Origin of the sequence: Variovorax sp. MHTC-1 (genome assembly GCF_003984645.1) — a bacterium.
Classification (GTDB): Bacteria; Pseudomonadota; Gammaproteobacteria; order Burkholderiales; family Burkholderiaceae_C; genus Variovorax.
In genome coordinates this window covers 163,716-273,833 of the sequence record NZ_RWKI01000003.1, presented here as the reverse complement: position 1 = coordinate 273,833, position 110,118 = coordinate 163,716, and the positions used below count along the sequence as shown (strand labels likewise).

The 110,118-nt window shown below is 67.3% G+C and carries 109 protein-coding genes, 1 other RNA gene and 3 pseudogenes (2 of these 113 running past the window's edge); 67 read left to right on the top strand and 46 right to left on the bottom strand.

Going from position 1 to position 110,118, the window contains the following annotated elements; translation table 11 throughout:
* Positions 1-857, bottom strand: partial view of a PA0069 family radical SAM protein gene (locus EJI01_RS07065; RefSeq protein WP_126836405.1) — the 5' portion only. Its footprint begins 232 nt before the window's first position; only the first 857 of its 1,089 coding nucleotides appear in the window; it begins with the start codon at positions 855-857; its stop codon lies off the left edge, out of view.
* Between the two features lie 125 nt (positions 858-982).
* Between EJI01_RS07065 and EJI01_RS07060 the strand changes: the two genes are divergently transcribed.
* The 3 genes from EJI01_RS07060 (at position 983) to EJI01_RS07050 (ending at position 3,526) form a co-directional block, all read left to right on the top strand.
* Positions 983-1,561 (top strand): GbsR/MarR family transcriptional regulator, encoded by a 579-nt coding sequence (locus EJI01_RS07060; RefSeq protein ID WP_126836404.1) that lies wholly within the window; start codon positions 983-985, stop codon positions 1,559-1,561.
* Between the two features lie 68 nt (positions 1,562-1,629).
* Positions 1,630-2,541, top strand: a complete 912-nt coding sequence (locus EJI01_RS07055) for an NAD-dependent epimerase/dehydratase family protein (RefSeq protein WP_260602362.1) — start codon at positions 1,630-1,632, stop codon at positions 2,539-2,541.
* Positions 2,542-2,563: 22 nt separating this feature from the next.
* Positions 2,564-3,526, top strand: coding sequence for an SAM-dependent methyltransferase (locus EJI01_RS07050; RefSeq protein WP_126836403.1), 963 nt, complete (start codon positions 2,564-2,566; stop codon positions 3,524-3,526).
* A 3-nt stretch (positions 3,527-3,529) separates the two neighbouring features.
* Here EJI01_RS07050 and EJI01_RS07045 read toward each other — a convergent pair whose 3' ends face one another.
* Positions 3,530-3,979, bottom strand: a complete 450-nt coding sequence (locus tag EJI01_RS07045; RefSeq protein WP_126836402.1) for a CBS domain-containing protein — start codon at positions 3,977-3,979, stop codon at positions 3,530-3,532.
* A 137-nt stretch (positions 3,980-4,116) separates the two neighbouring features.
* Here EJI01_RS07045 and EJI01_RS07040 point away from each other — a divergent pair, with 137 nt between their 5' ends.
* Both EJI01_RS07040 and EJI01_RS07035 read left to right on the top strand, forming a co-directional pair.
* A complete protein-coding gene (locus tag EJI01_RS07040; RefSeq protein WP_126836401.1) occupies positions 4,117-5,454 on the top strand; it encodes an O-acetylhomoserine aminocarboxypropyltransferase in 1,338 nt (445 codons plus the stop codon).
* Positions 5,454-6,269 (top strand): alpha/beta fold hydrolase, encoded by an 816-nt coding sequence (locus EJI01_RS07035; RefSeq protein ID WP_126836400.1) that lies wholly within the window; start codon positions 5,454-5,456, stop codon positions 6,267-6,269. The genes EJI01_RS07040 and EJI01_RS07035 overlap by 1 nt, the downstream gene beginning before the upstream one ends.
* On the opposite strand, the gene EJI01_RS07030 is transcribed toward EJI01_RS07035, so the two are convergent.
* Genes EJI01_RS07030 through EJI01_RS07020 form a run of 3 tightly spaced genes read right to left on the bottom strand, consistent with a single transcriptional unit; the run spans position 6,253 to position 8,557 of the window.
* Positions 6,253-6,915 (bottom strand): NAD-dependent epimerase/dehydratase family protein, encoded by a 663-nt coding sequence (locus EJI01_RS07030; protein WP_126836399.1) that lies wholly within the window; start codon positions 6,913-6,915, stop codon positions 6,253-6,255. The two genes, EJI01_RS07035 and EJI01_RS07030, sit on opposite strands and share 17 nt — an antisense overlap.
* A 4-nt stretch (positions 6,916-6,919) precedes the next feature.
* Positions 6,920-7,303 carry a thioredoxin family protein gene (locus EJI01_RS07025; RefSeq protein ID WP_126836398.1) on the bottom strand — a complete coding sequence of 128 codons (384 nt, stop codon included), beginning with the start codon at positions 7,301-7,303 and terminating at the stop codon, positions 6,920-6,922.
* A 36-nt stretch (positions 7,304-7,339) separates the two neighbouring features.
* Positions 7,340-8,557 (bottom strand): YihY family inner membrane protein, encoded by a 1,218-nt coding sequence (locus tag EJI01_RS07020; RefSeq protein WP_126836397.1) that lies wholly within the window; start codon positions 8,555-8,557, stop codon positions 7,340-7,342.
* 109 nt (positions 8,558-8,666) lie between these two features.
* Here EJI01_RS07020 and EJI01_RS07015 point away from each other — a divergent pair, with 109 nt between their 5' ends.
* The 5 genes from EJI01_RS07015 (at position 8,667) to EJI01_RS06995 (ending at position 13,164) form a co-directional block, all read left to right on the top strand.
* The gene (locus tag EJI01_RS07015; protein WP_126836396.1) at positions 8,667-9,074 is read left to right on the top strand and encodes a DUF2069 domain-containing protein; all 408 of its coding nucleotides are present in this window, start codon (positions 8,667-8,669) and stop codon (positions 9,072-9,074) included.
* 58 nt (positions 9,075-9,132) lie between these two features.
* Entirely contained in the window at positions 9,133-10,569 is a 1,437-nt protein-coding gene (locus tag EJI01_RS07010) for an FAD-binding oxidoreductase (protein ID WP_126836395.1), read from the top strand.
* Complete coding sequence (locus EJI01_RS07005; RefSeq protein WP_126836394.1) at positions 10,566-11,396, top strand: thymidylate synthase; 831 nt, start codon at positions 10,566-10,568, stop codon at positions 11,394-11,396. The genes EJI01_RS07010 and EJI01_RS07005 overlap by 4 nt, the downstream gene beginning before the upstream one ends.
* Before the next feature lie 3 nt (positions 11,397-11,399).
* Positions 11,400-11,894, top strand: coding sequence for a dihydrofolate reductase (locus EJI01_RS07000; RefSeq protein ID WP_126836393.1), 495 nt, complete (start codon positions 11,400-11,402; stop codon positions 11,892-11,894).
* A 94-nt stretch (positions 11,895-11,988) separates the two neighbouring features.
* Entirely contained in the window at positions 11,989-13,164 is a 1,176-nt protein-coding gene (locus EJI01_RS06995) for an MFS transporter (protein ID WP_126836579.1), read from the top strand.
* 8 nt (positions 13,165-13,172) lie between these two features.
* Here EJI01_RS06995 and EJI01_RS06990 read toward each other — a convergent pair whose 3' ends face one another.
* From EJI01_RS06990 to EJI01_RS06975, 4 genes are all read right to left on the bottom strand, one after another.
* Complete coding sequence (locus EJI01_RS06990; RefSeq protein WP_126836392.1) at positions 13,173-13,493, bottom strand: non-heme iron oxygenase ferredoxin subunit; 321 nt, start codon at positions 13,491-13,493, stop codon at positions 13,173-13,175.
* A gap of 22 nt (positions 13,494-13,515) precedes the next feature.
* Positions 13,516-13,989, bottom strand: coding sequence for an aromatic-ring-hydroxylating dioxygenase subunit beta (locus tag EJI01_RS06985; protein ID WP_126836391.1), 474 nt, complete (start codon positions 13,987-13,989; stop codon positions 13,516-13,518).
* Between the two features lie 156 nt (positions 13,990-14,145).
* Complete coding sequence (locus EJI01_RS06980) at positions 14,146-15,408, bottom strand: aromatic ring-hydroxylating dioxygenase subunit alpha (RefSeq protein ID WP_126836390.1); 1,263 nt, start codon at positions 15,406-15,408, stop codon at positions 14,146-14,148.
* 30 nt (positions 15,409-15,438) lie between these two features.
* On the bottom strand, positions 15,439-16,434 hold the full coding sequence (locus EJI01_RS06975) for a 2Fe-2S iron-sulfur cluster-binding protein (RefSeq protein ID WP_126836389.1): 996 nt from the start codon (positions 16,432-16,434) through the stop codon (positions 15,439-15,441).
* Between the two features lie 85 nt (positions 16,435-16,519).
* Between EJI01_RS06975 and EJI01_RS06970 the strand changes: the two genes are divergently transcribed.
* Entirely contained in the window at positions 16,520-17,428 is a 909-nt protein-coding gene (locus EJI01_RS06970; protein ID WP_126836578.1) for a LysR family transcriptional regulator, read from the top strand.
* Between the two features lie 2 nt (positions 17,429-17,430).
* Here the strand turns inward: EJI01_RS06970 and EJI01_RS06965 are convergent, their stop codons facing one another.
* A complete protein-coding gene (locus EJI01_RS06965; RefSeq protein ID WP_126836388.1) occupies positions 17,431-18,381 on the bottom strand; it encodes a DUF72 domain-containing protein in 951 nt (316 codons plus the stop codon).
* Between the two features lie 267 nt (positions 18,382-18,648).
* On the opposite strand from EJI01_RS06965, the gene EJI01_RS06960 reads away from it, so the two are divergent.
* The 8 genes from EJI01_RS06960 to EJI01_RS06920 all read left to right on the top strand — a co-directional run bounded on the left by EJI01_RS06960 (position 18,649) and on the right by EJI01_RS06920 (position 26,730).
* On the top strand, positions 18,649-20,067 hold the full coding sequence (locus EJI01_RS06960) for a homospermidine synthase (RefSeq protein ID WP_126836387.1): 1,419 nt from the start codon (positions 18,649-18,651) through the stop codon (positions 20,065-20,067).
* 1 nt (position 20,068) lies between these two features.
* Positions 20,069-21,373, top strand: a complete 1,305-nt coding sequence (locus tag EJI01_RS06955) for an NAD(P)/FAD-dependent oxidoreductase (protein ID WP_126836386.1) — start codon at positions 20,069-20,071, stop codon at positions 21,371-21,373.
* 55 nt (positions 21,374-21,428) lie between these two features.
* Positions 21,429-22,532 carry an AI-2E family transporter gene (locus EJI01_RS06950; RefSeq protein ID WP_126836385.1) on the top strand — a complete coding sequence of 368 codons (1,104 nt, stop codon included), beginning with the start codon at positions 21,429-21,431 and terminating at the stop codon, positions 22,530-22,532.
* A gap of 107 nt (positions 22,533-22,639) precedes the next feature.
* Positions 22,640-23,338 (top strand): hypothetical protein, encoded by a 699-nt coding sequence (locus EJI01_RS29245; RefSeq protein ID WP_260602360.1) that lies wholly within the window; start codon positions 22,640-22,642, stop codon positions 23,336-23,338.
* A 5-nt stretch (positions 23,339-23,343) separates the two neighbouring features.
* Positions 23,344-24,687: an erythromycin esterase family protein gene (locus EJI01_RS06935; RefSeq protein WP_126836384.1), complete on the top strand. Its 1,344-nt coding sequence runs from the start codon at positions 23,344-23,346 to the stop codon at positions 24,685-24,687.
* Between the two features lie 23 nt (positions 24,688-24,710).
* A complete protein-coding gene (locus tag EJI01_RS06930) occupies positions 24,711-25,382 on the top strand; it encodes a dienelactone hydrolase family protein (protein WP_221885653.1) in 672 nt (223 codons plus the stop codon).
* A gap of 59 nt (positions 25,383-25,441) precedes the next feature.
* Entirely contained in the window at positions 25,442-26,221 is a 780-nt protein-coding gene (gene xth, locus EJI01_RS06925; protein WP_126836382.1) for an exodeoxyribonuclease III, read from the top strand.
* Positions 26,218-26,730, top strand: coding sequence for a hypothetical protein (locus EJI01_RS06920; RefSeq protein WP_126836381.1), 513 nt, complete (start codon positions 26,218-26,220; stop codon positions 26,728-26,730). The genes xth and EJI01_RS06920 overlap by 4 nt, the downstream gene beginning before the upstream one ends.
* Positions 26,731-26,748: 18 nt before the next feature.
* Here EJI01_RS06920 and ntrC read toward each other — a convergent pair whose 3' ends face one another.
* From ntrC to EJI01_RS06860, 12 genes are all read right to left on the bottom strand, one after another.
* The gene (gene ntrC / locus EJI01_RS06915) at positions 26,749-28,269 is read right to left on the bottom strand and encodes a nitrogen regulation protein NR(I) (protein WP_126836380.1); all 1,521 of its coding nucleotides are present in this window, start codon (positions 28,267-28,269) and stop codon (positions 26,749-26,751) included.
* Positions 28,270-28,291: 22 nt separating this feature from the next.
* A complete protein-coding gene (gene glnL / locus EJI01_RS06910) occupies positions 28,292-29,368 on the bottom strand; it encodes a nitrogen regulation protein NR(II) (RefSeq protein WP_093103127.1) in 1,077 nt (358 codons plus the stop codon).
* Positions 29,368-29,871 (bottom strand): hypothetical protein, encoded by a 504-nt coding sequence (locus EJI01_RS06905; protein WP_126836379.1) that lies wholly within the window; start codon positions 29,869-29,871, stop codon positions 29,368-29,370. The genes glnL and EJI01_RS06905 overlap by 1 nt, the downstream gene beginning before the upstream one ends.
* A gap of 132 nt (positions 29,872-30,003) precedes the next feature.
* Positions 30,004-31,419 (bottom strand): type I glutamate--ammonia ligase, encoded by a 1,416-nt coding sequence (glnA, locus tag EJI01_RS06900; RefSeq protein WP_093103124.1) that lies wholly within the window; start codon positions 31,417-31,419, stop codon positions 30,004-30,006.
* A gap of 147 nt (positions 31,420-31,566) precedes the next feature.
* Entirely contained in the window at positions 31,567-32,382 is an 816-nt protein-coding gene (locus EJI01_RS06895) for a competence/damage-inducible protein A (protein WP_126836378.1), read from the bottom strand.
* Positions 32,367-33,239 carry an EI24 domain-containing protein gene (locus EJI01_RS06890; protein ID WP_126836377.1) on the bottom strand — a complete coding sequence of 291 codons (873 nt, stop codon included), beginning with the start codon at positions 33,237-33,239 and terminating at the stop codon, positions 32,367-32,369. The genes EJI01_RS06895 and EJI01_RS06890 overlap by 16 nt, the downstream gene beginning before the upstream one ends.
* Positions 33,240-33,275: 36 nt before the next feature.
* The gene (locus EJI01_RS06885; protein ID WP_126836376.1) at positions 33,276-34,247 is read right to left on the bottom strand and encodes a sterol desaturase family protein; all 972 of its coding nucleotides are present in this window, start codon (positions 34,245-34,247) and stop codon (positions 33,276-33,278) included.
* A 16-nt stretch (positions 34,248-34,263) separates the two neighbouring features.
* Positions 34,264-35,061: a polysaccharide deacetylase family protein gene (locus tag EJI01_RS06880; RefSeq protein WP_126836375.1), complete on the bottom strand. Its 798-nt coding sequence runs from the start codon at positions 35,059-35,061 to the stop codon at positions 34,264-34,266.
* Entirely contained in the window at positions 35,048-35,977 is a 930-nt protein-coding gene (locus EJI01_RS06875; protein WP_126836374.1) for a selenium-binding protein SBP56-related protein, read from the bottom strand. Before EJI01_RS06875 ends, EJI01_RS06880 begins: the two co-directional genes overlap by 14 nt.
* 88 nt (positions 35,978-36,065) lie before the next feature.
* The gene (locus EJI01_RS06870) at positions 36,066-36,824 is read right to left on the bottom strand and encodes a 16S rRNA pseudouridine(516) synthase (RefSeq protein ID WP_126836373.1); all 759 of its coding nucleotides are present in this window, start codon (positions 36,822-36,824) and stop codon (positions 36,066-36,068) included.
* On the bottom strand, positions 36,824-38,560 hold the full coding sequence (ggt, locus tag EJI01_RS06865; protein ID WP_126836372.1) for a gamma-glutamyltransferase: 1,737 nt from the start codon (positions 38,558-38,560) through the stop codon (positions 36,824-36,826). Before ggt ends, EJI01_RS06870 begins: the two co-directional genes overlap by 1 nt.
* A gap of 25 nt (positions 38,561-38,585) precedes the next feature.
* Positions 38,586-40,178: a class I SAM-dependent methyltransferase gene (locus tag EJI01_RS06860; RefSeq protein WP_126836371.1), complete on the bottom strand. Its 1,593-nt coding sequence runs from the start codon at positions 40,176-40,178 to the stop codon at positions 38,586-38,588.
* 205 nt (positions 40,179-40,383) lie between these two features.
* Between EJI01_RS06860 and EJI01_RS06855 the strand changes: the two are divergent.
* Positions 40,384-40,572, top strand: a pseudogene (locus EJI01_RS06855) (integrase core domain-containing protein); the annotation flags it as partial.
* 340 nt (positions 40,573-40,912) lie between these two features.
* On the top strand, positions 40,913-44,893 hold the full coding sequence (locus tag EJI01_RS06850; protein ID WP_260602358.1) for an autotransporter domain-containing protein: 3,981 nt from the start codon (positions 40,913-40,915) through the stop codon (positions 44,891-44,893).
* 438 nt (positions 44,894-45,331) lie between these two features.
* Here the strand turns inward: EJI01_RS06850 and EJI01_RS06840 are convergent, their stop codons facing one another.
* Complete coding sequence (locus EJI01_RS06840; RefSeq protein WP_185878847.1) at positions 45,332-46,237, bottom strand: LysR substrate-binding domain-containing protein; 906 nt, start codon at positions 46,235-46,237, stop codon at positions 45,332-45,334.
* 95 nt (positions 46,238-46,332) lie between these two features.
* Between EJI01_RS06840 and EJI01_RS06835 the strand changes: the two genes are divergently transcribed.
* Together EJI01_RS06835 and EJI01_RS06830 are read left to right on the top strand one after the other, a co-directional pair.
* Complete coding sequence (locus EJI01_RS06835; protein ID WP_126836369.1) at positions 46,333-47,301, top strand: Bug family tripartite tricarboxylate transporter substrate binding protein; 969 nt, start codon at positions 46,333-46,335, stop codon at positions 47,299-47,301.
* A 2-nt stretch (positions 47,302-47,303) separates the two neighbouring features.
* Entirely contained in the window at positions 47,304-47,783 is a 480-nt protein-coding gene (locus tag EJI01_RS06830) for a VOC family protein (protein ID WP_126836368.1), read from the top strand.
* A 117-nt stretch (positions 47,784-47,900) separates the two neighbouring features.
* On the opposite strand, the pseudogene EJI01_RS29240 reads toward EJI01_RS06830, so the two are convergent.
* Positions 47,901-48,110: pseudogene (locus tag EJI01_RS29240) on the bottom strand (hypothetical protein); the annotation flags it as partial.
* 157 nt (positions 48,111-48,267) lie between these two features.
* Positions 48,268-48,519, bottom strand: coding sequence for a hypothetical protein (locus EJI01_RS29055; RefSeq protein WP_221885648.1), 252 nt, complete (start codon positions 48,517-48,519; stop codon positions 48,268-48,270).
* Between EJI01_RS29055 and EJI01_RS06820 the strand changes: the two genes are divergently transcribed.
* The 4 genes from EJI01_RS06820 to EJI01_RS06805 are packed head-to-tail and all read left to right on the top strand — an operon-like array spanning position 48,509 to position 53,146.
* Positions 48,509-48,910, top strand: coding sequence for a spore coat U domain-containing protein (locus EJI01_RS06820; RefSeq protein ID WP_221885647.1), 402 nt, complete (start codon positions 48,509-48,511; stop codon positions 48,908-48,910). The two genes, EJI01_RS29055 and EJI01_RS06820, sit on opposite strands and share 11 nt — an antisense overlap.
* Before the next feature lie 59 nt (positions 48,911-48,969).
* On the top strand, positions 48,970-49,770 hold the full coding sequence (locus EJI01_RS06815; RefSeq protein ID WP_221885646.1) for a molecular chaperone: 801 nt from the start codon (positions 48,970-48,972) through the stop codon (positions 49,768-49,770).
* A gap of 53 nt (positions 49,771-49,823) precedes the next feature.
* On the top strand, positions 49,824-52,142 hold the full coding sequence (locus EJI01_RS06810) for a fimbria/pilus outer membrane usher protein (RefSeq protein ID WP_126836366.1): 2,319 nt from the start codon (positions 49,824-49,826) through the stop codon (positions 52,140-52,142).
* Positions 52,139-53,146 carry a spore coat protein U domain-containing protein gene (locus tag EJI01_RS06805; protein ID WP_126836365.1) on the top strand — a complete coding sequence of 336 codons (1,008 nt, stop codon included), beginning with the start codon at positions 52,139-52,141 and terminating at the stop codon, positions 53,144-53,146. Before EJI01_RS06810 ends, EJI01_RS06805 begins: the two co-directional genes overlap by 4 nt.
* Positions 53,147-53,191: 45 nt before the next feature.
* Here EJI01_RS06805 and EJI01_RS06800 read toward each other — a convergent pair.
* Positions 53,192-53,456, bottom strand: a pseudogene (locus EJI01_RS06800) (transposase); the annotation flags it as partial.
* On the opposite strand from EJI01_RS06800, the gene EJI01_RS28700 reads away from it, so the two are divergent.
* Positions 53,455-53,625 carry a hypothetical protein gene (locus EJI01_RS28700; RefSeq protein ID WP_185878846.1) on the top strand — a complete coding sequence of 57 codons (171 nt, stop codon included), beginning with the start codon at positions 53,455-53,457 and terminating at the stop codon, positions 53,623-53,625. The pseudogene EJI01_RS06800 and the gene EJI01_RS28700 overlap by 2 nt on opposite strands.
* A gap of 127 nt (positions 53,626-53,752) precedes the next feature.
* Here the strand turns inward: EJI01_RS28700 and ssrA are convergent.
* The 4 genes from ssrA to ompA form a co-directional block, all read right to left on the bottom strand.
* Positions 53,753-54,140: a transfer-messenger RNA gene (gene ssrA / locus EJI01_RS06795) on the bottom strand.
* Positions 54,141-54,152: 12 nt separating this feature from the next.
* Positions 54,153-54,821, bottom strand: coding sequence for an HAD family hydrolase (locus tag EJI01_RS06790; RefSeq protein ID WP_126836574.1), 669 nt, complete (start codon positions 54,819-54,821; stop codon positions 54,153-54,155).
* Positions 54,821-55,543, bottom strand: a complete 723-nt coding sequence (ubiG, locus tag EJI01_RS06785) for a bifunctional 2-polyprenyl-6-hydroxyphenol methylase/3-demethylubiquinol 3-O-methyltransferase UbiG (RefSeq protein WP_126836364.1) — start codon at positions 55,541-55,543, stop codon at positions 54,821-54,823. The genes EJI01_RS06790 and ubiG overlap by 1 nt, the downstream gene beginning before the upstream one ends.
* 125 nt (positions 55,544-55,668) lie before the next feature.
* A complete protein-coding gene (gene ompA, locus EJI01_RS06780) occupies positions 55,669-56,328 on the bottom strand; it encodes an outer membrane protein OmpA (protein WP_126836363.1) in 660 nt (219 codons plus the stop codon).
* 223 nt (positions 56,329-56,551) lie between these two features.
* Between ompA and gyrA the strand changes: the two genes are divergently transcribed.
* The 21 genes from gyrA (at position 56,552) to mnhG (ending at position 78,642) form a co-directional block, all read left to right on the top strand.
* Entirely contained in the window at positions 56,552-59,200 is a 2,649-nt protein-coding gene (gyrA, locus tag EJI01_RS06775) for a DNA gyrase subunit A (protein WP_126836362.1), read from the top strand.
* A complete protein-coding gene (locus tag EJI01_RS06770) occupies positions 59,197-59,778 on the top strand; it encodes a DUF2059 domain-containing protein (protein ID WP_126836361.1) in 582 nt (193 codons plus the stop codon). Before gyrA ends, EJI01_RS06770 begins: the two co-directional genes overlap by 4 nt.
* A complete protein-coding gene (serC, locus tag EJI01_RS06765) occupies positions 59,775-60,890 on the top strand; it encodes a 3-phosphoserine/phosphohydroxythreonine transaminase (protein ID WP_409513933.1) in 1,116 nt (371 codons plus the stop codon). The genes EJI01_RS06770 and serC overlap by 4 nt, the downstream gene beginning before the upstream one ends.
* 19 nt (positions 60,891-60,909) lie before the next feature.
* Positions 60,910-62,028, top strand: a complete 1,119-nt coding sequence (gene pheA / locus EJI01_RS06760; RefSeq protein ID WP_126836360.1) for a prephenate dehydratase — start codon at positions 60,910-60,912, stop codon at positions 62,026-62,028.
* 8 nt (positions 62,029-62,036) lie between these two features.
* Positions 62,037-62,915, top strand: coding sequence for a prephenate dehydrogenase (locus EJI01_RS06755; RefSeq protein ID WP_126836359.1), 879 nt, complete (start codon positions 62,037-62,039; stop codon positions 62,913-62,915).
* 2 nt (positions 62,916-62,917) lie between these two features.
* Entirely contained in the window at positions 62,918-64,915 is a 1,998-nt protein-coding gene (locus EJI01_RS06750; RefSeq protein WP_126836358.1) for a bifunctional 3-phosphoshikimate 1-carboxyvinyltransferase/cytidylate kinase, read from the top strand.
* A gap of 167 nt (positions 64,916-65,082) precedes the next feature.
* Positions 65,083-66,768 (top strand): 30S ribosomal protein S1, encoded by a 1,686-nt coding sequence (rpsA, locus tag EJI01_RS06745; RefSeq protein WP_126836357.1) that lies wholly within the window; start codon positions 65,083-65,085, stop codon positions 66,766-66,768.
* A 49-nt stretch (positions 66,769-66,817) separates the two neighbouring features.
* On the top strand, positions 66,818-67,132 hold the full coding sequence (locus EJI01_RS06740) for an integration host factor subunit beta (RefSeq protein WP_093103101.1): 315 nt from the start codon (positions 66,818-66,820) through the stop codon (positions 67,130-67,132).
* A 32-nt stretch (positions 67,133-67,164) separates the two neighbouring features.
* The gene (locus EJI01_RS06735; protein ID WP_126836356.1) at positions 67,165-67,476 is read left to right on the top strand and encodes a lipopolysaccharide assembly LapA domain-containing protein; all 312 of its coding nucleotides are present in this window, start codon (positions 67,165-67,167) and stop codon (positions 67,474-67,476) included.
* Complete coding sequence (gene lapB / locus EJI01_RS06730; protein WP_126836355.1) at positions 67,466-68,650, top strand: lipopolysaccharide assembly protein LapB; 1,185 nt, start codon at positions 67,466-67,468, stop codon at positions 68,648-68,650. The genes EJI01_RS06735 and lapB overlap by 11 nt, the downstream gene beginning before the upstream one ends.
* A 139-nt stretch (positions 68,651-68,789) precedes the next feature.
* Complete coding sequence (locus tag EJI01_RS06725; protein WP_126836354.1) at positions 68,790-69,140, top strand: ComEA family DNA-binding protein; 351 nt, start codon at positions 68,790-68,792, stop codon at positions 69,138-69,140.
* Between the two features lie 173 nt (positions 69,141-69,313).
* Positions 69,314-70,282 (top strand): TRAP transporter substrate-binding protein, encoded by a 969-nt coding sequence (locus tag EJI01_RS06720; RefSeq protein WP_126836353.1) that lies wholly within the window; start codon positions 69,314-69,316, stop codon positions 70,280-70,282.
* Between the two features lie 15 nt (positions 70,283-70,297).
* Positions 70,298-70,804 carry a TRAP transporter small permease gene (locus EJI01_RS06715; protein WP_126836352.1) on the top strand — a complete coding sequence of 169 codons (507 nt, stop codon included), beginning with the start codon at positions 70,298-70,300 and terminating at the stop codon, positions 70,802-70,804.
* On the top strand, positions 70,797-72,098 hold the full coding sequence (locus EJI01_RS06710) for a TRAP transporter large permease (protein WP_126836351.1): 1,302 nt from the start codon (positions 70,797-70,799) through the stop codon (positions 72,096-72,098). Before EJI01_RS06715 ends, EJI01_RS06710 begins: the two co-directional genes overlap by 8 nt.
* Before the next feature lie 19 nt (positions 72,099-72,117).
* Positions 72,118-72,492, top strand: a complete 375-nt coding sequence (crcB, locus tag EJI01_RS06705) for a fluoride efflux transporter CrcB (RefSeq protein ID WP_185878845.1) — start codon at positions 72,118-72,120, stop codon at positions 72,490-72,492.
* 44 nt (positions 72,493-72,536) lie between these two features.
* Positions 72,537-75,476, top strand: a complete 2,940-nt coding sequence (locus tag EJI01_RS06700) for a monovalent cation/H+ antiporter subunit A (protein WP_126836350.1) — start codon at positions 72,537-72,539, stop codon at positions 75,474-75,476.
* Positions 75,476-75,829: a Na+/H+ antiporter subunit C gene (locus EJI01_RS06695; RefSeq protein WP_126836349.1), complete on the top strand. Its 354-nt coding sequence runs from the start codon at positions 75,476-75,478 to the stop codon at positions 75,827-75,829. Before EJI01_RS06700 ends, EJI01_RS06695 begins: the two co-directional genes overlap by 1 nt.
* On the top strand, positions 75,826-77,532 hold the full coding sequence (locus tag EJI01_RS06690; protein ID WP_126836348.1) for a monovalent cation/H+ antiporter subunit D: 1,707 nt from the start codon (positions 75,826-75,828) through the stop codon (positions 77,530-77,532). Before EJI01_RS06695 ends, EJI01_RS06690 begins: the two co-directional genes overlap by 4 nt.
* Positions 77,532-78,023, top strand: coding sequence for a Na+/H+ antiporter subunit E (locus EJI01_RS06685; protein WP_126836571.1), 492 nt, complete (start codon positions 77,532-77,534; stop codon positions 78,021-78,023). The genes EJI01_RS06690 and EJI01_RS06685 overlap by 1 nt, the downstream gene beginning before the upstream one ends.
* Positions 78,020-78,298: a K+/H+ antiporter subunit F gene (locus tag EJI01_RS06680; RefSeq protein ID WP_126836347.1), complete on the top strand. Its 279-nt coding sequence runs from the start codon at positions 78,020-78,022 to the stop codon at positions 78,296-78,298. The genes EJI01_RS06685 and EJI01_RS06680 overlap by 4 nt, the downstream gene beginning before the upstream one ends.
* Entirely contained in the window at positions 78,295-78,642 is a 348-nt protein-coding gene (mnhG, locus tag EJI01_RS06675) for a monovalent cation/H(+) antiporter subunit G (RefSeq protein WP_126836346.1), read from the top strand. Before EJI01_RS06680 ends, mnhG begins: the two co-directional genes overlap by 4 nt.
* 9 nt (positions 78,643-78,651) lie before the next feature.
* Here the strand turns inward: mnhG and EJI01_RS06670 are convergent, their stop codons facing one another.
* Entirely contained in the window at positions 78,652-79,476 is an 825-nt protein-coding gene (locus EJI01_RS06670; protein WP_126836345.1) for an alpha/beta fold hydrolase, read from the bottom strand.
* A gap of 107 nt (positions 79,477-79,583) precedes the next feature.
* Positions 79,584-79,772 (bottom strand): hypothetical protein, encoded by a 189-nt coding sequence (locus EJI01_RS06665; protein ID WP_126836344.1) that lies wholly within the window; start codon positions 79,770-79,772, stop codon positions 79,584-79,586.
* Positions 79,773-79,937: 165 nt separating this feature from the next.
* Between EJI01_RS06665 and EJI01_RS06660 the strand changes: the two genes are divergently transcribed.
* From EJI01_RS06660 to EJI01_RS06645, 4 genes are all read left to right on the top strand, one after another.
* Entirely contained in the window at positions 79,938-80,264 is a 327-nt protein-coding gene (locus EJI01_RS06660; protein WP_126836343.1) for a thrombospondin type 3 repeat-containing protein, read from the top strand.
* 124 nt (positions 80,265-80,388) lie between these two features.
* The gene (locus tag EJI01_RS06655; protein ID WP_126836342.1) at positions 80,389-81,183 is read left to right on the top strand and encodes an SDR family NAD(P)-dependent oxidoreductase; all 795 of its coding nucleotides are present in this window, start codon (positions 80,389-80,391) and stop codon (positions 81,181-81,183) included.
* An 86-nt stretch (positions 81,184-81,269) separates the two neighbouring features.
* Positions 81,270-82,712 (top strand): DHA2 family efflux MFS transporter permease subunit, encoded by a 1,443-nt coding sequence (locus tag EJI01_RS06650; RefSeq protein ID WP_126836341.1) that lies wholly within the window; start codon positions 81,270-81,272, stop codon positions 82,710-82,712.
* 75 nt (positions 82,713-82,787) lie between these two features.
* Positions 82,788-83,009 (top strand): hypothetical protein, encoded by a 222-nt coding sequence (locus EJI01_RS06645; protein ID WP_126836340.1) that lies wholly within the window; start codon positions 82,788-82,790, stop codon positions 83,007-83,009.
* Positions 83,010-83,281: 272 nt separating this feature from the next.
* Here EJI01_RS06645 and EJI01_RS06640 read toward each other — a convergent pair whose 3' ends face one another.
* Positions 83,282-84,505 (bottom strand): NAD(P)/FAD-dependent oxidoreductase, encoded by a 1,224-nt coding sequence (locus EJI01_RS06640; protein ID WP_126836339.1) that lies wholly within the window; start codon positions 84,503-84,505, stop codon positions 83,282-83,284.
* 69 nt (positions 84,506-84,574) lie between these two features.
* Between EJI01_RS06640 and EJI01_RS06635 the strand changes: the two genes are divergently transcribed.
* The 3 genes from EJI01_RS06635 to EJI01_RS06625 are packed head-to-tail and all read left to right on the top strand — an operon-like array spanning position 84,575 to position 87,002.
* On the top strand, positions 84,575-85,246 hold the full coding sequence (locus EJI01_RS06635) for a glutathione S-transferase family protein (protein ID WP_126836338.1): 672 nt from the start codon (positions 84,575-84,577) through the stop codon (positions 85,244-85,246).
* A gap of 29 nt (positions 85,247-85,275) precedes the next feature.
* On the top strand, positions 85,276-86,139 hold the full coding sequence (locus tag EJI01_RS06630; protein ID WP_126836337.1) for a hypothetical protein: 864 nt from the start codon (positions 85,276-85,278) through the stop codon (positions 86,137-86,139).
* Positions 86,140-86,162: 23 nt separating this feature from the next.
* Positions 86,163-87,002, top strand: coding sequence for a RibD family protein (locus tag EJI01_RS06625; RefSeq protein ID WP_126836336.1), 840 nt, complete (start codon positions 86,163-86,165; stop codon positions 87,000-87,002).
* A 267-nt stretch (positions 87,003-87,269) separates the two neighbouring features.
* On the opposite strand, the gene EJI01_RS06620 is transcribed toward EJI01_RS06625, so the two are convergent.
* Genes EJI01_RS06620 through EJI01_RS06605 form a run of 4 tightly spaced genes read right to left on the bottom strand, consistent with a single transcriptional unit; the run spans position 87,270 to position 90,562 of the window.
* Positions 87,270-88,076 (bottom strand): class I SAM-dependent methyltransferase, encoded by an 807-nt coding sequence (locus EJI01_RS06620; protein ID WP_126836335.1) that lies wholly within the window; start codon positions 88,074-88,076, stop codon positions 87,270-87,272.
* The gene (locus EJI01_RS06615) at positions 88,073-89,167 is read right to left on the bottom strand and encodes a glycosyltransferase family 4 protein (RefSeq protein ID WP_260602369.1); all 1,095 of its coding nucleotides are present in this window, start codon (positions 89,165-89,167) and stop codon (positions 88,073-88,075) included. The genes EJI01_RS06620 and EJI01_RS06615 overlap by 4 nt, the downstream gene beginning before the upstream one ends.
* Positions 89,140-89,538: a 6-pyruvoyl trahydropterin synthase family protein gene (locus tag EJI01_RS06610; protein WP_126836333.1), complete on the bottom strand. Its 399-nt coding sequence runs from the start codon at positions 89,536-89,538 to the stop codon at positions 89,140-89,142. The genes EJI01_RS06615 and EJI01_RS06610 overlap by 28 nt, the downstream gene beginning before the upstream one ends.
* A gap of 25 nt (positions 89,539-89,563) precedes the next feature.
* Entirely contained in the window at positions 89,564-90,562 is a 999-nt protein-coding gene (locus tag EJI01_RS06605; protein WP_126836332.1) for a zinc-dependent alcohol dehydrogenase, read from the bottom strand.
* Positions 90,563-90,580: 18 nt separating this feature from the next.
* On the opposite strand from EJI01_RS06605, the gene EJI01_RS06600 reads away from it, so the two are divergent.
* The 4 genes from EJI01_RS06600 to EJI01_RS06585 all read left to right on the top strand — a co-directional run bounded on the left by EJI01_RS06600 (position 90,581) and on the right by EJI01_RS06585 (position 93,879).
* Complete coding sequence (locus EJI01_RS06600; protein ID WP_185878844.1) at positions 90,581-91,363, top strand: CDP-alcohol phosphatidyltransferase family protein; 783 nt, start codon at positions 90,581-90,583, stop codon at positions 91,361-91,363.
* On the top strand, positions 91,360-91,956 hold the full coding sequence (locus tag EJI01_RS06595) for a YceI family protein (RefSeq protein WP_126836330.1): 597 nt from the start codon (positions 91,360-91,362) through the stop codon (positions 91,954-91,956). The genes EJI01_RS06600 and EJI01_RS06595 overlap by 4 nt, the downstream gene beginning before the upstream one ends.
* A complete protein-coding gene (locus tag EJI01_RS06590; protein WP_126836329.1) occupies positions 91,953-93,587 on the top strand; it encodes a hypothetical protein in 1,635 nt (544 codons plus the stop codon). The genes EJI01_RS06595 and EJI01_RS06590 overlap by 4 nt, the downstream gene beginning before the upstream one ends.
* A 73-nt stretch (positions 93,588-93,660) precedes the next feature.
* Positions 93,661-93,879, top strand: a complete 219-nt coding sequence (locus EJI01_RS06585; RefSeq protein ID WP_126836328.1) for a hypothetical protein — start codon at positions 93,661-93,663, stop codon at positions 93,877-93,879.
* A gap of 9 nt (positions 93,880-93,888) precedes the next feature.
* Here the strand turns inward: EJI01_RS06585 and EJI01_RS06580 are convergent, their stop codons facing one another.
* From EJI01_RS06580 to EJI01_RS06550, 7 genes are all read right to left on the bottom strand, one after another.
* Positions 93,889-94,905: an XdhC family protein gene (locus EJI01_RS06580; protein WP_126836327.1), complete on the bottom strand. Its 1,017-nt coding sequence runs from the start codon at positions 94,903-94,905 to the stop codon at positions 93,889-93,891.
* A gap of 4 nt (positions 94,906-94,909) precedes the next feature.
* The gene (locus tag EJI01_RS06575) at positions 94,910-95,518 is read right to left on the bottom strand and encodes a CoxG family protein (protein ID WP_126836326.1); all 609 of its coding nucleotides are present in this window, start codon (positions 95,516-95,518) and stop codon (positions 94,910-94,912) included.
* A gap of 26 nt (positions 95,519-95,544) precedes the next feature.
* Complete coding sequence (locus EJI01_RS06570; RefSeq protein ID WP_126836325.1) at positions 95,545-96,741, bottom strand: vWA domain-containing protein; 1,197 nt, start codon at positions 96,739-96,741, stop codon at positions 95,545-95,547.
* A gap of 118 nt (positions 96,742-96,859) precedes the next feature.
* A complete protein-coding gene (locus EJI01_RS06565) occupies positions 96,860-97,789 on the bottom strand; it encodes an AAA family ATPase (RefSeq protein WP_126836324.1) in 930 nt (309 codons plus the stop codon).
* Between the two features lie 277 nt (positions 97,790-98,066).
* Positions 98,067-98,858: an FAD binding domain-containing protein gene (locus EJI01_RS06560; protein ID WP_126836323.1), complete on the bottom strand. Its 792-nt coding sequence runs from the start codon at positions 98,856-98,858 to the stop codon at positions 98,067-98,069.
* Between the two features lie 20 nt (positions 98,859-98,878).
* Positions 98,879-101,323 carry a xanthine dehydrogenase family protein molybdopterin-binding subunit gene (locus tag EJI01_RS06555; RefSeq protein ID WP_126836322.1) on the bottom strand — a complete coding sequence of 815 codons (2,445 nt, stop codon included), beginning with the start codon at positions 101,321-101,323 and terminating at the stop codon, positions 98,879-98,881.
* 11 nt (positions 101,324-101,334) lie between these two features.
* Positions 101,335-101,829, bottom strand: a complete 495-nt coding sequence (locus tag EJI01_RS06550) for a (2Fe-2S)-binding protein (protein ID WP_126836321.1) — start codon at positions 101,827-101,829, stop codon at positions 101,335-101,337.
* Between the two features lie 127 nt (positions 101,830-101,956).
* On the opposite strand from EJI01_RS06550, the gene EJI01_RS06545 reads away from it, so the two are divergent.
* The 3 genes from EJI01_RS06545 (at position 101,957) to EJI01_RS06535 (ending at position 103,861) form a co-directional block, all read left to right on the top strand.
* Positions 101,957-103,063, top strand: a complete 1,107-nt coding sequence (locus EJI01_RS06545; protein WP_126836320.1) for a helix-turn-helix domain-containing protein — start codon at positions 101,957-101,959, stop codon at positions 103,061-103,063.
* Between the two features lie 26 nt (positions 103,064-103,089).
* Positions 103,090-103,419 carry a thioredoxin family protein gene (locus tag EJI01_RS06540; protein WP_126836319.1) on the top strand — a complete coding sequence of 110 codons (330 nt, stop codon included), beginning with the start codon at positions 103,090-103,092 and terminating at the stop codon, positions 103,417-103,419.
* Positions 103,420-103,570: 151 nt separating this feature from the next.
* A complete protein-coding gene (locus EJI01_RS06535; protein ID WP_126836318.1) occupies positions 103,571-103,861 on the top strand; it encodes a GYD domain-containing protein in 291 nt (96 codons plus the stop codon).
* 22 nt (positions 103,862-103,883) lie between these two features.
* On the opposite strand, the gene aspA is transcribed toward EJI01_RS06535, so the two are convergent.
* Positions 103,884-105,308 carry an aspartate ammonia-lyase gene (gene aspA / locus EJI01_RS06530; RefSeq protein WP_126836317.1) on the bottom strand — a complete coding sequence of 475 codons (1,425 nt, stop codon included), beginning with the start codon at positions 105,306-105,308 and terminating at the stop codon, positions 103,884-103,886.
* A 133-nt stretch (positions 105,309-105,441) separates the two neighbouring features.
* Here aspA and EJI01_RS06525 point away from each other — a divergent pair, with 133 nt between their 5' ends.
* Positions 105,442-105,894 carry a carboxymuconolactone decarboxylase family protein gene (locus EJI01_RS06525; protein WP_126836316.1) on the top strand — a complete coding sequence of 151 codons (453 nt, stop codon included), beginning with the start codon at positions 105,442-105,444 and terminating at the stop codon, positions 105,892-105,894.
* Positions 105,895-105,924: 30 nt separating this feature from the next.
* Entirely contained in the window at positions 105,925-107,148 is a 1,224-nt protein-coding gene (locus EJI01_RS06520) for a DUF418 domain-containing protein (RefSeq protein ID WP_126836315.1), read from the top strand.
* Positions 107,149-107,154: 6 nt separating this feature from the next.
* On the opposite strand, the gene EJI01_RS06515 is transcribed toward EJI01_RS06520, so the two are convergent.
* Positions 107,155-108,990: a tannase/feruloyl esterase family alpha/beta hydrolase gene (locus EJI01_RS06515; RefSeq protein ID WP_126836314.1), complete on the bottom strand. Its 1,836-nt coding sequence runs from the start codon at positions 108,988-108,990 to the stop codon at positions 107,155-107,157.
* A gap of 146 nt (positions 108,991-109,136) precedes the next feature.
* Here EJI01_RS06515 and EJI01_RS06510 point away from each other — a divergent pair, with 146 nt between their 5' ends.
* Positions 109,137-110,000: an alpha/beta hydrolase gene (locus EJI01_RS06510; protein WP_126836313.1), complete on the top strand. Its 864-nt coding sequence runs from the start codon at positions 109,137-109,139 to the stop codon at positions 109,998-110,000.
* A gap of 107 nt (positions 110,001-110,107) precedes the next feature.
* Positions 110,108-110,118: the 5' end (the start) of a hypothetical protein gene (locus EJI01_RS06505; RefSeq protein ID WP_126836312.1), read on the top strand. The gene runs 238 nt beyond the window's last position; the window shows 11 of its 249 coding nt (coding positions 1-11); it begins with the start codon at positions 110,108-110,110; its stop codon lies beyond the right edge, outside the window.

Sequence of the window (110,118 nt, the reverse complement as noted above, 5' to 3'; positions counted from 1 at the left end):
TGCAGCTCGAGCCACTGCTTGAACAATGGCGCCACCTCCCAGGGCAATCGGATCACCGTGTAGAAGGCGCTGCGCGCGCCTGCCTCCCAGGCGGCTTCGAGCACCTGCTCCATGTCTTCGGTGACGAAGGGGATCTGCGGCGCCACGCTCACGCCCACCGGCACGCCGGCCTCGGCCAGCGTGCGCACCGTGCGCAGCCGGCGGTGCGGCGCGGCGGCGCGCGGCTCCAGCTTGCGCGCCAGCTCGCCGTCGAGCGAGGTGATGGTCACGTACACCGCGGCTAGATGCTCGGCCGCCATCGGCGCAATCAGGTCGAGGTCGCGCTCGACCGCGCTCGACTTGGTGACCAGGCCGAAGGGATGGCGCGTTTCCTTCAACAGCTCGATCACCGAACGCGTGAGGCGCAGCTCGCGCTCGATCGGCTGGTAGCAGTCAGTGGCGGTGCCGATCGCGACGTGGCTGGGCCGGTAGCTCTTGCGGCCGAGTTCGGCGCGCAGCACCTCCGCGATGTTGCGCTTTGCGATCAGCTTGGTCTCGAAGTCCAACCCCGGCGAGAGGTTCAGATAGCTGTGCGTGGGCCGCGCAAAGCAATAGATGCATCCGTGCTCGCAGCCGCGATACGGATTGATCGATCGGTCGAAGTGGATGTCGGGCGAATCGTTCTCGTTGAGCACCGACTTCACGTCTTCGAAACGCACCTCGGTCTGAAGCGGCGGCAGCGGCTCGTCGGCGCCGTCTTCGAGCGTGCCCCAGCCGTCGTCGTAGGCGTCGCGCACGTCGCGCTCGAAGCGGTGCGGCAAGCGGGTGGCCGCGCCTCGGCCCTTGAGAGCATGGACGGGAATGAAAACATCGGCCATGGTGAAAGCCTCCTGAAACTGTATGAACATACAGTATTTCACCATTCGCTCGAGGCTGCAGCAGACTTACATTTCTTTCTTGACAGAAATTACGGAAACCATAAACTCGATCGCAAGGCCACACCATGCAACTGACCGACATCCAGCGCAAGTTCGTGCTCCATTGGGGCGAGATGGGCTCCCTGTGGGGCGTTAACCGCACCGTGTCGCAGATCCACGCCCTGCTCTTCGCGCACGGCAAGCCGCTGCATGCGGAGGAGCTTTCGGAGACGCTCAACGTCGCCCGCTCCAACGTGAGCAACAGCCTGAAGGAACTGCAGGCCTGGAACCTGGTGCGCGTGACCCATGTGCTGGGCGACCGGCGCGACTACTTCGAGACCAGCGTCGATGTATGGGAGCTGTTCCGCACCGTGGTGCGCGAGCGCAAGGAGCGCGAGTTCGATCCCACCGTGCGGGTGCTGCGCGAGATCATCGCCAGCCCCGACTTCGCCAAGGAGCCGGCGGATGCGCAGGACCGCATCCGTTCCACCATGGAACTCATGGCCAAGTTGGGCACCTGGGCCGACGAGATGCTGCGGCTCTCGCCCGGCACGCTCGACAAGGTACTGACGCTGGGGGCCAGCGTGCAGAAGTTCGTACGCGGCGATGCGAGCCGCGGCCAGGACGATCCGGATGCACACCACGCGAGCCTGCCCATGCTTTGAGCTTTTTTTTGAGCTTTCATTTCTGTTTTGACTGAAATATCGAGAAAACTTAGAGCCGGAGCAAGACCATGGTTACCTCATTGAACGTCCTCGTCTGCGGCGCCAACGGTTTCATCGGCAGCCGTATCGCCGCCGCGGTGCTGCAGGCGGGGCACCGCGTGACCTGCGGCAGCGCGACGCGCCTGCGCAATGACCTGCCTCATCTGCCGATCGACTATTCGCGCGACACCGATGCCGCGACTTGGCTGCCGCGCCTGGCGGGCTTCGACACGGTGATCAACGCCGTCGGCGTGCTGCGCGACAGTGCACGACGGCCGATGCAGGCAGCGCACACCGACACGCCGGGCGCGCTCTTCCAGGCCTGCGCGCAGGCCGGCGTGCGCCGCATCGTCCAGATCTCGGCGCTGGGCATCGGCCGCGACGACAGCGACAACCCGACGCAGTACGCACGCACCAAGCGCGCTGCTGAAGCCGCGCTGCAAGCCCTGCCCGCCAACGGTCCGTCGTGGATTGCGCTGCGGCCCTCGGTCGTGCTCGGCCAGGGCGGCGATGCGACGAAGTTGTTCCGCACGCTCGCCGCGTTGCCTGTGCTCGCGATGCCGGCGTCCGCGCTCGCCGCCAGGTTGCAGCCGGTCTACGTCGAGGATCTGGCACGCGCGGTCGCCGTGCTGGCCGATCCTGCCTCGCCATCCCGCGGCGTGGTGGAGTTCGGCGGCGCACGCGCGATGACGCTGGCCGAGCTGATCGCCACCTTGCGCCACGCGCGGCGCGGCGGTGCGCCGAAGCCGGCCCGCGTGCTGCGCCTGCCTGCGTGGGTGGGCGTGCTGAGTTCGCGCGCCGGCGACTTCGTACCCGGCCTGCCGTGGTGCACCGACACCCGCATGATGCTCGAGCTCGACAACGTCGCAAGCAATGCGCCGCTGCGCGGCTGGCTAGGCACCGAGCCGCGCGACCTGCGCGATTTCGCCGGCACCTTGTGAATCAACTTCAGGAAAGCACTTCATGAGCGACACCGTCCCGCAACGCATCGCGCTGCCGGCACCTGCCGCGCCCTCGCATGCACCCGTGAGGCCGAGCGACACCCAGGACTACTTCACCGAGGTCGCCGACGACTACCGCGCATGGAGCCCGGGCTACAACATGCACTTCGGCTTCTGGCGCGCGGGACTCAACCCGTTGCGGCGCGAGGGCATGCTGGTCGAGATGAACCGCGCCGTGGGCCGCGCGCTCCAGCTCGACGCCGCGCGGCCGGCCTGCGTGGTCGACCTCGGTTGCGGCGCTGGCGCCACCGCGCGGACGCTGGCCATGGAGCACCCCAAGCTCTATGCGGTGACGGTGACCAACGTCGCGGTGCAGAACACGATCGCGGCCCGGCTAGATGCCGGCGCCGGCGTGACCGACCGCGTGGCGCATGTCGAGGCCGACTACACCCGCACCGGGCTGCCCACCGCGCAGGCAGACGGCGCCTGGGCGGTCGAGAGCGCGTGCTATGCGAGCGGCGCCGCCAAGGCCGACTTCGTCGCCGAAGCCGCGCGCCTGCTCAAGCCCGGTGCGCGGCTGGTGGTGATCGACGGCTTTCTGCTGCGCCGCCGGCCCGGCCGCGTCGCCGGCTGGCTGCACCGGCTATGGGCCGACAGCTGGGCCGTGCCCACGCTGGCCACGCGCGACGACTTCACCGCAACGCTCCAGAGCCACGGCTTCGCGCACGTCGAAGTGAAGTCGCTGCGCTGGCGCGTGGCACCGAGCGCGCTGCACATTCCCGTGCTGGCGACGCGCTTCACGCTGGTCGAGCTCTGGAAGGCGCGCGGCCGCCTCTCGCCCTGGCGCCGCAAGCACATCGTCGCGAGCTATTGCGCCCTCGCGCTGGGCCTGTTCTGGCGCGACTTCGACTACTGCATGGTGACGGCCGTGCGCGCGGCGAGCGAGGCCGGAGTCGACCCGCAAAACTCCGCGTCGAAGGAGTGAGGCCTACGAGGACTCGTCCTCAGCCGGCCAATCGCGGATATAGGCCTTGAGCATCTTGTTCTCGAAGTTCTGGCTGTCGACCACGGCCTTGGCGACGTCGTAGAAGCTGATCACGCCCATCAGCATGCGCTTGTCCATGACCGGCATGTAGCGCGCATGGCGCTCGAGCATGATGCGGCGGATCTCGTCGAGGTCGGTTTCGAGGGTGCAGGTGACGGGATGGTCGTCCATGGCCTTGCGCACCAGCGTGCCGCCGACCTGGCCGCCGTTGCCGACGATGGCCAGGATCACTTCGCGGAAGGTGAGCATGCCCACCAGGTCGCCATGCTCCATGACCACCAGCGAGCCGATGTCCTTGTCAGCCATGGTGTTGACCGCGTCGGACAGAGGTTCATCGGGCGTGACGGTGTAGAGCGTGTTGCCCTTCACGCGCAGGATGTCGCTGACTTTCATCGTGTTGCTCCTCGCTTGCTCGGCGGCGTGCCGATTTGAATATAGCCCACAATGACCGCCCGTCCACAGGCCCACGTCGGCGTCGCAGGCATTGCGCGCGCAGCGGGCATTGCAGAAACGACCATCGAAAGGCTCCCATGCCCGGCTATTCCGACCCCGGCTTCGACACCCTGGCGCTGCACGCCGGCGCCGCGCCCGATCCCGCCACCGGCGCGCGCGCAGTGCCGATCCACCTCACCACCTCCTTCGTCTTCGAGTCGAGCGACCATGCGGCCGCGCTCTTCAACCTCGAGCGCGCGGGCCATGTGTACTCGCGCATCAGCAACCCGACCAACGCGGTGCTCGAACAGCGCGTGGCCGCGCTCGAAGGCGGCATCGGCGCGATCGCGACCGCCAGCGGCCAGGCCGCGCTGCACCTCTCGATCGCGACGCTGATGGGCGCGGACTCGCACATCGTCGCGAGCACCGCGCTCTACGGCGGCTCGCAGAACCTTCTGCACTACACGATGCGGCGATTCGGCATCCAGACCACCTTCGTGAAGCCGGGCGACCTCGACGGCTGGCGCGCAGCGATCCGGCCGGAGACCAAGCTGCTGTTCGGCGAGACCGTGGGCAACCCGGGCCTCGACGTGCTCGACATCCCGGCCGTGAGCGAGATCGCGCATGCAGCCGGCGTGCCGCTCCTGGTCGATTCCACGCTGACCTCGCCCTACCTGATCAAGCCCTTCGACTGGGGCGCCGACCTGGTCTACCACTCGGCCACCAAGTTCCTCTCGGGCCACGGCACGGTGATCGGCGGCGTGGTGGTCGACTCCGGCCACTTCGACTGGGAACGCGCAGCAGGAAGCGCCGCCGGCGGCGGCACGGGGAAATTCGCCGAGCTGACGCAGGCCTACGACGGCTTCCACAACATGGTCTTCAGCGAGGAGAGCACGGTCGGCGCCTTCCTCTTGCGCGCGCGGCGCGAAGGGCTGCGCGACTTCGGCGCCTCGATGAGCCCGCACACGGCCTGGCTGATCCTGCAGGGCATCGAGACGCTGCCGCTGCGCATGGAACGCCACATCGACAACACGCAGAAGGTGGTCGAATTCCTGGCGGCGCATCCCTTCGTGGCCCACGTGGGACACCCGCTGCTCGAATCGCATCCGAGCCACGCGCTGGCGGGCAAGCTGCTGCGCCACGGTGCCAAGGGCGCCGGCGCGGTCTTCAGCTTCGACCTCAAGGGCAACCGCGAGCAGGGCAAGAAGTTCATCGAGGCGCTGAAGCTCTTCAGCCATCTCGCGAACGTGGGCGATTGCCGCAGCCTGGTGATCCATCCGGCGAGCACCACGCACTTCCGCATGACCGACGAGGCGCTGGCCGGCGCGGGCATCTCGCAGGGAACGATTCGGCTGTCGATCGGGCTCGAGGATCCGGCAGACCTGATCGACGATCTGAAGCGCGCCCTGAAGGCCGCAGAGAAGGCAGGTGTCTGATGGATCTCGTCGTCAACGGTCATCGCAGCTATTGCTACACGGGCGGCAAGGCTTTCGATGCCGCCAAGCCCAGCGTGGTGTTCATCCACGGCGTGCTCAACGACCACAGCGTGTGGATACTGCAAACCCGCTGGTTCGCCAACCACGGCTGGAACGTGCTGGCGGTGGATCTGCCCGGCCATTGCAGGAGCGAGGGCCCGCCGCCTGCGAGCGTCGAAGAGGCGGCGCAGTTCGTCGTCGCGCTGCTCGATGCAGCCGGCATCGGCAAGGCGGCGCTGGTCGGCCACAGCTTCGGCTCGCTCATCGCGCTCGAAGCGGCCGCTCGCGCGCCGCAGCGGGTCACGCACCTGGCGCTGGTCGGCACCGCTTATCCGATGACCGTGTCGCCGGCGCTGCTCGACGCTGCACTGAACGATCCGCAGCGCGCGATCGACATGGTCAACACCTTCTCGCATTCGCTGCTGGCGCCGCCGCCGTCCTCGCTGGGCCCGGGCACCTGGGTCTACGGCGGCTCGCGCGCGCTGATGCGGCGCGTGCTGGCGAGCAACCGCGAGGTCAATGTGTTCCACATCGGCTTCAAGGCCTGCAACGACTATGCGAACGGCGAAGCGGCGATCGCGGCCGTGCAGTGCCCGATCCTGTTCCTGCTCGGCGATGCCGACCAGATGACGCCGGCGCGCGCGACCCGTGCACTGATCGCCAAAGCATCCGGGGCCGCCCAGGTGCTCACGGTCAGGGCCGGCCACCAGCTGATGTCGGAAGCGCCGGACGAGGTGCTGTTTGCGCTGCGGGACTTTCTCAGCGCAGCGCGTTGATGTCCGCGGTTTCGACCAGCGGCGTCGGCGCGCCGCGCCTGGCGACGGCCAGCATCGCGCGCCCCACCTGTTCGCTGGTGGTCACGTAGCGCGGCGCCAGGCGCCGCAACAGGCCGAAGAAGGGGCTGGCCAGCACGTAGACCCACCGGTAGAGCGCCACCTTGGAACGCACGCCGTGCAAGGGCTGGATGAAGCCGGGGCGGAACATGTAGGCCGCCTTGAAGGGCAGGCGCATCAGCGCGTTTTCGGTCGCACCCTTGACGCGCGCCCACATGCTGGAGCCGCGCTCGCTGCTGTCGGTGCCGGCGCCGGACACATAGACGAAGGTCATCTGCGGATTGAGCCGCACCAGCACCTTGGCGGCGGCCAGCGTGAGCTCGTAGGTGACGTGTCGGTAGGCCTCTTCGCTCATGCCCGCGGACGAGACGCCGAGGCAGAAGAAGCAGGCGTCGAAGCCCGAGAGCTGTTCGCGCACGGCGCTGTAGTCGAAGAGGTCCGGCACGATCAGCTCGCGCAGCTTCGGATGGGTCTGCCCCGTCGCGCTGCGCCCGACGCTCAGCACCCGCGACACGCCGGCATCGAGCAGGCATTCGCGCAACACGCCCCGGCCCACCATGCCGGTCGCGCCGAAGAGCAGGACGTTCATGGCGCTAGCCGATTGAGAAGGTATCGGGCTCGCGGGCCAGCGCGCGCAACAGCGTGGCCACCTCGGCGACCGAGGCCTGCGCCGGCTGCAGCGCGCCGAGCATGCGCGCAAGCGTTTCGGCGTGCGGCAGCAGCGGGCCGAGGAAGCGGGTGCCGGATTCGCCCGCCACCAGGATGGTCGGGAAGGTCTCGACGTCGAAGTCGTCGGCCAGGTCTGCGTGGTCTTCGATGTCGACCCATGCGAAGCGGAACTGCGGATGCGCGCGCGCCACCTGCTCGAACAGCGGCCGGTACTCGCGGCAGGCGCCGCACCATTCGGCGCACAGGCAAACGACCCACAGGGCGTCGTCGGCCACATCGAGTTTCGCGGGAATGGTCGAATCGTTCAAGGTTGAATGGATCAGGTTGAGCGGAAGCCGCCGCCATTATCGATAGGGAAGCACATCCTGCAGCACCAGCGTGCGCAAGGGACCTTTGTGCCACAGGGTATCGAGGGCCGGCGCCTGCGGCATCAGCAGTTCCTTGAGCAAGGGCTCGAGCCGCGTGCTGCGGGCGTCTGCAAGCAGCACGTAGCGCGGATCCTCGTTGTCCGGCTCCTCGGCCAGCGGCCCGATCCAGTCGAGCGCGACCAGCGTTTCCAGCACCGGCGCGAGCTGCAGGGCGTCGACCTTCATGCGTATCACCAGCTCGGCCGCGCCCAGCCCCTTGGACGGCGTCGTCTGCGCGCGCGCCAGCTGCTGCAGGATTTCCACCGCGAGCTGGAGCCGCCAGCCGGGCGTGCCGCCGCGTCGCGCGACGCCGGTCAGCAGGCTGGGCAGGTAGGCCGCGATCACCGCGCCCAGCAGCACGATGACCCAGGCCACATAGATCCACACCAGCAGGATCGGCACCGTCGCGAAGGCGCCGTAGAGCACCGAATAGGTCGGCACCAGGCTCAGGTAATAGGCCAGGACGCGCTTGGCGATCTCGATCGCGGCGGCCACGAAGACGCCGCCGGCCCAGGCATGCACCCATTTCACATGGGTGTTGGGCACGTAGTGGTAGAGCGAGGCCATGCCGCCTGCGAGCAGAACGAATTCGAAGGTGTCGAACACCAGCTTGAGCATGCCGCGGCCCACCACGTCGCGCGAGACCGAGAAGACGTAGGCGGTGGTGCTCAGGCTCAGGGCCAGCACCAGCGGCCCGAGCGTGATCGCGGCCCAGTAGATCAGCACCCGCTGCGCGAAGGGCCGGGGCGTGCGCACGCGCCAGATGTTGTTGAGCGTCTTGTCCATCGTGAGGATCAGCGCGATGGCGGTCACCAGCAGCAGCACCAGGCCGGCGACGCCGAGGCCGCTGGCCTTGCTCGCGAACTGGTTGAGGTAGCCCAACACCTGGCGTGCGATGTTGTCCGGAATCAGGCTCTCGATCAGCCACCGCTGCACGCGCCCCTGCATGGCCGAGAACATCGGGAACACCGTGAACAGCGCCAGCGCCACGGTGAAGAAGGGCACCATCGCGATGGTGGTGGTGAAGGTCAGGCTGCTGGCCGTAAGGCCCAGCCGGTCTTCGCGGAAACGCTCGCCCAGCACCGCGGCGGTGTTGCCCCAGGGAAAGTTCGAAAGATCCCTCCAGAGTTGCCGGCGATTCATGGCCGGTATCATAGGAGTTGAACACTCCCCCAGTCTCCGCGCACTTCGTGTCGCTGCGCCAACCCCCTCGCCGGGGGCGACACCAGCGGCCCGGCGAAGCCGGTTCCGCGGTGTCCCCACTATGAAGACAACCTCGCCGCTGCCCTCTTCTTCCGTCGCCGCCTCGCGCTGGCTCGCCGTCGGCAGCCTGGTCGGCCTGATCGTGCTCGGCTTGGCCTGGGAGATGTGGCTGGCGCCGCTGCGCCCGGGCGGCTCCTGGCTGGCGCTCAAGGTGCTGCCGCTGGTGGTGCCGCTCGCGGGCCTGCTCAAGAACCGCATGTACACCTACCGCTGGGTCAGCCTGATGGTCTGGCTCTATTTCACCGAAGGCGTGGTGCGCGCCTGGAGCGACATCGACGGCACGAGCCAGGTGCTTGCGCTGATCGAGGTGGCGCTGTGCCTGGCGCTCTTCGTCGCCTGCGCCTGGCACGTTCGTCTTCGCCTGCGCCATGCGGCGCGGGCCCGCCAACTGGAAGGAGCCGCGCCATGAGCCCCGCCCGGCAGCCCGAAGGGGCTCGCACCGCAGTGCGGAGCACGGAGGTTATCCAATGAGCGCATCGCTGATCGACCAACTGCGCGCCATCGTCGGCGCGGCCCATGTGCTGACCGAGGGCGACCTCAGCGCTTACGAGCAGGATTGGCGAAAGCGCTCGCGCGGCAAGGCGCTCGCCGTGGCGCGGCCCGCCAGCACGCAGCAGGTCGCCGAGGTGGTCAAGGCCTGCGCGGCCGCCGGCACCGCCATCGTGCCGCAGGGCGGCAACACCGGCCTGGCGGTCGGCTCGATCCCGGACGAGAGCGGCACCCAGGTGTTGCTGAGCCTGCAGCGCATGAACGCGATCCGCGGCATCGACGCCGCCAACCTCACGATGACGGTGGATGCCGGCTGCGTGCTGCAGACCCTGCAGGAGACCGCCGAAAAGGCCGGCTTCCTGTTCCCGCTGAGCCTGGCCGCCGAAGGCAGCTGCACCATCGGCGGCAACCTGGCGACCAACGCAGGCGGCACGCAGGTGCTGCGCTACGGCAACGCGCGCGAGCTGTGCCTCGGCCTCGAAGTCGTCACGCCGCAAGGCGCCATCTGGGAAGGCACCAGCGGCCTGCGCAAGGACAACACCGGCTACGACCTGCGCGACCTGATGATCGGCAGCGAGGGCACGCTGGGCATCATCACGGCCGCGACGCTGAAGCTCTACCCGCTGCCGGCCGCGCGGCTCACCGCCTGGGCCGCCGTGCCTTCGCTCGACGATGCGGTGGCGCTGCTGGGCCTCGCGCACAAGCACCTGGGCTCCGAGCTCACGGGCTTCGAGGTCATGGGCAAGTTCGCGCTCGGCCTGGTCGACAAGCACATGCCGCAGTTGCGCGTGCCCTTCATCGACGATGCGGCGGCGCCCTACTGCGTGCTGCTGGAGAACTCGGACAGCGAATCCGAAGAGCATGCCCGCGGACGCTTCGAAGCGCTGCTCGAAACCGCCTTCGAGGCCGGCTGCGTCGGCGACGCGGTGGTGGCCGAGAACCTCACGCAGGCACACCAGCTCTGGCACATCCGCGAAAGCATTCCGCTGGCGCAGGCCGAGGAAGGGCTCAACATCAAGCACGACATCTCGATTCCGGTGTCGCGCATCCCCGCCTTCGTGGCCGAGACCGACGCGCTGCTCGAACGCGAGATCCCCGGCGTGCGGCTGGTGAACTTCGGCCACCTCGGCGACGGCAACCTGCACTACAACGTGCAGGCGCCGGCCGGCGGCGACAACGGCGCCTTCCTGCGCGACCACGAAGAGCGCATCAACACGCTGGTCTACGACGCGGTCGAGAAGTTCGACGGCTCCTTCTCGGCCGAGCACGGCGTCGGTTCGCTCAAGATCGACAAGCTCGAGAAGCACAAGTCGCCCGTGGCGCTCGACATGATGCGCGCCATCAAGCGCGGGCTGGACCCGCAGAACATCCTGAATCCGGGCCGGGTGATCCGGATGGAGAAAATCGACGCATGAACCGCCCTGTCCGCTCCCAATACGAAGACTTCATGCGCCACGTCGATACCCACGGCGTGCGCAAGAGCGACCGCACGGGCACCGGCACCAAGAGCGTGTTCGGCCACCAGATGCGCTTCGACCTGAACGAAGGCTTTCCGCTGGTCACCACGAAGAAGGTGCACCTCAAGTCCATCATCCAGGAACTGCTGTGGTTCCTGACCGGCTCCAGCAACAACAACTGGCTGAAGGAGCGCGGCGTCACCATCTGGGACGAATGGGCGCGCGAGGACGGCGACCTGGGCCCGGTCTACGGCGTGCAATGGCGCAGCTGGCCGACGCCGGACGGCGGCCACATCGACCAGATCCAGCAGGTCATCGACACGCTCAAGACCAACCCGGATTCGCGCCGCATCATCGTGAGCGCATGGAACGTGGCCGAGCTCTCCAAGATGGCCCTGATGCCCTGCCATGCCTTCTTCCAGTTCTACGTTGCGCCGCCGCAGACCGAAGGCGGGCGCGGCAAGCTCAGCTGCCAGCTCTACCAGCGCAGCGCCGACATCTTTCTCGGCGTGCCCTTCAACATTGCGAGCTACGCGCTGCTCACGCACATGATCGCGCAGCAGTGCGACCTGGACGTGGGCGACTTCATCTGGACCGGCGGCGACTGCCACATCTACAGCAACCATGCGGAGCAGGTGGCGCTGCAGCTGAGCCGCACGCCCTATCCTTACCCGACGCTGCTCATCAAGCGCCGCCCGGCCTCGATCTTCGACTACGCGTACGAGGATTTCGAGGTCGTCGACTACCAGCATCACCCGGCCATCAAGGCGCCCGTGGCGGTCTGAACCATGACCCGCATCAACCTGATCCTCGCGCGCGCCGCCAACGGCGTGATCGGCCGCGATGGCACGATGCCCTGGCATCTGCCCGAGGACATGGCGCACTTCAAGCAGCAGACCGCCGGTGCGCCGGTGATCATGGGCCGCAAGACCTGGGACTCGCTGCCGCTGCGCTTCCGCCCGCTGCCGGGCCGCCGCAACATCGTGATCACGCGCCAGGAGGATTGGAAGGCTGAAGGCGCCGAAGCCGCCGGCAGCCTGCGCGAGGCCTTGATCCGCTGCGAAGACGAGCAACTGCCCGAGGTCTGGGTGATCGGCGGCGCACAGATCTATGCCGAGGCCGAGCCGCTCGCGCGACGCGCGCTGGTCACCGAGATCGGCCGCGACTACGAAGGCGACGCCTGGGCGCCGCGCTTCGACGTGTCGTGGCGCGAGACCGCCCGCGAGTCGCACGTCTCGGCCAGCGGCCTGCCCTACGCCTTCGTCACGCTCGAGAGGCCCTGAGGCCCGCCGAGCCTCCGGCTGACCCACGGTGGCCTCGCTGCATCGCCCCGACTCGCGCTACGCCGTCTATCGGCTGCTCGTGACCCTGCTGCTGATGACCATCGGCAGCAGCGGCATGTACGTGGTGTCCGTGGTCCTGCCCGCCGTGCAGGCCGAATTCGGCATCGCGCGCGCCGATGCGTCGCTGCCCTATACCCTGCTGATGATCGGCTTCGGCATCGGCGGCATGTTCATGGGCCGGCTGGCCGACCGCTTCGGCGTGATGTGGCCGCTGCTGCTCGGGGCGCTGTGCCTTGGCATCGGCTATGTCGCCTGCGCCCTGTCCGGCGGCATCGTTGCGTTCACGCTGGCGCAGGCGGTGCTCGTCGGCATGTTCGGCAGCGCTGCCGCCTTCGCGCCCCTGGTCGCCGACACCTCGCTCTGGTTCGTGAAGCGCAGGGGCATCGCGGTGGCGGTATGCGCCAGCGGCAACTACCTGGCCGGCGCGGTCTGGCCGCCGATCGTGCAGCATTTCGTCGAGCTCGTCGGCTGGCGCCAGACCTATTTCGGCCTGGGCATCTTCTGCGGCCTGACGATGGCGGCGCTGGCGCTGCTCATGCGGCCGCGGCCACCGGACGTACAGCCGGACGCACCGGCCTCGGCGCCGGGGGCCGCTGCCCCCGATGCGCGGCCCTTCGGACTCAGCCTCGGCACGGCGCAGGGCCTGCTCTGCATCTCGGGCGTGGCGTGCTGCGTCGCCATGGCGATGCCCCAGGTCCACATCGTGGCCTACTGCAGCGACCTCGGCTTCGGTGCGGCGCGTGGCGCGCAGATGCTGTCGCTGATGCTCGCCTGCGGCATCGTCAGCCGCCTGGTGTCGGGCTTCGTGTGCGACCGCATCGGGGGGCTGCGCACGCTGCTCCTCGGCGCCGCGCTTCAATGCATCGCGCTGATGCTCTTCCTGCCCTTCGACGGACTGGTGTCGCTCTTCGTGGTGTCTGCCCTGTTCGGGCTTTTCCAAGGCGGCATCGTTCCTTCGTACGCCATCATCGTGCGCGAGCATTTCCCGCCTGCCGAGGCCGGCGCTCGGGTCGGCACGGTGCTCATGTGCACGCTCTTCGGCATGGCGCTGGGCGGCTGGATGTCCGGCAAGGTGTTCGACCTCACCGGCAGCTACCACGCGGCCTTCGTCAACGGCATCGCGTGGAACCTGGTGACGCTGTCGATCGCGGCCATGCTCTGGTGGCGCACGCGGCAGGAGCGACCTGCCCTGCGCTCCCTGTCTTCGTGACGCGCGGCTCAGTCGCCGATCGCCACGTACACCCGCCCGCCTTCGATCTTCACCGGATAGGTGCGCAGATCGTCGGTGACCGGCGCGCACGTGGCCTTCCCTGTTCGCACGTCGAACTTGCCCTGGTGCAACGGGCACTCGATCTCGTGGCCTTCGAGAAAGCCGTCGCACAGCCGTGCCTGGCCGTGCGTGCAGGTGTTGCTCGTGACGAAGACCTCGCCGTTCACGCTGTAGAGCGCGAGGTCGCGGCCTTCGACTTCGAGGCCCAGCACGTCGTCGGCCGGCAGGTCGTCGGCGGCGGCGGCGTCGATCCAGGAAATGGTGCTCATGCTCGTACTCGCAGGGTGATGTTCAGATCGGATAGATGATGGAATTCGGGATCATCTCGCTGTCGTAGACGACGAGGCGCGAGGCGAATTTCAGGCCCTCGGGCCTGCGCACGACGGTATCGATGTAGCGGCCGACGTTGAAGACGGTGGAGAGCTCGCTGAGCTTGGTGCGGAACACCGCGTAGTTGGCTTCGCTGCGGATCGTGCCGTCCTCGTCCACGCCATGCACCAGCGGCAGGCCCACCACGTGGCGCTGGTAGTAGGGATCGTGGAACAGCGTCTCGCGGATGCCGTAGACGCGGTCTTCCAGCATGCCGCGGCTTTCGAAAGACAGCGTGGCCAGCGGCAGGCCGCGTTCGTGGTTCTCGCGCGGCTGCAGGCGGTAGCTGCAGTCCTCGATGAAGAAGGCGGGCCACAGATCCCAGTTGCCGGAATCGACGGCCCGCGCGTAGTCGGCGTAGAGCTGGCTCAGCGCGAAATAGTCCTCGACGTTCATCTCAGGTGCTCCATCTGAGGTTGTGCGAGGCGCGGCGCGCCAAGCCGCGCACGTCAGTCGGTGAACACCGCGGAACCGGCTTTGCCGGGCCGCCGGTGTTGCCCCCGGTGAGGGGGTTGGCGGACCACACGAAGTGGGGGAGCCTGGGGTTGAGCTTCATTTCTCCATCACCTCGCGCCAGTACTTGTACATGCCGCGGATCAGCGTCTCGGTCACCATGTGGTCGGTGTCCTCCACCTCGCGCCCGCCGAGCTCGGCCAGGGTGCGGTGGTAGGGCTTCTGCTCGAAGCCCTGCTGCGAGAACTCGATGACCTCGCCGTCGTCGGCGGAGACGAAGCCGGCCGGGCCGAACAGATTGGCCTGGCGCAGGCGCCGCTGCTGCATCTCTTCGCTGTCGTCCTCGAAGCCGAAGTGCGTCCAGACGAAATCGAAGGCGTCGTGGCCCACGGGCTGGATATGGCGCGTCGACACGCTGTTGACCTGCTGCTGCAGGATCACGCTCGGGAACAGCGTGGTCATCACAGCGGTCGGGCCGCCCCACCAGGGCTCGGGCACGATGTCTAGGAAGCGCGGGTCCTTGAGCTGCATGCTCTCCTTGAAGCTCGACACCTGCGTGACCTGCGCGGCCTTGCCCGCGTTGCCTCGCGTCGAGATCATCGCGGCGTGGCGGCCGTGCGCGTCCATCTTGAGCTCCGACTTGTTATCCGCGCGCCAGAGGCCGAAGGTGACGAACCAGGTGTGCAGCAGCCCCGGGTGGTACGGGTCCTTGATGTTCTCCTGCATGAGCTTCCAGTTGCCCGGAATGCGCTGGCGGTTGTAGCCCAGGATCTTGAGCTTGCGGCCGTCGAACAGGCGGTCGAAGTAGTGCAGGATCGCCGGCCCCATGAAGTCTTCCAGCGACTCCACTTCATGGTCGAAAGAGGCGAACACCACGCCGCCGCGCGTCGCCACCTTGAGCTTGTTGAGGCTGTTCTCCTCGGTCTTGAAGTCGGCCGGCATGCCGCCGTTGACCTTGCCGTCCTGCTTGACGCCGCGCCGGAAGGGCACGCCCTGCAGGTCGCCCTTGAGCGTGTAGTTCCACTGGTGGTAGGGGCAGACGAACTCCTTGCGGTTGCCCTGGCGCTCGCGGCAGAAGCGCATGCCGCGGTGCGCGCAGACGTTCTCCACCACGTTGATGCCGCCATCGGCGTCGCGCACCATGATCACCGAGCGCTCGCCGATCGCGGTGCGCTTGAAATCGCCGGCATTCGGGATCTCGGCTTCGAGGCCGACGTAGCACCAATGCTTGCTGTAGAAGAAGCGCTCCAGCTCCTTCTTGTGCTGGTCCTCGCCGATGTAGGCCATGAAGGGGATGCGGCTGGTCTTCTCCGATTCCCAGTGGATCTTCTCTGGGAACACGGTGGATGGCGGTGTCGTCATGGGGTCTCCTTTCGTTCTTCGACGCTTTTCTCATGCGCCCTGCATGTAGAAGGCATCGGCATGGATCTTTTCCAAGGCCAGGCCGCGGTCCTTCAGCAGCAGCGTGACCGCTTCGACCATCGGCGGCGAGCCGCAGAGGTAGGCGCGCCAGCCCTCGAAGCCGCCCGGCCAGTCGGAGCGGATGGCATCGGTGATCAGCCCTTGGCGTGCGCCCGGACGCGCCGCCCCCGATACGCAGACCACGTGCACCTGGAGTCCCGCGTGCAGCGCCTGGAGTTCGCGCAGCTCTTCGAGGCCGTAGACGTCGGCATCCGATCGCACGCCGAAGTAGAGGTGGATCGGGTTGGGCATGCCGGCCTCGACCGCGCCGCGCACGATGGCAAGCACGGGCGCCAGCCCCGTGCCGCCGGCCGCGCAGAGGATCGGGCCGGTGTGCCGCGTACGCAGGTAGGCGGCGCCCATCGGGCCGCTGACGCGGACCGCGTCGCCGGGCTTCAACTGCTCGAAGACGTAGTCGGTCACGCGGCCACCGGGCACGCGCCGCACGTGGAATTCGAGTTCCGCATCGCCGCTGAGCCGAGCCATCGAATAGGGCCGCACGTGCTCGGGCGCGAACTGCAGCTGGGCGTACTGGCCCGGCGAGAACGACAAGGGCTTGGCCGGCTTCAGGCGCAATCGCCGGATGTCGTGCGTGAGCGTCTCGATCTCGGCGATGGTGGCCTTGACGATGCGCGCCGGGTGCACGACCACTTCGTCAGGCTCGGGAATCTCGATGGTGCAGTTCTCGGTCAGCGTGCTCTGGCAGGCCAGCACATGGCTTTCGCGCGCGCCGTCGGGCCGCATCGCGTCCTGCCCCTGCCCCGCATCGAGCACCCGCCCTTCGACCACCTTGCAGCGGCAGGTGCCGCAGCGCCCGGCCATGCAGCTGTAGGAAACCGGCACCTGATGCTCGCGCAGCACCTCGAGCAGGTTCGCGCCGGGGCGGACCTCGATGGTGCGTGCGAAGGGACGGACATGCAGTTCCATGGCGCCGATCATCGGCATCCCTCCCACATTGGCCAATAGAATCTCGTGAATTCATTGAATCACCGATGTGAATAAAGGTACCGCATTGGAGCTCAGGGACATCGACCTCAACCTGCTGCTGGTCTTCGACCGGATGCTGGCCGAAAAGCGCGTCTCGGCCGTGGCGGAATCGCTGGGCCTCTCGCAGCCGGCCATCAGCAATGCGCTGGCGCGGCTGCGCCGGGCCTTCGGCGACGAGCTGTTCCTGCGCACCGCGCGCGGCATGGAGCCCACGCCCTTCGCGCTGCAGCTCGCGGAACCGGTGGCCTATGCGATGGGCACGCTGCATGAGGCGCTCAATCAGCAGACCGTCTTCGATCCGGCCACCAGCACGCGCAGCTTCACGCTCGCGATGACGGACATCGGCGAGATCTACTTCGCGCCGGTGCTCATGGAGGTGCTGTCGCGCGCAGCGCCGGGCGTGACCATCAGCACCGTGCGCAACACCGCCGTCAACCTGCGCGACGCCATGGAGGCCGGCCAGGTGGACATCGCGATCGGACTCCTGCCGCAGTTGAAGGCCAGCATCTTCCAGCGCCGGCTGTTCAAGCAGCGCTACGTCTGCCTGTTCAGCGCCGGGCATCCGCTCGCGGCCAAGCCGAAGGTGACGCTGAAGGATTTCTCTGCCGCCGAGCACCTGCTGGTCAAGGCCGCGGGCACCGGCCACGGCCAGGTCGACGAGCTCATGGCCACGCAGGGCATTGCCCGCCGCATCCGGCTCACGGTGCCGCACTTCGTGGCCATCGGCCATATCCTGCGCTCCACGCCGATGATCGCCACCGTGCCCGAGCGCTTGGCGCAAAGCATCGCCGAGCCCTTCGGGCTGGTCTGGCGCACGCACCCGGTGGCGCTGCCGCAGATCGCGATCAACGCGTTCTGGCATGCACGCTTCCATCGCGATCCGGGCAACCAGTGGCTGCGGGGCGTGCTGTTCGACCGCTTCGCCGACACCTGACGTCAGGCCGCACGGCGCGGGACCACGAACCCCGGCGGCGGGATGAAGGTCCGATCCGGACCCAGCCCGTTCGCCACGCCGAGCCGCGTGGCCAGGTGCGCCGCGTCGTACGGCGCGTGCACCTTGACGTCATTGTCGAAATAGCAAAAGACGTCGCGCCGGGCCCGGCGCGACGCCGGCTGCGGCGATGCCCTTCGCGCATCGTTCACCTGGCGGCCGTGACGCCAGGCGTCGATGCGCTCTGCCCACCGGTCGAGCGCCGCGTCACCATAGCCGCTGGCGTAGAGCTCCTTGTCGCCATGCAGCCTCACATAGACGAAATCGGCCGTCAGATCCTCGAGCAGCGGCCAGCGTCCGGCCGTATCGGCGACCACCAGCGCGACCTTGTGCCGGCGCAACATGGCGATGAAGCCGGGGTCGACGAAGCTGGGATGACGCACTTCGACGGCATGCCGCATTCGCCGTCGGACGGGCCGCTTCAGCCAGGTGCGGCCTTCGAGGCGCTCGTCATGGGCGCGCGCGAGGGCGAGCGCCTCCTGCGTGTCGCCCGGCAGCATCGAGAGGAAGGCCTCGAGACGCTCGGGGTCGTAGGGCAGGTTCGGCGGGAACTGCCACAGGATCGGACCCAGCTTCGAACGCAGGGCGAACAGTCCCGAAGCAAGAAAGTTAGCCAACGGAATGCGCACGTCCTTCAGCCGAAGCATGTGCGTGATGTAGCGCGAGCCCTTGACTGCGAACACGAAGTCGTCCGGCGTCTCGTCATGCCATGCCTGGTACGACTCGGGTCGCTGCAACGAATAGAAAGATCCGTTGAGCTCGATCGTGGGCAGCATGCGCGACGCGAACTCGAGTTCCCGACGCTGCGCAAGCCCGGGCGGGTAGAACCGCCCGCGCCATGGTTTGTATCGCCAGCCCGAGATTCCGATGCGGGCGTCGCCAGGTGTTCCAGCCATTGGGCGACGGTGCCGCCCTGCGACGGTCCCCGAGGTCAGCGGGCGGCCCGCCCCACTGAGGGATATCTTCCAAGCCGGACGAAGGGCCCGCAGCAGCGCGGCGCCATGGCCAATGCAGCGTCCTACAGAAGACTCATGGACCTGCTGACGCCCTTGTCGACGGCATCGTCGAGCATGATCTTTCGGACGTCAGCAAGCAGGCATGGATGGATGCCCTTCCGTACTGCTTCAACTCCAAATTCCAACGACTGACAACAAGGTGGCGTGATGACCAAGAGAGGCGCTCAGGTTCACTTCAAAGGCCGCTTGGTGCTGATCGGTTTCGGTGTCGTCGGCCAGGCGGTCGCCCCCTTCCTGCTGCGGCACCTGGGGCTGAAGCCCGACAGGCTCAAGGTCGTGAACCCGAGCGGAGACAGGACGGGAATCGCAGCCGAGCTCGGAATCGAAGTGATCGCGGCTGCGCTCGACGAAGGCAACCACATCGCCGTGCTGGAGCCGCTGCTCGGCAAGGGGGACTTCCTGCTCAATCTCTCCGTCGACGTATCCAGCCTCGCCTTGATCAAGCTCTGTCGCCGCCTTGGCGCCTTCTATCTGGACACCTGCAACGAACCCTGGGGCGGCCGCTACGACGATCCATCCCTGCCCTTGTCGCGGCGGTCCAACTACGGCTTGCGCGAAGAGATGCTGGCCTTCCGCCTGGACAAGCGAACCGGACCGACGGCGGTTGTCACGCAGGGCGCCAATCCGGGGCTGGTGTCGGCTCTTGTCAAACAGGCGCTTCTCAACATCGCGGCCGACCTCCATGTGCAGGTGGAGCCGCCAGAAAGCTACGAGGACTGGGCCGCGCTGGCCTGGAAGCTCGAGATCAAGGTCATTCACATTGCCGAACGCGACACTCAGATCTCGCGCCAGCGCAAGGCAAGAGGCGAGTTCGTCAACACCTGGTCCGTGGACGGCTTTGTCAATGAAGGATTGCAGCCTGCCGAGCTGGGTTGGGGTGTCCACGAGAGGCATTGGCCGACCGATGCAAGTCGACACGGCTTCGGCTGCGATGCGGCAATCTATCTGCGCCAGCCCGGCATCGGTACGCGAGTGCGCAGCTGGACGCCGATGGAAGGCCCCTACCACGGCTTCCTCGTCTCGCACGCGGAATCGATCTCGATCGCCGACCACCTGACCTTGCGCAAAGACGGCGAGGTGGTGTACCGGCCCACGGTGCACTACGCGTATCACCCTTGCGACGACGCCGTGTTGTCGCTGCACGAGATGGCCGGCAAGAACTGGCAGCTGCAGCACAGCAAGCGGATCATGCGAGAAGAGATCAGCGAAGGCATGGACGAGCTCGGCGTGCTTCTGATGGGCAATCCGAAAGGCGTGTACTGGTTCGGCTCGCGCATGACCATCGAGCAGGCCCGCGAACTCGCTCCCCACAACAACGCCACCAGCCTGCAGGTGGTGGCCGGCGTTCTGGGCGGCATGGTGTGGGTCTTGCGCAATCCCGATGCCGGCCTGGTCGAGCCGGACGAGATCGATCACCAGACCGTGCTCGAAGTCGCGCTGCCCTACCTGGGCGAAGTCACGGGGGTGTACGGCGACTGGACGCCGCTGAAGGACCGCAGCGATCTTTTCGACGAGGACATGGACCGGGAGGACCCATGGCAGTTCCTCAACTTCCGGGTGAGCTGAATTGCTGCTGCGCAAAGAACTCGGCGTCATCGAGAACTCCTACTACGAGGCCAGTGTCCGGCGACCCGCTCCCACGCAGTCGCTGGCCGAGGTCATCAGCGCCGACGTCTGCGTGGTCGGCGGCGGCTACGCAGGCGTGTCCGCCGCGCTCGAACTGGCTGCACGCGGCTACGCTGTGGTGCTGATCGAAGCGCAGCGCATCGGCTGGGGCGCCTCGGGCCGCAATGGCGGCCAGGTGATCGTCGGCTTCGGTTCGGACGGCGAACGCGCAATCGAAAAGCAGTTTCCGCGCGAGGACGCGCGGCGAGCCTGGGACATTTCGTTGGAAGGACTGCACCTGCTGCGCGAGCGCATCCAGCGCCATGCCATCGACTGCGAATGGCAGCCCGGCTTCCTAAGTCTCGCCGTCAAGCCCGCCAAGTCGCGGGCGCTGCGTGGATGGATGGACCATGTGATGCAGCGCTACGGATACCCGCTCGAATGGATCGGCCCCGGCGACATCGGCCAGTGGGTGGCCAGCGAACGCTTCGACTCGGGCGTGTTCGACCCCGGCTCCGGCCACCTGCATCCGCTCAAGTATTGCCTCGGCCTGGCCGCTGCCGCCCAGGCAGCCGGCGTGCGGATCCACGAGCACTCGGCCGCGTATGTGATCCACCGCGGCGACAGGCCGGTCGTCAAGACGGCGCAGGGCGAGGTTCGGTGCCGCTTCGTCATCCTGGCCGGCAATGTCTACCTGGCCGAGTACGGCGACGACGTGGCACCCGAAGTCTCGGCGCGGATCATGCCGGTCGGCACCTACATGATCGCCACCGAACCGATGGGCCAGGAGCGCGCGGACGTTCTCATGCGAGGCCGGCCGGCGGCTTCCGATACCAACTTCGTGCTCGACTACTTTCGCTTGAGCGCCGATCACCGGCTTCTGTTCGGTGCAGGCGACAGCTACAGCGCCACCGCACCGCGCAACCTCATCGCACGGATCCGCAAGAGCATGCTCGGCGTGTTTCCGCAACTGGCCGGACTGGAAATTCCCTACGCCTGGGGCGGCTTCGTCGACATCACCATGAACAAGGCGCCCGACTTCGGTCGCCTGGGCCACAACATCTACTACCTGCAGGGCTTCTGCGGGCACGGCATCGCGCTGGCTGGCATGGCGGGCAAGCTCGCGGCCGAAGCCGTCGCGGGACAGGCGGAGCGCTTCGATCTGTTTGCACGCATCAGGCATCACCTCTTCCCCGGCGGATCCAGGCTTCGCACGCCGGCCCTGGTCCTCGGAATGATGTACTACCGCTTGCGCGACCGGTTGTGAGCCCGGCCGAGCGTCCGGGTGGTAGGACGCCCGGGCGCCATGTATCCTGCGCTCGATGCCGAAACCTTCATCGTCAGAAGCTGCAGATCCCGAGGAGCGAAACGACGCCGGCTGGCTGACGCGAGCGCGTACCTCTGCTTTGGTGCTGATCGTGATCACCGCGTTGGCGCTCTACCTGTGCTGGAAGCTGACGCAGCCGTTCGTTCCGGCGCTGGCATGGGCACTGGCCCTGGCCATCATCGGCTACCGGCTGCATCAATGGTTGGCCAGGCGGATTGCCCGTCGCAATGTCAGCGCCGGCTTGGCCACGGCGGCGCTGATCATGTTCATCGCCGTACCCATCGCCGCAACGGCGCCGAGTGTCGCGGGCAAGGTGAAGGATGGCTTGGAGAACCTGCGCTCGGAATCGGTCCAGAGCAGGATCAACAAGGCGATGCGAAGCAATCCGACACTTGCGCCGCTCGCTTCGCTGGTCGCACGGCATGCCCCCTCGGGCGAAGAGCTGTCGAAGCGGTTCGCACCGGGCTTGTCGAAGCTGGTGACCGGCTCGTTGTGGGCGGGCATGGAGCTCTTGATCACCTTCTTCGCGCTGTTCTACCTGTTGCGCGATCGGGAACTGGCATTGGGCTACCTGCGTTCGACAATGCCGTTGACGACACGCGAGACGAACCGGCTCTTCAAGCGGATTGCAGAGGTTGTTCGCGCGAGCGTTTTCGGAACGCTGCTGGTGGCAGCGGTTCAAGGCCTGCTGGGCGGCCTCATGTTCTGGTGGCTCGGCCTGCCGGCGCCGCTGCTGTGGGGCGCGGTGATGTTCGTGCTGTCGGTGTTGCCGATCATGGGCGCGGCCATTGTCTGGATTCCCGCTGCCATTCTCTTGGCGATGGAAGGCAGTTGGGAGAAGGCTCTGATCTTGACCATCTGGGGATCGGTGGTGGTTGCGCTCATCGACAATCTTCTCTACCCCATCTTTGTCGGCAACAAGCTGCGTCTGCATACGCTGCTGGTCTTCATTGCAATCGTCGGCGGCCTGCTCCTGTTCGGCGCATCCGGCCTTGTCCTAGGGCCGCTGGTGCTCGCGGTCACCCTCGCAGTGGTAGACATCTGGCGCGACCGCACGGCCGCTGGCCGGGCAGCCGACACGCCAACTCCCGGTTCCTGACCGGGGCGGACCGCCGGTTCGAGAAAAATCCCTACATCAAGGGGCACCACCGCCCACATGCGGGACCTCACGATCGCGCGATGGTTGGATTCTGAAAGGAGTCCAACATGGCACAAAGCACCACTGAAGCGTTCCGGTTTCCTACCTCCGAGGACCACGGCGCACCGCTCCATCCGGAGGAGCAGTCGACGCAGGAACCGACGGAATCGGCGCTCGACCATGGCGTGGAAGAATCATTCCCGGCCAGTGATCCCGTATCCGTCACCACGAGCAGGGTCATCCCCCCTGCGGCCGGCCAGGGTCGCGTTGGGCGTGAATCATCAAGACGGCCCGAAGACTCGCGGGCACGCTCGGCGCTGCGAACCGGGCTGATCGCCGGGGCCGGGGCGAGCGTGCTGTCCACGGCGGCATTGATGCTCGCGGGACGGCGCGAGACAGGCAGCGCCGTTGCGCCGACCAATGCGACCAGTCACTGGCTATGGGGGAAAGAGTCTCTCGCTGCCGACCGCGCGACCCTTCGTCATACCGGAGTGGGTTACCTGACTCACCACCTCGCCGCCATCTTCTGGGCGACCTTGTATGCGTGGGTGTACGGCAATCGGCAAGGTGCCCAGTCGATTCCTGCTGCCTTGGCGGGTGCCACGGCGGCGGCAGCGGTCTCGTGCGTGGTCGACTACACCGTCACGCCCGAAAGACTCAGACCCGGTTTCGAGCATCGGCTGTCGAAGCCTGCGATGTCCGCCATGTATGGCGCATTCGCGATCGGCCTCGCGGCCGGCTGCCTGTTCGCCAACCGGCGCAGGTGAAGACGATGAGATCGACCAACATTTCGAAAGAGGTCGACGCGCTGCGTTTCGCGGCGCATCCCCTGAGCGGCTCTGACGAAGACTACGGTGCGCTGCTCGAGCTGATCGGCGATGCGCATGTCGTGCTGCTCGGCGAAGCTTCCCACGGCACGCACGAGTTCTACCGCGAGCGTGCAAACATCACCCGGCGCTTGATGGCGGATAAAGGCTTCGGGGCCGTGGCGATCGAAGGCGACTGGCCCGATGCCTATCGGATCAATCGATTCGTGCGAGGCACGAGCGACGACGCGTCAGCCCTCGATGCGCTGGCCGGCTTCAAGCGCTTTCCGACCTGGATGTGGCGCAACACCGATGTCCTCGACTTCGTCGAATGGCAGCGCGCCTTCAACGAGGCCAGGCCGGCACGGGAAAGAACAGGCTTCTACGGACTCGACCTCTACAGCCTGATGAGCTCGATGGAGGCCGTGCTGGGATACTTCGACAAGACGGATGCCGAAACGGCGCGGCGCGCCCGCGAGCGCTATGCCTGCTTCGACCAGTACGGCGACGACAGCCAGGTCTATGGCCTGATGGTCGGCCTCGGCTCCGCATCGTCTTGCGAGCAGGAGGTGATCGGCATGCTGGTCGAGATGCGCCGTCGCGCCGCTGCTGCCGGACGCGGCGGCAGCGCTGCGGACGAGGAAGAAGCATTCGACGCCGAGCAAAACGCTCGCCTGGTCAAGAACGCCGAGGCGTACTACCGCTCGATGTACCTGAGCGACGTGTCCTCATGGAACCTGCGCGACCAGCACATGAGCGAAACGCTGGGCGAGCTCGAGCGCCACCTGGGGCGGCGCGGCGAGCGTCCCAAGATCGTGGTGTGGGCTCACAACTCCCATCTCGGCGACGCGCGTGCGACGGAGATGGGGCAGCGGCGCGGCGAACTCAACGTCGGCCAACTGGTGCGCGAGCGCCATGGCCGCGATGCGGTGCTGGTCGGCTTCACGACCCACGTCGGCACCGTGACGGCCGCATCCGACTGGGGCGCAGCGGCCGAGCGCAAGCAGGTTCTGCCTTCGCGATCCGACAGCTACGAAGGTCTCATGCATGAGACCGGATTCGAACGCTTCATGCTGCCCCTGCGCGGCGGAGGCAGCCACGTTCCGGCATTGCAGGAAGCTCGGCTCGAGCGCGCGATCGGCGTCATCTACCGGCCCGGAACCGAACGCCAGAGCCACTACTTCTTCGCGCAGCTGCCAGCGCAATTCGACGCGCTGCTTCACTTCGATGAGTCACGTGCGGTCGAGCCGCTGGAGCGCGAAGCCGGATGGAACGCCGAGGCGCCTGAGACCTATCCCTCGGGGATGTAGTCATGGACTCCGGACCCGAATCCATGGAGCAGCTCGCGCTTCGAATCGACTTGCGCAGCACGATGCTCGAGGCCGACCTGAGCCTGCCGATCAGGGCTCGCGGACTCGTGCTGTTCGCGCATGGAAGCGGGAGCAGCCGCCTCAGTCCGCGCAATCGCCAGGTTGCCCAGCAGCTCAACGAGGCCGGCTTGGCGACGGTGCTCGTCGATCTGCTGACACCTGCCGAAGGAGCGGCCGACGAACGCACGCGCCAATTGCGCTTCGACATCGCCTTGCTCGCCGACCGGCTCATCGACTTGACCGACTGGCTGCGCGCTCAAGGGCGAACCTCCAGCCTGAACATCGGCTACTTCGGTGCGAGCACCGGCGCCGGGGCGGCACTGGCGGCGGCGGCACAGCGGCCCGATACGGTTTGCGCCGTGGTCTCCCGCGGCGGCCGGCCGGACCTGGCCGGGCAGGCGCTGGCGCGCGTTCGCGCGCCGACGCTGCTGGTCGTCGGCGGCAACGACAGGGCGGTGATCGAACTGAATCGGCAAGCGCTCGCCTTGCTGCGCTGCCAGAAGCACATGGCGATCGTGCCTGGCGCGACCCATCTTTTCGAAGAGCCCGGCGCGCTCGGCGCCGTTTCGGCGCTGGCACGCGACTGGTTCCTCAGCCATCTCGACCATCCGCTCCAGGTGGTGCCACCGGCATGAAGCGCACCGGCGCTGGCGCGGGCATGGGCGATCCCAACTCGGGTACTCTTGCGCAACTTATGAAAATTGCCACCTGGAACGTCAATTCCCTCACCGCTCGCCTGCAGCACGTGCTCGACTGGCTGATCGCCAACCCGGTCGAGGTGCTGTGCCTGCAGGAGCTCAAGATGAGCGACGACAAGTTCCCGCTCGACGTGCTGCAGTCGGCCGGTTATCACGCGGCGGTGTTCGGCCAGAAGACCTACAACGGCGTCGCGATCCTGAGCCTGGCCCCGGTGCGCGACGTGGCGAAGAATATCGGCGGCTTTGCCGACGATCACTCGCGCGTCATCAGTGCCACCATCGACACGCCGGCCGGCGAGCTGCGCGTCGTCAACGGCTACTTCGTCAACGGCCAGGCACCGGGCACCGAGAAGTTCGCCTACAAGATGAGCTGGCTGCGCGCCATGCGCGAGTGGCTGCGCGAGGAGCTCGCGGCACATCCCAGGCTGGTCCTGCTCGGCGACTTCAACATCGCGCCGGAGGATCGCGACAGCTTCGACCCCGTCGGGCTGGCCGAGACCATTCATCACACGACCGAGGAGCGCGAGCATTTCAAGGCCCTGCTTGGCCTCGGCCTCGCCGACAGCTTCCGCCTGTTCGAGCAGCCCGAGAAGAGCTACTCGTGGTGGGACTACCGCATGCTGGGTTATCAAAAGAACCGGGGACTTCGCATCGATCACATCCTGGTGAGCGAGCCGCTGGTGCCGCATGCGAAGAGTTGCACCATCGACCGCGTGCCGCGCAAGTGGGACAAGCCCAGCGACCATGCACCCGTGACACTGGAGCTCGACGCATGAAACGAATCCTTCACCTCGCCCTTCTCGCGGCCGTGCTCGGCCTTTCCGCCTGCTCGGCGTTGAAGCCGAGCGCCACTGGCGAAGTGCCCTCGCCCGGCGCCAAAGCCCCGGCGGAAGAACCATCGCGGCCATCGGAAAATGTGCCCACCGTGCGGCTCATCACCGCGCAGACGCCGGCCGTGCGAACCTATCGGAAGATCGGCGCCCGGCACATCTACAACAAGTACCCCCAGCGCATCTACAAGGGGAAGATCCCGCCGCTCGTGTATGCGGTGGTGGTGACCGAAACCGACGTCGACAGCAGCGGACGCGTCACAGGCGTGCACTTCAGCCGCACGCCGAGCCATGCGCCGGAGGTGAGCGGAAAGATCGCCGAGCTGATCCGCGACGCCTCGCCCCTGCCGGCCCCGGGCAAGCTGGGCGCGCACACCTACGTCGATACCTGGCTGTGGGACAAGAGCGGCCAGTTCCAGCTCGATACGCTGACCCTGGGGCAGCGCAGCCGCTGAGCGCCGGCGCGCCTGCAGTTATTCCAGGCCGAGTTCCTGGATCTTGCGCGTGATCGTGTTGCGGCCGATGCCGAGCTTCTGCGCAGCCTCGATGCGGCGGCCGCGCGTATTGGCCAGCGCCGTAAGGATCAGGCGCGATTCGAAACGGCGCGACAGCACGTCCCAGACATCGTTGCGCCCGGCCGCCAGCAGGCTCTGGGCCTCCTGTTCGAGCCCGGCCTCCCAAGAAGCCGAGCCGACCGCGGCAGCGCCTGCAGCGGGCGCGGAGGGTGCGGCGGAAGCCGAGGCCACGGCAGCAGCCGCAGAAGGGGCTGCCGCGGCTTCGCGTTCGGCTACGGCGGCAGCCGGCGCCGCAACGGCGGCGGCAGAACCGGCCATCACCTCCGGCGGCAGGTCCTTGGCTTCGATCAGCTGCGCCGGCGCCATCACCGTCAGCCAGTGGCAGATGTTCTCCAGCTGCCGCACGTTGCCGGGAAAAGAGAAGGTCGCGAGCTGCGCGAGCGCCGCTTCGGAGATGCGCTTGGGCTCGACGCCGAGCTGCTTGGCGCTCTGCTGCAGGAAATGGCGCGTGAGCGCGGGGACGTCTTCGCCGCGCTCGCGCAGGGCCGGCAGCCGCAGCCGGATCACGTTGAGGCGGTGGAACAGGTCTTCGCGAAAGCCGCCGATCTTGACGCGCTGCTCCAGGTCCTGGTGCGTGGCCGCGATCACGCGCACGTTGGCCTTGACCGAGTTGTGGCCGCCGACGCGGTAGAAATGGCCGTCGCTCAGCACGCGCAGAAGACGCGTCTGCAGGTCGAAGGGCATGTCGCCGATCTCGTCGAGGAACAGGGTGCCCCCCTCGGCTTGTTCGAAGCGTCCCCGGCGCATGGTCTGCGCGCCGGTGAAGGCGCCCCGCTCGTGGCCGAAGAGCTCGCTTTCGAGCAGGTCCTTCGGGATGGCAGCGGTGTTGATCGCGACGAACGGGCCGTTGGCGCGTGGCGAATGTTTGTGCAGGGCGCGCGCCACCAGTTCCTTGCCGGAGCCAGATTCGCCGGTGATCAGCACCGTCACATTGCTTTGCGACAGCCGCCCGATGGCGCGGAACACGTCCTGCATCGCCGGTGCCTGGCCCAGCATCTCGGGGGCGGCGGCCATGCGCTCCTCGGACACTTCCTCGCGCTGGCTTTCGTCGACCGCGCGGCGGATCAGTTCCACCGCGCGCGGCAGGTCGAAGGGCTTCGGCAGGTACTCGAAGGCGCCGCCCTGGAAGGCCGAGACGGCGCTGTCGAGGTCGGAGAACGCGGTCATGATGATGACCGGCAGGCCCGGATGCTTGGCCTTGATCTTGTCGAGCAGGTCGAGGCCCGAGCCGCCCGGCATGCGGATGTCGCTCACCAGCACCTGGGGCCCCTGCATCTCGTCGTCGGCCGCGGCTTCGAGCGCGGCCAGCACCTCGCGCGTGTTGGTGAAGCTGCGGGTCGGCAGGTCTTCGCGCAAGAGCGCCTTTTCCAGCACGAAGCGGATCGATTGGTCGTCATCCACTATCCAGATCGGCTTCATGCAGTTCCTTGTTCCCTGTTAGCTAAGGCAGCGGTATCAATATCTTGAAATCGGTCCGGCCCGGGACACTGTCGCACTCGATCACGCCGTGGTGCTGTTGCACGAAAGTTTGCGCCAGCGTCAATCCAAGACCTGTTCCGCCTTCCCTGCCCGACACCAGCGGGTAGAAGATGCGGTCCTTGATCGCGTCCGGCACACCCGGTCCATTGTCGATGACATGCAATTCCAGTGCCAGTCGATACCACTGCTTGTTGAATATCACCTGACGCGCGATGCGGGTCTTGAAGGTGATGCATGCGTCGCCGGCCGCACGCCGCTCGGCCAATGCCTGCGCAGCGTTGTGGACGATGTTGAGCGTGGCCTGGATGAGCTGCTCGCGATCGCCGCGGAACTCGGGGATCGAGACGTCGAAGTCGCGCTCGATGTGCAGGTCGCGCGGGAACTCCGCAAGGATCACCGAGCGCACGCGTTCGCAGACCTCGTGGATGTTGACGTCGCCCACCACGTGCGGGCGGCGGTGCGGCGCGAGCAGACGATCGACCAGCGTCTGCAGGCGGTCGGCCTCGTGGATGATGACCTGGGTGTACTCGATGAGGTCGCGCGACTCGACCTCCATCTGCAGCAGCTGCGCCGCGCCGCGAATGCCGCCCAGCGGGTTCTTGATCTCGTGTGCGAGATTGCGGATCAGTTCCTTGTTGGCCTGCGCCTGATCGAGCAGCCGCTCTTCGCGATCTTGGCGGACCTGCTGCTCGAGCGGCGACATCTCGATGATCAGCTCGCCCGCGCGGTCGCCCTGCGCGAGCGTGACCTGCACCGGCATCAGCTCGTGGTTGACGCGGCGCAGGAAGGCCTCGTAGCGCAGCGTGGCGAAGTCGTTGCTGCGTGCGCCGTCGATCGCCGTGCGCAGCACCTGCGGCTCATGGAAGCAGGCGCCGAACTGCGAGCCTTCGAGCGTGCGGCGCGAGGTGCCCAGCGCGTCTTCGAGGCCGGCATTGGCGAACAGCACCGCACCGTCGGTGCGCACCACCGCGATCAGCGTGGAAAGAAGGTCGAAGGCCTGGAAGCGCTTGGCGGCGGCAGCGCTCTTTCCAAAGGCCATCAGCGATTGGCCGGTAGGCGGCCGATTTCGCGGCGGATGCCTGCGATGTCGCTTTCGTTGCGTGCGATCTCGGCCTTCATTTCGGCCACGCGGTCGAGGTACTTCTGGTAGTTGCGGGCTTCGCTGCCCTGCTTCTCTGGTTCGCCGCTGTTGTAGTCCTTGAGCAGCTGGGCCTGGCGTTCTTCGGCTTTCTTGAGCTCGGACTCGAGCACCGAGCGGGCTTCGCCGTCGCGTGCGCGCTGGTCGGCGCCGTCGACGCGCGGGCTGCCGGCCGGCGCACGCGCTGCGGTGCTGCCCGCCGCAGCCGCCGCGATCGGGCGGGTGCCCTGGACCACGGTGACGTTGCCCCCCTCCATCACCTTGCAGCCGCGCTGCTGGGCGAGGGTCGCGTTGTTGGTGTATTCGTTGCCGCAGCGCCAGACGCGCTCTTGCTGGGCCTGAGCCTGGATGTGCACGCCGGCCGCCGCCAAGGCAGTCAGGAGGAAAACGAAAGAAGTCTTCATGGTCGTCAATGTAGTGCGCAGCAAGCCGGCATTTTCGTGCAATTCGGGAGTTCGACCGCGCAAGATGGCCCCAAAAAGAAAAGGGACGGCCCAAGGCCGTCCCCTTTTTAACGCCAAAGCCGAAAAGCTGGCTTACAGGGAGTAGTACATGTCGAATTCGACCGGGTGCGTCGCCATGCGGAAACGCGTGACTTCCTGCATCTTGAGGTCGATATAGGCGTCGATGTAGGCATCGGTGAACACGCCGCCCTTGGTCAGGAAGGCGCGGTCCTTGTCGAGGTAGTCGAGCGCCTGGTCGAGGCTGTGGCACACGGTCGGGATCAGCGCGTCTTCTTCCGGCGGCAGATGGTAGAGATCCTTGCTGGCGGCTTCGCCCGGATGGATCTTGTTCTCCACGCCGTCCAGGCCGGCCATCAGCATCGCGGCGAAGCCGAGGTACGGGTTCATCATCGGATCGGGGAAGCGCGCCTCGACGCGGCGGCCCTTCGGATTGGCCACGAACGGGATGCGGATCGAGGCCGAGCGGTTCTTGGCCGAGTAGGCCAGCTTCACCGGGGCTTCGAAGCCGGGAACCAGGCGCTTGTAGCTGTTGGTGCCGGGGTTGGTGATGGCGTTGAGCGCACGGGCGTGCTTGATGATGCCGCCGATGTAGTGCAGCGCGAAGTCGCTGAGACCCGCATAGCCGTCGCCGGCGAACAGGTTCTTGCCGTCCTTCCAGACCGACTGGTGGACATGCATGCCGGAGCCGTTGTCGCCGACGATCGGCTTGGGCATGAAGGTCGCGGTCTTGCCATAGGCGTGGGCCACGTTGTGGATCACGTACTTCTGCAGCTGGACCCAGTCGGCGCGCTGGATCAGCGTGCTGAACTTGGTGCCGAGCTCCATCTGGCCGGCGTTCGCCACTTCATGGTGATGCACTTCGACCGGGATGCCCAGCGACTCGAGCACCAGGCACATCTCGGAGCGCATGTCCTGAAAGCTATCGACCGGGGGAACCGGGAAGTAGCCGCCCTTGACTGCGGGACGGTGGCCGGTATTGCCGTGCTCGAATTCCTTCGCGCTGTTCCAGGAGGCTTCTTCGGACTCGATCTTGACGAAGCAGCCCGACATGTCGTTCTGCCAGCGCACGCCGTCGAACACGAAGAATTCCGGCTCCGGTCCGAAGTAGGCGGTGTCGCCCAGGCCCGAGGCCTTCATGTAAGCCTCGGCGCGCTTGGCGAGCGAACGCGGATCGCGCTCGTAGGGCTTGCCGTCGGTCGGGTCGACCACGTCGCAGGTCAAGAGCAGCGTCGTTTCTTCGAAGAAGGGATCGATGTTGGCCGTGTTCGGGTCGGGCATGAGCAGCATGTCCGAAGCCTCGATGCCCTTCCACCCGGCGATCGACGAGCCGTCGAAGGCATGGCCGTCGGTGAATTTGCCCTCGTCGAATGCGGACACAGGCACGGTCACGTGCTGCTCCTTGCCGCGGGTATCGGTGAAGCGGAAGTCGACGAACTTGACCTCGTTTTCCTTGACGAGTTTGAGTACATCGGCGACGGTCTTTGCCATCAGGTTCTCCTGGTTTGGATGGTTGGTTGGAATTGCGGGACTGGGAATGCAGTTTCTGTGCCCATTGTCACTGCCGGGGAGGGGTACCTGGCATCGCGCCGAAACCCCAAAAACAGGCAAGTTGTAACCGAATTGGTGCAGCGCAAATCAGCGCACCAATTCTGGGCCAAGACGCACACCAAAGGCGTGCAGGCCTTCGAGCAGCTGCGCATAGGCAGCGTCGATGGACGCGGTTTCGCCCTTGACGCCGAGCTCGATGTGGCGGCCGTGCACGGCATGGTCGACGCTCGGCAGGCTGAAGACCTTGACGCCCGGGTGGCTGCGCTCGACGGTCTCCATGAGCGGCGTGAGCGTGGCTTCCATCGCACCGTACACGATGACCGATTTTTCGGCCGCCTGCCCATGGGCAAAGAGATGCGCGTAGCGCTCGTCGAGCACCGATTCGATCATCGGCCACGCCATGACCGGGAAACCCGGCACGAAGTGCACGTCGCCGACGCTGAAGCCCGGAATCTTGTTGTAGGGGTTGCGGATGATGTTGGCGCCGAGCGGGAACACGCCCATGTTGAGCCTGTGCACGTTGTCCGGACGGTCGGGCTCGTAGGCCGTGCCCTGCTCGCGCGCGGTGTCCTGCATGCGTTCGCGGATCAGCAGCTCGGCTTCCGGATGCAGCCCGAGCGGCACCCCGAGCGCCGCGGCGGCGCACTGGCGCGTATGGTCGTCCGGCGTGGCGCCGATGCCGCCGGTGGAGAACACGATGTCGCCCGAGGCGAAGGCGCGCGCCAGCGCTTCCGTGATGCGGACCGGCACGTCGCCGACGTACTCGGCCCAGGCCAGCTGCAGGCCGCGCGCAGCGAGCAGCTCGATGACCTTGGGCATGTGCTTGTCGGCACGCTTGCCCGACAGGATTTCGTCGCCGACGACGAGAAGACCGAATGAACGTGTGCTCATGGAGCGCCCCATTGGGTGGCGGCCGCATGGACGTCTGCCATCTCGGTCGCGGAAGGTGAAACGGCCGCCGCCGCGCGCTGCGCCCGCAGCTGCGCCAGCGCATCCAGGCAATAGTGCGCGAACCAGAGCGCGGAGAAGGCGAACACCAGCGTGTAGATCCAGATCGCGAGCGGCACCAGCACGAAGAAGGCGGCCGCGAACAGCAGCCCGGATGCCCAGACGATGCTGGGCGCGGCGCCCAGGTAGCCGCACAGCACGCCGATGCCGAGCAGCGGCAGCCGGTGGGCGCGCAGCACGGCATCGCGCTCCTCCGGGCTCGCATGCTCGGCCAGGGCGTCGAAGCTCATCACGCGATAGGTCAGCCAGCCCCAGATCAGCGGCGGCAGGACCAGCACCAGCGGTGGAATGAGCCACAGCGGCATGGAGACGATCAGCGCGAGCAGCGCCAGCACGGTGAGGCCCAGCGAGCGGAAGACGCCGACGACGAAGGAAGCGCCCTTCTTCTGCTCGAGCGTCGGGAAACGACGGTCGGCCACCAGGCGGGTGAGCGGCGGCGCCATGAGCCCTGCCACGATCAGGAGCGAAACCACCACGATCAAGGGCGTGGCCGCGATCACGACCACCATCGGCGCCAGCACGGCTGTGACATCCCCGGAGAACAGGCGCCCGATCCAGCCCCAGAAGCTGGACAGAAGCGGCCAGGCCTCGAGCGCCTCGCGCGTCCACGCCACCGTCGCATCCCAATAGAAATAGCCGAACAGCGCTGCCAGCAGCGCCATGAGCGCCAGCGGCAGCAGGGAGAGCACGATCACCCGCGGGTGCATGCAATAGGCTACCGAACGCCAGAAGGAGTCGAGAAGAAGACGCATCGGCGCTGAGGATAACCGCGTCGCGTGGAATCGAGATCAGCCGCGGCCGGCAATGCGCTTCAGCCCCAGCCACTGCTGAGCCCAGAAGCCGCGCCCGTAGTCGCGCACGCGGCCTGCGGCGTCCGGCTCGACCTGGTCGCGGATGCCGGTCGGGTCGTAGCGCTCCTCGAAATTGGCGGTGCGAAACAGCATGTCCCACCACGGCAACAGCACGCCGAAGTTGTGGCCGCCGAGCGTTCGCGGACCCTGCGACTCGTGGCCGATCCCGATGCTGTGGTGCAGGCGGTGGAAGCGCGGGCTGATCCAGAGCCGCTCGCCGATCGCGCCGAAGCCGAGCCGCAGGTTGGCATGCTGCAGGCTCTCGCTGAGCTGGGTGAAGGCCACGATCGCGATGAACTGCCCCGGCGCCACGCCGATCAGCTGGGCGACGACGACGATGATCGTGTCGTGGATCACATCGTCGAGCAGATGGTTGCGGTCGTCGCTCCACATCGTCATCTGGCGCTGGGAATGGTGCAGCGAATGCAGCGCCCACCACCATCGGAAGCCGTGCTGGCCGCGATGGATAAAGTATTCGACCAGGTCCAGCACCACCAGGTAGATCGCGAACGCGATCCAGGGAATGTCGGTCACCCCGGGCCAGAGCTGGTCGAGATGCAAGGAGCCCCAGCCGGCGGCGCGCACGGCGCCGAGGATCTCGTCGAACAATGGGTCGAGCGCAAAGAACATCGCGAGCCGGAACAGGCCCAGCCGGTGGATCAGCGTGTAGAGGATGTCGGTGCGGATGGCGCGCCGGTCGAGCACCGGCTCGGCCGGACGCCAGCGCTGCAGCGGGCCGAATACGGCGACCAGCACCCCGATCTGGATCAGGCCGACCAGCAGCCAGCCGGTGGCGTCGAAGGCGTCCTCGACCCAGCCGCCCAGGCCTACGGCATAGACCAGCGGCTGCACGGCAGCTTCGAAAAGCCATTGCTGCAGGTTGGCGAAGGGCTCGGTCAGCCAGTCCATCGGAACACCGCGCGATTCAGGGGTGGGACGCGATCCATTCGCGGTACGCCGGATGCTGGCGCAGCGTCTCGAAGCAGAAGCCCTTGGCCTTGAGGCCGAGGATCAAGGGCTCGAGCACGGCAGGTGCCCACGGGTCCTTGCGCGACCAGATGCCCAGGTGCGCGACCAGGATGTCGCCGGGCTGGATGTGGTCGAGGGCCTGTTGCAGCAACTTATCGTTGCTGAACTTCTCGCTCGGCAGCTCGTCGCCCAGGAAGCCGGCCGGCGCCCAGCCCACGTGCGCGTAACCGCAAGCCTTGGCCGCTGCCAGCAGCCTGGGCGAGGTCTTGCCCCCCGGCGCGCGGAACAACGGCAGCGGCTTCTTGCCCGTGACGTGCTGCAGGCGCTCGGAAGCCTTGGCGATGTTGGCGCAGTACTGTTCCGCGTCCCAGGTGAACTGCCGGCCGGCAAAGGCGCCGGCCGAGGGTTCGATGCGGAAGCGCGGCGCGATGCCCTTCACGTCGCCGCGCCAGTAGGCATGGTCGTAGGTGTGGGACGCGAACTCGTGGCCTTCGGCCGCCCTCGCCTTCCACCACGGCGCCCACTGGTTGTCGAGGCTGTCGCCACCGGTCAGCGTGCGCTCGGCCGCGCCGAAGAAGGTGACACGCACCTCCTGGCGCTTGAGCACCTCGGCCACCAGCGGCGCCACGCCCATGTGGCCGGTGTCGAAGCTCAGGTAGACCGGCTTGGTGCAACTCCCCTGAGCGAGGGCGTCGGTGGACGCGACGCCCGCAGCGAGCAGGACGAGCGCGGCCGCGGACCTAGCGCCGGGCATGATCGAGCGTCCAGACGCCGTGCGGCGAGCGGCCCACGGGCACCTGCCGCACCACCTTGTGGGCGGCCAGATCGACCACGCTGAGCTTCCTGGCCCAGCGCGAGGTCACGTAGAGCGTCTTGCCGTCGGCCGAGACGTCCATGCAGTCGGGTCCGCCGCCCACCGGATAGGTGTCGCTGACCTGCAGCGTCTGCAGGTCGATGCGGCTGACGGTGTTGGCCACGCGGTTGCTGACGAACACGCTGCGGCCGTCGCCGGCCGAGCGGAAGGCATGGGCGCCCTTGCCGGTGGCGATCTTGCCGACCAGCCTGGGCTCCCGGCCGGCAACGTCGAAGACCTGCACGCCGTCGCTGCCCGTGAGGCCGACCAGCAGCGTCTTGCCGTCGTGGATGCCGAAGATGTCGGCCGGCATCGGGCCGGTGGGGATGCGCCAGCGGACGGTCTGCGTGGCGAGGTCGATCGCGACCAGCTCGTCGCTGTCCTGCATCGTGACGTAGGCGGTGGTGCTCTTGCCGTCGATCCAGATGTGGCTCGGCGTCTTGCCCGAGGGAATGCGCTTGACCAGCTTGGGCTCCTTGCCGTCCCAGCGGTAGATGTCGATGTGGTTGAGCCGGTTGCCGGCGGTGACGAACCACTTCATGTCGGGCGAGAAGCGCAGGTGGTAGGGATCGATGATGCCGTAGACCACGCGCTGAACCTCGGCCGTTCGCGGATTCAGGAAGGTCAGCGAGTCGCCTGCAGAATTGGCCACGATCAGCGAGCTCTCGTCTGGCGACAGGTAGAGGTGGTGCGGCTCCTTGCCGGTCGGGATGCGCAGCTTCTCGGTCCAACTGACCGGATCGACCACGCTGACCGTGGCATCGAGCGAATTGAGCACGAAGACCGGTGGCGGTTCGGCAGCGAGCGCCGGCAGCATGGCGCAGGCAAACAAAAAGGCCGCAAGGCGGCCTATCGGGGGGGAGAAAAAGCGCAAGGAGGAAGTTCCGGGAATCAGGCTTGCGATCTTAACGATCGACCCTGCCCGCCGGCTGACTCGGGCGCGCCGTTCGCAGCGCCTCGACCTGCGCCGGATCCAGCCAGCGCCACTGGCCCGGCGCCAAGTCGTCGGGCAGCGCGAGCGGCCCGATGCGCGAGCGGTGCAGGGCCTCGACCCGGTTGCCCACGGCGGCCAGCATGCGCTTGACCTGGTGGTACTTGCCTTCGGTCAGGGTAAGCCGCAGCTGCAGCGGCCCGACCGCCTCGCAGGCGGCCGCGCGCACCGGCTTCGGGTCGTCGTCGAGCACCACCCCGGCCAGCAGCCGGGTCACCTGCGCGTTATCGACCGGGTGCTTGGTGCCAACCTCGTAGACCTTCGGCACATGGTGCTTGGGAGAGCCCATGCGGTGGATGAACTGGCCGTCGTCGGTCAGCAGCAGCAGGCCGGTCGTGTCCTGGTCGAGCCGGCCGATGGCCTGCACGCCCTGCACTGCGCCCTTGTTGGGGCGCAGGCGCAGTGGCGACGGCAGCAGCGTGTAGATACTGGGATAGGTCGACGGCTTCTGCGAGCACTCGGTACCGGCCGGCTTGTGCAGCATCAGGTAGGCCTTTTCGTGGTACGCCCACTCGGTGCCTTGGACCGTGAAGTGCAGTCCTTCCGGCTCGAACTCGGCGGCCGGGTCCGCAACGACGGCCTCTCCAACCCTCACCAGTCCTTGCTGGACCAGCCCGGCACAGACGCGCCGGGTGCCGAAGCCCTGCGTATAAAGGATTTCCTCGATCCGCATCAATACCCGAGGGCAAGGCCGGTGTTGCGCCGCGGATCGTTGGCGCCGTAGAAGCGGTTCTTGCCGACCGGCTTGCCGCCGAGCGAAGGCGCGCCGACGATGATCGCCGCCATGTGATTGGCAGGCTGCGGCACGCCGAGGTTGTGGCCCATGTCGGTCAGGAGCTTGCGCGTGTCGGGACTGATCGCGAAGGTTTCGACGTTGGTCACATCGGGCAACCATTGCTGGTGGAAGCGCGGCGCATCGACGGCTTCCTGCACGGTCATGCCGTAGTCGACAACGTTGAGGATCGTGTGGAGCACCGCGGTGATGATGCGGCTGCCACCGGGCGTGCCGACCACGAAGACGGGCTTGCCGTCCTTGGTCACGATGGTCGGGCTCATCGAGGACAACGGCCGCTTGCCCGGGGCGATGGCATTGGCTTCGCCCTGCACCAGGCCGTAGAGGTTGGGCACGCCGATCTTCGAGGTGAAGTCGTCCATCTCGTTGTTGAGCAGCACGCCGGTGCCGGCGGCCGTGACCTTGGCGCCGAACCAGTCGTTCAAGGTGTAGGTCACGGAAACCGCATTGCCCCACTGGTCGATGATCGAATAGTGGGTGGTGTTGCTGCCTTCGTGTGGCGCGACGCCGGGCTTGATGTCCTTGGAGACGCCGGCCTTCTTCGGGTCGATCACGGCCCTGATCTTCTCGGCATAGCCCTTGTCGAGCAGCCGGTCGAGCGGATTCTTCACGAAGTCCGGGTCGCCCAGATAGCTGTTGCGGTCGACGTAGGCATGGCGCATGGCCTCGATCTGGTAGTGCACGGCCTGCGCCGAGCGGAAGCCGAGGTCCTTGAGCGGATATCCCTCGAGGATGTTCAGCATCTCGCAGATCACCACGCCGCCCGAGCTCGGCGGAGGCGCCGAAACCACGTGATAGCCACGGTAGTCGCATTCGACCGGCGCCAGTTCGCGCGTCGTGTACTGGTTCAGATCGGCCTGCGTGATGATGCCCTTGCCGGCCTGGCTCGAAGCCACGAGCGCAGCGCCCACGGGGCCCTTGTAGAAACCGTCGGTGCCGTTGCGGCTGATGGTCTTGAGCGTCTTCGCCAGATCCTTTTGCACCAGCCGTTGCCCGACCGCGAAGGGCTCGCCCTTGTTCAGAAAGATCGCACCGGATGCCGGGTCCTTCTTGAAGTCGGCGGTCGCGGTGGCGAGCATGTCGACGTCGCCCTGCTCCAGCACGAAGCCGCGCTCGGCCAGCGCGATCGAAGGCGCGATCAGTGCATCGCGCTTCATGGTGCCGTACTTCTCGCGCGCGAGCTCGAGGCCGGAAACCGTGCCGGGCACGCCGACGGCGAGGTGGCCATTGGTGCTCAGGCCCTTGACGACGTTGCCGTCCTTGTCGAGGTACATGTTGGCCGTGGCGGCCAGCGGCGCCTTCTCGCGGAAGTCGAGGAAGGTCCTGCGTCCGTCCGCCAGTTGCACGGTCATGAAGCCGCCGCCGCCGAGGTTGCCGGCCGCCGGATAGACCACGGCGAGCGCATAGCCGACTGCCACCGCTGAGTCGATCGCATTGCCGCCGCGCTTGAGCACGTCGACGCCGATCTTGGTCGCCAGATGCTGGGCGCTCACGACCATGCCGTTCTCCGCCCCCACGGGCGCCTGCGAGGCCGCGAGCAGCTGTGTCGCGCCTGCCAGCGCGAGCGCCGCCGCGACGGCGCTGCGCAAGGCCGAAGTCCACTGAAGTTGTTTCACGGTTCTATCTCCTAGGAAGAATGGATCAGCCCGCAAGCAGTCCCTTGCGCCGCAAGTCCCGAAGGGCAAGCGCCACCTGCTGCTGCGTGAACTCGCGCAGCGCACCTGCTTCCGTGAGCGGCTTTTCGTCCTTGATGAAGCGCAGGCGCTCGGCGCGGGCTTCGACGGCGAGGTGCAATGCCAGGGACTCGTGCGAATGCGCGCCGTCGAGCAGCGGCAGCAGGCAGCGCTCGAGCAGCGAAAGGCCCACGGGCTCATGCCACAGGTTGCACGCGACGGCCGAGGGTCCGGCATTCAGCGCGAGACCGGGCGCGCTGCGCACCGCGGCCAGGGCGCGCGGGAACTCCGACACTTGGGCGGCGGCCTGCGGCGAGGCTCGCCGGATGCGCACGGCACCGAGGATCAGCAGTTCTTCCAGCATCGCCATGACGAGCGGCTCGACTGCGGCGCGCGGTTCGCCGGTCCGTGCCGAGACCTCGGCGATCAGCACGTCGGCCGACGCGGTGGCCGGGTAGCGCTCATCGAGCACCTGCGCCACCGCTTTTTGAAGCGGCAGCCGCAGCGTGATCTTCAGGTTGCGCATCGCATTGCACGGCTGCTCCTGCGCATCGAGCGTCAGCACCCCGCCGCCTTCCGCTGCGAACACGCCGGCGAATTCGAGGGCGCGGATGCGCTCCGGAACAAGGCGATAGCGGATCCCGGCGGCGCGTTCCTGCTTGACGAGCAGCGTCTGGCGGAAGGTGCGGTTGACCAGGAAGTCCAGGTACTGCTCCATCATGATCTGGCTGCCTCCGCATTCGCGCAGCAAGGGATCGCGAACCTTTTCGCCATAGTTCTGGACGAACATGGTCGACGGCTCCGCATCCGCCAGGTAGCTGAGCCCGTGTGCGCTCGCACGCGCGGCGAATTCCTTGAAGTAGCAGGGCGAGTTGCAGGGCTCGAGGAACTCGTGCAGCAGATAGGAGCTGTTCGCGGCACGCACGATCGGCATGGTCTCTTCGAGCGTCTTCTTGAGCACGCTGTCCGGCCGCGCCGACTGTTCGAGAAACTCGAGCATCCCGCGCGCGTATGAGAGCTTCTCGTCCGGCTCGTCGCGCGGGGCGCCGCGCAGGATCATGGCGTCGCGCACGATCTCGCGCGCCTTCCAGCCCGGGTACACGTTGTAGCTCACGTAGGCCACTCCGTTGGGGGCGAGATTCTCCGAGCACACGCGCAGGATCGCGTCCTGCACCGGCGCCGGCACCCAGCTGTAGACGCCGTGGCAGACGATGTAGTCGAACTGACCGAAGGAGGCGTCGATGCTGGCGATATCGAGTGCGCGCAATTCGACGTTCTTCAGGCCCGAACGCTCGATGGCCGCCACGCCCTGCCGGATCTGCACCGGTGAAAGGTCGACGCCGAGGGCTCTCGCCTCCGGGTGGCGTGCCGCGAAAGGGATCAGGTTGCCGCCGGCCGCGCTGCCGAGTTCGAGCACGCGTGCCTGCGCGGGAGCAGGCGACTCGAGGCCGAAGAGAAATGCCAGCGCCTCCAGATGTTCGACAGCAGACTGAGGAAACGGATGCGAGTCGTACGGCACGGTGTCGTAGTAACTCGTGAGCGCGGTCGTCATTGAATCCATGGTGTCCTCTGGGCGAGCGACGCCGACTATAGCTCGCGCGCAGCATGGCGCGAGCGTCGGCTTGCAAGCCTTTGCAAGTTGCCGCCTAAGAGCGTGGTTCTAGACCCGATGGTCGGGTCGGGAACCGTGGTTCGACAGGCCACTGATCTGGGCCATAAGGCTTATGGATTCGATCTCGACCCCTGCACTGCTCAAAGAGCAAGACATTGCGTGCAGCATGAGCCGCGCGGGCCAGGTCTGGGACAACTCAGCGATGGAGAGCTTCTTCAGTTCATTGAAGACCGAGCGCACAGCCAGGAAGGTGTACAGGTCCAGGGAGCAGGCACGCGCCGACGTGTTCGGCAACATCGAGCGTTTCCACAATCGGACGCGTCGTCATTCGACGCTCGGCTAGGTCAGCCCGATAGAGTTCGAGAAAGCTCAAAAAGCTTAGGCCGGTTTCCACGGAACCGGCAGCAGCCCATCAGTAGTTTCAGGTCTTCAGGCTTCTCTTGCTGAATAGCCCAACGCGCGCCGTCGGCTTGGGTGCAAATCTGGAGCGCGATGTACTGACGCGAGCTGCGCTCAGCAATCGAATTGACAAAGTTTGAGAATCCGCGCCGGATGTATGTCGCAGCGAGCCGACACGACGCAAATAAATCAATCCACTCGAATAGTTTCGGCTGACGCAGCAGGTTGTATGGAATTGGGGGTGCACCTCATCATTCGCGAGCAATTACTAAGGAGATGCACGGATGAGGGCCAGCAAGAACAACAATCCCGCGGGCAATCCGGAAGGTAGCCGCCGCAAGCGGCATGTGCATGCGAGCTGCGTGAGCAGCTCCGTAACGTCCACCGGGCGTCCCTTTGAAGCCTCGGCGGTCGCGATCGCCGTCGCGCTGCTGGCAACGCTGTCGCAGACCGCGTACGCCGCCAACTACACGGTCGCCACCGAGACCGAACTGCGCAACGCGATCACCGCCGCCAATGCCGATCCCGACCCGAGCGCGACCATCACGCTGACCGGCAACATTGGCCTGTCGAGCACGGTTGCTCCGTTGCCCACCGCCACCAAGCCCATGACGCTCGACACCGCCGGCTTCACGTTGTCGGGCTTCGACAGGACCAGCGGGAGCGGCAATGGAGGCGGTATTCAGGCGGCAACCAATTGGACCATCTTCGGCGCGCTCAGAGGGGGCAACGCCAACGGGACGGGGACGGGTGGGCAGGGCTTCAATGGTGGTTTTGCTACACAGCTCATCAATCATGGAACGATCACGGGCGGCACAGGTGCGGGAGCGGGGGGCGGCGGTGGATTCGGTGCCGTCATGAGCGGCGCTGGCAGCAATCATGTCAACAATGGGACGATCACAGGCGGAACCGGAGGAACCAGCGCCAGCACCGCAGCGGGTGGCTCAGGAGGGGTGGGCGGCAGTTTGGTGGGGGGGACGCTCACCAACAACGGCACGATCACCGGCGGCGCCGGAGGAGCCAATAGTGCGGGCGCGACAAGCGGGGGGGGTGGGTCGGGCGTGTCGATGAGCGGTGGGACATCACTCGTCAACAATGGCACGATCACCGGCGGCGCCGGAGGAGCGAGCAGCGCAGGCACGGCAGGTTCAGGTGGGGTTAGCGTCCTGATGAACGGTACTTCATCACTCGTCAACAATGGCCTGATCGAGGGCGGGGCATCCACGAACGGTGCTGCCGGATTTGGAATCGCGGTTGTGGGCATCGCATCGGTGACGAACAACGGAACGATACGAGGCGGTCAGAGCGGTGTCCCCGATGCTTTCGCCGCCGGCATATTTGCAGGTGCTGGGTCATTGGCCACGTTCATCAACAACGGGACCATCGAAGGCGGAACGGGAGCAGCGGGGATCTCGGTCAACACAGTGGGGGGCACCGACATCACGATCGTCAACAGTGGGACGATCCGAGCTGGCGCCGGCCATCCCAATGCCATTCGACTCTCGACATCGGCAACGGGATTGAGCGTGCTCGAGTTGCATGCGGGCTCGGTGATCGAGGGCGATGTTCTTGCGAACGCCACCGGCACCAACGACACCTTGCGCCTTGGCGGCGCCGCCGACAGCAGCTTCGATGCTTCGAGCATCGGTGCCGCGGCGCAGTACCGCAGCTTCGACCGCTTCCAGAAGAACGGCGCCAGCACCTGGACCCTCACGGGCACGACCACCGCCCTCACGCCCTGGCAGGTCACGGGCGGCACCCTGTCGGTGGCCAGCGACGGCGCGCTCGGCGATGCCGCCGGCGCGCTCACGCTCGACGGCGGCGCACTGCAGAACACGGCGTCCTTCGCCTCCGCGCGCGCGGTCACGCTCGGCGCCGGCGGCGGCACCTTCCGCACCGATGCCGACTTGAGCCTCGCCGGCGTGGTCGGCGGCGCAGGCGCATTGACCAAGACCGGTGCCGGCACGCTGGTGCTGAGCGGCGCCAACACCTACAGCGGCGGCACGACCATCTCGGCCGGCACCCTGCAGCTCGGCAGCGGCGGCACCTCGGGTTCGATCCTGGGCGACGTCACCAACAACGGCACGCTGAGCTTCAATCGATCCGATTCGCTGACTTTCGGCGGCGTGATCTCCGGATCCGGCGCCGTCAGCAATGCAGGCCCGGGTACGACCGTGCTGACGGCCGCCAACAGCTACACCGGCAGCACCCACATCCAGGCCGGCACGCTGGCGCTGACCGGCGCCGGCGCGATCGCTGCGTCCAGCGGCGTCGCGGTCGACGGCAGCTTCGATATCTCCGGCGTGAGCCCAGCCGGCACGAGCGTCGCGGGCATCAGCAGCAGCGGCGCGGTCCTGCTCGGCGCGAAGCAATTGACGCTGACGGCGGCCAGCGGCGACTTCGGCGGCGTCGTCTCCGGCACCGGAGGCTTGCAGGTCGCCGGCGGCACCCAGACCCTGTCGGGCACCAACACCTACACCGGCGGCACGACGATCTCGGCCGGCACCCTGCAGCTCGGCAACGGCGGCACCTCGGGTTCCATCGTCGGCGACGTGACCAACAACGGCACGCTGAGCTTCAACCGATCCGATGCCGTGACCTTTGCCGGCGTGATCTCGGGCAGCGGCGGCGTCCGTCAGATCGGCTCCGGCGCCACGCGCCTCACCGGCAACAGCGCCGCCTTCACCGGCACCACCACGGTCGAAGCCGGCATGCTCGCCGTCAACGGCACCCTCGGCGGCACGCTCAACGTGCTGGCCGCCGGGCGCCTCCAGGGCACGGGCACGGTCGGCAGCACGACGGTGGCCGGCACCATCGCCCCCGGCAACTCGATCGGCACGCTGACGGTCAACGGCAACTACACGCAGGCACCCGGCTCCACCTACGAGGTCGAGGTGGACCCGGGCTCCAATGCCTCCGACCTGATCCATGCCACCGGCACTGCCAGCATCGGCAGCGGCGCGCGCCTGAACGTGGTGCGTATCAACAGCGGCACCTACATCCTGGGTACCCGCTACACCGTGCTCACCGCCGATGGCGGCGTCGCCGGCACCTACAGCCTCGGCGGCGACACGACCACCGCCTTCGTGCAGCTGTTCGACCGCTACGACGCCAACAACGTCTACCTCGTCGCCGAGAAGGTGCGCAGCATCGCCGATGCGGCCGGCACGCCCAACCAGGCGGCCGTCGGCGCAGCGCTGGACAGCCTGCCCGCCAGCAACAGCCTGGCCAACGCGGTGACCTGGCTGCCCAACGACTTCGCGGCACGCGATGCGCTGAACCAACTGTCGGCGGACATCCATGCCTCCACCAAGACGGCGCTGCTGGAAGACAGCCGCTTCGTGCGCGAGGCCGCGATCGACCGGCTGCGCGGCGCGGCCTGCGCGCCCGGCAGTGCAGTGCAGCAGGCGCCCCAGCAGCCCGGCACCGGCTGCACGCCCGAGGACCGCCAGAAGCACGCGGCCTGGACCCAGGTGTTCGGCTCCTGGGGCAGCATCGACAGCGACGGCAATGCGGCCAAGCTCGAGCGCGACATCGGCGGCTTCATGGTCGGCGCCGACACCGGCGTGGGTGCGGGCTGGCGCGTGGGGGCGCTGGGCGGCTACAGCCGCGCGAGCGCGGACACCAGCGCGCGCAACAGCAGCAGCAAGACCGACAGCTATCACCTGGGCGCGTACGGCGGCACGCAATGGGGCGCCACGGCGCTGCGCCTGGGCGCAAGCCACAGCTGGAACAAGACCGAAACGAATCGCTCGGTCGCCTTCGCGGGCTTCGCCGGCGGCCTGGAGGCCGAGTACGACAGCACGACGACGCAGGTGTTCGGCGAGCTCGGCCATCGCATCGACCTGGGCCGCACCACGCTCGAGCCCTTTGCGGGCCTCGCCCATGTGCGACTCGAGAGCGACGCCTTCTTCGAGCGTGGCGGACCGGCTGCGATGCACGGGGACGGCGACAGCCTTGATGCGACCTTCTCGACCATCGGCCTGCGCGCGAGCCTGCAGGCGAGCGAGCGCATTCGCGTGCGCGGCATGCTGGGCTGGCGCCATGCGTTCGGGGACACGACGCCCGCGAGCACGCATGCGTTCGGCGGCAGCCTGCCGTTCACGCTGACCGGCGTGCCGCTGGCCAAGGATGTCGCGGTGCTCGAAGCAGGCATCGAGACGCAGCTGCGGCCGAACCTGACGCTCGGCGCCTCCTACTCAGGGCAGTTCGGCGACGGGCTGCAGGACCATGGGTTCAAGGCCAGCTTGAACTGGAAGTTCTGACGTTCTTCACGTTCGAAGGCGATGATCCCACCCATGACCGGCAAGCAGCCAAAGCGCAGCGGTGACAAGGCGGCAAAGAGCAGCCGAGCAGTCCCGAAATTAGACAGCGGCCGCGTCAGCGAGAGTGCTTCGGCAAGGTCACGAAAGACCTCGCGTCGGGCACCCTCGACGATGGATCTCTTGAACCTGGCGCTCGAAACAGACAGTTCGGTGGGTTGGGCGGAGAGGCTCGGATTGTCCCCAGAGGCACTGCGTACCTCCCGCAGCAGAGGTCGGCTCGCGCCGATGATCGCTGGTGCGCTGGCCGAAGCTCTTCAGCAGGATCCAGCGAAATGGATCGTGATCGGCGCTCGAAAGGGAGCGCAAGAGCGCATGCAAGACAACGATGCCCACGAGCAGCCATTCAGGGGCCGCCGAAGTGCGAACCGCTGGCGGACGTCACCGACGGCCGCTTGGTACCAACTCGCGTGCGGACAGTGTCACCGCTTTCGCCATCGCGGCCGCGAGCCGGCTAAGCGGGGCGCCACTGCGCGAAAAGAGGCCGACCGTGAAGGCGGCCGGGCCGTCCACAACCGGGATCTCGTCGATGGAATTGCTGATGAGCGGGTGCGTCAGCATGCGGCGCGAGAGCACGCCCAGCACGTCGCTGCGCGCGATCAAGGCGATCATCGCGTTGTAGGACTCGCATTGCACCGACTGGCGGGGTTCAGGCAGCCGCGCTGCAGCAAAGGCGCGGGCAATGGAGCCCGGTCCGAGACCGCTCCCCCATTGAGTGAGCCACTCGGCGTCCACGAGCTCCGCTAGCGTCCTGGCGCGGCCAAGCGGATGTCCCTTGCGGCACACGACCGCAGTTTCTTCCCGAAAGACCGGCCTGAACGCAAAGGCGGCATCCAGGTCGCCCGCAAGGCGCGGCCCCATGGCGAAGTCCAGCGAGCCGTCGCGCACACGCGGAAGCAGCGCAGGTGCGAATCCTTCCACAATCCGCACCTCCGCCTGCGGGTGCTGCCCGCGGAATCGTTCGAGCGCCGCCGGTACCACCAGCAATGCCGCGATGGGGCCGACGCCGAAGGCCACGGATCCTGCGCCGAGACGGTCATTCACTAGGGCCTCGGCCTTGCGCATCTCCGCGTATGCGATTCGCGCGTGGCGAAGGAAGGATCGACCCAGTGGCGTCGCCTCGACGCCATGCCGGGTTCGCCGCAGAAGCTCGGCCTGCAGTTCCGTTTCGAGGGCGTGGATGGCTTTCGTGACGGCTGGTTGGGTCACGCCTAGCGCACGGGCGGCCGCCCTCAAGCTTCCCCCGTCGACAGCGGCCAGTAGCGCTTCGATTTGCCTCAGGCGCACGTGATAACCGATAGTTATGTCGCGCTACAACATATCATCTTCACAGGCGCTGCGCTATCGTGATGAACTGAAGGCCACTTGCCGGAGGATTGCTTATGAGGCGCCTTGCCACTGCCTTCTTGTTGCTCTTCGGGGTGCTCTCTGCTCCGGTCCATTCGCAGCCCGCCTACCCGAGCCGCCCGGTCCACATCGTCGCCCCTGTCCCGCCCGGGTCGCCTCCCGATGTCGTCGCCCGCGTGATAGGCGAGCAGCTCGCCCGTGCCCTGGGCCAGCCCGTCATCGTGGAGAACCGTCCGGGAGCAAGCGGCACCATCGGGCTCAATCACGTCGCCAAGGCTGCTCCCGACGGCTACACGTTGGGCATTCTCTCGATGCCGGTCACGATCGTGCCAAGTCTCTTTTCGGCCATGCCGTTCGATGTCGTGGAGGACCTGACGCCGGTGCGGCAGGCGGTATGGGCCGGGACGATTCTCGTCGTGCGCAATGAGTCACCCTACCGGTCGCTCGAGGACCTCGTTGCGCAGGCGAAACAAGCGCCGGCACAGCTGACGTTCGCCTCCGGCGGCGCAGGCACGCCCTCACACCTCGGAGGCGAGCTCTTGAGCCGGACCATCGGCAGCGAGATCCGCCATGTTCCTTACAAGGGTGCGCCCGAGGGCGTGTTAGCGGTCATGAGCGGAGAGGTGACGATGATGTTTGCCGCCGCCGGAGCGGTCGCGCCCCATTTGAGCTCGGGGAAGCTGCGCGGCATCGCAGTGCCCACGCCCATGCGCCTCGCCGCTTTCCCCGACATCCCGACCATGGGCGAGAAAGGCTTTCCGGATTTCAACTTGCGAGACTGGCTGGGCGTCGTTGCACCGCCCGGGACGCCTTCGCACATCGTCCATCGGTTGAGCAACGCCATCGGCGAAGTTGCCGCGGCCCCCTTGGTGCGCGAGCGCTTCCGTGCGATGGGAATGGACGCTGTCGAAACGACAACGCCTGACGATTTTGGCGAGCTGGTCCGCAGCGAGACGGCGCGCTGGGCCAAGTTCGTCCGCGAAACCGGAATCAAGGGTCAGTGAACATGGAAGCAGCAAGCGAAGGCACGGCCACAAGCAAAGCCCGGATCGGCCACCTGGTGTTGAACGTCAAGGACGTGCAGGCGTCGGCCCGCTTCTATTGCGACGTCCTCGGGATGCGCAAGCGGCGAGGCGGCGTTTTCAATGGCGACACGATGGTGTTCCTCACGTTCGGCGAGCAGGATCACGACCTTGCGCTGGTTCAACTCACGCAGACGGCGCTGCCGGCAGATCCGAGGGCAGCCGGCCTCGGGCATATTGCCTTTTGCATCGGCCGCCAAGTCGACGAGCTGCGACACTTCGAGGCGCACCTGGACCGCCTTGGAATCGTTCCCGAGCAGATGGTCGAGCACTTGTATGCTCTCTCCATTTACTTCCGCGATCCCGACGGCAACGCGCTCGAGGTCTACATCAAGACCCAGACCCAGACGCCCTTCATCGACGGTGAAATGCGCCTCGACAATCCATCCTTGACGCTTGAATAGACTAATGCGTCGTGCGTGTGCGCATCCGGCACGAAGGACCGCCATCTCGACCCAAAGCAGACATGGGCGAGGTCATTGGTCGACGGTTTCGGCATGGCACATCGCCGCGGGCGCGCACTACGACCGGGCCGCAATGGCAGGGCCGAAACAGGGGCAATCACGCTTGAAAGCGCAACGCCTTGAGGACCAGAAGGCGGGCAAAGGCTGCCGTCTGCTCGGGTAATAAAGGTGGTAGCCGGCGAACTTGGGGCACCAGTCTTCCAGCACCCGCACCAGCTGCCCGGCGACGATGTGGGATCTCAATTCATCTTCGGGCAGCAGCGCGATGCTCTAGCCAGCCGCCTACCTGATGCCCTTCAGAATCCACGGCTTTAACCGGACTGCCGGGACTGAGAACTATGGATCTATCTATCGCTTGCAATCCATGAATAAAGCTACGATTTTTTGCCCTGAATAGGTGAATTCGATAGCTGCGCGGCTCTACTTAACGAATGCAAAGCGTTTGTCGGTCGATTCCCCCATACTGGTGCTGCAAGCCCCACCATTCAGACGTGCACAAAGAAGGTTCGGCAGTCGCCAAACCTCTCTGTGCTGATTCGAAAAAACCTTTTTCACTACGTCTGCAAATCATGTCTATGTTCAAACGCGCCCTTCTTGTTCTTGCGATCGCTGCGGCTTCTTCGCCTTCATGGGCCGACACGCCCACCACGACTTTCAATGTGGAGATGACGATCACCAAGGCCTGCAACTTCGAGACGGGCGGAACCGACGTGGATTTCGGCTCCGTGCAATCCACGGCCGGTAGCGCAACAGGCGCCGGCAGCCTGAAGGTCAACTGCACCAAGGGCACGACCTACGACATCGGGCTGAGCGCCGGCAGTGGCACCTTGGCGACCGTGACCGCACGCACGATGAAGGGCACCGGCGCGAACACGGATGAAGTGCCCTATGCGCTGTACCGCGAAAGCGGACGCACCACCAACTGGGGCGACACCGTTGGCACCACCACAGTAAGCGGCACCGGTACCGGCGTGGTCCAGACGGTCAACGTCTACGGCTCGGTCGCCGGCACCAACTTCACTGCGGACGCGTACAGCGACATCATCACCGCCACGGTCACCTATTGATCGCACACCTGTCAGGGCGTCGTCACAAGTCAAGGGGCGCCTGGGGCGCTGCCGCGGCGGTGCTGCTGGCCCTGGCAACCCTGACTTCGCCGGCCAACGGCGCCAGCCTGCAGGTCGTACCCACCTCGCTCACGCTGCAGGCACGCCAGAACGCTGATGGTCTCTGGCTGAGCAACACCGGCAGCCAACCCCTGCATGCGCAAGTGCGCGTCTACCGTTGGACGCAAGTAGACGGTGAGGATCGGCTCGAGCCCACGCGGGATCTCACGGTGAGCCCGCCCATGCTGCAGGTGCCCGCCGGCGAGAGGCAACTGGTGCGAGTCATTCGGCTCGGCCCGCCGCCAATGGGGGTCGAAGCCAGCTATCGCTTGATCGTCGACGAACTCCCGGTTCCGGCTTCGGCGCCTGCTGAGGGATCCGTTGCCGCCGATGGGCGCGCCGGCAAACACGCCGGACTGCAATTCGTGCTGCGCTATTCGCTGCCCGTGTTCCTGCTGCCGGCCACGCCCCGGGCGCCGGGAGCGGCAGGTCCGGCCGAGACCGCGCTTCAGCCCGACTTGCAGATTCGATGGGTGCGAACAGGCGAACAGACCCAAGTGGAAGTCGCAAACGATGGTCCTGCGCATGCCCAGATTGAAGATCTGGTGCTTGTCAATGCCGCGGGTGAGCGCCAAACGGTACGCGCCGGACTCGCCGGCTACGTGTTGCCGGGCCAGCGCAGGCGCTGGAATCTGCCCGTCACGCTGCATCCGAGCGCGTCCGCCGGCGGGGTTTTCAAAGCCCGCGTTAATGGCGAATTTACCGAACGCACCCTGCTGTCGCGCGAGCCCGCCGCGACGACATCCGGTGTCCCACGCTGAACCGCCATACCGGCGCGCCCCTTCGAGGGGCGGCGCCACTGCTCGCGGCTCTGATGCTTCTGGGCGAGCCATGTGCACAGGCACAGCCACTCGCAGTCGCGACCGAGCCCGCCGCTGGAACCGAGCTCTACCTTGAGGTGGTGCTCAACCAGACGCCCTCCGGCAAGCTGCTGCCCTTCGTCTCCCGAGGAGGCGCGCTGTACGCTCGCGTGGCCGATCTGCGGCAGTTGGGATTCGCGCTGGCGGGCCAGCCCGGCGAGCAGATGCTGGCGTTGGCCGAACTGCCGGGTCTGAAGGTCCGGTTCGACAGTCGGCTGCAACGGATCGACTTGGATGCGCCACTGGCCCTTCTGTCGCTGGCGACCACCCGTCTCGAGAGTGCACGCGCCACGGCGCTGCCCCTCAGTCCCACCGCGTCGGGCCTGCTGTTCAACTATGACCTTTATGCCGCGCACGGCCGCGACGGCAGCCAATTGAGCGCGGCCCAGGAAACGCGTCTGTTCGGCCTTGGCACAGGCGTCGTGAGCAACACCATGATCACGCGCCTCCTGAGCACCGGGGGCGGCACTTCCAATGATGGCTGGCGCGGCGAGTCGGTGCGGCTGGACACCTCATGGCAGGCCTCGTGGCCGGAAAGCATGCTGACGCTCAAGGTGGGCGACAGCGTCACCGGCAGCCTGGGCTGGACGCGTTCGGTGCGCCTGGGTGGCGTGAGGGTCGGCAGCGACTTCGGCCTGCAACCCTATCGCACGATCACGCCTCAGCCAGCCTTCTTCGGCGAAGTCACGGTGCCGTCGACGGTCGAGCTCTACGTCAACGGACTCAAGCAGTACAGCGGCCAGGTGCCGACCGGTCCATTCCAATTGCGCAGCAACCCGGGCATCAGCGGCGCGGGCAATGCGCAGATCGTCATCACCGACGCTTTCGGGCGCAGCAGCATGATGACGCTGCCCTTCTATAACACCCAGCAGCTGCTCTCCGCAGGGCTCACCGACTGGTCGGCGTCGATGGGTGCCGTGCGCCTTCAGTACGGACAAAGGTCCTTTTCCTACGACGGTACCCCAGTGGTAAGCGCGAGCTTGCGCCGAGGCATCAGCGACCGCTTCACGCTGGAAGCCCATGCCGAAGGAAGCACCGAGGTTCGCAACGGTGGCCTGGGCGGCCTGTGGTTGCTCGGCACGGCCGGCGTGATCAGCGCCGCTGCGGCCTACGGCGCGGCGCGAGGCGAACACGGAAGCCAATGGGCGCTGGGCTACCGCTGGAATCGCGCGAACCTTTTTCTCGACCTGAATACCCAGCGTACACGCGGCGAGTACCGCGACATCGCATCCACCTATGGGCAGAACCCGGCGCGGGTGAGTGACCGCGCCAGCGCAGGCGTCAACATTCCGTGGATGGGCAGCCTGGGCGTGAGCTACGTTCGGCTGGCCTATCCGCGTGGGGACGACGCTCGGTACGCGGGCCTCTCCTGGTCGCGCCAGTTCGGCAACCGGCTCCTGCTGAACGCCTCGCTCAATCGCAGCCTGACCGGCCGCAAGGACCTCGGCTTGTTCTTCGGCCTGAGCTACGGCCTCGAAGCGCGCGTGACCGCCAGCACCTCCGTGCAGCGCGATCAGGGCCGCACCAGTGTCGGTGTAGATATCTCCAGCCCCGTGCCGAGCGATGGCGGTTGGGGCTGGCGCGCGCAACTGCGCGACGACGGTGGCGATCGCGGCGCGCAAGCCGAAGCCGGCTGGCTGGGGCGCTACGGACGGGCCAACGTCGGCATCGCGAGCTCCAGTGGCAACACCTACGGCTATGGCAATGCCAGCGGCTCCCTGGTGTTGATGAATGGCAACATGTTCACGGCTCGCGACGTGAACGGCGCATTTGCCGTGGTCAGCACCGATGGCGTTGCGGGCGTACCCGTCAAGCTGGAAAACCGTGTCGTCGGTACGACCGACGATCGCGGGATGCTGCTGCTCACACGCTTGAACGCCTGGCAGCGCAACAAGCTGTCCATCGACCCGATGGACTTGCCCGCCAATGTGCGTGTGGGCCAGGTGGACCAGAACGCTACGCCCAGCGACCGCGTGGGCACCGTCGTTCGCTTTGCCATCAGTCCCGTGCGTGCTGCGGTCATCGTGCTGCACGACGCGAGCGGTCAACCGCTGGCCCTAGCCAGTCGCGCGCAGGATGCAGAAGGCTCGGGCGCGGAAGCGATCGTCGGCTACGACGGCGAGGTCTATCTGGACACATTGCAAATGCACAACCACCTGCGCGTTCAGTCTCCCGAAGGCCGCGCGTGCCACGTCCGCTTCGACTATCCGGCAGCGACAGACAGCGTCCCACGCATCGGGCCGCTCACCTGCACGGTGCAGACGGCACCATGATCCGGTTGCGCATTGCCGCCCTGTTTGCGCTATGGCTGACCGGCAGTCTGCTGTGCGCGTCCCAGGCATCGGCGGCGACCACCTGCAGCGCCACCCTGAGCAGTCTCGTCTTTGGAAGCACCGATGTCACCGGCTACACCGCCGCGACCGCCAGCCTGTCCGTCACGTGTACGACAAGTGCCTTGCCGCAGTCGGGCAACGCCAAGGTGAAGTTGTGCCTGGGCATCGGTAAGGCCGCCGATCCCCGGGCCATGCTCAACGCAACCGGCGACACGTTGAATTTCCAGATGTACCAGAACGCCGCTTACAGCACCATCTGGGGCAGCAGCCTGGGCTCGGCGCCGGCCAACGAACCCCTGCAAGTGGACCTGGACTACGCAGTGCCGATCTCCACGGGAGGAAGCAGCACCCGGGGCTACACCCTGTATGGGCGCATTCCGCCGCAGGTGAGCGCCGCAGCAGGCATCTACACCGACAGCTATTTCGGCAACAACACGGACCTGGCCTTCCAGTACAACACATCGACCTCAGGAGAGGCCGCCTATCCCGTGTCGTGCACCGCCGGCGGCACGGCGGGCACCACCAGCACATTCGGCTTCGAAGTCACTTCCACCGTTCCGGCGAGCTGCGAGTTCTCATCCGCGACCGACCTGAGCTTCGGCAGTCATGCCGGCCCGATCGCCAGCGCGCAGGACAACACCTCCAGCGTCACCATGATCTGCCGCAATCGCACCGCCTGGAACCTCGGACTGGACAACGGCCAGAACCACGATGGCGGCACGCGCCGCATGCGGCTCGGCAGCACTGGCAACTACGTCGGCTACCAGCTTTTCCGCGATAGCAGCCACAACCTCGCTTGGGGCAGCACCATTGGAACGGATACCGCGACGGGCACCGGCACGGGTAGCGCCCAATCACAAACCGTTTATGGCCACGTGCCCGCCTCGCAGAACGTGCCTGCCGGCAGCTACAACGACACGATCACGGTGACCGTGACCTACTAGACATCTACAAGGACTTCCCTTTTAGTCAAGGCTTCATTTCTACAGCTTTCCACGAAGCTCGGGGTCGCGCTCCATCCCGAGCTTGGCATTCTCTTTCTTCAACCGCTCAATCTCGGCCTGCTCGGGCTTCATCACCCCCTGACCGGGGAAGCCTGCAGCGGGTCAGCAGTCGCCTCGCGCATCCACTTGCGCAGCACGTTCTCGTGCACATGAGGTCGCGCGCAGCTTGCACCACCGCCACACCCCGTTCCTCCACCAGCTTGACTGCTTCAGGCTTGAACTCTCGGCTGAATTGCCTTCTCGTTCCCATGAACCACCCCTCCGGTTTCATCTTCCACCTTAACAAGGTGTCTTTGAAACCGGCAGCAGCCCACCTCTCCTCGGGATCGACGGGCGGCGGCGAGGCGTTCTACGTGTGGGACGGCATCCCCAGCGAAGATGTGCAGGCTGCCCTCATGGCGGCCATCAAACCGGAGTGAACCCGCGTGCGAATGTCCGCGGTCCTGCGTGCGATCTAGGTGCGAACCGAACGCCAATGTGTGGCGGCTCAGGACAGTCAGGGAAGCCCGGCGCCAATGGTCTTTCATTGGCGCGGGTTGTCTTGGATGGTGGAGCTGGGGGGATTTGAACCCCCGTCCGCAAGCCTTCGTCGCGCAGATCTACATGTTTAGCGATCTGATTTAGGTCTCGCCACCGGTGTCGCGCAGTCGCACGCTACACCGGCCGCCAGCACCCTATGTTCTCGCTCCGACCCAAGGTACCCGGATCGGAGCCAGCCAATGTAGATTATCTTTGCAGCCGGGAGGCGTCAGATTGCTCTAGCGCCCCCTTGCCCAGCCCATCGGCCTGCTGTTGCAAAGCTCACCGGCAATTAAGCGGCGAGTGCGAAACGTTCGTCGTTTGCAGTTAGTTTGTTTGAATCTGTTTTACGAGCGCATTCAGCTCGACATGCCCCGCTGCGATTCCGAACCCACGTCGAAACCAGTGCAGCCCCAAGCGACACATTTTAGGCCGGTTTGAGTAGTTGCAAGAGCTCCATGGGCGATGCGATGGCGGCATCGGCCTGCCACAGCGTCACATCCACCTCCGCGCCCATGTAGCCGTAGGCGGCGGCCACCGTTCCCATCCCCGCGGCCCGGCCGGCCATGATGTCCCGGTGGTCGTCGCCCACATAGATGCAACGAGCGGGCGGCACGCCCAGCTGTCGCGCCGCCTCGAACAGGGGCTCGGGATGTGGTTTGGCGTATGGCGTCGTGTCGCCGCTAACGATCGCGCGCGCCGTGCCGAACAGCGGTAGCGCGCGTGTCAGGGGACCGGTGAAGCGAACCGATTTGTTGGTGACCACGCCCCATTGCAGCCCCCGCGCGCATAGCGCCTCGATCAGTTCGGCCACGCCTTCGAAGACCTGCGTGTCGCGCAGCATCCGGGTCTCGTAATTGACGAAGAACTCCTCGCGCAGCGGCGCGAACTCCGGCGCATCGGGTGTGATGCCGAAAGCAACGCCCAGCATCCCGCGCGCACCAGCGCCGGCCATGGGGCGATAGCGCTCCAGTGGGAGCGAGGCCAGGCCCCGATCCGTGCGCATCTGATCGGCCGCCGCGCCCAAATCCGGAGCGCTGTCGATCAGCGTGCCGTCCAGGTCGAACAGGACGGCCTGTGTCGCATCGCCCCCCATCATGACTGGGGCACCGATGGTTTGCGGGTCGCAAACATGTAATTGACGCTGGTGTCGTCGCTGAGCCAGTAGCGCCGCGTCACCGGGTTGTGCTCCAGGCCGCGCGTGTGGCGCAGCTCGAGGTTTGCAGCGCGGCAATGCGCGGCCAGCTCGCTCGGCCGGATCAGCTTCTGATACTCGTGCGTGCCCCGGGGCAGCATGCCCAGCACGTATTCGGCGCCGACGATCGCGAACAGGAAGGACTTCAGATTCCGATGAATGGTAGAGAAGAACACCCATCCGCCGGGCTTGACAAGCTGGGCGCAGGCCTTCACGACGGAGGCGGGCTGGGGCACGTGCTCGAGCATTTCCATGCAGGTGACGACGTCGAAGCTCTCGGGCTGCTCGGCAGCCAGCGCTTCGACGCTGATTTCGCGGTACTTCACGCCACGCGTCGCTGCTTCGAGCGCGTGCAGCTGGGCGACCTTGAGAGCCTTGTCAGCGAGATCGATGCCCAGAACGTCGGCGCCTCTCCGCGCCATCGAGTCGGCCAGAATCCCGCCACCGCAACCCACGTCGAGCACCTTGCATCCTGCAATCGGTGCAATGCTTTCGATCCACTCCAGACGCAGTGGATTAATTTCGTGCAGCGGCCGGAATTCGCTTTCCAGATCCCACCAGCGGTGCGCGAGTTCGGAAAATTTGGCGAGTTCTGCCGGATCGGCATTCACGGTATCGGTCATATGCGGATTATGAAACGGCGCGAATTCCCCGAACCGGTTACCTGCAATGTGCTGCGTGAATCGCAATGCGATCGATCATAAAAAAACCCCGCCGGAGCGGGGTTTGTTTTGGAGATTCTTGCGAATCAACGGTTGGCGCGGGTACCGACCACTTCGATTTCCACGCGGCGGTTCTTGGCGCGACCTTCACGGGTCTTGTTGTCGGCGACCGGTTGCTTCTCGCCCTTGCCTTCGGTGTAGACGCGGTTGCGTTCGATGCCCTTCGAGACCAGGTAGGCCTTGACGGCTTCAGCGCGGCGAACCGACAGGCGCTGGTTGTAGGCATCGGTGCCGATCGAGTCGGTATGGCCGACGGCGATGATGACTTCGAGGTTCACGTCACGGATCTTCGAGACCAGGTCGTCCAGCTTGGCGCGGCCTTCAGGCTTGAGAACCGACTTGTCGAAGTCGAAGAATGCGTCAGCAGCGAAGGTGACCTTCGAAGCGGCGACGGCCGGAGCAGCAGGAGCAGGAGCGGGAGCCGGAGCAGCCGGAGTCACAGCGGCGGGCGGTGCAACCGGAACGAGCGCGCCGTCGCAACCAGCGGCAGCCGTGGCGGGCGTCCAGTTGGCATTGCGCCAGCACAGTTCGTTGGTGCCGTTTTTCCAGACCAGTTCGCTAGTGCCGTTTTGCCAGTTGTCGATCACGGGGCCACCGTTCGCGGCGGTGACGCGGGTCTGCGCGCCGGCGGCAGTGGCGAGCGCAGCGACTGCAAACATCATCGCCACTTTATTCAGTTTCTTCATGGTTCTCCTCTTGGGGAAAAAGCCGCAGCCGCGCTGCGAATCAAGGACGCTTTAAGTGACCACCACCCAAAACGTTGAGGCGATTGTGCCATAGGGTCTTTGGCAAACCGCCCGCGAGGCGCCCCTGAAACGTAGGACGGAGGCGGAATACCGGCCTTGTGTTGCGGCGGTGCGACACCCTCCGCGGCGTAAAATTCGGCCCCTTGCTGTCAGCCTGCTGCCCATGACCTCGTTCGCCAAAGAAACTCTACCCATCAGCCTCGAAGAGGAAATGCGCCGCAGCTATCTTGATTACGCGATGAGCGTGATCGTGGGGCGTGCCCTTCCCGACGCGAGGGATGGCCTCAAGCCGGTGCATCGGCGCGTGCTGTACGCGATGCATGAGCTCAACAACGACTGGAACCGGCCGTACAAGAAGTCGGCCCGCATCGTCGGCGACGTGATCGGCAAGTACCACCCGCACGGCGACCAGTCGGTCTACGACACCATCGTGCGGCTGGCGCAGGACTTCTCGATGCGCCACATGCTTGTCGACGGCCAAGGCAATTTCGGATCGGTCGATGGCGACAACGCGGCCGCGATGCGCTACACGGAAATTCGGCTCGCGAAGATCGCGCATGAAATGCTGGCCGATATCGACAAGGAAACCGTCGATTTCGGCCCGAATTACGACGGCTCCGAAAAGGAGCCTTTGGTGTTACCCAGCAAGCTGCCGAATTTGCTGGTCAATGGCTCGGGCGGCATCGCGGTCGGCATGGCGACCAACATCCCGCCGCACAACCTGAACGAGGTTGTCGACGGCTGCCTCCACCTGCTGCGCCGCCCGGACGCCAGCATCGACGATCTCATGGAGATCATCCCGGCGCCCGACTTCCCCACCGCCGGGATCATCTACGGCATCAACGGCATCAAGGACGGCTATCGCACCGGCCGCGGCAAGGTCGTGATGCGGGCGAAGTGCCACTTCGAGGACATCGATCGCGGCCAACGGCAGGCGATCATCGTCGACGAGCTGCCCTACCAGGTCAACAAGAAGACGCTGCAGGAGCGCATGGCCGAGCTGGTGCACGAGAAGAAGATCGAAGGCATCAGCCACATTCAGGACGAGTCCGACAAGTCGGGCATGCGGCTGGTGATCGAGCTCAAGCGCGGCGAAGTGCCCGAAGTGGTGCTCAACAACCTCTACAAGCAGACCCAGCTGCAGGACACCTTCGGCATCAACATGGTGGCGCTGGTGGACGGCCAGCCGAAGCTGTGCAACCTCAAGGATTTGATCCAGGTCTTCCTGCAGCACCGCCGCGAGGTCGTGACGCGCCGCACGGTGTTCACGCTGCGCAAGGCGCGCGAACGCGGCCACGTGCTCGAGGGCCTGGCCGTCGCGCTCGCCAACATCGACGACTTCATCGCCATCATCCGCAACGCGCCGACGCCGCCGGTCGCCAAGGCCGAGCTGATGAATCGCCCCTGGGACAGCAAGCTGGTGCGCGAGATGCTCACCCGCACGCGCGCGGATGGCGGCGTCATCAACGCCGACGACTACCGCCCCGACGGACTCGAGATCGAGTACGGCATGGGCACCGACGGCCTCTACCGCCTCTCGGACACGCAGGCCCAGGAAATCCTGCAGATGCGCCTGCAGCGCCTGACCGGTCTGGAGCAGGACAAGATCGTCGCCGAATACAAGGAAGTGATGGCCGAGATCGACGATCTGCTGGACATCCTGGCCAAGCCCGAGCGCGTGTCGACGATCATCGGCGACGAGCTCGCCACCCTCAAGCAGGAGTTCGGCCAGAGCAAGGTCGGCGTGCGCCGCAGCCAGGTCGAGCACAGCGCCTTCGACCTTTCGACCGAAGACCTGATCACGCCCACCGATATGGTCGTGACCCTCTCGCACAGCGGCTACATCAAGAGCCAGCCGCTGGGCGAGTACAGGGCGCAGAAACGCGGCGGACGCGGCAAGCAGGCCACGGCGACCAAGGAAGACGACTGGATCGACCAGCTCTTCATCGCCAATACGCACGACTACATCCTGTGCTTTTCCAACCGGGGCCGGCTGTATTGGCTCAAGGTGTGGGAAGTGCCCGCCGGATCGCGCGGTTCGCGCGGACGCCCGATCGTCAACATGTTCCCGCTGCAGGAAGGCGAGAAGATCAACGTCGTGCTGCCCCTCACGGGCGAGAAGCGCACCTTCCCGGCCAACCAGTACGTGTTCATGGCGACCTCGATGGGCACGGTCAAGAAGACTGCGCTCGACGAGTTCAGCAACCCGCGCAAGGCCGGCATCATCGCGGTGGATCTCGACCCGGGCGACTACCTGATCGGCGCCGCGCTGACCGACGGCGCGCACGACGTGATGCTGTTCTCCGACGGCGGCAAGGCCGTGCGCTTCGACGAGAACGACGTGCGTCCGATGGGCCGCAACGCACGCGGCGTGCGCGGCATGACGCTCGAGGACGGCCAGGGCGTGATCGCCATGCTGGTCGCGGAGGACGAGGAGCAGAGCGTCCTGACCGCGACAGAAAATGGTTACGGAAAACGCACAAGCATTACCGAGTACACGCGTCATGGCCGGGGAACCAAGGGCATGATCGCGATTCAGCAAAGTGAGCGCAACGGCAAGGTCGTGGCCGCGACTCTCGTGCATGCCGACGACGAGATCATGCTCATCACCGACAAGGGCGTCCTCGTACGCACCCGTGTCTCCGAAATCCGCGAACTCGGGCGTGCGACGCAAGGCGTCACGCTGATCGGGCTCGACGACGGCGCCAAGCTCAGCGGGCTGCAGCGCATCGTCGAGAACGACGCGAACGGGGAGAACGAACCCGGCGCCGACGACACTTCCTCATCATCTTCAACGGAGAACCCTCAGTGAAAAAACTCAAACTCGCGCTCCTGACGATCGCGCTCGCCGGCAGCTCGATGGCGATGGCGCAGGACAAGGCCGCGATGGTCAAGCAGTTCATCGATCTGCAGCGCCCCGGCATCGAAGCGCTGGCGCGCGGACTGGTCGAGCAATCCAGCGCCCCCATCGCGCAGGCGGGTTCCCAGTATCTGCAGACGCAGGTACCGGCAGAGAAGCGCGAAGCCGCCGCGAAGGCCGCCGACGCCGAGCTCAAGAAGTACTTCGACGAGGCTTACCCCATCGTGCGCGACAAGGCTGTGGCGCTGGCGCCGGATGCCCTGGGTCCGATCCTGCGCGACAACTTCAGCGACGAAGAACTTCGCCAGCTGCTGGCCTGGATCAACTCGCCCCTGAGCAAGAAGTACCAGGAACTCAATCCGAAGATGCAGACCGCACTCACCGAAAAGCTGGTGGCCGAGACCCGCACGAGCATCGAACCGAAGATGCGTACGCTCGACACGAACGTTGCCAAGGCACTGGGTGCCCCGACCGGCAACGGCGCGGCAGCACCGGCCAAGCCTGCGCCCAAGGCGCCCGCCAAGAAGTGACGCAGGGTCCGCGCCCGTACAACTTCTCCGCCGGCCCGGCCGCGATGCCGGAGGCGGTGCTGCAACGCGCCGCCGCCGAGATGCTGGACTGGCAAGGCAGCGGCATGAGCGTGATGGAGATGAGCCATCGCGGCAAGGAGTTCGGCGCGATCTGCGCGCAGGCCGAAGCCGACTTCCGGGCGCTGCTTGCGGTGCCGGCGCACTTCCACGTCCTCTTCATGCAGGGCGGCGGCCTCGGCGAGAACGCGATCGTGCCGATGAACCTGTCGCGCGGCGCCAGCGCCGACTTCGTGATCACCGGAAGCTGGAGCGCCAAGTCGCTGAAGGAAGCGCAGCGCTACTGCAAGGCGAACGTCGCCGCGTCCAATGCCGACAGCCAGCACACGCGGCTGCCCGATCCGGCGAGCTGGGAGCTCGCGCGCGACGCGTCGTACGTGCACATCTGCTCCAACGAAACGATCCACGGCATCGAGTTCCAGGATCTGCCCGATCTCGCTGCGTTGGGCAGCGACGCGCCGCTCGTCATCGATTTCTCTTCGCATGTCGCCTCGCGGACGGTCGACTGGCGCCGCGTGGGCGTTGCCTTCGGTGGAGCCCAGAAGAACCTCGGCCCGGCCGGCCTCACGATCGTGATCGTGCGCGACGACCTGCTGGGACGCGCGCTCGACATCTGCCCCAGCGCCTTCAACTACAAGACGGTGGCGGAGAACAAGTCGATGTACAACACGCCGCCGACCTGGGGCATCTACGTCGCCGGGCTGACCTTCCAGTGGCTGCTGCAGCAGACAGAGGGCGAGCTCCGCGGCGTCGAGGCGATGGAGCAACGCAACATCGCGAAGGCGCAGCTCCTCTACGGCTTCATCGACGCTTCCGCCTTCTACGAGAACAAGGTCGCCGCCAACTGCCGCTCGCGCATGAACGTGCCCTTCTTCCTGAAGGACGAGAGCCGCAACGAGGCCTTCCTCGCCGGCGCGCGCGAAGCGGGCCTCTTGCAGCTGAAGGGGCACAAGTCGGTCGGCGGGATGCGGGCCAGTATCTACAACGCGATGCCGCTCGCCGGCGTGCAGGCGCTCGTGGGCTACATGCGAGAATTCGAGCGGTCGCATGCCTAGACGCATGCGTGCCTGACCGATGACTGCATCCACCCCACAGCCTCCTGCCTCCGACAACTCCGCCAGCCTCGCCGATCTGCGCGTGCAGATCGATTCGCTCGACCAGCAACTGCTCGACCTGCTGAACCGCCGCGCGCACGTGGCGGAGCTGGTCGGCGAGGTCAAGAAGCGCGAGGGCACGCCCTATTTCCGGCCCGATCGCGTAGCGCAGGTGATCGAGAAGATGCAGCAGAGCAACGGCGGGCCGCTCAAGGCGCTGCACGTGGCAGCCATCTGGCGCGAGATCATGTCGGCCTGTCTGGCCCTCGAATCGCCGCAGCGCGTCGCCGTGCTCGGTCCCGAAGGCACCTTCTGCGAACAGGCGGCGATCGAATACTTCGGCGGCGCGGCCGACCTGATCTATTGCGCATCCTTCGACGAGGTCTTCCATGCTACGGCTGCCGGCAGCGCGCAGTACGGCGTGGTCGGCGTCGAGAACTCCACCGAAGGCGTGGTCACGCGCTCGCTCGACCTGCTCCTGCACTCGCCCACGCACGTGGTCGGCGAAGTCAGCCTGCTGGTGCGTCATCACCTCCTGCGAACGCGCAACGAGCTCGAAGGCATCGAAGCGGTGCTGGCTCATCCGCAGGCGCTCGCTCAATGCCAGACTTGGCTCTCCAAGCATCTGCCCAACGCCGAGCGGCGAGCGGTTTCCAGCAACGCCGAAGGCGCGCGGCTTGCGGCCGGCAATCCGGCCTGGGCTGGCCTCGCAAGCGAGCGGGCTGCCACCCGTTTCGGGCTGCACATCGTGGCCCACGCGATCCAGGACGACTCGTACAACCGCACGCGCTTCGCCGTCATCTGCTTGCCGCAAACCCTGGCCATGCCGCCAGCCTCGGGCAAGGACTGCACCAGCCTGGTGGTTTCCGTGCCCAACCGGCCCGGCGCTGTCCACGACCTGCTGGTGCCGCTCAAAACCAACAATGTGTCGATGACGCGCTTCGAGTCGCGGCCGGCGCGCACCGGCCAGTGGGAGTACTACTTCTACATCGACCTCGACGGCCATCCGTCGCAGCCCAATGTCGCCGCCGCCCTCGCCGAACTGCGCAAGCTTTGCGCGTTCTACAAAGTCATCGGCGCCTACCCCGTCACTGCCTGAGGCCGCCCATGTTTGAACAGCTCGGCTTGATCGGCTGCGGCCTGATGGGCGGCTCCTTCGCGCTGGCCCTCAAGCGCGCGCGGCTGGTCAAGCGCGTAGTCGGCTACAGCAAGTCGCCATCGACCACGGAACGCGCGCGCCAGATGGGCGTGATCGACGTGGCTGCGCCGTCCGCCCTGCTCGCGGTGTCGGGTGCCGACCTGGTGCTGATCGCTGTGCCGGTCGGAGCATCGGAAGCCACCTTCAAGGCGATTCGCCACGGCATCACCGACCAGATGCTGGTGATGGACGTGGGCTCGACCAAGAGCGACGTGATCGAGGCCGCGCGGCGCGGCCTGCAGGACCAGCTCGGCGCCTTCGTCCCCGCGCACCCGATCACCGGCAAGGAAGTCGCCGGCGTCGAGCACGCCGACGCCAACCTGTACACCGGGCGCCAGGTCGTGCTCACGCCGATCAAGGCCACGCGGCGCTCCAACGTGCAGCGCGCGACCCAGGTCTGGACCGGGGTGGGCGCCAAGGTCGTGACGATGACGGCCGAGGCGCACGACAGCGCCTTCGCTGCAGTCAGCCACCTGCCGCACCTGCTCGCATTCGCGTTCACCAATGCGATCACCGCCCAGCCGGACGGCCAACGTTTTCTAGAATTGGCCGGTCCGGGCTTTCGCGACTTCACACGCATCGCGGCCGGCGATCCGGCCATGTGGCGCGACGTCCTGCTGGCCAATCGCGATCAGGTATTGCAGCAGTCGCAGGCCTTTCGCGCGGCACTGTCGCAATTCGAGGCCTTGATGAGCGCGGGCGATGCGCAGGGCCTGGAAGACGCGATCGCAGCAGCCAGCCGCGTTCGCGGCCAATGGCAGCCGGGCGCGGCCGCTTCGCCCGACTGATCATGTTCACAACCCCTTTCCTCGACATCCCGCCGCTGGCCGCCGCCGGCGGTACCGTCAGGCTTCCCGGCTCCAAGAGCATCTCCAACCGCGTACTGCTGCTGGCGGCGCTCGCCGCGGGCACGACCACGGTGCACGATCTGCTGGATTCGGACGACACCCGGGTGATGCTCGATGCGCTCGTCGCGCTCGGCTGCCGCATCGAACGCAGCGGCAATGCACTGCGCATCGACGGCATCGACGGCAAGCTGCAAACCCCAGGTGCCTCGCTGTTCCTCGGCAACGCCGGTACCGCGATGCGTCCGCTGACAGCAGCACTCGCCCTGCTCGGCGGCGACTTCGAGCTGCGCGGCGTGCCGCGCATGCACGAGCGGCCGATCGGTGACCTGGTCGACGCGCTGGTGCAGCTCGGCTGCCGCATCGACTACACAGGTAACCCCGGCTATCCCCCGCTGCATATCCATCCGGTGTCCCTCGATGCCCTGCAGCTCGAAGCGCCGATCCGCGTGCGCGGCGACGTCTCCAGCCAGTTCCTGACCGCACTCTTGCTCGCCCTGCCGCTGGCCGCTGAACGGCGCGACATCGCCATCGAAGTGGTCGGCGAACTGATTTCCAAGCCCTACATCGAGATCACGCTCAACCTGCTGGCACGCTTCGGCATCGAGGTCCGGCGGGAAGGTTGGCGGCGCTTCACGATTCCCGCGGGCAGTCGCTACCGTTCCCCGGGCGATATTCACGTCGAGGCCGACGCGTCGTCGGCCAGCTATTTCATCGCACTCGGTGCCATCGCAAGCGGCGCCGGCATCCGCATCGAAGGCGTCGGCGCCGGCTCCATCCAGGGCGACATCCGCTTCGCCGAAGCCGCCCGGCAGATGGGTGCGCGCGTCGACAGCGGGCCCAACTGGCTCGAAGTCTCGCGCGGTGCCTGGCCCCTCAAGGCGGTCGATCTCGACGCCAACCACATTCCCGACGCGGCGATGACGCTCGCGGTGATGGCCCTCTACGCCGACGGCCCCTGCACGCTGCGCAATATCGCGAGCTGGCGCGTGAAGGAAACCGACCGCATCGACGCCATGGCCAACGAGCTGCGCAAGCTGGGCGCCACGGTCGAGGACGGGCCCGACTTCATCCGCGTGCATCCGCTGGCCGCGGCCGGCTGGCGCGCGGCCAGCATCCGTACTTACGACGACCATCGCGTGGCGATGTGCTTCTCGCTCGCGGCCTTCAATCCGGCCCGCTTGCAAGTGCGCATCCTCGAGCCGCATTGCGTCGCCAAGACCTTCCCCGACTATTTCGAAACTCTGTTTTCGGTGGTCGAAGCGGCCGAGGTGCCGGTGATCTGCGTCGACGGGCCGACTGCCTCCGGCAAGGGCACGCTGGCGCTCGAACTGGCGCACCGGCTCGGCTACCACTATCTCGATTCGGGCTCACTCTACCGCGTGACCGGCATGGCGATGCGCCGCGCAGGGTTCAGCGCCGACGCCGCGCACGAGAGGCAGATCGCCACGCTCGCCCGCACCCTGCCCCTTCGCTTCAGCGAGGGCAAGATCCTGCTCGCCGGCGAAGACGTGAGCGACGCCATCCGCACCGAAGCCGCCGGCATGGACGCCTCCCGCGTGTCGGCGCTGCCGGCCGTGCGCGATGCGCTCATGACGCTGCAGAAGAGCTTCAGGCGCCTGCCCGGCCTGGTGGCCGACGGCCGCGACATGGGAACCGTCGTTTTCCCCGATGCGCCGCTGAAGGTCTACCTGACCGCGAACGCCGCCCAGCGTGCCGAGCGGCGTCATAAGCAATTGATTTCAAAGGGTATTTCGACTACAATTGACAGTCTTCGCGCCGACCTGGAAGCGCGTGACCTCCGGGATTCGTCCCGCAGCGTCGCGCCACTGAAGCCGGCGCCTGATGCCCGCCTCCTGGACAACTCCCTTCTTTCGATCGAGCAATCGGTCGACCTGGTGCTGGACTGGTGGCGGGAAGTACAGCCTTTCAAGTCGTCTTGAAAAGGCGTTTCGGTCCAGCAGGTCCCCGCCGCGCGACAGCGCACCGGCTTGCTGGTTGTTCAACTTCAACCGGGCCCCAAGCCCAACAACCGCCGTCTCCAGACCCTGCCAGTCGCCGCGATATTGCATTTGCGACTGCGAACCCCGCGTGACGGAAGGAAAACTCAATGTCTGAATCTTTTGCCGACCTGTTCGAAGAATCCCTGAAGCGTTCCGAAATGCGCACCGGCGAGGTCATCACCGCCGAAGTCGTGCGTGTCGAACACAACCACGTCGTGGTCAACGCAGGCCTCAAGTCCGAAGCCTACGTGCCGATCGAGGAGTTCAAGAACGACAAGGGCGAACTCGAAGTCCAGGCCGGCGATTTCGTTTCCGTTGCCATCGGCAGCGTTGAAAACGGCTACGGCGACACCATCCTCTCGCGCGACACCGCCAAGCGTCTGGCTTCGTGGCTCGCCCTCGAGAAGGCACTCGAATCCGGCGACTTCGTCACCGGCACCACCAGCGGCAAGGTCAAGGGCGGTCTCACCGTTCTGGTCAACGGCATCCGCGCGTTCCTGCCGGGCTCGCTGATCGACACGCGTCCGATCAAGGACCTGACTCCCTACGAGAACAAGACCCTCGAGTTCAAGGTCATCAAGCTCGATCGCAAGCGCAACAACGTGGTGCTCTCGCGCCGCGCCGTGGTCGAAGCCAGCATGGGCGAAGAACGCGCCAAGCTGATGGAGACCCTGAAGGAAGGCGCAGTCGTGCGCGGCGTCGTCAAGAACATCACCGAATACGGCGCGTTCGTCGACCTCGGCGGCATCGACGGCCTGCTGCACATCACCGACATGGCATGGCGCCGCGTCCGCCACCCGAGCGAAGTGGTGCAGGCCGGTCAGGAAATCACCGCCAAGATCCTCAAGTTCGACACCGAGAAGAACCGTGTCTCGCTGGGTCTGAAGCAGATGGGCGACGACCCGTGGATGGGCGTCTCGCGCCGCTATCCGCAAGGCACGCGCCTGTTCGGCAAGGTCACGAACATTGCCGACTACGGCGCCTTCGTCGAGCTCGAGCCCGGCATCGAAGGCCTGGTGCACGTGTCCGAAATGGACTGGACCAACAAGAACATCGCCCCGAACAAGATCGTTTCGCTGGGCGACGAAGTCGAAGTCATGGTCCTCGAGATCGACGAAGACAAGCGCCGCATCAGCCTGGGCATGAAGCAGTGCAAGGCCAACCCGTGGCAGGAATTCGCGCAGAACACCAAGCGCGGCGACCGCGTCAAGGGCCCGATCAAGTCGATCACCGACTTCGGCGTGTTCGTCGGCCTGGCTGCCGGCATCGACGGCCTGGTTCACCTTTCCGACCTCTCGTGGAACGAGCCCGGCGAAACCGCCGTGCGCAACTACAAGAAGGGCCAGGAAGTCGAAGCGATCGTGCTCGCAGTGGACGTCGACCGCGAGCGCATCAGCCTCGGCATCAAGCAGCTCGACAGCGACCCGTTCACCACCTTCACCACGGTGAACGACAAGGGCCAGATCGTGACCGGCAAGGTTAAGACCGTGGACGCCCGCGGCGCCGAGATCGACCTCGGTGACGACATCATCGGCTACCTGCGCGCCAGCGAAATCTCCCGCGACCGCGTGGAAGATGCACGCAACGTGCTCAAGGAAGGCGACGAAGTCACGGCCGTGGTGGTCAACGTGGATCGCAAGACCCGCAACATCCAGCTGTCGATCAAGCAGAAGGACATGGTCGACGAGCAAGGCGCCATGGCCAACCTGAGCCAGCAGTCGGCACGCGAGAACGCGGGCACGACCAGCCTGGGCGCACTGCTGCGCGCGAAACTGGACAACAACGAAAAATAAAAACAGCAAGTACACGGTGAGGCTTTGCCTCACCGTGTTATCGCCTGTTATGACTCGTTCAGATCTAGTTGAGGAATTGGCGGCGCGCTTCGCTCAACTGACGCACCGCGACGCCGAATACGCCGTCAAGACCATTCTTGATGCGATGAGCGACGCGCTGGTGCGCGGGCACCGCATCGAGATCCGCGGCTTCGGCAGCTTCACCGTGAACCGGCGTCCGCCGCGCATCGGCCGCAATCCGCGTTCGGGCGAAAGCGTGCAGATTCCCGAAAAGCGGGTGCCGCACTTCAAGCCGGGCAAGGCGCTGCGCGAGGCGGTCGACGCCCGCACGGCCGAGCTCGACGCACAGAAACGCGAAGCCTGAAGCATAGAATTCCCCCGCCAACGGGGACGTGCATGAAATACCTCCTGTGGCTGCTCAAGGCAGCCATTTTTTTTACCCTCTTCGCCTTCGCGCTGAACAACCAGCACGACGCCACCGTCTACTTCTTCTTCGGCACCTACTGGCGCGCTCCGCTGGTGCTGGTGGTGCTCGCGGCCTTTGCCGGCGGACTCGTGGTCGGCGCGCTCGGCATGCTGCCGGGCTGGTGGAAGCACCGCAGCGCCGCAGCCCAGCTGCCCGCGGCGCCGGCCTCGCCGGTCACGGCAGCCCCTGCCCCGGCAGCCCCCGCCACCGACCTTCCTGCCGTACGCCAACATGGACTTTGACTTCAGCTGGCTGCTGCTCGGCCTTCCCCTCGCCTTCGTCCTCGGCTGGCTGGCCTCGCGTTTCGATCTCAGGCAGTTGCGCATCGAGAACCGGCAGGCGCCCAAGGCCTACTTCCGCGGTCTCAACTTTCTGCTCAACGAGCAGCAGGACCAGGCCATCGACGCTTTCATCGAAGCCGTCCAGAACGACCCCGACACCCAGGAGCTGCACTTCGCGCTGGGCAACCTGTTCCGCCGCCGCGGCGAATACCAGCGCGCCGTGCGCGTGCACGAGCACCTGCTGGGCCGCGGCGACCTGAGCCGCGCCGACCGCGACCGCGCGCAGCATGCGCTGGCGCAGGACTTCCTGCGCGCCGGCCTGCTCGACCGCGCCGAAGCCGCGCTGCAGAAGCTCGAAGGCACGCGCTACGAGAACGAGGCCCGGTTGGCCCTGCTCGCCATCTACGAGCGCTCGCGCGAATGGGCGCAAGCTGCCGCGGTGGCGCAGAAGCTCGACGAGACCGAGCAAGCCAGCTACGGCGTGCGCCGGGCCCACCACCTCTGCGAGCAGTCCGCCGAACAGGTGGCGGCCGGCGACCTGAATGCTGCGGCACAGTTGCTCGAGCAGGCAGTCGCACTGGCGCCGCAGGCGCCGCGGCCGGCCATCGACACCGCCACGCTGCAACTGCGCAACGGCGACTCCGCCAAGGCCTTCGAAACGCTCACCGCCCTCAGCGAAAACGCGCCGCTGGCACTGCCTCTTTATGCTGCGATGCTGCAGCAGGCCGCTGCCGCCTCGCAGCGCGCGGGCGAGGCGCTGGTCCTGTTGCAACGCCGCTATGCGGAGTCGCCCTCGATCGACGTGCTCGAAGCGATCATGGCCTTGGGCGGCGCGCCGGTCCTGCCCGACGACACGGTGTTGAATCCGCCGGCGGTGCCGGAGCCGCGCGACGGCTACATCGCACACCTGGCGCACCTGCCCTCTCTGGTGGCGGCGTCACGCTGGCTGGCGGGCGAGCGCTTGACGCACGAGCAGTTCCATCCGCAGGTACAGCGCGCGCTCGACCAGGCCACGCGGCCGCTGCTGCGCTACCGCTGCGCAGCCTGCGGCTTCGAAGCCCATCAGCATTTCTGGCATTGCCCCGGCTGCCAGGCCTGGGACAGCTATCCGCCGCGGCGTGTCGAAGAACTCTGAGCAAATCTGATCAATTCTGACTTCGTCGCAGAGGCGTCAACCGCGGCGCAGAACCCGCCGTTGAAACCCGCGCCGCGCGCATACCGCGTGCGGCGGGGTGCCACGGCATCCCTTCACAACAATGTCAGGGGATCTCAAGATGCTGAAGAAAATCTTGGCCATCATGGCCATGCTCGTTGCGACCGTTTCGTGGGCAGCAGTCGATGTCAACAAGGCGACGGACGCAGAGCTCGATGCGCTCAGGGGCGTAGGCCCCGCGCTCTCCAAGCGCATCATCGAAGCGCGCAAGCAAGGCGCCTTCAAGGACTGGCCGGACCTCATGAGCCGGGTCAAGGGCGTGAAGGAGAAGGCAGCCACCAAGCTGTCCGCCGAAGGACTCACCGTCAACGGCCAGAGCTTCGCAGGCGCCGCGGCACCTGCGGCCAAGGGCGCCAAGGCCGAAACCAAGAAGGCCGAGGGCGCCGCCAAGAAGACCGACGCCAAGCCTTGACCCATTCGCGCCGCGGTTCGCGGCGCCGATCGAAGCCGCCTCCGGGCGGCTTTTTTCATTCGCGCCGTGGCATCCACTCCGCCCGACGGCAGGGAAAAGCCCCACGCGATGGCCCGATATTTGCACGTATGCTCCTCGTCGCCTTTTTCACTTTCGTACGTTCTGGAGAGCCCATGAATCACAAGTTCGGCATCGCCCTCGCTGGCCTGACCCTCGGCGCAGCAGCGTTCGCACAAACCAAGTGGGACCTGCCCACTGCCTACCCGGCCACCAATTTCCACACCGAGAACATCACCCAGTTCGCGAGCGACGTCGACAAAGCGACCGGCGGCAAGCTCAAGATCACCGTTCATGCGAATGCCGCTCTCTTCAAGGCACCGGAGATCAAGCGTGCCGTCCAGAGTGGACAGGCGCAGATGGGCGAGATCCTGCTGGTCAATTACCAGAACGAGTGGCAGCTGTTCGGCGCCGACGGCATCCCCTTCCTGGCCGACAGCTACGACTCCGCCTGGAAGCTATATCAGGCGCAGAAACCGGCGCTTGAGAAGAAGCTGGCCGAGCAGGGGATGACGCTGCTCTACGCGGTGGCCTGGCCGCCGCAGGGCATTTTCGTCAAGAAGGAGATCGCCTCCGCGGCCGACCTCAAGGGCGTGAAGTGGCGTGCCTACAGCCCTGCGACTGCACGCATCGGCGAGCTGGTCGGCGCCCAGCCCGTGACCGTGCAGCAGGCCGAGCTGTCACAGGCGATGGCCACCGGCGTCATCGAGTCCTACATGTCCTCCGGCTCGACCGGCTACGACACCAAGACCTACGAGTACATCAAGAACTTCTACGACACCCAGGCCTGGCTGCCCAAGAACGCGGTCCTGGTGAACAAGAAGGCCTTCGACGCGCTCGACAAGGCCACGCAGGATGGACTACTGAAGGCCGGCGCCGAGGCCGAGAAGCGCGGGTGGGAAGTGTCGAAGAAGAAGAACGTCGAGTACTTGGAACTGCTCAAGAAGAACGGCATGACGATTCACCCGCCTTCGGCCCAGCTCAAGGCCGACATGAAGAAGATCGGCGACACCATGATCAAGGAATGGTTGGACAAGGCCGGCCCCGAAGGCCAGGCTGTGGTCGACGCCTACAAGAAGATGTAGGCGCGCGTGGCCCGGATGCGCAAGACGCTCGACTTCCTCTACAACAGCGCCGCCGCCCTGGCGGCGCTTTTCATGGTCGGTCTGCTGGTGGCTGTGCTGCTGTCCATCGTCAGCCGGCAGTTGCACTTCAACCTCCCGGGGCTCGACGCCTACGCCGGCTACCTGATGGCAGGCGCCGGGTTCCTGGCGCTGGCCCACACCCTCAAGCGCGGCGAGCACATCCGTGTCACGCTCCTGCTCGGCAGGCTGCACCACGGACCGCGCCGCTGGCTGGAGCGCTGGGCGACGGGAGCGGCTGCCCTGCTGGCCGCGCTCTTTGCCTTCTACAGCGTGCGGCTCGCGTGGCAATCGCACGCCTACAACGACATCTCGACCGGCAACGACGCCACGCCGCTTTGGCTACCGCAGCTGAGCATGGCCGCCGGCGCGCTGATTTTTGCGATCGCCGCCGCGGACGAGTTTTTGATCGAATGGCGCGGCAGGCCGATGAAAACAGAGACCGAGGCCCTTCGCCATGAATGACATCGCCGTCGCCGGGCTGCTGATCGCGAGCCTGTTCCTCATCCTCGGCAGCGGCGTCTGGATCGGCCTCACGCTCTCGGGCGTCGCGTGGATCGGCATGCAGCTGTTCTCTTCCCGTCCCGCGGGCGATGCGATGGCGGTGACCATCTGGGGCTCGGCCTCCGGCTGGACGCTCACCGCGCTGCCGCTGTTCCTCTGGATGGGCGAGGTGCTCTTCCGCACCCGCCTGTCGCAGGACATGTTCAAGGGCCTGGCGCCCTGGATGCAGCGGCTGCCGGGCCGGCTGCTGCACAGCAACGTGGCGGGCTGCGCCGTCTTCGCCGCCGTCTCCGGATCGAGCGCCGCCACCTGCGCGACCATCGGCAAGATGACGCTGCCCGAACTCAAGCGGCGCGGCTACCCGGACGACATGGTGATCGGCACGCTGGCCGGCGCCGGCACGCTGGGCCTGCTGATCCCACCCTCGATCATCATGATCGTCTACGGCGTGAGCGCCGACGTGTCGATTGCGAAGCTCTTCATCGCAGGCGTGGTGCCCGGCCTCCTGCTGGCCGTGCTGTTCTCGGGCTACATCGCGGTGTGGGCACTGCTGAATCCGCAGCGCGTGCCGCCGCCCGATCCGCCGATGAGCCTCGCGCACAAGCTGCGCGCATCGCTGAGCCTGATCCCGGTCGCGGTGCTGATCCTCGCCGTACTGGGTTCGATCTACGCGGGCATTGCCACCGCCACCGAGGCTGCCGCCGTCGGCGTGATCGGCGCGCTGGTGATCTCGGCGGCGCAGGGCTCGCTCAGCTGGCAGACCTTCAAGGATTCGCTGCTGGGCGCCACCCGCCTGTACTGCATGATGGCGCTGATCCTTGCCGGCGCAGCCTTCCTCACCCTCGCCATGGGCTACATCGGCCTGCCGCGCCACCTCGCCGAATGGATCGGCTCGCTGGGCCTGTCGAAGTTCCAGCTCGTGGTGATGCTGGCCGCGTTCTACATCGTGCTCGGCTGCTTCCTCGACGGCATTTCGATGGTCGTGCTGACCATGGGCGTGGTCATGCCGACGGTTCTCGCGGCGGGCATCGACCCGCTGTGGTTCGGCATCTTCGTCGTGCTGGTGGTCGAGGCGGCGCAGATCACGCCGCCGGTGGGCTTCAATCTCTTCGTGCTGCAGGGCATGACGGGCAAGGACCTGCTCTACATCGCGCGCGTGACCCTGCCGATGTTCGCGCTGATGGTGGCGGCGGTGCTGATGATCTACTTCGTCCCCGACTTGGTGACCTGGCTGCCGCGGCAAATGGCGCCCTGAGGCGGCGATACTTCCGCGCATGCTGCTGCACGTCCTTGCAATCTGCGCAGGCGCCTCCATCGGTGCGCTGTGCCGCTGGTCCCTGAGCCTCTGGCTCACGACCACCGCCTTCCCCTACGGAACGCTCGCGTCCAACCTGATTGGCGGCTACCTGATCGGCATGGCCGTGGCCGCGTTCCAGGCGATGCCGCAGCTGGACCCGGCCTGGCGCCTGCTGCTGATCACCGGTTTCCTCGGCGGCCTCACCACCTTCTCCAGCTTCTCGGCAGAAGTGGTCGCCATGCTCATGAACGAGCGCCTGGGCCTGGCCCTCGGCACCGCTGCGTTGCACGTCGCCGGCTCGCTGGTCCTCACCTGGCTGGGCATTCGAACGGTGCAGCAGTTCACCGGCTGATTCGAGAGCTTTTGCCCGAGGGGCGCTCGATAGAATCGATCGCGATGCCCCTTGTCCTCCTCGTCGCACTCCCCTTCATTGCCAGCGTGCTGGCAGCCTTGCTGCCGTCGAACGCGCGCAACCGGGAGTCGACGCTGGCGGGCCTGGTCGCCCTCGGCTGCGCTATGCAGGCGGCATGGCTCTTTCCGCGGCTGGCCGACGGCAACGTGATCCGCGAAGAGATCGAATGGCTGCCCGCGCTCGGCCTCAACCTGGTGTTCCGCATGGACGGCTTCGCCTGGCTGTTCTGCATGCTGGTGCTCGGCATCGGCGCGCTGGTCGTGCTCTACGCGCGCTACTACATGTCGCCCTCGGACCCGGTGCCGCGCTTCTTCGCCTTCTTCCTCGCCTTCATGGGCGCGATGGTGGGCGTGGTGCTCTCGGGCAATCTGATTCAGATGGTGCTGTTCTGGGAGCTCACCAGCCTGTTCTCCTTCCTCCTCATCGGCTATTGGCACCACCGGCGCGACGCGCGGCGCGGCGCGCGCATGGCGCTCACGGTCACCGGCGCCGGCGGCCTGTGCCTGCTGGCGGGCGTGCTGGTACTGGGCCGCATCGCGGGCAGCTACGAGCTCGACGCGGTGCTGGCCTCGGGTGAAGAGATTCGCGCGCATCGGCTCTACCCGCTGGCGCTGGTGCTGGTGCTGCTCGGCGCATTCACCAAGAGCGCGCAGTTCCCGTTCCATTTCTGGCTGCCGCGCGCGATGGCGGCACCCACGCCGGTCTCGGCCTACCTGCATTCGGCCACCATGGTGAAGCTGGGCGTGTTCCTGATGGCGCGCCTGTGGCCGGTGCTCTCGGGCACCGAGGCCTGGTTCTGGCTCGTCAGCGGCGCGGGCGCCGTCACGCTGCTTCTGGGCGGCTACGTCGCGATGTTCCAGCGCGATCTCAAGGCGCTGCTCGCTTACTCGACCATCTCGCACCTCGGTCTCATCACGCTGCTGCTCGGGCTCAACAGCCCGCTGGCCGCCGTCGCGGCCGTGTTCCACGTGATGAACCATGCCACCTTCAAGGCCTCGCTGTTCATGGCGGCCGGCATCATCGACCACGAAAGCGGCACGCGCGACATCCGCAAGCTGAGCGGCCTGCTCCGGCTGATGCCGATCACCGGCACGCTGGCGATCATCGCCAGCGCATCGATGGCCGGCGTGCCGCTGCTCAACGGCTTCCTCTCCAAGGAGATGTTCTTCGCCGAGACCGTGTTCATCCGGGCCACGCCCTGGGTCAATTGGAGCCTGCCGGTCATCGCGACGCTGGCCGGCGTGTTCAGCGTGGCCTATTCGGCGCGCTTCGTGTTTGACGTGTTCTTCGGCCCGCGCCCCGGCCCGAACGTGCCGAAGCAGCCGCACGAGCCGCCGCACTGGATGCGCGTGCCGGTCGAGCTACTGGTGCTGATCTGCCTCGTGGTCGGCGTGGCGCCGGCCTGGTCGGTGGGCGCCTTCCTCGCCACGGCAGCGACGCCCGTGGTCGGCGGCGTGCTTCCCGCGTACAGCCTCGCCGTCTGGCACGGCTTCAACATGCCGCTTCTGATGAGCTTCGTCGCGCTCGCGGGCGGCGCAGGACTCTACATGCTGCAGCGGCGCGGACGCGCACGAGGCGATCTCGAGTACACGCCGCTGCTACATCGCTTCGACGGCCAGCGCATGTTCGAGCACCTGCTCGCGCGCCTCAGCGAGGCCGGCCGGCGCAGCCGGCGCCTCTTCGCGACGCGGCGCCTGCAGATGCAGTTGCTGCTGCTGGTCGTCCTCGCCGTGGCCGGCGCGGCGGCATCGCTATGGCTCACGCCTGCCGAGCGCGGAACGCGCGAACTGCTGCCCTTCTCGCCCATGTTCGCGATGACCTGGGTCATCGGCGGCATCTGCGCGCTGGCCGCCGCCTGGCAGGCCAAGTTCCACCGGCTGGCCTCGCTGATGCTCGCCTCCGGCGCGGGCCTGGTGTGCTGCACCACCTACATCTGGTTCTCCGCGCCCGACCTCGCGCTCACGCAGTTGGTGGTCGAGACCGTCACCACCGTGCTGATCCTGCTCGGCCTGCGCTGGCTGCCGATGCGCACCGCCAAGCCGCAGCCCGCACGCATGCGGATTCGGCTCTGGGGACGGCGCGGGCGCGACCTGGCCATCGCAGCAGCGGCAGGATGCGGCATGGCCGCGCTGGCCTGGACCGTGATGACGCGGTCCTTCCCGCAAAGCATCTCGCCCTTCTTTCTCGAGCGCGCGCTGTCCGAGGGCGGCGGCACGAACGTGGTCAACGTGATGCTGGTCGACTTCCGCGGCTTCGACACCTTCGGCGAGATCACCGTGCTCGGTATCGTCGCCCTCGCCGTCTATGCGCTGCTGCGCCGCTTCCGTCCGGCGCCCGAGTCGATGGCCCTGCCCGCGCAGCAGCGCGCGCAGACCGACGACGGCAGCAGCGACCTGCTGAACCCGCGCCGCGCCAAGGACACCGCCGTCGGCTACCTCATGGTGCCGGCCGTGCTGGTGCGGCTCCTGCTGCCGCTCTCGGTGCTGGTGTCGATCTACTTCTTCCTGCGCGGCCACAACCAGCCGGGCGGCGGCTTCGTCGCCGGGCTGGTGATGTCGGTGGCGCTGGTGCTGCAGTTCATCGTCTCCGGTGCCGAGTGGGTGGAAGAGCACCTGCGCATCTACCCCCGGCGCTGGATCGCGGCCGGCCTGCTGCTCGCACTCGCCACCGGCTCGGGCGCGGTGCTGTTCGGCTATCCCTTCCTCACCACGCACACCGCGCACCTGCATCTGCCGGTGCTCGGCGAAGTGCATGTGCCGAGCGCGCTGTTCTTCGACATCGGCGTGTTCGCGCTGGTACTGGGCGCGACCATGCTGATCCTCACTGCGCTGGCACACCAGTCCATCCGCAGTCACCGCTGGGCCGACGAACAGGCCGAAAAGGAGGCCGAGCGCGCCGCGGCCGATGCGAAGGGCGTAGCCTGATGGAAGCCGTGCTGGCCATCGCCATCGGTGTGCTCACCGGCTCCGGCGTCTACCTGTTGCTGCGCCCCCGCACCTTCCAGGTGATCATGGGCCTCACCCTCATCTCCTATGCGGTGAACCTGTTCATCTTCAGCATGGGCCGCGTCAAGATCGACAGCGAACCGGTGCTGATCCCGGGCTTCGCGGCCACGCTGGCCAACACCGCCGATCCGATGCCGCAGGCGCTGGTGCTCACTGCGATCGTGATCGGCTTCGCGATGACCGCGCTGTTTCTGGTCGTGCTGCTGGCCTCGCGCGGGCTCAGCGGCACCGACCACGTGGATGGCGAAGAGCGCAAGGCGCCGCAGGAATGACAGGCATCTCCCGCTTCCTCGACCACCTGCTCGAGCTCGGGATGCCGCATCTCGTGGCGGTGCCGATCCTGCTGCCCTTGTTCACGGCCGCTCTGATGCTGCTCCTGGGCGAACGGCGCCGGCGCACCAAGTCATTCCTGAGCGTGGTCTCGGGCCTGATCGGCCTCTTGGCCGCGCTCGCCCTGCTTCGCTGGGTCAACGCCGCCGACACCGGCGGCGGCGCGGGCTCGGTCGGCGTCTACCTGCCGGGCAACTGGCAGGCGCCCTTCGGCATCGTGCTGGTGGCCGACCGGCTCTCGACGATGATGGTCGCGCTCACCGGCGTCGTCGCCTTCGCCGCCTCGATCTACTCCACCTCGCGCTGGGACCGGGCGGGCGTGCACTTCCATCCGCTGCTGCAGCTGCAGCTCATGGGACTCAACGGGGCCTTCCTGACCGGCGACCTGTTCAACCTCTTCGTCTTCTTCGAGGTCATGCTCGCCGCCTCCTATGGTTTGCTGCTGCACGGCTCCGGCCGCCTGCGCGTCCAGGCCGGCCTGCACTACGTGGCCATCAACCTCGCGGCCTCTTCGCTGTTTCTCGTCGGCGCCGCACTGCTCTACGGCGTGACCGGCACGCTCAACATGGCCGACCTCGGCGTGCGCATCGCTCAGCTCGCGCCAACCGACCGCGGGCTGGTCCATGCGGCGGCGGCCATCCTCGCGACCGCCTTCTTCGCCAAGGCCGGGGCCTGGCCGCTCAACTTCTGGCTGGTGCCGGCCTACAGCGCCGCCGTGTCGCCGGTGGGCGCGGTGTTCGCGCTCCTGACCAAGCTCGGCGTCTACACGGTGCTCAGGCTCTGGACCCTGCTCTTCGCGCCCGACACCGGCACTTCGGCGCAGTTCGGCCAGGGCGCGTTGGTCGCGATCGGGCTGGCCACGCTGTTCGTCGGTGCGCTCGGCATCGTCGGCACGCAGCGGCTGTCCAACCTAGCGGGTTTCAGCGTGCTGATCTCCGCCGGCACGCTGTTGGCCGCCATCGGGCTCGGACAACCCGCGCTCTGGGCCGGTGCGCTCTACTACCTGCTGACTTCCACGCTGGCGGCCAGCGCCTTCTTCCTTCTGATCGACATGATCGAGCGCTGGCGCAATGCCGGCATGAGTGTCGCGCCGCACGAGGCGGCCGGCGATGCACCCTTTCTTTCGGAAGACTTGAGCGGCCTCGACAACGCGAATCTGGACGACGACGCGCAGGCACTCTACGGCCGCGCCATTCCGGCCGGTGTCGCCTTCCTCGGACTCGGCTTCGTCGGCTGTACGCTGCTATTGACGGGGCTGCCGCCGCTGTCGGGTTTCGTCGGCAAGTTCGCGATGCTCTCGGGCCTGCTCGGCTCGGAGCAAGTCATCGCGCCGGCGGGCTGGGCCTTCATGGGGCTCCTGATCCTCTCCGGTCTTCTTTCGCTGATCGCCTTGAGCCGCACCGGCATCCGCCACTTCTGGACCCAGCCGCATGCCACCCTGCCCTCGCTGCCCGCGCTCGAAGTGCTGCCGGTGGCGGCGCTGCTGGCGGCTTGCCTCACGCTCACGCTCGCGGCCGAGCCGGTGATGCGGCATGCCGCCGCCACGGCCGAAAGCCTGCGTTCGCCGACCGCCTACCGCGAGGCCGTACTCGGCACGCCGAAGCTCCCGGGCCCCGCTGCGCCGGCAGGAGACGACGCACGATGATCAAACGCTGGCTTCCCTCGCCGCCGCTGTCGCTGACGCTCTTCGCCGTGTGGCTGCTGCTGAACCAGTCGCTCGACGCGGCGACGCTGCTGCTGGCGGCCATCCTCGCGATCGCGGTCCCGGTGCTGACCCAGAGCCTGCGGCCGGCCACGGTACGCATGCGCCGCCCGGGGCTGGCGCTGCGGCTCGCAGGCGTCATCATGCTGGACCTCCTCCATTCGGCCCTGACCGTGACCCGCCTGCTGCTCACGCGGCGCGGCAGCGGCATGTCGCCGCGCTTCGTGCGCGTGCCGCTCGAACTTCGCGATCCCAACGCGCTGGCGGTGCTGGCGATGATCCTGTGCCTCACCCCGGGCACGGCCTGGGGCGAGATCGCGTTCGACCGCTCGACCCTCCTGATCCACGTGTTCGACGTCGAGGACGAAGAGGCCTTCGTCGCTGCGATCAAGTCGCGCTACGAGCGCCCGTTGATGGAGATCTTCGAATCATGACCCCCGTGCTTTTCTGGGCCCTCAAGCTGGCGCTGCTGCTGCTTGCCGTGGCCATGCTGTGCGCGCTGGCGCGCCTGCTCGTCGGCCCCACCGCGCAAGACCGCGTGATGGCGCTCGACTGCCTCTATATCAACGGCATGCTGATGATGCTGGTGCTCGGCATCGTCTATGCGAGCAACGTCTACTTCGAGGCGGCGATGCTCGTCGCGCTGTTCGGCTTCGTCGGTTCGACCGCGCTCGCGAAGTTCCTGCTGCGCGGCGAGGTGATCGAATGAACGACTTCATCGTGGGTCCGCTGCCGCTGTGGGCCGAGATCCTGACCGCGGTGTTCGCCGTGCTGGGCGCGGCCTTCGCCGCCGTCGGCTCTTTCGGGCTGGTGCGGCTTCCGACCTTCTTTCGCCGCGTCCATGCGCCCACGCTCGGCGCCACGCTCGGCGTTTGGTGCATCACGCTGGCCACCATCATCTATTTCTCGGTGCAGGGCGCGAGCCTGTTTCTGCACGCGCTGCTGATCGCACTGCTCGTCGCCCTCACGGCGCCGGTCACGACCATCTTCCTGATGCGCGCTGCGCTCTTTCGCGAACGCCAGAAGGGCAGCGAGGTACCGCCGCCCACCTAGCAGGCGGGATCAACCCTTGATGAAGGCCAGCAGATCGGCGTTGAACTGTTCGGCATGCGTGCTGGCCAGCCCGTGCGATGCACCGGGATAGACCTTCAGCGTGGCGCCCTTGACCAGCTTGGACGACAGCATGGCCGAGGCGCCGATCGGCACGATCTGGTCGTCGTCGCCATGCGCGATCAAGGTCGGCACGTCGATCTTCTTGAGGTCTTCGGTGAAGTCGGTTTCGGAGAACTGCTTGATGCAGTCCAGCAGGCCCTTGTGCCCGCCCATCATGCCTTGCAGCCAGAACGAATCGCGCAGGCCCTGCGAAACCTTGGCGTTCGGCCGGTTGGCGCCGTAGAAGGGGACGGTCAGGTCCTTGAAGAATTGCGAGCGGTCGGCCGTGACGCCGGCGCGGATGCCGTCGAAGACCTCGAGCGGCAGGCCGCCCGGATTGGCCGCTGTCTTCAGCATCAGCGGCGGCACGGCGCCCAGCAGCACGGCCTTGGCGACGCGCTTCGTGCCGTGGCGGCCGATGTAGCGCGTCACCTCGCCGCCGCCGGTCGAATGGCCCACCATCACGGCGTCCTTGATGTCGAGCTTGTTCATCAGCTCGGCGAGGTCGTCGGCGTAGGTGTCCATGTCGTTGCCGTTCCAGGGCTGGCTGGAGCGGCCGTGGCCGCGCCGGTCGTGGGCGATGACGCGATAGCCGCGCTCGCCGAGGAACACCATCTGGGCGTCCCAGGCGTCGGCCGTCAGCGGCCAACCGTGCGAGAAGACGACCGGCTGGCCCGCCCCCCAATCCTTGTAGTAGATCTGCGTGCCGTCTTGGACGGTGATGGTGTGGCTCATGATTTGCTCTCCGGGGTTTGTGATGCGACGCCCTGCCAAGCGTAGAGGCTGGCAGGGTTCGAACGAACCGCAGGAAGAGTAATGCCGCTCTATGACTTTGGGGAGACCTAGAGTCCGGCGAGCCACTTGAAGCCGACGATGAGCGCCACCACCAGCAGCGCCAGAACCACGAGCCGTCCCCAACGCACCGCACGGGGATCCGGGGCATCGCGCAGATCGGGTCGCGCAAGCGTGTCGAACGAGGTGTCCGGCTTGTCCCTTGCCCAATCGTGAAAGTTGTCGCGCTCGGTGTTCATGTAATACATTTTAACTACATGTAAGCAAAAATTGCAAAGCGACGTTAAGGGTGCAGGGACGACCACCGGGGCGACACAGGGATATACAAGATTTCGCTTGCGCCTTACGCCTGCTTCACATGGCGGGAGCACGATGAAGGCTCCTTCCAACCACGAGGAACTCGCATGAGAAAGATCACTTTCGCACTTGGCGCCGCCGCCATGCTGTCGCTCGGCGCGATCACCGTTCCGGCCCATGCCGAGTACGGCGAGCGCTATCCGCACCGCGTGATCGTGGTTCCGGCACCGCCTCCGCCGCCGCATGTCTACTACGGGCGGCCTCACTACGGTCAGCCGTACCGTGGGCACGGCGATGGTCGTTGGGATCACCGCCGCCGCGGCTGGGGGGACAACGACCGCGACGGCGTGCCCAACCGCTACGACCGCGACCGCGACAACGACGGCGTGCCCAATCGCTACGACCGCCGCCCGAACAACCCCTATCGCTACTAGGTAGCCGCGCGCCTGCGACGGCGCTCGGCGGCATTCCGAAAACTCGTAGGACGGTGCATGTGGACACCGTCCAGTATCTCTGCTATGGTTTGTGGATGGTGTACACAAACCCGAGGAGATACGCATGCTGCTTGCCGACAAGGTTGCAGTGATCCACGGTGCTGGAGGCGCCATCGGCGGTGCAGTCGCACGCGCCTTTGCCCGGGAAGGTGCCAAGGTGTTTCTCGCCGGCCTTACGATGGCCCGGCTCCAAGCTGTGGCGGCGGACATCCAGGCCGCGGGCGGCGCGGCGGAAAGCGCGGCGGTCGATGCCCTCGACGCGCAAGCGGTCGATCGGCATGCCGATGCCGTGGCGCAGAAGGCGGGCGGCATCGACATCGCGTTGAATGCCATCGGCGTCGCGCATGTCCAGGGCACGCCTTTCGCAGACCTCTCGCTGCAGGACTACGAGTACCCGATCGGCGTCTACACGCGCAGCAACTTCATCACCGCGCAGGCCGTGGCACGACACATGGTCCAGAAGGGTTCTGGCGTGATTCTCACCCTCTCGACGCCGGGGGCCCGCCTGCCGGGACCCGGGTACATGGGAAACTGCGTGGCGAGCGCAGCGGTCGAGGCGATGTCGCGCCACCTGGCAGGCGAGCTCGGTGCGCAGGGCATCCGGGTTGTCTGCATGCGGCCCCATGCGATTCCAGAGGCGGTGGCGACTTCGCACACGCGAGAGGTGTTCCGTCCCATGGCCGAACGCACGGGCCTCGGCATCGACCAGATGCTCGCAGGCGCGGCCGCCGGCACGCTGCTGAAACGTCTGCCGACGCTGGACGAGGTGGCGAACACGGCGGTGTTCCTGGCCTCCGGCTACGCCGGCGCCATCACCGGCACCGTCGCCAACCTCAGCTGCGGCTTTCTCGTCGACTGAACGGTATTCTTTTTCATGCTCAAGACCATCCTCATCGCCATCGTCGTGCTGCTGGCCAATCCTTATACAACCGCGGAGAAGCAGGGATGAGCCGGCACATCGAAGGCCGCCGGCGCTGGCTGGCACTCATGGTTCTCTGTCTCGGCGTGCTGATGATCGTGCTCGACACCACGATCGTGAACGTGGCGCTGCCCTCGATCCGCACCGATCTCGGCTTCTCCGAGACCTCGCTGGTCTGGGTGGTGAACGCCTACATGCTCACCTTCGGCGGCTTCCTGCTCCTGGGCGGCCGGCTGGGCGATCTGTTCGGGCATCGGCGGCTGTTCCTGCTCGGCATCACGCTGTTCACCGTCGCCTCGCTGGCCTGCGGCCTCTCGAACTCGCAAGCCCTGCTGGTCGCCGCGCGCGCGGTGCAGGGCCTGGGCGGCGCGGTGGTCTCGGCGGTCGCGCTGTCGCTCATCATGAACCTGTTCACCGAACCGGCCGAACGCGCCAAGGCAATGGGCGTCTATGGCTTCGTGTGCGCCGGCGGCGGCAGCATCGGGGTGCTGCTGGGCGGGCTGCTGACCGACGCGCTCAGCTGGCACTGGATCTTTCTCGTCAACCTGCCGATCGGCGTGGCGGTCTATGGGCTGTGCCTCGCGCTGCTGCCGCACCTGCCGGGGCATGCGGCCGGCGAGAAGCTCGACGTCGGCGGCGCGGTGAGCGTCACGCTTTCGTTGATGCTGGCGGTGTATGCGATCGTCAACGGCAACGAGATCGGCTGGACTTCGACGCAGACGCTGGGCCTGCTCGGCATCGCGGCGGCACTGCTGGCGGTCTTCATCGCCATCGAGGCGCGCGTGCGCCATCCGCTGATGCCGTTGCGCCTGTTCCGGCTGCGCAACGTGTCCGTCGCCAACGTGATGGGCGTGCTGTGGGCTGCGGCGATGTTCGCGTGGTTCTTCATCTCTGCGCTCTACATGCAACTGGTGCTGGGCTACAGCCCGATGCAGGTGGGCCTCGCCTTCCTGCCGGCCAACCTCATCATGGCGGCCTTCTCGCTCGGCCTCTCGGCCAAGCTGGTGATGCGCTTCGGCAACCGCGGGCCGCTCGCATTCGGGCTGCTGCTGGCAGCCGCTGGACTGGCGCTGTTCGCCCGCGCGCCGGTGGACGGCAGCTTCCTGCTCGACGTGATGCCAGGCATGACGCTGCTCGGCCTCGGCGCCGGCATTGCGCTCAACCCGATGTTGCTGGTCGCGATGAGCGATGTCGCGCCGAGCGAATCTGGCCTTGCTTCGGGCGTCGTCAACACGTCTTTCATGATGGGCGGCGCGTTGGGGCTCGCGGTGCTCGCCAGCCTTGCCTCGGCACGCACCGACAGCCTCGCGGCCTCGGGGGCGCATGCGCTGGCGGCGCTCAACGGCGGCTATCACATGGCCTTCTTCGTCGGTGCCGTCTTTGCGGCAGCCGCAGGCCTGCTCGGCGTGCTGCTGCTGCGTACCGCGTCGCCAAGCCGCGCGGCCGAAGAAGAACCGGCCAGGGCGTGAGGCCGATGTAACCGGCGCGACGATCGGTCTTCGCCTACAGAAATCGAGGACCTCGGCGACCAGGATGAGTGGGCCATGAAAAATCCGATCAAACTCACCATCGATGAGCCGGCGCCCGGATCCTTCGTCTGGACGCTGCTCGAAACCGACACCGAAGGCGCGCCGCGGAAGGTTCTGAAATCGGCGGAATACGGCGCCGACACCTACGAGGCCGCGCTCGCGGCCGGAACCCGCGTGATGGACGCCGAGCTGCGCAGGAGCGCCGCGCCCGCGCGGCGCCGCAGCATGGCGAGCTAGGGCCTGTTAACGCTATTTGCGGGGATCGCGTTGCCCAGCCAAGGGGCTGGATGCAAGGCGCCCGCGCGCAGCAAGGCTTGCGCCTTGCAAGCGCGGGCAACGCCGCAGACGGCCCCTTGGCTGGGCAACCCGAAGGGAAGGCCTGCCAGGGCGCGCCACTCGGCGTTGCGCTCCTTGTGCGTGCCAACGCACGCACGGCGTCGCGCGCCTTGATTGGCCCGCCCTGGCAGGCCTTCGCGACCCCGCAAATAGCGTTAACAGGCCCTAGCCGCTCAGGCCAGGTGCGTCTTCAAGGGCACGGCGGGGTCGGCTGCAACCGCCGGGTCCGGGCTGCGTCCGGCCTCCAGCAGCTTGCGGCTCATCATGTGGTCCACCGGCGTGTTGACCGACTCGACGCAGCGCAGCACGCCGTCCACGTAGTGCAGCAGCGAGAACGAAGCCGGGTTGGCGCCCGGACGCCGCACCGTGCTTGCCCCGGCCGTGCCTTCGGCCGGTACCAGCCCCGCCATCTGCAAGCGCAGGCTGCCCTGATCCGACCAGAACCACGGCACCGCATCGTGCGGGCGCGCCGCGCCGGTCAAAGTGGCGACTGCTGTCCGCGCCTGGTCGTTGGCGTTCTGCACCGACTCCAGCCGCAAGGCCTGGCCCGCGCGCCGATCCGGAAAGCGCGTGCAGTCGCCGACCGCGAGCACCGCCTCGTCGCTGGTCTGCATGTAGGCATCGACCACGATCCCGTCGGCGCATTCGAGCCCGGCGGCCTGCGCGAGCGCGGTCTCCGGCACGGCGCCGATGCCGAGCATCAGCAGGTCGACCGGCTGGGCCGCGCCATCGACCTCGATCGCCGCGAGGCGCCGGCCCTCGGTCTGCCAGGCGCCGCATTGCACGCCGATCCGGATGTCCATGCCCGCGGCGCGATGGGTCGCGAGCACATGCTCTGACAGCGCGGGCGACACGGCACGGCTCAAGAGCCGCGGCGCGCTCTCCAGCACGCTCACGCGCTTGCCGAGCGCCAGCGCCGTCGCCGCCACCTCGAGGCCGATGAAGCCGCCTCCGAGCACCGTGACCTGCTGCGCCGCCATCAGCATCGAGCGCAGCTGCGCGGCTTCGTCGGCGGCGCGCAGCAGTGCCACGTTCTCGAGCCCCACCAGCGCCGGCAGGCGGCGTGCGCGGGTACCGGTGGCGAGCACCAGCCGTTCCCAGCCGAGCACGGCGCCCGAACGCAGCGTGACGGTGCGCGCCGCGCGATCGATTGCAAGCGCCGGGTCGCCCAGGTGCATCGTGATCCCGGCCTCGGCATACCACGCCTCGGCGCGGTGGAGCTGCGGCGCCTCGTCCGGACTCTTGAGGAAGGTCTTGGACAGCGGAGGCCGGTGATAGGGAATCGAGCTCTCCTCGCACACCAGGTGCACGCGGGCGCCCTGCCCCGCCTCCGCCAGGCCGGCGCACAGTTGTGCGGCGGCATGGCCGCCGCCGATGATCACGATGTTCGAGTCCATGTTTCCTTTTCTGTCGCTGCGCTGGCAGCGCTTCCGTACTGTAGCAACGGCAACATGTAGAGTGCGCCCATGGTCGTCCTCTACCACTGTGTCAGCGCCCGCTCCTTCCGCCCGCTGTGGATGCTCGAAGAGCTGGGCGCGCCCTACGAGCTGCGCATGCTGCCCTTCCCGCCGCGCGTCTTGCAGCGCAGCTATCTGGAAATCAATCCGCTCGGCACCATTCCCTACCTGATCGACGGCGAGACGCGCATGACCGAGTCCGCCGCGATCTGCCAGTACCTGGCCGAGCGATTCGACCCCGACAACCTGCGCGGCCTGGCCGTGCGGCCGCACGAGCCCGGCTTCGGTGCCTGGCTCAACGGATTGCACCAGGGCGAAGCCACGCTGACCTTCCCGCAGACCATCGTTCTGCGCTACGCCCGCTTCGAGCCCGACGAGCGCAAGCTGCCGCAGGCGGCCGAGGACTACACGCGCTGGTTCCTGGCCCGGCTGCGCGGTATCGATGCGACGATGCAGCAGCAAGACTTCCTCAGCGCGGGACGTTTCACCGCCGCCGACATCTCGGTCGGCTACGCGCTGATGCTGGCCGACAAGCTGGGCTTGGCTGCGCAGTTTCCCGCCGCCGTGACCGCCTACTGGCAACGCCTGCAGCGGCGCGAAGCCTTTGGCCGCGCACTCGTCGCGCAGCACGATGCAGCACTGGCACAGGGCGTTTCGCCCCGAGATGCCAGCGTTGACTGAATCGGCATTGCACCTGCATAACCGTAGGGATGGACTTCCACCACCCGCTGTTCCAGAGCCTGGCGCTGCCGCTTTGCATTGCATTCGCGGCAACCGGGCTTCTGCGCGGCGTGCTCGGCCCGGTCCAGGGTGCGCGCTGGGCGGCGGCGGGCGTCGCGATAGCGATCATCTGCACCGTGCTGTGGGTGCTGGGCTGGCGGCTGATGCCGGGCGCGCTGACCGAGAAGCTGCCGTGGGTCTATGCGGCGGCTGCGCTGCTGGGCCTCGGCCTGGAAGCCATGCGCGCCGGCCGGCGCGTGCAGTGGCTGGCAGCCGGCATCCTGTGGGCGCTGGTGCTGGCGGTCCTGGCCTGGCAACCGCTCCCACTCAAGATCGGTGTCTGGCTGCTGGGCCTGGCGGTGATCCGCGCCGTGCTGAAGGAAGCCCCGCGGCGTGCCGATGCGATCGCGATGCTGGTGCTTGCGAGCTTCGGGCTGGCCGCGCTCGCGATGATGTCCGGCTCCGCCCTGCTGTTCGAGTTGAGCCTCGCGCTGGGCGCCGCGCTGGCGGGCTGCGCGCTGTGGCTCTGGCCTGTGGGGCGCATCGCTTTCGGCGCCAGCGGCGCTGTCGTCGCGCTGCTGGCCTGGCTGGCGCTGGCGCAGGCCACGGCACTGCTGACGCCGGCCCCGCCGGGCGCGCTGCTGCTGCTGGCGGCGTGCTTCACTTCCGGCTCACTGGTGCGATGGGGGCATCGGCGCCTGCGGCGCGGCGAAGGCCGATCCTGGGTCGAAACGCTGATCGTCGCCGCGGTGGCAGCCCTTTGGGTGGCCGCCGCGCTGGCACTGGCCTACTGGGGCGGGGTCGACACGCCCGCCGCTAACATGGACGACCCTTATTACAAGCCCAGGTGGTGAATGCCCACAACCCGCGCCCGCTCATGAGCACGACCCAGCCCCGCAGGTTCGGCGTGCAAGGGCTGTGGCCGCTGTGCCTGGACATCGCCCGGCGTCGCCGCAGCGGCCAGCCGCAGGCGACGCCGCTGGTGGCGGACGACGATTGGGACGACGAAGCGATCGAGCTGCTCGCGCTGCTCCAACCCCTGCTCGATCGGCCGCCCGACGGCGCGCCCTGGGTCATCGGCCAGCTGGGCCAGAGCCTCGACGGCTGCATCGCCACGCGCGGCGGCGATTCCAGCTACGTGAATGGTGAGCAGGTGCTGCTGCATCTGCACCGGCTGCGCGCCCTCAGCGATGCGGTCATCGTGGGCTCCGGCAGCGCGGCCATCGACAACCCGCAGCTCACGACGCGCCGGGTGGCGGGTGCGAATCCGGTACGCGTCGTGCTCGATCCGGGCCTGCGCCTTGCGCCCACGCTGCGCGTCTTCACGGATCGCCAGGCGTCGACCCTGCTCGTCTGCGATGCAGCACGCGAGGCCGAAGCGGCGCAGCGCGTGGGTGCCGATCAGGTGCTGGGCGTGCCGGGTCTGATGGACGCCAAGGGCGCGATGGACTTGCGCGCACTGCTCCCTGCGCTGCAGCAACGCGGCCTGCGCGTGCTGTTCGTCGAAGGCGGCGGCGTCACGGTCTCGCACTTCATCGCGCAGGGCTGCATGGACCGGCTGCACCTCAGCGTCGCGCCGGTGCTGATCGGCGGCGGGCGCCCCGGCCTGCTGCTGCCGCAAAGCGCATCGATGCGCGATTGCGCGCGCCCCGCGAGCCGGGTTTTTCGCATGGGGGCGGATGTGCTGTGGGATCTGGATTTGCGGGATCCCGGGTAGGGCCTGTTAAATAACGCTATTTGCGGGGATCGCGTTGCCCAGCCAAGGGGCTGGATGCCAGGCGCCCGCGCTTGCAAGGCTTGCGCCTTGCAAGCGCGGGCAACGCCGCAGACGGCTCCTTGGCTGGGCAACCCGAAGGGAAGGCCTGCCAGGGCGCGCCACTCGGCGTTGCGCTCCTTGTGCGTGCCGACGCACGCACGGCGTCGCGCGCCTTGATTGGCCCGCCCTGGCAGGCCTTCGCGACCCCGCAAATAGCGCTAACAGGCCCTAAGGCAACGCCAGGATGTCCAGATGTCCGATGCGCAAGCACGTGCGATCGACAAGCGCAAGCCGCCGCGCCTTCCATGCGCCGACGCGCTCCTGCGCAGACGGATCCTGTTCCAGCGCCGCGTCGGCCATGCCTTCGATCATCGCTCGCAACATGCCCGGCTCCTCGATGCACCAGTCGCTCTGCGCCTGCGTGACGCGGTAGCCCATCGCATCGAGGCGGGCGACGGCCAGCGCCGCTGCTTCGCCGCCGAGCGCGGGCCCGAAACCCTTGTCGCGCCGTTGATGGGCGGCGAACAGTTCATGGACCTCCGCGTCGCCCGCCAGGCCGGGCTCCCACGCAGCCCGACCATCGACGTTCAGCGCGAAGAGCGCGGCCACGTTCGCCGCCCGCACATGGTCAAGCAGCGCATCGAGCCACGAGGCGGACACGAGGTCCAGCAGCGCGGAGGCGGTGACGAGCCGGGCTTCTTCGAAAGGCACGGCGTCGAGCGCCAGCGCGAGGTCGAGATGGATCGGACGCACGTTCGCATGCCATCCCGGCGCTTCGATCGATTCCGGCAGCGCCGCCAGCAGGCACGGGTCGTCGTCGACCATCAGCCACTGCTGGGCGCCGCCGAGTCGCGGTGCCAACTCGCGCAGATTGGCGCCGGTGCCGCAGCCCAGGTCGATCACGTGCAAGACCGGATCGTCGCCGCGCAGCCGGACCGCCGCAGCCTGCAGATCCAGAAGCGCCGCCGACGCACTGCGCGCCGTGCGATCGAAGGGCTCGCGCAGCGCGAGCCAGTCGGTGCTGAAGCCTGTCATGCGCCTCCGGCCTGCTGCCGGAAATCGGCAAGCGCCGATGCAAAGCGCACGCTGCTCTGAGACCAGGTCGGCAGGCGGCCTCGGGCCATTTGCGCGCCGGCACTGAGTTGGGCGCGCCACGCCGCATCGTCCACCAGCCGCTGCAACGCGGCACGCAGCGCGATCGCGTCGCCGGGCGGCACCAGCATCCCCGCATCGGCCGGCACCGTGTCCGGAATGGCGCCCGCGCGGGTGCTGATCACCGGCAGGCCGTGCGCCAGCGCCTCCGCAAGGGCCATGCCGTAGCCTTCATGGAACGAGGGCAGAACGAAGGCATCGGCCTTCGCATAGAGCGCGCGCAGGCCCGCCTCGTCCTGCTCGCCATGCAGCACGACGCGTTCGCGCAGGCCGTGATCTTCGATGGCCTGCATCAATGACGATGCGCATGCGGCGTCCATGACCAGGCTGCCGGCGCAATGCAGCGTCCAGCGCCTGTTCTTCAACCCGGCCAGCGCTTCGATCAGCAGGGCATGCCCCTTGCGCGGCGTCACGGTCGCCACGCACAGCAGCGACAAGGCGCCGTCGCCGGAGCCGGCAGCCAAGGGGGCCGGCTCGGTGCCGGGCTCGACCACCACGATGCGCGAAGCGGGGACGTCGAAAGCCGCCAGCGCTCGCGCCGTGGAAGGGCTGGTGACGATCACGCCACGCGCGCTGGCCAGCGCACGCCGCTCGCTTTCGAACAAGGCACGCTGCTGCGCCGCGTCGAGGCCGGTCTCCAGCGACAACGGGTGATGCACCAGCGCGATCCAGCAAAGCCGTTCCGCATGCCGTTGCGCCAGATCGGGCAAGACGCCGAAGCCGAGGCTGTCGACCACCGCCAGCGAACCATCGGGCAAGGCATCGGCCGCACGGCCGGCCTGCGCAAGCGCTGCCGCATCGGGTGCCGGATAGCCTTCGCCCAAGGTCCGGACCTCGACCTCCCACTGCTGCGCGCGCAGGCCGTCGATGATGCGGCGGTCGTAGGTGTAGCCGCCGGTGCGCGTGTTCAGGTCACCCGGCACCAGGAAGCTGCAACGCTTGATCGTCAAAGTGTGCCCTCGTAGGCCGCCCAGGCCACGTGCGATTCGTTCAACTTCACGCGCATGCCCGCCAGGCCGCCGGCATGCGGGCCGAGTTCACCGGCCGCGATGCGCGCGGCGACGCGGTCGAAGATCACGCGCGCCATGAATTCCGTGGTGGTGTTGCGCCCCTCGAAGGCCGGGTCGTCGTCGAGGTTGCGCAGGTTGAGCTCGCCCAGCACGCTGCGCAACACCTCGGTGGCGAGCGCGATGTCGACCACCACGCCGTCGGCATCGAGCTCGGCGCGGCGCAGTTCGAGATCCACCACATAGGTCGCCCCATGCAGGCGCTGCGCGGGGCCGAAGACCTGGCCGCGGAAGCTGTGGGCAATCATGAAATGGTCGCGGACGTTGACGCTGTACATGCGAAGTCTTTCCAGGTGAAGGGGGTCAGGGGTAGTCGATGCGGTGGCACAAGGTATCCGGCGCGCCGGCGGCGAGCCGGCCGAGCACCGCCGGCAGCTCGGCGAAAGGCGCGCTGTCGGTGACGAGCGCATCGAGCGCCGGCTCGCGCAGCAGCGAGAGCGCCAGCGCCATGCGCCGCCGATGGCTCCAGCGCGCGCGCTGCGCCGTGGCCACCTGGCCGACCTGCGAGCTCTTGAGCGTGAGGCGGCGCGAATGGAAGGCTTCGCCCAGCGGCAGCGTCACCGCGCGCTGCCCGTACCAGCTCAGCTCCAGCACCGTGGCCTCGAACGCGGCCAGGCGCAGCGCCGTGGCCAGGCCCGCTGCGCTGCCACTGGCATGCAGCACCAGGTCGGCATCGGGACTCGCAGCCTGCGGACTGGCGAAAGCCACGCCCAGCCCTTCTGCCACCACGCGGCGCGCGGGATGGGTGTCGATCACCTCGACCGCGCAACCCGGCATGCGCCCGGCCAGCCACGCCACCAGCAGGCCGACCACGCCCGCGCCCACGACGGCGATGCGGTCGCCGACCCGCGGCGCCGCGTCCCACAGTGCATTGACGGCGGTCTCCATGTTGGCCGCCAGCACCGCGCGTGCGGGCGGCAGGCCCTCGGGCAGCAGGTGCACGGCGTCGGCCGGCACCACGTAGCGGGTCTGGTGCGGATAGAGGCAGAACACCTCGCGGCCCAGAAGCGCCTCGGGCCCTTGCTCGACCGTGCCGACGCTCGCATAGCCGTACTTCACCGGCGCTGGAAATTCGCCTTCCTGGAAGGGCGCGCGCATGCGCTCGAATTCGCTGGCGGGCACATCGCCGCCGAACACCAGCAGCTCGGTGCCGCGGCTGATGCCGCTGTGCAGCGCCCGAACCTGCACCTCTTCGGGACTGGGCGCATCGAAGGCAGCGCGCCGGATGCCGGCCCGGCCCGGCGCCTCGATCCAGCAGGCCCAGGACTCGGCAGGAGCGGCGCGGGAGGGATATGCTGGCATGCAACGGATCTTATGACGATGCTCACTCATCCTCCTGCCGATGGCCCCGCACTCGGCGCGGGCCGGCTCGCGGCGCTGCGGCGCGATGCCTGGCGCGAGGCCGTGCCCTGCTTCCTGCTGCTGGCCGTGGCGGCCGGCGGGCTCACGGTGCTGGGCGAACTCAGTCCCTGGTTCAAGCTCAAGGCAGCCGCCGTCTTTGCGGCCGCCTTCGCGTGGGTGCTGCACGGCCTGCCGGCCCATGCGCCGAACGCGCGCTTCGGCGCCGCCAACCGCGTGACGCTGGCGCGTCTCGCGCTCGTCGCGCTGATCTCGGCCTGCATCGGCGAGCCGCTGGCCGATGCCGAAGCGATGGCTTGGTGCGTCGTCGTGGCGGGAACCACCGCCGCGCTGCTCGATGCCGTCGATGGCCCGATCGCGCGCCGCAACGGTCTGGCCAGCGAATTCGGCGCGCGCTTCGACATGGAGACCGATGCCCTGCTGGTCCTGGTGCTGAGCCTGCTGGTGTTCCACTTCGACAAGGCCGGCGCCTGGATCCTGGCTGCCGGCCTGATGCGCTACGCCTTCGTGCTGGCGATGAAGCCCTGGCCCTGGCTGGCGCGGCCGCTCGCGCCGAGCCAGCGGCGCAAGGCGGTGTGCGTGGCGCAGATCACCAGCCTGCTCGTCTGCCTCGGGCCGATCATCGCGCTGCCCTGGAGCCGGGCCATCGCGGCCGCGAGCCTGGCCGCGCTCGCTGCGTCTTTTGCGATCGACATCGCGTGGCTGATCCGCCATCGCGCATCCTCACTGGAGCCTGCCTCATGAAAGCACTCGCTACCCGTCTGCCGTACGCCCTGATCGTGTCATGCCTCATGGCGAACGCCCTGCCCGCGCGCGCCGAGGCCGCACGCTACGAGCTCGATCCCGAGCACCTCACCATCGCCTTCCTGGCCGATCACATCGGTTACGCCAAGGTGCTGGGCATGTTCCGCGCGGCGCGCGGCAGCTACAGCTTCGACGAGGCCACGGCCACGCTCAGCAATGTGCGCATCGAGGTCGACACCCAGAGCGTCTTCAGCAATTTCGCCAAGCGCGACCAGCACCTGAAGAGCGCCGACTTCCTCAATACCGCCGAGTTCCCGCGCATGGTGTTCACCGCGGCCGGCGCCAAGCGCACCGGCGAGCGCACCTTCGAAATTCCCGGCCAGCTCGAGCTGCTGGGCCGCTCCCAGCCGCTGACGCTCGCCGCGACCTGGAACAAGAGCGGGCCCTCTCCGATCGAGAAGAGCTACGTGATGGGCGTGTCCGCGCGCGGCAGCTTCAAGCGCAGCAGCTACGGGATGAACTACGCCGTCAGCAACGGCTGGGTCGGCGACGAGGTGCCGCTCATCATCGAGTTCGAGGCCAAGCGCAAATGAGGCCCGTCACCTGGGGCGGATGGCTGCTGCGCTTCGCCCTGCCGCTGCTGCTGCTCAATGCGCTGCTGACGATGGAGAACCACGGGCCGGGGCTGTGGCCGCGTCCGGCGCTGCGCCTGTCCTTCGAGCTCGCCATGGTGCTGCTCGCGCTCACGGCCTGGGTGTCCTGGCGCGGGCAGGCTGGCGCGCGCATGCTGCGCCTGCTGGCGGGCGTCACTGCCTTCTGGATGGTCGCGCGCTATTTCGACGTGACAGTGTCGGCCGTGTTCGGCCGGCAGATCAATCTCTACTGGGACAGCAGGCACGCGCTCGACGTGCTGCGCATGGGCGAGCTCGCAGCATGGCAGATCGGCCTGGCAGCGCTGGCAGCGTTGGCCATCCCTGTGCTGCTGTACGGCCTGGCATGGCGATGCTGGCGTGCGATCGCACACGAACTGGCCCGGCCGCGGCCGCGGCCCGCGATCGGCCTCGTCGGCCTGCTGCTCTTCGCGAGCTTTGCCGCGCATGGCCTCGGCGGGCGCGACACGCGCTGGTTCTTTTCGATGCCGGTCGCGCCCATTCTTGCGCAGCAGGCGGAGATCCTGGCCGGCCAGCTGCTGCCCGGCCAGGCGGCTTCGCAGCTCTCGACCAGCCCGGCCTTCGAGCACAGCTCGCTCGCAGGCCTGCGCGGCGCCGACGTGCTGCTGATCTTTGCCGAGTCCTATGGCGTCACGGCGCTCGACGATCCGCAGCAGGCCGCCGCGCTCGCGCCGGCCCGCGCACAGCTCGCGCAGGCGGTGGCGTCCGGCGGCCGGCAGGTCGTCTCGGCGCGCGTGCGCTCCCCCACATTCGGCGGCGCCTCCTGGCTGGCCCATGCGGCGCTGCTCTCCGGCGTGGACACGCGGGATCCCGGCGCCTACGAACTGCTGCTGACCACCGACCGGCCGACGCTGGTGCGTCATTTCAAGACCCGCGGCTGGCGCACGGTGAACTGGATGCCGGGCCTGCAGAAGCCCTGGCCCGAAGGCAGCTTCTACGGCTTCGACCGCTATGCCGACCGCGACCGCATCGGCTATCGCGGTCCGCCCTTCGGCTACTGGCGCATTCCCGACCAGGCCTCGATGGCGCTGCTGCACGCGCAGGAACTGGCGGAGGCTCCCGGGCAGCGCGCGCCGCGCTTCATTGTCTTCCCGACGCTGACGAGCCATGCGCCTTTCCGCCCGATCGCGCCCTATGTGCCCGACTGGCAGCGCCTGCTGGGCGCCGACGCCTACACGCCAGGCGAAGTCGCGCAGGCCGTCGCACAGCCGGGTTCGTGGCTGCAGCCAGTGCACGCGTACGTCGAATCGCTGGCCTACACCTTCCGCTGGCTGGGCGACTACCTGTCGGGCCGCGCGCCGCGGCAGCTGCTCACCATCGTGATCGGCGACCACCAGCCGATGGCGAGCGTGAGCGGCGCGGGCGCTTCGTGGGACGTGCCGGTCCACATCATCAGCGCGGACACGCAACTGCTGAAACGCTTCGAGGCCCTCGGCTTCACGCCGGACCTGCTGCCGATGCGGCCTTCGACCGCGGGCATGCATGAGCTGACGTCGGTGCTGCTCGCCGCATTCGACGGGACTACCGACGCGCCGCTGGGCAGCGCAGAATGAAAGCTGCCGCGCCCACGGCTTCCGAGCAATAGTTCATACCGGGTTCGGCCCGGGCTCTGCTAGCCTCTCTCCCATGCGCACCACTCTTCTTCTCGCCAGCATCGCAACCCTCGGCCTCGCCTGGTGGCTGGGATCCTTCGCCGGATTGATGATCGTGGTCGGCGCGTGCTTCGCACTGGCGGCCGCGACCTTCCTCTTCTCCAGGTCCCGCATGGAAGCGCGCGAATCCAAGGACATGCAGCGCGCCTTCGGCCGCAGCACCACCTTCCTCGCCGGCCTGCGCAGGCACTGACGGCTTCTTCTATTTGGGGGCGCCCGCGGCCTCCTTGGCATGCGCGACCTCGGTCTCGCGCGGCAGCCTGACGCCGTTCTTCACCGCCAGGATCTCGGCCATCACGCTCACCGCGATCTCGGGCGGCGTCTTGCTGCCGATGTAGATGCCGATCGGGCCGCGCAGGCGCGAAAGCGATGCCTCGGTCTGCTCGAAGTGCTCGATCATGCGTTCGCGCCGCGCCTGGGCATTGCGGCGCGAGCCGATCGCGCCGACGTAGAAGGCCTCGCTCTGCAGCGCCTCGAGCAGGGCCAAGTCGTCGAGCTTCGGGTCGTGCGTGAGCGCGACCACGCAGCTGCGGCGATCGGGCTTGAAAGCGCTCACTGCATCGTCGGGCATCTCGGTGCTCAGCGTCACGCCCGGCACCGACCAGGCGGTGCGGTATTCGGTGCGCGGATCGCACAGCGTCACCGCGAAGCCGCTGAACTTCGCCATCGTCGACAGGTACTCGGCCAACTGGCCGGCACCGATCAGCAGCATGCGGTACTCGGGGCCGAAGGTGTTCACCAGCTCGGCGTCGCTGATCGTGAGCTCTGCCGGCGCGCTCGCCTCGGTCACGCGCACGGCGCCGTCGGCCAGCGACACGCTCCGCTGCATCAGCCGCCCTTTTTCGAGCGCGGCCACCAGCGTTTCGAGCGAGGCGGCGTCGGGGTCGTATTCGAGCAGCAGTTCCAGCGTACCGCCGCAGGGCAGGCCGAAGCGGTGCGCCTCATCCGCCGTGATGCCGTACTTGACCAGCGCCGGCGTGCCCGAAGGCATCTCGCCCGGTGCGCCGTGCGCGCGGCTATAGCGCGCGATCAAGTCGTCTTCGATGCAGCCGCCCGAGACCGAGCCGATGACGGCGCCGTCCTCCGCCAGCGCCATGATCGAGCCGATCGGCCGCGGCGAGGATCCCCAGGTGCGCACCACGGTCGTGAGCAGCGCGCGCCGTCCCGCGAGCCGCCAGTCGCGCAGCGAGCGCAGGACCATCACGTCGAGGTTTTCCATGGTCCTATGCGTCCGTCTTTTCGTCCGTGCCGTCTGCCGGCTTGTCGGACTTTTTGCCGATGCCGATCTTGCGCATCAGGCCGGCCATCGCGCCGGTCTTCTCCTCCGGCTCGGCAGCGGGCGCTGCCTCGGTGCTCTCGGCCGCCGCGGGCGGCGGGCCGTAGCGGCTCTGCATCTCGGCCTCGAAGCGCTTGAAGAAATCGTCGGCCGTCGACTTGGCGGCGCCGTCGATCAGGCGCTGCCCGAGCTGCGCGATCTTGCCGCCCACCTGCGCCTGCACCGTGTAGTCGAGCTCGCAGCCGGGCGTTCCATCGGCGACCGGCCTCAGCGTCACGCTCGACGAACCCTTGGCGAAGCCCGCCACGCCGCCCTGTCCTTCGAAGGAGAGGCGGTAGCTGTCGGGCGGCATGATCTCGGCCAGCGCGACCTTGCCGTTGAACTTGGCCGACACCGGGCCGATCTTGAGGGCGAGCGCCACGGCGTACTGGTCATCGCCCGTGGCCTCGAACTTGTCGCAGCCGGGAATGCATTTCTTCAGCGTCTCGGGATCGTTGAGCGCCTCCCAGGCCTGCTGCTGCGTGATGCCGAGCCGGCGGTTGCCGAGCATTTCCATTGTGGTTCCTTGTGTGTCTGGCTGGCCTATCGGCCGGAGCGCATCAGAGCCGCGAGGCTCGCGGCCAGTTGTTCGAGTGCATCGAGATTGTGGACCGCGAGCATCGCGTCTGCATGGCGGTGCAGGACGGCCGCGCCGCGCGCGAGCGGCGCATAGCCTTCGTAGCGCAGCAGCGGATTGAGCCACAGCACGCGCCGCGAATGGCGCTTGAGCCACAGCAGCTCGCGCTCCAGGGCTTCGGGTTCGCCGGTGTCCAGGCCGTCGCTGATCACCAGCACCAGCGTGCGGCGGCCGGTCAGGCGGCGCGCATGACGCTCGCGCAGTTCGCCGAGCGATGCGCCGAAGCGCGTGCCGCCGGCGAAATCGGCGATGGCCTCGCCGGCTGCCGCCAGCATCGCGTCGGTATCCGCGATGCGGAAGGCCGGCGTCAGGTCGGTCAGCTGGGTGCCGAAGGCGAACACGTCGCGGCGGCCGGCGCGGCGCGTCGCCGCATGCAGAAAGGCCAGCAGCAGCCGCGCATAGCGCTCCATCGATCCGGAGACATCGACCAGCACCAGCAAAGGCAGCGGCTGCTTGCGCCGCGAGAGTCGCGGCAGGCGCAGCATCTCTCCGCCGGTGCGCCCGGCCTCGTGCCAGACGCCCGGCCAGTGCATGCGCGAATGCGCGCCGGCATCGCCGGTCACGCGCAGGCGGCGCGAGGGCAGCACCGGCACCGGCAGCGCGATGTCGCGGGCCAGCCGCTCCACCAGGCGGTACTCGGCGGCGCCGAGCGCGTTGAAGTCGGCGTGGTGCACCCGCCGGCGATCGCTCGCCGTCATCGCAGCGTCGAAGTCGACCTCGCGCTCCGTTTGTGCGGGCCTGACCGGATCGCGCGGCGCCGCGAGCGCCTCGCGCACGCGCGGCCGGCGTTTCGAAGGCTCGGCCTTGCCTTCGGCGCTCGGCAGCATCTGGGCGAGCAGCTTGTTGGCGAGTTCGGGATCGCGGAACCAGGCATCGAAGAGTTCGCGGAACACCAGGCGATCCTGCTCACGGCTGATCATCACGGCCTCCATCGCTGCCGCCAGATCGAACCGGCTGTCGACGCCGACCAGCGTCGCGGCTTCGGCGGCGAGCGCAATGCGCGCCGAATCGGTCCGCACGCCGGCGCGGCGCAGCGCGCGGCCGAAGCCCATCATGTTGCCGGCCAGCTTGCCCCGGCGCGCATCGCCCAACTGCGGAATCATCAACCCACCCCCAGGCTTCGCGCACTTCGTGTCGCGCGCGCCTTCCCCCTTGCAGGGGCAACACCAGCGACGCGGCAAAGCCGGTTCCGCGGTGTTCCTGGAACAAACCGGCGAGCGTTCATGCCTGCTCTTCTTCGCTGGGCTTCAGCAGCTCGGACGCCAGCTCATGCGTCAGCGCCGCCACGTCGTCGCGCTGCTTGAAGAGAATGCCCGCGGTGTCGACCACGATCTCGGGATCGAGCTCCACGGTGTCGAGCGCGATCAGCGCCCGGGCCCATTCGACGCTTTCGGCAATGCCTGGCGCACGCTGGAAGGCGCTGGCAAAGGGTGCGCTGCGCAGCCGCGCGACGAAAGCGGCGACCTGTTCGGAGAGCACCTCGCCCGCCTTCGGCACCTGCGCGCGCACGATGGCCAGCTCGCGCTCGCGCTCGGGGTAGTCCAGCCAGTGGTAGAGGCAGCGCCGCTTGACGGCATCGTTGAGTTCGCGCGTGCGGTTGCTGGTCAGGATGGTGACCGGCGGCACCAGCGCCCGCACCGTGCCCAGCTCGGGAATGCTGACCTGGTACTCGCCCAGGTACTCGAGCAGGAAGGCCTCGAAGGGCTCGTCGGCGCGATCGACCTCGTCGATCAGCAGCACGGCACCCGGCGCCGGCGCCTGCAGGGCCTGCAGCAGCGGCCGGCGGATCAGGTAGCGCGGCTGGTAGACCTCCGATTCGACATCGCTCGAAGCGCCGTGCGCCTCGGCCGCGCGCATGTGCAGCAGCTGCGCCGCATAGTTCCACTCGTAGAGCGCCTCGCGCTGCTCCAGGCCGTCGTAGCACTGCAGGCGCAGCAGCTCGCGCTGCAATGCGCTGGCCAGCGCCTTGGCCAATTCGGTCTTGCCGACGCCGGGCTCGCCTTCCAGCAGCAGCGGACGCTGCAGCTTGAGCGCGAGAAAGACCGCCGTCGCGAGCCGCCGGTCGGCGTAGTAGGCGGCGCCTTCCAGCGCCTGCACGACCGCGTCGATGGTATTGAAGGGGGCGGTCGTTGCAGGCGTGGTGTCTGTCATCTGTCCAGCTTAGGGCCTGTTAGCCCGTGAATCACCCCCGCGCCGAGACGGCAAGGGGTGCAGGGCTAGGCGCGGGCCGCAGCCCGGGGTCGCCCCCCGGGCAAGGACCGCAACGACGCCATGCGCCCCTTGCCGCCCCGGCCCTCCGGGTGAGGCCCCACAGAGGGCCCACTCGTCGTTGCCAATGCTCACTGGGTGTGCAACCCAGTTCCGCTTGGCGCCTAGATTGGGCCCTCTGTGGGGCCTCACGCGGGGGTGATTCATGGGCTAACAGGCCCTACGCGAGCGCCTTCTTCACTGCGCGCTGTGTGAGTACGTTGATCAGGTTGGCACGGTAGGCTGCCGAGGCATGCAGGTCGCTGTTGAGATCGCTCGAGTCGATCTTCACGCCGGCCGCTGCTTCGGGGGAGAAACTCTTCGCGAGCGCATCTTCCAGCCCCTTGTGCCGGAACACGCCGTTGCCCGCGCCGGTGACAGCGACGCGCACGCCGCTGTCGCCCTGCGTGACGAACACGCCGACCAGCGGGAAGTTCGAGGCCTTCTGGCGCAGCTTCTCGTAGGCGGCGCGCTTCGGGATCGGGAAGCGGATCGCGGTGATGAGCTCGCCCTCTTCCAGCGCGGTGGTGAAGAGACCGAGGAAGAAATCGTCGGCCGCGATCTCGCGCTTGCTGGTGACGATGGTCGCGCCGGAAGCCAGCACCGCGCTCGGGTAGCAGGCCGCCGGATCGTTGTTGGCGATCGAGCCGCCGATGGTGCCCATGGCTCGCACCTGCCGGTCGCCGATGTGGTCGGCCAGCCAGGCCAGCGCGGGAAAAGCCGCCTTGACCTCGGCATGGCTGCCGACGTCGAGGTGGCGCGTCATCGCACCGATCACGAAGGCATTGCCCTCCTTCTTGATGCCGACGAGCTCCTTGATGCCGCCGAGGTCGACCAGTTGTTCGGGCGCCGAGAGGCGCAGCTTCATCGAGGCCAGCAGCGTCTGGCCGCCGGCGAGCACCTTGCCGCCGGCGGCGACCAGCTTGGCTGCGTCGGCGACGTTGGCGGGACGTTCGAGGGTGAAGGCGTACATGGTTGTGGTTCCTTCGATGGTCAAGCGGCCGGGCGGCCCTGGGTGCTGGCGGTCAGCGGAGGCTGCTGCGGTTGCTGCGTCGGGCTCGTGCTGCCCTTCTGCATCGCCTCCCACACGCGATGCGGCGAAGCCGGCATGTCGAAGTCCTTGACGCCCAGCGGCGCCAGCGCGTCGAGCACGGCGTTGATCAGCGCCGGCGGCGAGCCGATGGCGCCGGCTTCGCCGCAGCCCTTGGTGCCCAGCGGGTTGTGGGTGCAGGGCGTGCAGGTGGTGGCCACCTTGAAGATCGGGAAATCGTCGGCCCGCGGCATCGCGTAGTCCATGAAGCTGCCGGTCAGCAGCTGGCCGCTCTCGTTGTCGTAGACGCAGTTCTCCATCAGCGCCTGGCCGAGGCCCTGCACCAGCCCGCCGTGCACCTGGCCCTCGACGATCATCGGGTTGATGATGGTGCCGAAGTCGTCGACCGCGGTGAAGCGGTCGATCTTCACTTCGCCCGTGCCCTTGTCGATCTCGACCTCGCAGATGTAGGTGCCGCCCGGGAAGGTGAAGTTGGTCGGATCGTAGAAGGCGGTCTCGTTGAGCCCCGGCTCCAGCTTGTCGAGCGGATAGTTGTGCGGCACGTAGGCCGTGAGCGCGACCTGGCCGAAGGGGATCTTCTTGTCCGTGCCCTTGACGGTGAACTCGCCGTTGGCGAACTCGACGTCGGCATCGCTCGCCTCCATCAAGTGAGCCGCGATCTTCTTGGCCTTGGTCTCGATCTTGTCGAGCGCCTTCATGATCGCCGCGCCGCCGACAGAGATCGAGCGCGAGCCGTAAGTGCCCATGCCGAAGGGCACGCGGCCGGTGTCGCCGTGCACCACGTCGACCGCCTCGACCGCGATGCCCAGGCGCGCCGCCACGACCTGCGCGAAGGTGGTCTCGTGGCCCTGGCCGTGGCTGTGCGAGCCGGTGAACACGGTCACGCTGCCGGTCGGATGCACGCGGATTTCGCCGCACTCGAAGAGGCCGGCACGCGCACCGAGCGCACCTGCGATGTTCGAGGGCGCGATGCCGCAGGCCTCGATGTAGCTCGAGTAGCCGATGCCGCGCAGCTTGCCCTTGGCCTCGGTCGCCGCCTTGCGCTCGGCGAAGCCGGCCACCTCGGCCAGCTCCTTGGCCTTGTCCATCGAAGCGTGGAAGTCGCCCGTGTCGTACTGCAGCGCCACCGGCGTCTGGTACGGGAAGGTGGTGATAAAGTTGCGCTTGCGGATCTCGTCCTGGCCCAGGTTCATTTCCCAGGCGCAGCGCGAGACCAGGCGCTCGAGCAGGTAGGTGGCCTCGGGCCGGCCGGCCCCGCGGTAGGCATCGACCGGCGCGGTGTTGGTGAACCAGGCGTCGACTTCGACGTAGATCTGCGGCGTCGTGTACTGCCCCGCGAGCAGCGTCGCGTAAAGAATGGTCGGCACCGCGGTCGAGAAGGTCGAGAGGTATGCGCCCAGGTTGGCGTCGGTGTGCACGCGCAGTGCCAGGAACTTGCCGTCCTGGTCCAGCGCCATCTCGGCGTGGCTCACATGGTCGCGCCCATGCGCATCGGACAGGAAGCACTCGGAGCGGTCGCCGGTCCACTTGATGCTGCGATTGAGCTGCTTGGCGGCCCAGGTCAGCGCCACGTCCTCGGCGTAGAGGAAGATCTTGGAGCCGAAGCCGCCGCCCACGTCGGGCGCGATCACGCGCACCTTGTGCTCGGGCAGGCCGAGCACGAAGGCCGTCATCAACAAGCGTTCGACGTGCGGATTCTGGTTGGCGACGTAGAGCGTGTATTCCTCGGTCGCGCGGCTGTAGCTGCCGATCGCGACGCGCGGCTCCATCGGATTCGGCACCAGCCGATTGTTGACCAGGTCGAGCTTCGTGACGTGCGCTGCCTTGGCGAAGGCGGCGTCGACCGCCGCCTTGTCGCCCAGCGCCCACTTGTAGCACTGGTTGTCGGGCGCGGACTCGTGGATGGTGACGCTGCTCGCCTTCTTCGCCGCGTCGGCCACGCTCACCAGCGCGGGCAGCACCTCGTAGTCGACCACGATCGCCTCGGCCGCGTTCTTGGCCTGCTCCACGGTTTCGGCCACCACCATCGCGACGTGGTCGCCCACGTAGCGCACTTTCCCGATCGCGAGGATCGGATGCGGCGGCTCCTTCATCGGCGTGCCGTCGGGGTTGTTGATGAGCCAGCCGCAGGGCAGCCCGCCCATCTTGCCGTCGATGTCCTTGCCGCTGAAGATGCCGACGACGCCTGGCATCTTCTCGGCGGCGGCGGTGTCGATCGACTTGATGTTGGCGTGCGCATGCGGCGAACGCAGGAAGATGGCATGGCTCTGGTTGGCCATCGTCACGTCGTCGGTGTACTGGCCGGCGCCGGTCAGGAAGCGGTAGTCTTCCTTGCGCTTGAGTGCCTCGCCGATGTGCGGCAGGCCGGCGAAATCGGGTGCGCCCATGATGCTGCTCCTTATGCCGTGGCAGCCGCTTTGACCGGTGCGGCGGCCATGGCCTCGCCGCCCATCTGCACGGCCTTGACGATGTTCTGGTAGCCGGTGCAACGGCACATGTTGCCGTCCAGCAGTTCGCGGACCTCGGTTTCGCTGGCTTTGGGATGGTGCGTGCACAGGTCGATCGCGCTCATCACCATGCCCGGCGTGCAGAAGCCGCATTGCAGGCCGTGGCATTCCTTGAAGGCCGCCTGCATCGGGTGCATGGTGCCGTCGGGCTGGGCGATGCCTTCGATGGTCGTGATCTTCGCGCCGCTCACTTGCGCCACCAGCACGTTGCATGACTTGACAGCGCGGCCGTTGACGTGGACGGTGCAGGCGCCGCACTGGGCGGTGTCGCAGCCCACGTGCGTTCCGGTCAGGTGAAGATGCTCGCGCAGCGCCTGCACGAGAAAGGTGTTGGGGGGCGCGTCGACCGTGACCTCGCGGCCGTTGACCGTCAATGGAACCTGCATGTGGCTGTCTCCGTTGTGGGGTGAGATGGCTGGGCAACTGGAATCTTGGACGCCGTGCAGGGGCACCATCCTAGGCAAAACCCTAGGCGCTTGCAGCGCGCGCTTGAAATTCTCAAAATGAAACACGATGACCACCTACTCCGCCGCGCCCGAACGCTCCCTCTCCATCGCACAAGCGCGGCGCGAATGGATCGAAGGTGAAGCCGCGGATCCGCGCGGCGCCCGCATCGAACCCTGGCTCGTCCGCTCGTGGCAACGCTGCCTGGCGGCCGGCCACCGTCCGCAGCAGCGCGTCTGCTTCGATCCGGTCTCGGCGGCCGCCGCCCGGCATGTCGCGGAGCGCAACCGGGCCCTGGTTTCTGCCGCGCGCCCGGTGCTCGACAAGCTGTCGCGCGCGATCGCCGATACGCACTACTTCGCGGTCCTGACCGATGCCGAAGGCATCGTGATCGACATCGGCGCCCTGCCCGGCGGCAGCGATCCCGCGGCTCGCCATGCGCGCGACATCGCGCGCATCGGCGTCGATCTTTCCGAGCGCGCAGTCGGCACCACCGCCATCGGCGCAGCGCTGGCCGAGCGCGAATCGGTATGGCTGCACCGCAACGAGCATTTCTTCGATGACACCGGCATCTACAGCTGCGCCGGCGCGCCGCTGTTCGGACCGCAGGGCCAATGCATCGGCATGCTGGACCTGACCGGCGTGCAGGTGATCGAACGCCCCGAGCTGCGGCATCTGGCGGCGCTGTCGGCGCGCAGCATCGAGAACGCGCTGATGCTGGCCTTGCCCTGCGAACTGCTGCTGCGCATCGATTGGCCGGGCTATGCCGCGGGTCCGGCCACCGAGGGCCTGCTGTGCGTCGACGCCGACGGCCGCGTGACCGGCGCCAATACCGCGGCGCGCCAGATGCTTCACCGGCCGCTGGGCGCCGACACGACGCTACATTGCAACGATCTGTTCGCGCTGCCGCCGCAAATGCTCTTCGATGCGGCGCGGCGCGGCGACACTGCACTCGAAGTGCCGTTGTGGTCAGGCCTGCGCGTGCAGGCCCATCCGCAGCTCGCGCACCGCGCACCGCGCGGCGCGAGCCAGGAGCGTCCGCGGCTGCGCGACCTCGAAACCACGTTGATCCGCCGCGCGGTGGACGACGCGCGCGGCAACGTGGCCGAGGCGGCGCGCGCACTCGGCATCAGCCGCGCCACGGTCTACCGCAAACTGGCCCGGCGCCGGCAATAAATCGCAGCCCAACGCAGAATGGAGCGATGAACGATTCCTACGCCCCGGTCGAACCTTCGCGCAGCGAAGTCGACGCGCTCTCCGGCCCCACGCTCATCGAATTCGGCGCCCCCTGGTGCGGCATCTGCAAGGCGGCGCAGCCGCTGCTCGCCGAGGCGCTGGCCGAGGTGCCGCCGCTGCGCCATCTGAAGATCGAAGATGCCAGCGGACGGCCGCTGGGCCGCTCCTTCGGCATCAAGCTGTGGCCGACGCTGATCTTCATGCGCGACGGCAAGGAGCTCGGCCGCCTGGTGCGGCCCGGCAGCGCGGACGAGATCCGGCGCGAGCTCGGGGAACTCCTCGACTCCGTCCAGTAGCGAACGGCCGCCGAATGGAATTCGGCGGGCACGCCGCCTATATTGAGTGTCAGCGATCCGTCTCCGGGGATCGCGGCTCGATGTCATCCCCTCATCGGCTTTGTGCCGCGGCCGCGGCGGCCAGGCCTCCACCTGCAACGAGGGAAGCGCCATGGCCACCTACATCTCGCTCATCAACTTCACGGACCAGGGCATCCGCGACGTCAAGGAGTCGCCCAATCGCGCCGAGGCATTCGCGACCCTGGCAAGCAAGCTGGGCCTCGCCGTCAAGAGCATTCACTGGACCACCGGCAGCTACGACCTGGTGGTCACGACCGAAGGCAGCGACGAAGCGGCGATGGCCACGCTGCTCAGCGTCGGCTCGCTCGGCAATGTGCGCTCGCAAACGCTGCGCGCCTACTCGGCCGCGGAAATCAAGAAGATCATCGGAATGATGCCGTGAGGCCTGCGCGAAGCAAGCCGCTTCAGTCCGACTTACGCGCCTTCTCGTAGGCGCGCGGCTGCGTCAGCACCTCGTGGCGCAGCGCATCTTCGAGTTCGGCCTCGGTCATCAGCTTGCGGCGCAGCACCACCTCGCGAACGTTGGTGCCGTTGGCGAAGGCCTCGGCCGCGACCTCGGTCGCTTCCTTGTAGCCGATGATCGGATTCAGCGCCGTCACCAGCGAGATCGAGCGCTCGATGCTCTCGCGCAGCCGGTCCGGATTGGCGGTGATGCCTTTCACGCACAGGTCGGCCAGGGTCATGCAGCCGTTGGTCAGGTGCTTGAAGCTGCGGAACAACGCGCTCGCGATGATCGGCTCGAAGGCGTTCAACTGCAGCTGCCCGGCCTCGGCCGCGAAGGTCACGGTCAGGTCGTTGCCGAACACCTCGAAGGCGACCTGGTTGACGACCTCCGGAATCACCGGGTTGACCTTGCCCGGCATGATCGACGAGCCGGCCTGCATCGGCGGCAGGTTGATCTCGCCGAAGCCCGAGCGCGGGCCGCTGGAGAGCAGCCGCAGGTCGTTGCAGGTCTTCGACAGCTTGACCGCGATGCGCTTCAACACGCCCGACAACTGCACGAAGGCGCCGCAGTCCTGCGTCGCCTCGATCAGGTTGGGCGCGGTGGAAAGATCGAGTCCGGTGATGCCGCGCAGCGCGGCCAGCGCACGGCCCGCGTACTCGGGATGCGCGGTAATGCCGGTGCCGATGGCCGTGGCGCCGAGGTTGACTTCGCGGATCAGGGCCGAGGCTTCGGTCAGGCGCGCGATGTCTTCCTCCAGCATGACCGCATAGGTCGAGAACTCCTGTCCGAGCGTCATCGGCACCGCGTCTTGCAGCTGGGTGCGGCCGATCTTCAGCAGATGCGCGAACTCCTTGGCCTTGGCATCGAAGGCTTCGCGCAGATAGTCCATGGCCGCGAGCAGCTCTTCGATCGCGAAGCAGGTGGCGATGCGGATCGCAGTCGGATAGACGTCGTTGGTGCTCTGCGCCATGTTGACGTGCTCGTTGGGATGCAGGTACTGGTAGTCGCCGCGGCGGTGGCCCATGATCTCGAGCGCGCGGTTGCAGACCACCTCGTTGGCGTTCATGTTGGTCGAGGTGCCGGCGCCGCCCTGGATCACGTCGACCACGAACTGCTCGTGCAGCGCGCCGCCACGGATTTCCTTGCAGGCCGCGACGATCACGTCGCGCAGCTCGGCGGGCAGGAGGCCCAGCTCGGTGTTGGCCTCGGCGGCCGCCTGCTTGACCGAGGCAAGCGCGACCACCAGCTCCGGGTAGGACGAGATGGTGGTGCCCGAGATCTGGAAGTTCTCCTTGGCGCGCAGCGTGTGCACGCCGTAGTAGGCCTCGTCGGGCACCTCGCGATCCCCCAGCAGGTCGTGTTCGATGCGCATCTTCTGGCTCATGGCTTGCTCCTCGGTGATGGTGTCGAACCGACAGCGTACTCCCGCCGCTGTCACAAACGCGGGCCCTGCCGCGTCTTGAGTGCATGGAAGGCCGCATGGGGCGGCCGTCCTGACGCAACCAAGGATCATTTTCATGGCACACACCGCCCGTCTTCCCTACTACCAGCTCGCTCCGAAGGCTTTCCAGGGGCTGCTCGACACCTCCGCCGCCGTCCACAAAGGCTCGCTCGGCAGCCGTCTCGTCGACCTCGTGCTGCTGCGGCTCTCGCAGATCAACGGCTGCGGCTACTGCATCGACATGCACTGGCGCGACCTGATCCGGCTGGAGGTCGATCCGCGCCACCTCAACGCACTGGCCGGCTGGCGCGAGGCGCCCTTCTTCAGCGAACGCGAGCGCGCGGCACTGCGCTGGGCGGAGCTCGTCAACGCCACGCCGCACAGCGACGCGAGCGACGAGGAATTCGCGCGGCTGAAGGTGCACTTCACCGACGTCGAGATCGTCGAGCTCGGCTTCACGATCGCGGTCATCAATGCCTGGAACCTTCTCAACGTGAGCTTCCGCAACCCGATTCCCGAGAAGGCATAGTCCGGTCACGCGCGGGCTCTACGATGCGTCATGAACGACGCTTCTCCACACGGGGCCCGCGCGCTTCAGCCGCCGCGGCTGCTGCACCTGGATGCGCTGCGCGGCTTCGCGCTGCTGGGCATCCTGATGGTCAACATCACGGCCTTCGCCTCAGCCTACTTCGGCATCGCCGCGCCCGACCCGGCCTTCGCGCGGCCCGTGGACCGTGCCGTGCGCTGGCTCGTGGCCTTCCTGTTCGAGACCAAGTTCTACCTGCTCTTCTCCTTCCTGTTCGGCTACAGCTTCACGCTGCAGATGACTGCGGCCGAGCGCAGCGGCAAAGCCTTCGAGCCGAGGATGCTGCGCCGCCTGCTCGGGCTCTGGCTCATCGGCGCCGCACATGCGGTGTGGCTGTTTCACGGCGACATCCTCGGCACCTATGCCGTGCTGGGCTTGGTCCTGCTCTGGCTGCGCCAGCAGACCGATGCCCAGGCGGCCTGGCGCGCCTGCGTACTCACGCTGATGCCCGCGGCCGTCATGGCCGTGCTCGGCGGGCTCCGGATCCACGCCGGCGAGGCCGTCGACTTCGCCGGCGCCGCGGCGCGCGCGAGCGCCGCGCAGATGGCCTGGCTGGGCACGCCGGCGACGGTGGTCGCCCAGCGCCTGCAGGAACTCGGCCAGACCTGGTGGATCGTGGTGCTGATCCAGGGCCCCTGCGCGCTCGCCATGTTCATGCTCGGCTTCCTGGCCGGCAAGCGCGACATGTTCGCGCGGCTCGACCGCTACCGCGGACTTTGGCGACGCCTGGCCGGCTGGGGCCTGGCGGTGGGCCTGCCCGGCGCGCTGGTCTATGCCACGGCCACGGTCTACCGGATCGGCTCGGGCTGGGAGATCGTGGGCCTGGCCGTGAGCCTCTTGAGCGCACCCTTCCTGAGCGCCGCCTACGTCGGGTTCGCGATGATGCTGTTCGAGCGCGCACGCGGCATGCGCATCGCCCGGCTGCTGGCGCCAGCGGGGCGCATGGCCCTGAGCAACTACCTCATGCAGTCGCTCGTCTGCGCGCTGATCTTCACGGCCTACGGGCTGGGCTGGATGGGCCGCGTCTCGCCGGCCGCCTGCGTGCTGATCGCATCGATCATCTTCGCGACCCAGCTGGCCGCCAGCCGCCTGTGGCTGCGCCACTTCAGCTACGGGCCCGTGGAGTGGGCGCTGCGCGCGCTGACGGTCGGCGCCTGGCCGGCGATGCGCAGGGCGGCGGAGCTGCCGCCGCCCTAGCGTGCCTCAGGAGCAGACGTACGACGCCGCCACGCGCGGATCGCCGCCGGTCAGCGTGGCCTTGGTCGGATACATGCAGATCGGCCGCGAACTGGCCGGCGAGCTGCCGCTGGCGGCCGCCGAGATGTCGATGCGCTCCGGCGAATTGCCGCCTTCCACCCAGGCCGTGAGCGTGCTGTAGAGCTGGTCGATCGTCGGCAGCGGCGGATTCGCAGCCGGATTGGTGGTGCCGTTGCTCAGGCCATGGCCCATGCCCGGCACCAGGAAGAGCCGGTAGAAGTTGCGCACCACCGCATCGCCGCCCATGCGGTCCGACAGGCGCGTGTAGTAGTGGGTCGTGCCTTGCGGCGGGATCAATGTATCCGCCAGGCCGTGGTAGACCAGCATCTTTGCACCCCGCACGGCGAAGCGCTCGAGGTTCGGATCGTCCGTGTTGATGTTGGCGAACGCTGATTGCAGGGCGACGCCCTGGTCGTAGGCGTTCGAGAGAGCTGCATAGGACAGCGTCCTCCAGCGATCGATGCCGTTGCCCGTCGCGTTGATGAAGTTGGGCCGGGCCCAGGTCGGGTCCTGCAGCTCGAGCGCCACCATGTCGGTCGCGATGCTGAAGGGCGCCGGGCCGGCGAGCCCGCTCGGGTTGGTGCCGCGCGTGAGCCCGTACCAGCGCTGGTTGGCCGAGACCGAGGGCGAGGTCGCGAAGCCGTTGTCCGCGGAAGGCGAAGGCACGGAGCCGTCGGCTGTCTGGCCGTACCAGATCTTGTTCATCGCCAATGCCTGGGCGGCCGTGACGCAGCTGCCTGCGGGACCCGTTCCGCCGCTGCTCGCGCACAGCACGCTGGCGTCCAGCAGCGGGTCGTAGCGGCATTGCGATGGGTCGGGGATGTAGCCGAGATGCTGCCCGTTCACCACGTCGCAGGCGTTGATGGCGGCGTTGCCCATCAGCGTGAGCTGGGCCGGCGTGAGCGGCACGCCGCCCAGGTCGCGCTGGTAGACGATCTGCGGATAGAGCTCGGCGGTGATGAACTTGGTCCAGTTGATGGCCGGCGCGCCGGCCAGGATGCCGTCGAAGTCGGCCGGGTGCGCCTGCGCTTCCATGTGGCCCTGGCGGCCGCCGGTGGAGAAGCCGTTCCAGTACGCGAACTTGGCGGGCGTGCCATAGAAGGCGGCGGTCAGCGCCTTGGTCTTGACCGCCATCTCGTGGATGCCGCGCTGCGCGAAGTCGTTCCACAGCAGGATGTTGATGGTGCCGTCAGGCCTCATCGCGAAGGAACCGCCGTTGGCAGTGTTCGCATGGCCAGTATCGGTGCTGGCCGAGACTGCGCCTTCGACCATCGCGGTTTGCGCCGGCGCGCCCGCGGTGCCGCCGGTAATGCCCGCGAGCGCCGTCAGCGAGGTGTGGACACCGCCCGCCCAGCCGCCGCCGCCCTTCACATGCACCCGCTGGTTCCACTTCGCCTCATTGGGCAGCCAGACCTCGATGCCGATGCCGGGCGAGGTCGACGGCGCGTCCGCCGGGCCGGGATTGCCCGGCCCGACCAGAAGCTTCACGACGCAGACGTCGGTGGTTGCCGTGGGCGTCGTGGGCGTCGGCGTTCCGGACAGGAGCAGCGGGTCGCCGGTCTTGAAGGACTTGACCAGCAGCACGGTGGTGTTGGCGTCCGGCTTGAAGCCGCTCTTGATCGAGTCGTCGCAGCTCAATTTCGTCTGGCTGGGGGGCGGCACCACGCCGCCGCCTCCGCCGCCTCCTCCGCCGCCGCATGCCGCAAGCCCGGCCGCAGCCGCGACGCACGCCACGCGGAACAGCACCTTCACCCGAAAATCGAATCGGCTATTTGCTTGCATGATGCCTCCCGCTTCTTGCCCGGCAGCCGCGACACTGCGGCTGAAGCGTCATGCGCTGCAAACAGGTCTTCGGGCGTAGGACGAATCCACCGGCCAGCGAGAAGCGGCGGCCTACAGGCCGCGCCGCCGTCGCATACTCCGCAACCATGCCTGGATGGTCCTACCTCGTTCTTGCTGCCGTCGTGCTTGGGGCTTTGTGCAGCGCCGCCGTCGGGGAGCTGCTGAGCCGCCCTGTGCGCTCGGCCATCGGCACCTTGCCGCCGGACCTGCCGGCGGCGGCCGTGCAAATCCCCTATGCCGACCGGGAACGTCTATCGGGCTGGCAAAGCCGCGGCAATGCCGGCGCCGGTGCCATCCTGCTCCTGCATGGGGTGCGATCCGATCGCCGCCAGATGATCGGCCGCGCGCGATTCCTGCATCGGCTCGGGTATTCGGTCCTGCTGATCGACCTGCCCGCACATGGCGAAAGCACGGGCGACCGAATCACCTTCGGCGCGCGGGAAGCCGAGGGCGTCAAGGCCGCGCTGGCCCATCTCCGGCACGAGATGCCGTCGGAGCCGATCGGCGTCATCGGCGTATCGCTGGGCGCGGCGGCATTCGCGCTGGGCGAGCCCGATGCGCAAGTCCGGGCGGTGATCCTCGAATCGATGTATCCCACGGTCGACGAGGCGGTGCGAAACCGCTTGACGACCTACCTGGGCCCGGCGGGCGGACTGCTGTCGCCGCTGCTGCTGTGGCAGCTGCCGCTGCGCGCCGGCGTGTCTGCGGCTCGGCTGCGGCCGATCGAGCGTGTCGGCGGCATCGGCGCCGCCGTCTTCATCATCTCCGGCGCCGCGGATCGCAGCACCACGGCGGACGAGTCGCGGCAGCTCTTCCGCATGGCGGTCGAGCCGAAGCAACTGTGGATCGTGGATGGCGCTGCGCATGTCGACCTGCATGCGCTCGCGCAGCGCGAATACGAGCAGAAGGTCGGGACCTTTCTCGCGCGCCACCTTGGGGGCGCGAGGTGAAGCACAACTGCCCAAGCTGCCGGAAGCCCGGCATCTCCGACTTGGCGAAGCGATGGTCGGATCGCGCCAACCCGGCGACATGCGAATTCTGCGGTGGGCTTTCCCACGTGCTGGCGAG

What these genes read in the sequence shown, in the direction of transcription:
- EJI01_RS07060 (WP_126836404.1), top strand. Translation starts at nt 983, where the DNA reads ATGCAACTGACCGACATCCAGCGCAAGTTCGTGCTCCATTGGGGCGAG.
- EJI01_RS07055 (WP_260602362.1), top strand. Translation starts at nt 1,630, where the DNA reads ATGGTTACCTCATTGAACGTCCTCGTCTGCGGCGCCAACGGTTTCATC.
- EJI01_RS07050 (WP_126836403.1), top strand. Translation starts at nt 2,564, where the DNA reads ATGAGCGACACCGTCCCGCAACGCATCGCGCTGCCGGCACCTGCCGCG.
- EJI01_RS07045 (WP_126836402.1), bottom strand. Translation starts at nt 3,979, where the DNA reads ATGAAAGTCAGCGACATCCTGCGCGTGAAGGGCAACACGCTCTACACC.
- EJI01_RS07040 (WP_126836401.1), top strand. Translation starts at nt 4,117, where the DNA reads ATGCCCGGCTATTCCGACCCCGGCTTCGACACCCTGGCGCTGCACGCC.
- EJI01_RS07035 (WP_126836400.1), top strand. Translation starts at nt 5,454, where the DNA reads ATGGATCTCGTCGTCAACGGTCATCGCAGCTATTGCTACACGGGCGGC.
- EJI01_RS07030 (WP_126836399.1), bottom strand. Translation starts at nt 6,915, where the DNA reads ATGAACGTCCTGCTCTTCGGCGCGACCGGCATGGTGGGCCGGGGCGTG.
- EJI01_RS07020 (WP_126836397.1), bottom strand. Translation starts at nt 8,557, where the DNA reads ATGATACCGGCCATGAATCGCCGGCAACTCTGGAGGGATCTTTCGAAC.
- EJI01_RS07015 (WP_126836396.1), top strand. Translation starts at nt 8,667, where the DNA reads ATGAAGACAACCTCGCCGCTGCCCTCTTCTTCCGTCGCCGCCTCGCGC.
- EJI01_RS07010 (WP_126836395.1), top strand. Translation starts at nt 9,133, where the DNA reads ATGAGCGCATCGCTGATCGACCAACTGCGCGCCATCGTCGGCGCGGCC.
- EJI01_RS07005 (WP_126836394.1), top strand. Translation starts at nt 10,566, where the DNA reads ATGAACCGCCCTGTCCGCTCCCAATACGAAGACTTCATGCGCCACGTC.
- EJI01_RS07000 (WP_126836393.1), top strand. Translation starts at nt 11,400, where the DNA reads ATGACCCGCATCAACCTGATCCTCGCGCGCGCCGCCAACGGCGTGATC.
- EJI01_RS06995 (WP_126836579.1), top strand. Translation starts at nt 11,989, where the DNA reads ATGACCATCGGCAGCAGCGGCATGTACGTGGTGTCCGTGGTCCTGCCC.
- EJI01_RS06990 (WP_126836392.1), bottom strand. Translation starts at nt 13,493, where the DNA reads ATGAGCACCATTTCCTGGATCGACGCCGCCGCCGCCGACGACCTGCCG.
- EJI01_RS06985 (WP_126836391.1), bottom strand. Translation starts at nt 13,989, where the DNA reads ATGAACGTCGAGGACTATTTCGCGCTGAGCCAGCTCTACGCCGACTAC.
- EJI01_RS06980 (WP_126836390.1), bottom strand. Translation starts at nt 15,408, where the DNA reads ATGACGACACCGCCATCCACCGTGTTCCCAGAGAAGATCCACTGGGAA.
- EJI01_RS06975 (WP_126836389.1), bottom strand. Translation starts at nt 16,434, where the DNA reads ATGGAACTGCATGTCCGTCCCTTCGCACGCACCATCGAGGTCCGCCCC.
- EJI01_RS06965 (WP_126836388.1), bottom strand. Translation starts at nt 18,381, where the DNA reads ATGGCTGGAACACCTGGCGACGCCCGCATCGGAATCTCGGGCTGGCGA.
- EJI01_RS06960 (WP_126836387.1), top strand. Translation starts at nt 18,649, where the DNA reads ATGACCAAGAGAGGCGCTCAGGTTCACTTCAAAGGCCGCTTGGTGCTG.
- EJI01_RS06950 (WP_126836385.1), top strand. Translation starts at nt 21,429, where the DNA reads ATGCCGAAACCTTCATCGTCAGAAGCTGCAGATCCCGAGGAGCGAAAC.
- EJI01_RS29245 (WP_260602360.1), top strand. Translation starts at nt 22,640, where the DNA reads ATGGCACAAAGCACCACTGAAGCGTTCCGGTTTCCTACCTCCGAGGAC.
- EJI01_RS06935 (WP_126836384.1), top strand. Translation starts at nt 23,344, where the DNA reads ATGAGATCGACCAACATTTCGAAAGAGGTCGACGCGCTGCGTTTCGCG.
- EJI01_RS06930 (WP_221885653.1), top strand. Translation starts at nt 24,711, where the DNA reads ATGGAGCAGCTCGCGCTTCGAATCGACTTGCGCAGCACGATGCTCGAG.
- xth (WP_126836382.1), top strand. Translation starts at nt 25,442, where the DNA reads ATGAAAATTGCCACCTGGAACGTCAATTCCCTCACCGCTCGCCTGCAG.
- EJI01_RS06920 (WP_126836381.1), top strand. Translation starts at nt 26,218, where the DNA reads ATGAAACGAATCCTTCACCTCGCCCTTCTCGCGGCCGTGCTCGGCCTT.
- ntrC (WP_126836380.1), bottom strand. Translation starts at nt 28,269, where the DNA reads ATGAAGCCGATCTGGATAGTGGATGACGACCAATCGATCCGCTTCGTG.
- glnL (WP_093103127.1), bottom strand. Translation starts at nt 29,368, where the DNA reads ATGGCCTTTGGAAAGAGCGCTGCCGCCGCCAAGCGCTTCCAGGCCTTC.
- EJI01_RS06905 (WP_126836379.1), bottom strand. Translation starts at nt 29,871, where the DNA reads ATGAAGACTTCTTTCGTTTTCCTCCTGACTGCCTTGGCGGCGGCCGGC.
- glnA (WP_093103124.1), bottom strand. Translation starts at nt 31,419, where the DNA reads ATGGCAAAGACCGTCGCCGATGTACTCAAACTCGTCAAGGAAAACGAG.
- EJI01_RS06895 (WP_126836378.1), bottom strand. Translation starts at nt 32,382, where the DNA reads ATGGGGCGCTCCATGAGCACACGTTCATTCGGTCTTCTCGTCGTCGGC.
- EJI01_RS06890 (WP_126836377.1), bottom strand. Translation starts at nt 33,239, where the DNA reads ATGCGTCTTCTTCTCGACTCCTTCTGGCGTTCGGTAGCCTATTGCATG.
- EJI01_RS06885 (WP_126836376.1), bottom strand. Translation starts at nt 34,247, where the DNA reads ATGGACTGGCTGACCGAGCCCTTCGCCAACCTGCAGCAATGGCTTTTC.
- EJI01_RS06880 (WP_126836375.1), bottom strand. Translation starts at nt 35,061, where the DNA reads ATGCCCGGCGCTAGGTCCGCGGCCGCGCTCGTCCTGCTCGCTGCGGGC.
- EJI01_RS06875 (WP_126836374.1), bottom strand. Translation starts at nt 35,977, where the DNA reads ATGCTGCCGGCGCTCGCTGCCGAACCGCCACCGGTCTTCGTGCTCAAT.
- EJI01_RS06870 (WP_126836373.1), bottom strand. Translation starts at nt 36,824, where the DNA reads ATGCGGATCGAGGAAATCCTTTATACGCAGGGCTTCGGCACCCGGCGC.
- EJI01_RS06860 (WP_126836371.1), bottom strand. Translation starts at nt 40,178, where the DNA reads ATGGATTCAATGACGACCGCGCTCACGAGTTACTACGACACCGTGCCG.
- EJI01_RS06850 (WP_260602358.1), top strand. Translation starts at nt 40,913, where the DNA reads ATGAGGGCCAGCAAGAACAACAATCCCGCGGGCAATCCGGAAGGTAGC.
- EJI01_RS06835 (WP_126836369.1), top strand. Translation starts at nt 46,333, where the DNA reads ATGAGGCGCCTTGCCACTGCCTTCTTGTTGCTCTTCGGGGTGCTCTCT.
- EJI01_RS06830 (WP_126836368.1), top strand. Translation starts at nt 47,304, where the DNA reads ATGGAAGCAGCAAGCGAAGGCACGGCCACAAGCAAAGCCCGGATCGGC.
- EJI01_RS06820 (WP_221885647.1), top strand. Translation starts at nt 48,509, where the DNA reads ATGACGATCACCAAGGCCTGCAACTTCGAGACGGGCGGAACCGACGTG.
- EJI01_RS06810 (WP_126836366.1), top strand. Translation starts at nt 49,824, where the DNA reads ATGCTTCTGGGCGAGCCATGTGCACAGGCACAGCCACTCGCAGTCGCG.
- EJI01_RS06805 (WP_126836365.1), top strand. Translation starts at nt 52,139, where the DNA reads ATGATCCGGTTGCGCATTGCCGCCCTGTTTGCGCTATGGCTGACCGGC.
- EJI01_RS28700 (WP_185878846.1), top strand. Translation starts at nt 53,455, where the DNA reads ATGAACCACCCCTCCGGTTTCATCTTCCACCTTAACAAGGTGTCTTTG.
- EJI01_RS06790 (WP_126836574.1), bottom strand. Translation starts at nt 54,821, where the DNA reads ATGGGGGGCGATGCGACACAGGCCGTCCTGTTCGACCTGGACGGCACG.
- ubiG (WP_126836364.1), bottom strand. Translation starts at nt 55,543, where the DNA reads ATGACCGATACCGTGAATGCCGATCCGGCAGAACTCGCCAAATTTTCC.
- ompA (WP_126836363.1), bottom strand. Translation starts at nt 56,328, where the DNA reads ATGAAGAAACTGAATAAAGTGGCGATGATGTTTGCAGTCGCTGCGCTC.
- gyrA (WP_126836362.1), top strand. Translation starts at nt 56,552, where the DNA reads ATGACCTCGTTCGCCAAAGAAACTCTACCCATCAGCCTCGAAGAGGAA.
- pheA (WP_126836360.1), top strand. Translation starts at nt 60,910, where the DNA reads ATGACTGCATCCACCCCACAGCCTCCTGCCTCCGACAACTCCGCCAGC.
- EJI01_RS06755 (WP_126836359.1), top strand. Translation starts at nt 62,037, where the DNA reads ATGTTTGAACAGCTCGGCTTGATCGGCTGCGGCCTGATGGGCGGCTCC.
- EJI01_RS06750 (WP_126836358.1), top strand. Translation starts at nt 62,918, where the DNA reads ATGTTCACAACCCCTTTCCTCGACATCCCGCCGCTGGCCGCCGCCGGC.
- rpsA (WP_126836357.1), top strand. Translation starts at nt 65,083, where the DNA reads ATGTCTGAATCTTTTGCCGACCTGTTCGAAGAATCCCTGAAGCGTTCC.
- EJI01_RS06740 (WP_093103101.1), top strand. Translation starts at nt 66,818, where the DNA reads ATGACTCGTTCAGATCTAGTTGAGGAATTGGCGGCGCGCTTCGCTCAA.
- EJI01_RS06735 (WP_126836356.1), top strand. Translation starts at nt 67,165, where the DNA reads ATGAAATACCTCCTGTGGCTGCTCAAGGCAGCCATTTTTTTTACCCTC.
- lapB (WP_126836355.1), top strand. Translation starts at nt 67,466, where the DNA reads ATGGACTTTGACTTCAGCTGGCTGCTGCTCGGCCTTCCCCTCGCCTTC.
- EJI01_RS06725 (WP_126836354.1), top strand. Translation starts at nt 68,790, where the DNA reads ATGCTGAAGAAAATCTTGGCCATCATGGCCATGCTCGTTGCGACCGTT.
- EJI01_RS06720 (WP_126836353.1), top strand. Translation starts at nt 69,314, where the DNA reads ATGAATCACAAGTTCGGCATCGCCCTCGCTGGCCTGACCCTCGGCGCA.
- EJI01_RS06715 (WP_126836352.1), top strand. Translation starts at nt 70,298, where the DNA reads ATGCGCAAGACGCTCGACTTCCTCTACAACAGCGCCGCCGCCCTGGCG.
- EJI01_RS06710 (WP_126836351.1), top strand. Translation starts at nt 70,797, where the DNA reads ATGAATGACATCGCCGTCGCCGGGCTGCTGATCGCGAGCCTGTTCCTC.
- crcB (WP_185878845.1), top strand. Translation starts at nt 72,118, where the DNA reads ATGCTGCTGCACGTCCTTGCAATCTGCGCAGGCGCCTCCATCGGTGCG.
- EJI01_RS06700 (WP_126836350.1), top strand. Translation starts at nt 72,537, where the DNA reads ATGCCCCTTGTCCTCCTCGTCGCACTCCCCTTCATTGCCAGCGTGCTG.
- EJI01_RS06695 (WP_126836349.1), top strand. Translation starts at nt 75,476, where the DNA reads ATGGAAGCCGTGCTGGCCATCGCCATCGGTGTGCTCACCGGCTCCGGC.
- EJI01_RS06690 (WP_126836348.1), top strand. Translation starts at nt 75,826, where the DNA reads ATGACAGGCATCTCCCGCTTCCTCGACCACCTGCTCGAGCTCGGGATG.
- EJI01_RS06680 (WP_126836347.1), top strand. Translation starts at nt 78,020, where the DNA reads ATGACCCCCGTGCTTTTCTGGGCCCTCAAGCTGGCGCTGCTGCTGCTT.
- mnhG (WP_126836346.1), top strand. Translation starts at nt 78,295, where the DNA reads ATGAACGACTTCATCGTGGGTCCGCTGCCGCTGTGGGCCGAGATCCTG.
- EJI01_RS06670 (WP_126836345.1), bottom strand. Translation starts at nt 79,476, where the DNA reads ATGAGCCACACCATCACCGTCCAAGACGGCACGCAGATCTACTACAAG.
- EJI01_RS06665 (WP_126836344.1), bottom strand. Translation starts at nt 79,772, where the DNA reads ATGAACACCGAGCGCGACAACTTTCACGATTGGGCAAGGGACAAGCCG.
- EJI01_RS06660 (WP_126836343.1), top strand. Translation starts at nt 79,938, where the DNA reads ATGAGAAAGATCACTTTCGCACTTGGCGCCGCCGCCATGCTGTCGCTC.
- EJI01_RS06655 (WP_126836342.1), top strand. Translation starts at nt 80,389, where the DNA reads ATGCTGCTTGCCGACAAGGTTGCAGTGATCCACGGTGCTGGAGGCGCC.
- EJI01_RS06650 (WP_126836341.1), top strand. Translation starts at nt 81,270, where the DNA reads ATGAGCCGGCACATCGAAGGCCGCCGGCGCTGGCTGGCACTCATGGTT.
- EJI01_RS06645 (WP_126836340.1), top strand. Translation starts at nt 82,788, where the DNA reads ATGAAAAATCCGATCAAACTCACCATCGATGAGCCGGCGCCCGGATCC.
- EJI01_RS06640 (WP_126836339.1), bottom strand. Translation starts at nt 84,505, where the DNA reads ATGGACTCGAACATCGTGATCATCGGCGGCGGCCATGCCGCCGCACAA.
- EJI01_RS06635 (WP_126836338.1), top strand. Translation starts at nt 84,575, where the DNA reads ATGGTCGTCCTCTACCACTGTGTCAGCGCCCGCTCCTTCCGCCCGCTG.
- EJI01_RS06630 (WP_126836337.1), top strand. Translation starts at nt 85,276, where the DNA reads ATGGACTTCCACCACCCGCTGTTCCAGAGCCTGGCGCTGCCGCTTTGC.
- EJI01_RS06625 (WP_126836336.1), top strand. Translation starts at nt 86,163, where the DNA reads ATGAGCACGACCCAGCCCCGCAGGTTCGGCGTGCAAGGGCTGTGGCCG.
- EJI01_RS06620 (WP_126836335.1), bottom strand. Translation starts at nt 88,076, where the DNA reads ATGACAGGCTTCAGCACCGACTGGCTCGCGCTGCGCGAGCCCTTCGAT.
- EJI01_RS06610 (WP_126836333.1), bottom strand. Translation starts at nt 89,538, where the DNA reads ATGTACAGCGTCAACGTCCGCGACCATTTCATGATTGCCCACAGCTTC.
- EJI01_RS06605 (WP_126836332.1), bottom strand. Translation starts at nt 90,562, where the DNA reads ATGCCAGCATATCCCTCCCGCGCCGCTCCTGCCGAGTCCTGGGCCTGC.
- EJI01_RS06600 (WP_185878844.1), top strand. Translation starts at nt 90,581, where the DNA reads ATGCTCACTCATCCTCCTGCCGATGGCCCCGCACTCGGCGCGGGCCGG.
- EJI01_RS06595 (WP_126836330.1), top strand. Translation starts at nt 91,360, where the DNA reads ATGAAAGCACTCGCTACCCGTCTGCCGTACGCCCTGATCGTGTCATGC.
- EJI01_RS06590 (WP_126836329.1), top strand. Translation starts at nt 91,953, where the DNA reads ATGAGGCCCGTCACCTGGGGCGGATGGCTGCTGCGCTTCGCCCTGCCG.
- EJI01_RS06585 (WP_126836328.1), top strand. Translation starts at nt 93,661, where the DNA reads ATGCGCACCACTCTTCTTCTCGCCAGCATCGCAACCCTCGGCCTCGCC.
- EJI01_RS06580 (WP_126836327.1), bottom strand. Translation starts at nt 94,905, where the DNA reads ATGGAAAACCTCGACGTGATGGTCCTGCGCTCGCTGCGCGACTGGCGG.
- EJI01_RS06575 (WP_126836326.1), bottom strand. Translation starts at nt 95,518, where the DNA reads ATGGAAATGCTCGGCAACCGCCGGCTCGGCATCACGCAGCAGCAGGCC.
- EJI01_RS06570 (WP_126836325.1), bottom strand. Translation starts at nt 96,741, where the DNA reads ATGATTCCGCAGTTGGGCGATGCGCGCCGGGGCAAGCTGGCCGGCAAC.
- EJI01_RS06565 (WP_126836324.1), bottom strand. Translation starts at nt 97,789, where the DNA reads ATGACAGACACCACGCCTGCAACGACCGCCCCCTTCAATACCATCGAC.
- EJI01_RS06560 (WP_126836323.1), bottom strand. Translation starts at nt 98,858, where the DNA reads ATGTACGCCTTCACCCTCGAACGTCCCGCCAACGTCGCCGACGCAGCC.
- EJI01_RS06555 (WP_126836322.1), bottom strand. Translation starts at nt 101,323, where the DNA reads ATGGGCGCACCCGATTTCGCCGGCCTGCCGCACATCGGCGAGGCACTC.
- EJI01_RS06550 (WP_126836321.1), bottom strand. Translation starts at nt 101,829, where the DNA reads ATGCAGGTTCCATTGACGGTCAACGGCCGCGAGGTCACGGTCGACGCG.
- EJI01_RS06545 (WP_126836320.1), top strand. Translation starts at nt 101,957, where the DNA reads ATGACCACCTACTCCGCCGCGCCCGAACGCTCCCTCTCCATCGCACAA.
- EJI01_RS06540 (WP_126836319.1), top strand. Translation starts at nt 103,090, where the DNA reads ATGAACGATTCCTACGCCCCGGTCGAACCTTCGCGCAGCGAAGTCGAC.
- EJI01_RS06535 (WP_126836318.1), top strand. Translation starts at nt 103,571, where the DNA reads ATGGCCACCTACATCTCGCTCATCAACTTCACGGACCAGGGCATCCGC.
- aspA (WP_126836317.1), bottom strand. Translation starts at nt 105,308, where the DNA reads ATGAGCCAGAAGATGCGCATCGAACACGACCTGCTGGGGGATCGCGAG.
- EJI01_RS06525 (WP_126836316.1), top strand. Translation starts at nt 105,442, where the DNA reads ATGGCACACACCGCCCGTCTTCCCTACTACCAGCTCGCTCCGAAGGCT.
- EJI01_RS06520 (WP_126836315.1), top strand. Translation starts at nt 105,925, where the DNA reads ATGAACGACGCTTCTCCACACGGGGCCCGCGCGCTTCAGCCGCCGCGG.
- EJI01_RS06515 (WP_126836314.1), bottom strand. Translation starts at nt 108,990, where the DNA reads ATGCAAGCAAATAGCCGATTCGATTTTCGGGTGAAGGTGCTGTTCCGC.
- EJI01_RS06510 (WP_126836313.1), top strand. Translation starts at nt 109,137, where the DNA reads ATGCCTGGATGGTCCTACCTCGTTCTTGCTGCCGTCGTGCTTGGGGCT.